The following is a 115,343-nucleotide window of genomic DNA, read 5'->3' as shown; positions in this document are numbered from 1 at the left end:
GCACATCCAACATAGTTTCATTATCTATATGAAGCTCCTCAAATCCATCATCGTTTTCCATGATTTCCTTTAGTGCGGGATTTGGCTGTTGTTCAGGGTATGCTTGTTGATAAAGAGCTTGTGGATTTAGTTTATGATTCGTGCACCACTGGACAAACAGGCGAATCATCAAGTTTTCATCATCTTTATACTTTTGAATAATCTGTTCTTCAATACTTTTAAATTCCATTATGCAAACCTCCTGGGTCGATTGTTTCTTTTAAGTATAAACGATAGCAAGATTTTCTAGTAATGAATAACAACATCACTTATTAAATTACTAAATAGAAAAGCTAGTTAGTGGGTTATTGCACTTATATATCAAATTAATCGGCTATAAAACCGTAAATAGACGAAAAATTTGGGTTTCTTATAAAAATTGCTACAATAGTAGTATGACCGCTAGATAATAATACACAAGAAAGTTCACGGACAGCTTTGATGGAATGGCGGCTACTATAATCAAGGAGGTTTTTGGAATGGCGGAAGATCGCTATCAACGTGGTTTGGAAAAATTAATGGAACTTACGTTATCGGGTGAAGATAACCCAGCAGGTGAGATGGAAATTGGCGAGAGCTTCAAAGATGTAGCACCTGATTTGACTAAGTATGTAGTGGAATTTGCATTTGGTGATATTTATTCGCGGCCTGGATTGGATAATAAACAGAAGGTCCTTACGACAATTACGGCTCTTGTAGCACAAGGCAAACCACAGATTCAGATGCACATCAAAACAGGTCTTGATGTAGGCTTGACACCGGACGAGATTATCGGCTGCATTATGCATCTGATTCCATACACTGGATTCCCGAGCGTGCTAAATGCTTTATCCGTTGCGCAAACAGTATTTGCAGAACGCGGAGTATCGATTACGAAAACAGACGAGAAGTAAGCAAGCTTCTTACGAATAGTACATTTTAAAGTGGTTTCAACCGGTGATGTTCAAAACGGTTGAAACCACTTTTCTACTACTTGAAATATACTGATCGAATAAGGCTGGAACTGCATGCTTAGCAAATAGAGTATATGTAAGTGCTACTCTAACAAACCTGTCTTTCTTTACGTAACTTCACTATAATAAAGTCATGATGATCTATAACGAACAGCAAACTAAATGACGTACAGGTCTAGAGGAGAGATGTTACATGTTATCGAGAGAAGAAAAAGATGCGGTCTACAAAGTGATTTACAATAGAAGAGATGTGCGAAGTTTTTTGCCGACTCCCATTCCTGAGGATAAGCTGCATAACATATTGAAAGCGGCTCATCACGCACCTTCAGTTGGCTTCATGCAACCATGGAATTTCGTCATCGTTTCATCTGATGAAACGAAAGAAAAGTTGGCTTGGGCAGCCGATAAAGAAAGGCGTGCGCTAGCGATTCATTATGAAGACGAGGGAGAAAAAGAGACAAAGTTTCTTGGCTTAAAAATACAAGGATTGAAAGAAGCACCCATCACTATTTGCGTAACATGTGATCCTACGCGTGGCGGTTCACATGTGTTAGGACGTAACTCCATTCCTGAAACGGACATGTTATCGACTGCTTGTGCAATTCAAAATATGTGGCTAGCAGCATGTGCGGAAGGCCTGGCGATGGGATGGGTGAGTTTTTATAAAAAGAATGATGTGCGCGATATTTTGAACATACCCCCCCATGTTGAACCGATTGCTCTTTTATCTATTGGATACACGGAGAATTATCCCACTGCGCCTATATTGGAAACAGCGAATTGGGAGAAACGACGAAGTGTAGAAGATTTAATTTTTACCGATCAGTGGAATAACAAATAACGGTTTACAGAAGCTCTAAGCTCATTAACATTGTATATCATCAGCTGTGAAGTAGCTGATGATATACAATGTTTTTTAGTTTGACATACAAGAGTAGTAATTTCACAAAATGACACACATTACTAGCGGAAGAGAAATAGTGTCTATCTACTTTTGTCTAGGTATAAGGTCATTATTAATTCATTCAGTGTAATAGATCTGAGATAAGTAATTTCATAAAACAACTCTTTTTTGTTATATCCTGTCTACGTTTGTCGTGCTTTATGAATAAATAAAGTAACTCATTTGATATTTATCTCTTCTTTTTACCTTTTGCCTTCTTTGGAAAGTATATGTATAGTATATAATCGTTCATTAGACGAACAAGTAACCTTATTTTGAAAGGAGAAACATGAGAAAAATATCAAATGTCTTTTACATTACGATCGCTTTGATCGTCGTTACGGTTGGGTACGGCGTATTTGCATCGGAAAGCTTCGAAACCATTACAATGAATGCAAAGAATTTTGTCGCATCCTCATTTGGATGGTACTACTTGCTGTTGCTTTCATTACTACTATTATTAAGTATATTCCTCATTTTTAGTCCGTACGGTAAGATTCGACTCGGTAAAGATACCGACCGACCTGAATTTTCTACGGTCACGTGGATTGCTATGCTGTTTTCAGCAGGAATGGGTATCGGATTAGTGTTCTATGGAGCAGCTGAACCTTTGTCACATTTCGTCAATCCTGCTACAGAAGATCCAAACACCGATGAAGCGTTTAAGGAAGGATTACGTGAATCATTCCATCACTGGGGACTCCATGTATGGGCGATGTATGGAATAGTCGCTTTGTCTCTCGCTTATTTTCAGTTCCGTAAAGATGCACCTGGTTTAATTTCAGCAACATTGAAACCGATTTTTGGCAAGAAGATGGATGGTCCGTGGGGAATATTCGTTGATGTTCTTGCAGTCTTTGCTACCGCATTCGGTGTTGCGACAACTCTCGGTTTCGGTGCTGTTCAAATTAACGCAGGGCTGAATTATCTATTTGGGATTGAAATTGGGACGTTCTCTCAGTTTATTATAATCGCTATAGTTACAGTACTGTTCATTATTTCCGCTTCGTCGGGACTTAGTAAAGGGATCAAGTATTTATCCAATACAAACTTGGTACTTGCTGTGTTACTTCTTGCATTCGTCGTTGTTTTGGGACCGACATTGTTAATATTGAATATGTTTACTGAATCACTTGGAGGTTACGTAGGAAATCTGGTTCAAATGAGTCTTCGTACGGCGCCGCTGAATGCAGGTAACCAGCAATGGTTGTTTGACTGGACGATCTTCTACTGGGCTTGGTGGATTTCATGGGCACCGTTCGTCAGTATGTTTATCGCACGTGTCTCAAAGGGCCGTACGATCCGAGAATTCATGGTGGGCGTCCTTCTTGCACCTACATTGCTTTGTGCATTTTGGTTCTCTACGTTCGGTACGACAGCTGTTGATATGCAGCGCAGTGGACTAGCGGATATCGCAAGCTCTTCGTCCGAGCTAGTGGTCTTTGAAATGTTTAACGAAATGCCGTGGTCATTTATTATTTCGATTATAGCCATTCTGTTGATTGCATCATTCTTCGTGACTAGCGCTGATTCAGCGACGTTTGTGCTCGGTATGCAATCGACGTATGGATCGCTAACACCGCCTACTAGTGTGAAAATGATTTGGGGTATTATCCAATCGTCCATTGCATTAATCTTGTTGTCAGTTGGTGGATTGGCTGCCTTACAAAACACGATTATTATTGCCGCCTTACCGTTCTCGTTCGTCATGTTATTGATGGTCATCTCTCTGATGAAAGAGCTACGTAGAGAGAAAAATAAGCGTAGGTAGTATCCTAATTTATTAAATAGTATATGAAGCCGTTGCTGTAGTAAAAGCAGCGGTTTTTAGTTTACCGTACGGTATGAATCGACTACAGTTGATGGATAAAACAATGTCAACTATAAGTAGTTCGATAATAAATATTGAGGGTAGCTCAAAGAAGTGGAATTCATCTGTGCATTTTTTGTATAATGGTAGGACTGGCATCTGTTGAGGGTAAGTATATGTAAAAAACTATTTTTGTACGCAGGTGCAAGTTATGAAGAGAGGATTTGAACGTAACGATGACTACTAATTTTTGGCTTGATCTACCACGGCCATTTTTCATACTAGCACCGATGGAGGATGTTACGGACGTGGTTTTTCGCCACGTAGTAAGCGAAGCTGCACGTCCGGATGTATTCTTTACCGAATTTACCAATACGGAAAGCTTTTGTCATCCAGAGGGAATTTTTAGCGTGCGGGGACGTTTGGCGTTTACAGAAGACGAACAGCCAATCGTCGCTCATATCTGGGGAGATAAGCCTGAACATTTCCGCGAGATGAGTATTGGCATGGCGGAACTTGGTTTTAAAGGCTTGGATATTAATATGGGATGTCCTGTGCCAAACGTTGCAACAAAAGGTAAAGGTAGTGGTTTGATTAATCATCCTGAAACCGCTGCAGCAATTATTCAAGCGGCAAAAGCTGGCGGATTACCTGTCAGTGTCAAGACGCGTCTTGGCTACACAGACATTGAAGAGTGGCGCACATGGCTCAGACATGTACTGGAGCAAGATATCGCGAACTTGTCAATCCATCTCCGTACCCGCAAGGAAATGAGCAATGGTGATGCGCACTGGGAATTGATTCCGGAAATCAAGAAACTTCGTGATGAAATAGCGCCTAATACGTTGTTGACGATCAATGGTGATATTCTCGATCGTCAAATGGGCCTGGAGCTTGTGGAGAAGTATGGTGTGGATGGGGTTATGATTGGACGCGGAATTTTTAATAATCCATTTGCCTTTGAAAAAGAGAAGAAAGAACATGATTATAAAGAGTTGCTAGATCTTTTGCGTCTTCATCTGGATCTTTTCGATAAATATTCGACAGAGCTGGAACCGCGACTATTTAAACCGCTGCGTAGATTCTTTAAGATTTACATTAAAGGGTTCCGTGGAGCAGCTGAACTTCGAAATGAATTGATGAGTACGAATACGACAGACGAAGTACGAGCGTTACTGGATACTGTAGAACTCGATTAATAGATTCTAAAAAAGCCTCCTTGCCATACCAGAAATACTGGTATGAGCAAGGAGTCTTTTTGTGTAATTAATGTAGTGTAGAATTACTATTCTTACTTAAATAAACCAAGCTTTTCAATACGGCGAATCGCTTCTTGCAAGCGTTCTTCACTTTCCAACAACCCGACACGAATATAACCTTCTCCGTGAACACCAAATCCGTTCCCCGGTGATACTGCGACGTCTGCTTTATCCAGTAATAAATCGGCGAAGGATTCGCTTGTAAAGCCTTCTGGGACAGGTAGCCAAGCGAAAAATGAGCCAGTAGGAGCCGTTACGTTCCACCCGATGCGCTCACATTCCGTTAGCAATACTGTCAGGCGTCCTTCATAGAGCGCAACTAATTCTTCAACGCATTGTTGAGGACCTGTCAATGCTTCAATTGCGGCACGTTGAACTGCCGGGAAAATGCTAGTGAATAAGTGGTCTTGCAATACATTTAATGCTTCTATTATTTCAGAGTTACCGACTGCAAAACCTACTCGCCAACCTGCCATATTATACATTTTGGAAAGGGACAGCATTTCAATGCCGACTTCCTTTGCCCCCTCAGTTTGTAAAAAGCTAATCGGTTTTTGGCCTTCAAAACCAATTCCACCATACGCAAAATCTTGTAAGACGGCAATCTGATTTTCTTTGGCAAACGCCACAGTTTTTTCATAAAACTCGGGAGTTGCTGTGACGCCTGTTGGATTACTTGGATAGTTTAAGTACATTAGTTTGGCATCTTTTTTCTGAACATCTGTTAGTTTATCGTAATCAGGAAGAAATTCATTCTCCTTACGTAGTGGCATCGTATCATATCGAATACCCGCTAAGCTCACACCTGATAAGTAGTCTGGATAACCAGGGTCTGGCAGTAATAATAAGTCTCCTTCATTCATAATAGCTAAAGGAAGTTCTACGACACCTATTTTTGTGCCACCGAGTACCGCGACTTCTGTTTCAGGGTCAATCGTGACATCATATTCACGCTGATAGTATTCAGCCACAGCTTGTTTTAAAGCAAGTGTTCCTCTAAATGGAGAGTAGCCGTGTGTCGCTGGATCTTCAACGGCTTCTTGCAATGCTTTAATAATATGGGGAGGTGTTGGCTGATCAGGATTTCCGCGTCCGAGATTAATTACATCTCTGCCTTCACCCATAGCCTTTTCTATTTTATTTAATAATAACGTAAAGAAATGCGGAGGGAGATTTTGTAATCGGTTAGATAAAGCCATAGTCTATTCCTTCTTTCTTTAATAGGGTATTTGCGTTAAGTATACATAGATCATACTAGACTTTTCAATAGAAGGTTGGACATTGTATTCCGGATGATTGCGAAGATTAGGCAAAAGGAAAGTAATGTTGATAGAATGAGTCGGATATTCTACCGACTTGTTGTTATTCGCCTTGACAGTTTTGTAAATTCAGATTAGTATATGTTTTACGCATATAATTTAATAGTAATCTCTTATCAAGAGCGACTGAGGGAAAAGGCCCGATGAAGTCCAGCAACCCCTTGAATGAAACAAGGAAGGTGCCAAATCCTACAGCATGGTTTTCCATCTGAGAGATAAGCTGAGTGTATTTCAGTACTTCTTTCATTTAGAAAAATGAAAGATTTTTTTATTTAGAAAGAAGTTTTAAAAACTTACTATTTATGATGATTATTTACTTGAATGTAGAAAGAAGTGAGAAGATGATCCAAATTCAACATTTGTCTAAAGTCTATCAGACAAAAGAAAAAGTGGTAAAAGGTGTAGATGATGTATCACTAGACATCGAGACTGGAGAAATATTTGGTATTGTCGGTTATTCAGGTGCAGGAAAAAGTTCTCTCATACGCTGTTTGAATTTGTTGGAGACACCAACGAGCGGCACGATCTTAATTGATGATGTAAATTTAACGAAACTATCAGGGGTAAAACTTCGGCAGGCGCGCTTGAAGATCGGAATGATTTTTCAGCACTTTTATTTAATTAGCCAAAAAACGATTTTCGAAAATATCGCATTTGCTTTACAAGCAGCAAAAATGCCGTCAAACAAAATAGAGACACGTGTAATGGAACTTCTTGAAATGGTAGGTCTGTCTGAAAAACGCGATGTATATCCTGCTCAGTTGAGCGGAGGACAGAAGCAACGCGTTGGAATTGCAAGAGCCCTAGCTAATAATCCATCCGTTTTGCTTTGTGATGAAGCAACATCTGCACTGGATCCTAACACGACGATGTCCATTTTACGATTGTTGAAAAAGATCAATAAAGAATTGAATATCACCATTGTGTTAATTACGCATGAGATGAATGTCGTAAAAGAGATTTGTGATCGCATGGCGATTATGCAAGACGGAAAAGTCATTGAAGAAGGACAAGTGTATGACATCTTTTCTAACCCAGTTCAACCTTTGACGAAGGAGTTTATTAGTAGTGTAGTGTCTTATGAAATCCCGGATACCGTCATGTCCACCTTGGCAGGTACACTGGTAAAAATTACTTTTAAAGGTGAAGTAGCCATGGAGGGTGTGATTTCCGATACTATGCAGAAGTATAGAGTGAAAGGAAACTTCCTGCATGGGTCGATTGAATATATTCAAGAACGAGCACTTGGGATTTTCTTAATGGAATTGCAAGGTGAGTGTGACGAAGTAGAGCAGGCGATTGCATACATACTCGAACAAAATGCACAAGTGGAGGTGATCCGACAACATGTTTGATCTATCTCACATTATGGAACTCATGCCGGATATTACAAAAGCATTTGGTGAAACACTTTATATGATCGGCATCTCGCTTACAATTGCACTGATTATTGGATTGCCGCTCGGGGTTCTGTTATTTACAACAGATAAAGGGTTATTTTTAGAGAACCGTGCAATAAATTCAGTAGTTGGTTTTTTCGTTAATATTATTCGATCCATCCCATTCATCATACTACTTGTAGCCCTAATACCTCTGACGAAACTGATTGTTGGAAATACGATTGGACCGGCAGCTGCAAGTGTGTCGCTTTCGGTGGCAGCCATTCCTTTCTTTGCTAGGATTGTTGAAACATCCATGCGTGAAATAGACAAAGGAGTTATAGAGGCTGCAATATCAACGGGTGCGTCGCCGTGGATGATTATTTGGAATGTGTTATTACCAGAATCAAAGTCGAGTATTATCCAAGGACTTACACTGACACTAATTAACTTAGTTGCCTATTCAGCCATGGCTGGCTTTGTTGGCGGAGGCGGGATTGGGGACTTGGCGATTCGTTTCGGCTATTACCGATATGACGACAGTATTATGCTAGTCACCGTTGCGATTTTAATAGTGCTAGTGCAGTTGATTCAATTTGGCGGAGATCGAATTTCAAAAATGATAGATAAAAGATAGTAGGGGAGAGATGGATTATGAAGAAACTGGTACTTACAATCATTCTTACTGCGTTGGTTGCGGCCTTGGCTGCTTGTGGAGGAGAAAAGTCCACTGAAAAATCGGATGATGATAAAAATCTTCATTTTGGTGCAACAGCAGGTCCTTATAGTGACATGCTAAAAAAGGCGATACAACCTGGTCTTGAAGAAAAAGGATATACCGTTAAAATCACGGAGTTCAGTGACTATATTCAGCCAAATATTTCACTGGACAGTGGCGATATAGATGCGAACTTGTTCCAAAACATTACGTACTTAGAAAACTTCGAGAAAGAAAACAATATGGAACTCTCTGAGTTGATTATAGTACCGACAGCGCCATTAGGTATCTATTCAAACAAATATAAGTCTCTTGAGGAAATTGAAGATGGATCAACAATTACTATTCCGAATGATCCCGTGAACGCAGCAAGAACATTATATGTATTGGAAGATGCAGGGTTAGTGAAAATGGATGAAGAAATTGATCAATTGACAGCATCTGAAAAAGATATCACAGAGAACCCGAAAAACTTAGTCATTCAGCCGGTTGAAGCGGGACAATTACCTCGTTCGGTTGAGGGGTCAGATTTAGCTGCAGTACCTGGTAACTTTGCCATTGCAGCAAATATGGATTTGTTAGAAGCACTGGCTTTAGAAGATATGCCCGATCGGTTCCGTAATGTGGTAGCTGTGAAAACAGAAAATGTGGAAAAGCAATTTGCGAAAGATATTATGGAAGTAATAGAATCTGAGCAATTCTTAGAAGTGATTGAATCCGAATTTAAAGGGTTCGGTAAACCAGCATGGATGGAAAAATAATATTTACATGTATAGTAGCAAGGTAAAAATATACCAGACGTGAAGACAATAGAAAGTGTCTTCACGTCTGGTATTTTACTGCACATTTATTCTGTTTCTACCAAGACAATATCATCAATAATAGGCACGTCACGCTTTAACTCGGCAAGCATTTCTTCGTCTACAGAGCCGTCGATTTCACAAATCGTAATGGCCGGACCGTCTATTGCAAACCGTTCATTCGCCATACGCGCGATATTGATTCCTTTTCTTGAGAGAATACTTAAAAGATCGGCAATAACCCCTTTTTGATCGGTGTGGCGAATTAATAGTGCCGGACGTTCGCCTGAGAATTTTAACGGATAATCATCTAGTTCCTGGACTTCGATTTTACCTCCGCCAAGTGAACTGGCGAGGACTTTTATTGTGTTGGTTGGGCCTGTTAACTCGACCAGTACAGTATTAGGATGATAGCTGCCGAGCACACGTTTTGTAAATTCATATTCCAATCCTATATTGTTCGCAAGTTCTTTCGCGTTCGGAATTCTATCATCTGTCGTATTGTACCCCATGACACCAGCCAGAAGCGCCAAGTCGGTACCGTGTCCTTGGTAAGTAGTGGCGAAAGAACCCATTAATGAAAATTTCGCACGAATAGGTCGTTCGTTCAATAGCTGATGTGCAACGTTTCCAATTCGAACAGCTCCAGCAGTGTGTGAGCTTGATGGACCGATCATGACAGGGCCGATAATTTCATAGGCACTTTGGTATTTAGCAGGAGCACCGCTGCTCTTTTCTTTAGTCACTTTTTCTTTCCCGAATACTTGGCTTTTCAGTTTTTGACCTGTAGGCGTACCAGCAAGTCCACCGATTCCAGTTTCTCGCAGTGACTCTGGCATGTTTTGTCCTACTTCGTGCATAACGTGAATCACTTCATCTGGAGGGATAATACTAACAACCCCTGCCAACGCCATATCTGCGGCAGCTTCAGCCGTGATAGCATGCAGTCCATTTCGAATAATACAAGGGATTTCTACTAGCCCCGCGACCGGATCACAAACAAGACCCAAAGAATTTTTCAATGCGATACCTATTGCGTGACCGACTTGGTCAGGCGTGCCACCAGCCAATTCCACTAATGTTCCTGCTGCCATTGCGGTAGCAGAGCCGACTTCAGCTTGGCATCCTCCTGCAGCTCCTGAAATAGATGCGCGATTTGCGATGACTAACCCTAGTGCAGAAGCTGTGAACATAGATAAGACAATTTTTTCGCGTGTATACTTGCCACTATCGAGCGCATGAACGAGAACTGCAGGTAAAATTCCTGCTGATCCTGCAGTAGGTGTTGCGACGATTCGTCCCATATTCGCATTTACTTCTGAGACGGCCAATGCATTCGCAGCGGTATGCAGGGTAGATGGATGAACAAAAGAATTCCCCTTTCCCGCATAATCATATAAGCGCTGTCCGTCACCGCCTGTTAGTCCTGTACGTGACATGACAGATGTAGTCGTTCCTTTACGAACTGCTTCTTCCATCACTGTAAACTGCTCTGACATTTTCTTGATGATAGTTTCTCTCTGCATGCTTTTTTGCTTGATTTCAGATTGAATCATTAACTCGTGAATCGGTGTATGGTCCTGTTTTGCATGCTCGATCAGTTGATTTAAACTCGTGAATGCCATGTGTATTTGCTCCTTAAAGAGAACCATTCCATATGAAAAAACTGGAATCGCTCTCGCTGTATTTGATATAAGTTACCGATCTGTTGAAAGCGCTTACCTTTTATTATTTGTTATTTTACGTGAAATGTCAATTAATCGAAAAGATACTGAAGCATCAAATGGCCCAGTATCTTGTTTATATTTTAATAACTTTAACTATCGGGTAGCAAATAATAATAGAGCAGTTGTAAAGTGTTTTTTGATGAGTCTTCATGTGTACGTTCAAACGCATGGGAAGAGTCAATTCCCAGTCCAATCAATCCGTGAATGATGTCGTGTCCTGCCTTGATAGCTGCAGACGCATCAGAGCCAGATTGTGGATACATATCGATTTGGTACCCAATGTCATTTTTCTTAGCTAGCTCAACTAGATGGTTGCGAAGGCCATAGTGGTATGGTCCATTAAAATCTTTGGCACAAATAGCTACCGTGTATTCATCGGTTGACTGACCATCACCCGTGGCCCTCATATCGACTGCTAAATACTCGACGGTTTCTTCAGTAATAGTTGAGTTCCCACCATACCCGATTTCTTCATTATTCAAAATGAGGAAGTGAATTGTGTAAGGCAATTTGATATTTTCTGTTTGGATCTGTTTAATGAGTTGCAATAGCATCGCCAGAAGCCGTGTGGATCTTACAATATTCGCCTTCAATTGAATTGAAGTGGTAGCCACCGATTAAATCGAGCTTCAGGCGACCGTCGCTTTTCACTTCTTTGCCACCGCACCAAGTGTATTGAGGTGAGCTGTCAACATACGCTGCTCTTTTTCGTTTTCACCCGAAAATGTAGCGATTAATCCACCTTTACGATTGCGTATTGTTTTCACATTATATTCTTGTAACAAGTATTCTACAAACGAAATCACTTGCTTCGTATATCCTGAAGGGCTTGGAATGGATACGAGTTGTTGGATGAGTTCTGTAGTCTCTGTTGTATCTGGTTGATAAGCCATATAAATAATCTCATTTTATTGGACGTTGACTAGTTTAGTTTATCGCGTTAAATGTATAGTTTCAACGATTTACAATGAACTGAATAAGTCTAATTAGATGAACTTATGGTATAATTAATCAATGAAAAACTAAGTAAATTTACAATATGACAGGCAAGGTAGGGGACATTTACATGAATGAAGAAACAAATACAGTACAAGAAATTACACAACTTAGAGAACAAATTATAACGTATGAGAAGATCATAGAGGATTTATCAGCTCCCATTATACCTTCCATTGTACCGGAAACGATTTTAGTTCCGCTAACCGGTGCTCTTTCAGTAGGGCGCTTTATGCATATCCAAAATAAAATTGTAAAAAGAATATCTGCTAATAATATACTGACAGTAGTTTTTGACTTTACCGATATCAGCACCTTGGCAGTAGAGGAAAATATGGGGTACGAGCTACTGAGTGAAAAAATCAATGAATTGGTCAGTGTGTTGCAATTAATGGGTACAGAAACGATTTTTGTAGGATTCTCACCTGAATTTGCTCAAAACTTGATTCTATCCAATGTATCAAGCTTTACTCAAATTCGTGCGTTTACGAATTTCCGTGAAGGTCTTCGCTATTTATTGGATCAAAAGGGAATGGAAATTGTGTATAAAAAATAAATTAATGCCTGTGCAACAGCGGATTTTTAGTCTACTGTTACACAGGCATTAATTTATTATCACTTACTACGTCGAACGATTAATACATCACATGATGCAGTCAAAACGATTGCTTCAGATACAGAACCTAGAAAATAATGCTCTGCATTTTTCAAACCTTGAGCGCCACAGACGATTATGTCGGCTTCTAGTACATGACCAAGTTCTTTGGAAATATTCACTTTAGGATCACCATGTGTGTTTCCACGTGGTCAATTCCTTCTTCTTTGGCAAAGGCTTTATCGCTATTCAGCAACTCCTCTATGTGCTCCTGTTCGCGTTCTAGATAAGATGCGTCATCTTCATCAATTGAAAAGGTATCGATGATGCAAACGCGCATTTTCTTCTAGCTTTATCATCTCTGTTGATTTATACAAAGCCAATTTTGCCTCGCTTGAACCATCTACCGCGACTAGAATATCCATGTATTCATTCATTCGCCAAATCTCCTCAGAAAATCAGGATCAACTTTCTTAAGTCCGATGTCATAACGATAGCATGGCAATAATTTGTTTCTCACTATACCATATTTATACACACAGTCTAATTATTTAAAGGAAATTAGAATGATATATGAAATTCTGCTTTTATGTAATATATTTACTATAGAAGGAATGCAGTAAATCACCTTGTATAATAATTTACAAATGAATATACTAACATGTATTGATCAGAGCGTAGAATCAGTCAGGAGGAACAGAACATGACAAATATAATTAAGAAGTTATCAGCAGAGCAACAAGAAAAAATACTCGAAACACTTCAATCACGTTTTGCTAGTAATATGGATCGTCACATAAATTTGGACTGGTCTTCGTTACATGACAGGCTATTAACAAACGTAGAAAAACTATGGACCCTCCATGAAATGGAAGTTACGGGAGGTGAGCCTGACGTGGTAGACTATGATAAAACAACAGATCAATACATTTTTTTTGATTGTTCAGCAGAGAGTCCTGTGGGCCGCCGAAGTGTTTGCTATGACCGAGAAGCTTTGGAATCAAGAAAGAAGAACAAGCCGGAAAACAACGCGATGGATATGGCGAATGAGATGGGTATTGAATTATTGACAGAAGAACAATATAGATGGCTGCAACAGTTTGGCGAATTTGATAAAAAAACATCGAGCTGGGTGCAGACTCCAGAGGAAATTAGGAAACGTGGTGGCGCTCTTTTTTGCGACCGTCGATATGATCAAGTATTTTTGTATCACAATGGAGCAGAATCGTATTATGCTGCAAGAGGATTTCGGGGGGTACTCCGACTGTGAAATACTAGGATAATATTGTTTGTGTAATTTCTATCACCATTCTATTTTCCTGTACATTCCATCTGTGGTAAGATGAGAGAAAATCGTGGTTTGATATGGGGATATAGTATGGGGTATAGAGGTAGAGTAGTGGCTGTTTGTGTTGTTATACTGTTTAATATCTTGCGTTATGGTTATTATCATATCTATTTGGGTTATCTCTTTGATAGGAGTTTCTTTGTTTTAACAGGGATATTCTTGCTGGTTGCCTGGACAGGTGGAAGACAATACGACGTAGCCAAGTTTTACTCAGAGAAAGATCCGCTAACTAATGCATACAATCGGCGTACAATAGATAAAGTATTTAAGAAACAGATTTACCAATATAGAAGTCGAGGGAAGAAAATGGGCGTAGTCTTGATCGATCTTGATGAATTTAAAGATATAAACGATACATTCGGTCATCAAACAGGAGATGAATTATTACGTTGCGTTGCGGAACTTATTATGAACATCGCAAAAAAAGAGGACTATGTCGTGCGATGGGGTGGCGATGAATTTGTACATGTCATTCTCGATCTCAAAGAGGATACACTTTCAGACTATGTTCGAAATTTAAGAGGCAAATTATGCAATTTAGACATGGAAGTAGTCCAGACCGTCAGTGCTTCAATCGGAATCGCGGTTTATCCAGATGATGGAGAGACTTTTGAGGCGCTTATTCAGAAGGCAGATACATCTATGTATGAGATGAAAAAAGCATAAGAAATCCCCAATCCTTGTTAAATCTGCCAAGCAGACTTAGCGAGGATTTTGGAAACGGACGAATATCCCCATGCACCCGACAAATCTAAACTTGATTGAGTGCCGGGCATGTGTAGGATCAATAGTATTCACGCTGAAACTGCTCATGTTCTCTCTATAGTCGCCGTAATTTCTACACCTGTCAAAGCTTGCGTTGCTAGGCGGTCTGCTTCGCTGTTCTTTTTGCGTGAAATCAGTTCATACCGGGGCTGGAATCCTAAAGACTCCATCTTTTCTTCCACTTTATTCGCCCAGCTGTATAGTTCTTCTTCAATGACTGGCCATTGTTCACTTAAATGATTGATTACGACCCGGGAGTCACCCTTAACTTCAATGGGTAGGTGGTGTGCTCCAAGAGTTTCAAGTTCTTGCAAGCACAGAAGAAGTGCTGCATATTCCGCTTCGTTATTTGAGGATAGGTAAGTAGCCCTAACATTTTTTCGCAGTCTATAGGATTTACCATTTTGGTTATAATAGAGTACGCAACCGAGACCAGCCAACTTGGTGTCCCAGTCAAATCCTCCATCGAAATATACAGTGATATTATGTGGCTCTGTCTCGATTCCTTTCAAATAGCCTCTTAATTCCTTGATAGTCCAGGAACTATCAAACTGATCTGTGAACAATATTTGTTTTGTACGACCCGTTCTCTCTAAATCCTCAGCAATCAACAGCGCTTGTTCTGCAGGTAATTCCTCAGACTTGAAAACGGTTTGTACTCCTTTTTTTGATTTATAGATCCATTCAATTAGTACATTCAAAGTAATCCCTCCCATATTCAGTTTATCCAATAAAACTTTATAGAAACCTGTTATAAGTAAAATATATATACATAAAGGAGATCACGAACATGACCCTATATAGCTGTTCGGAATGTAAGCAAGTATATCCTATTACTGCAACGCGCTGGAAATGTGAATGTGGCGGTCTACTAAATTTATTACAAACAGAATCTAACACCCCATATGATAATTGGACGAGTCAACAATCCATTTGGAGATATGTTTCTTCGATGGCAGGTAAAGAGTATTTAAGTGGTTGGCGTTCTATTACGCTTGGGGAAGGTCAAACACCATTACTAGAATTAAATGAATCGGACCCAAACACTTTGGTCAAGCTAGACTTTATGATGCCTACACTTTCTTTTAAAGATCGAGGTGCAGCGGTACTTGTAACACTGGCAAAACAGTTGGGCGTGAACAAGGTGATTGCAGATAGTAGTGGTAATGCGGGAACAGCTATCGCTGCATACAGTGCCAAAGCAGGAATAGAGTGTGATGTTTATGTAAGTGCGGATACATCACCCAATAAATTGGCGCAAATTAAAGCGCATGGAGCAACTATTAAATCAGTGAAAGGAACAAGGGAAGATGTAGCGACTGCGGCTCAATTTGCAGTGAAAGAAGAGCAAGTGTTTTATGCAAGCCATGTTTACAACCCGTATTTTTACGAAGGTACGAAGACGTATGCTTTTGAAGTTTATGAACAATTAGGCAAAGCACCTAATACAGTGTTAATTCCAGTAGGAAATGGAACCTTGTTATTAGGGGCCTACTATGGGTTTAGAGAGTTACTGGAAGCAAAGAAAATTGAGTATATGCCGAAGATCATCGCTATTCAAGCAGAGAATTGTTCACCGATTGCTAAAGCATTTGAAGGTCAAGATTTCAAAGAAAAGCCGTTCGTGAATGAAGGAACTCTTGCAGAAGGTATTGCCATTGCATCACCAGCCAGATCCAAACAAATCGTAGAAGCTATTAGAGAGACAGAAGGTACGTTCATTACTGTCTCGGAAGATGAAATTTTGGAAGCGCGTGAAATACTTGCCGTAAAAGGTTTCTATGTAGAAATCACTTCGGCTGTTAATTATGCTGGGTACATGAAATATGCGAATTCTAGAGATGAAGTCATCGTGATCCCGCTATGCGGAGCGGGAATCAAGTCTCCAACATGAAAAAACCTGCACGGAGAGCGGTCATGTTTAGTAAACACGATAGTTTTCCGTACAGGAATTATTGAAGTTTACGCGATTTCCGTTTTCCCTTGAATCTCTTCAACATCTGGCTCGCCTAAAACATTTTCTGTTTTTGCAACGACGACCGCACATGCAGCATCACCGGTAATGTTGACGGCTGTACGCACCATATCAAGTAGACGATCTACTCCGAGAACGAGTGCGATTCCTTCAACTGGCAGACCGACTGACGTCAAAACCATAGCTAGCATAATTAGGCCAGCGCCTGGTACAGCAGCCGTTCCAATACTAGCCAGTACTGCAGTTAAAACAACAGTGAGTAACTGTCCAATAGTTAATTCAATACCATAAGCTTGTGCAATGAATATCACAGCTGCCCCTTGCATGATCGCAGTGCCGTCCATATTAATAGTGGCGCCAAGCGATTGAGTGAACGAACTGATAGACTCCGGTACTTTTAACTTCTCCTGTGCCGTTTTCATTGAAATAGGTAGTGTCGCAGCAGGACTGGCCGTACTGAATGCGACTACCTGAGCTGGAAAGAAGTTTTTGAAAAACCAAATGGGACTGCGCTTGCCGATCAATGCGACTGATCCACCATAGACGACAATCGTATGGATTAAAAGGGCTCCCAGAACAACTCCCATATACATACCCATTACCTTAAGTGCGTCCATACCCTGACTTCCTACAGCGGATGCAATCAAACCAAATGCTCCGTATGGCGCGAACTTCATCACAAATGTAATCAGATACATAATGAGTTCATTCGCTTGTTCGAATAACTCTTTCACTCTTTCAACTTTACTACCCATCATTGCCATTCCAAAGCCAACCAATGCTGCAAAGAAGATAATCTGCAGCATATTACCTTCTGCCATCGCACTAATCGGGTTTGTAGGAATAATGCCTAATAGAGTTTCTGCTACTGGTGGAGCTTCTTGTGCTTCATATGTGGCGTTAGCTGTTTCGAAGTTACCTCCTTCACCAGGCTTTAGCAATAGACCGAGAGAAAGTGCGATGACAAGAGCGATGGCTGTTGTAATTAAGAAAAATCCGATCGTCTTCCCACCAATTCTACCTAATTTCTTCGGATCTCCCATTCCAACCGTTCCGAGGACGATTGAGATGAATACCACGGGCACAACTAGCATCTTCATCAGGTTCAAGAAGATGGTACCGAGTGGTTTAAAAAGAAATGCGTCAGCTTGTGTAAAAATACTAGGTGTGAAAATATTCAATACTAAACCGACAACTACCCCTGCAATAAGTGCAATAATAATATTCCTAGCCAACTTCATACAGATCCCTCCTTAACATAATGTATTCAATTATAAACATAAATATGAAAGCGCTTACTTACCATTATTCGATATATTATGCAAAATGTCAACCTGTCTTGTTACCTGCTTAGTAAATTATTAACTAGTTAAAGAGAAAAAAGGTTAAACAAATAGATTAACTGCTTTTAAAATTCAATGTATTGTTTGGTTTTTTTAATATCTCGCTGTACAATTAGTTTATCTATTGATAATTCTTTATATTAAGATAGGAAGTGTTTTAACTGAAGAAAAGAGGGCGTCAAGTAGGAGCAGATGGCGAAAAAAGTCGTAAATTACTTTTAGAAATCTCAGCAATGCAATTCGCTATTCATGGTTTTCATAAAACGAAGATTAGTGAAATCGTGAAAGAAGCAAATGTCACGCAGCCAACGTTCTACTTATATTTTAAAAGCAAAGAAGCTGTATTCCAGGAATTAGTCGATGTATTCAAAGAGAAATTATATCATCATGTAGCACAAAGCAAACTACCGGCAGATGTGGCCGAAGAAGGGTTAATGGAACGAATTGCTTATGGCTTGCGTGCCGTTTTTGAACTCTTCCAACAAAATGAAGAAGTTGCCCGGATTGGTTTCGTCGTTTCGGAAGAAGCAACTACTATTAAAGCGGAAATGACTGCTCAAATAGAAAGTAATCTTACAGAAGAAGCTAGACTTGGATACTTTCATACTAATGTAAATTTCAGTGTGGTCGCTGCTGCCATGGTTGGAGCGATCGAATATCTGGCGATCACTAAACTTTGGACAGGCTCTCATACACCAGATGAGCTGGCTGAAGAGATTACACAATTATTTTTACATGGGTTGAAAATATAAGTATGATATACACAAGCGTAAGCTCACATATAGAGTTTATGCTTTTTACTTATGCAAGCCTTATTAAGATGTATTGTTAGGTATACCATGGATAGTATCTTGGTTTTACACACACTGATATTTGAAATAGTAGAAGTTCAAAAGATGTATAAAAACTGTTTAGTTGGAAGTGACGGGCAATGCTGAAATCAAAACTGCAAAAGAAAATATTGTTAATGGTTACTTCACTTATTTTATTTTTAATGACTCTTATGCTAATCGTTTTTGTCATCACAGACTATTTGAACTTACTTGATCGTAGTCATACAGTAGGCTTACAAACTGCAAAGATGCTTTCTTATATGGACACAGTTAAAGATGGTCTTGAGGAGAAAGGGGATGTGGAAAAGGCCGGCGATTTGGAAGCGGTAATTGAACGTTATTCCAATCAAGTGGATGCTACTTTTATTGTAGTTCAAGACAAAGCGGGGCATATTCTCGCTTCACCGGATGATAGTCAAATAGGCAAAGTGATACCATTTGAAGATGGCTATAAAGCGATTGTGTTTGGAGCGAATTATTCTATGCTGTCTAGCGAAATTATCGGTCCATCAGTCAGCAGTAAAGCACCAATTTATAATGAAGAAGAAAATCAAATTATTGGTGTCGTAACAGTAGGGTATCTAATCTCAGATTTACGGGAAAATGTGCATAATCGTGTAGAAAAACTGATCTATATATCATTGCTGATCCTTGCCCTCGGAATATACATCAGTTTTCGATTGGCGAAATCCATTAGGAAAGATACATTTGGGCTGGAGCCAGAACAAATAGCAAACTTTTATATGGAAAGAAGAGCGATATTGGCATCAATCGATGAAGGAATTATTGCAGTAAATCAATCAGGTAAGATTACACTGATTAATACTGCGGCCCGTTCTATTTTAGGCATTCGTACGAATCGTAAGGGAGATGACATAGAAACAATATTTCCTAACTTGCCTTCTGTCGCAGAATTAAATGGGTCGGTCACTCAATCCTTTGAAATGGTCTATTCTGCAAAGAGACTGGTTGTCAGTGGGATGCCGCTTCAACTAGAAGGAGTACAAAAAGGCGCACTAATTACTTTCCGTGATACGACAGAGATGGTGGAAGTTGTGAACACGCTCTATGAAGTTAGGAAGTATTCGGATGACTTGAGAGCACAGACGCATGAATTTACAAATAAACTCTATTTAATTTCAGGCTTATTGCAACTCGGCAAATATGAGGAAGCAGTTCGTACGATTCAAACCGAAATCAATGTTAGTGATAACACCAATCAATTTATCCTCGAAAACATTAAAGACGCACATGTACAAGCTATTCTGTTTGGAAAATTGGGGAAGGCATCTGAAATGAAAGTCGGATTTGAAATTGATGACAATAGCAGTTTGGGATCGTTACCAAAATGGTTGGGAACGGGTGCATTGACTGTAATTCTAGGGAATTTGATTGATAATGCGCTGGAAGTAACCGCAAACCATTCGGAAGGACATGTTTCATTTTTTGCTTTAGATTTTGGAGAAGATGTTATTTTTGAATTGTCAGATAACGGACATGGTATTCAGACAGACCAAATTGATACGTTATTCCAAAAAGGTTACTCTACAAAATCGAAGACAGGAAGAGGTTTTGGCTTAGCGAATGTTCAGCAAGCTGTACGTTCGCTGGGTGGAACAATTCAAGTGTCCAGTACAGAAGAAGGCACAATCATTTCTGTCTATATTCCAAAACATGCAGAACATGAGGAGCGTGAAGTGAAATGATTCGTGTGGGAATTGTAGAAGATGATTTTCGTATTGCCTCCATACATCAGCAGTTTTTAGAAAGTGTAGATGGCGTGAAAGTAGTCTGGCAAGCGTTACGTGCAAAAGACACATGGGAAATGCTCGAAAAACAGCCGGTGGATTTGCTGTTGGTGGATGTTTACATGCCTGACCAATCAGGTATTGATTTGGTACGGGAGTTGAAAGTAGACTTCCCTTCATTGGATTTCATCATTATTACAGCAGCTACAGATCGTGAATTGGTTGCACAAAGTTTGTCGGCAGGTGCATTTCACTATTTAGTAAAACCTGTAGAATTAACCAAGTTACAAGAAGTCATTGAGCGCTATCAACAGCGACGGTTATTTCTTCAGGAAAGCCTTTACGCAGATCAAGAAGAGATTGATAAACTCTTCGTGCATGCCGCGGCAGTAAAAGAAGATGAAACAAATCTTCCTAAGGGTATTCATCCTTTAACTTTGCAGAAAGTAATAGATATCGTCAATTCTTTGACCGAAGGAACGACAGCAGAAGAAGTAGGTGAAAGACTAGGTGCTTCACGTACGACGGCTCGAAGGTATTTAGAATATCTAATTGCAGAGGGGAAGATGAGGGCAGAGCTCGAATATGGAATTGTCGGCAGGCCAGAACGGAAATACTTTGGATTATAGGTATATAAATTGAGTAATAGAGTATTTACTAAATAAGCACTCTTTAGCATCCTTTCATAGGATGCTTTTCTTGTGAACATAATGAACGAAAAGTTGTTAAAGTCTTTTGAATTGTTAAAATTGTAAACGATTACAATTCAGAATTATTAAAGTACACTACATATAGATGATAAATCAGAAAGAAAAGGGGAGAACAGTATGAAAAAAATAGTAGGCGTAGCAGCACTTTCATTTGCACTTATTCTAGGCGCTTGTTCATCGGATAATGCAGGTGAAAAAGACGATTCAGATTTCCCAAAGAAGAATCTTGAGTTCATTGCACCAGCAACACCAGGAGGCGGTTGGGATGCTACAGCCCGTGCCATACAAAAGATTTTGAAAGAAGAAGATATTGTAGATCAGAGTATGACTGTCATCAACAAACCGGGTGGTAACGGTGAAGTAGGTTGGCAATATCTTTCTAAGAAAGATGCACATACAATGGCGATTGACTCTAGTCTATTGATTACAAATAACTTGCTTGGACAAAGTGATCTCACATATGAGGAGTTCACGCCACTTGCTACATTAACAACAGAGTGGATTTCGGTAGCAGTCAAAAACGGTTCACCTTATGAAACAGCAACGGACTTAATGGAGCAGCTAAAAAAAGATCCTGCTTCCATAAAGATCGGTATTGCGCCTGGCCTTGGAAACAACGATCACTTGTCTTTCGTAAAAGCAGCTAAAACTTTCGGAGTCGATGTTACAAAATTAAACTTCCTCGTATATGAGAGCGGCGGCGACGTTATGACCAGTTTACTTGGCGGTCACGTAGACGTAGCAACGATGGCAGTGTCCGAATCCTCAGAACAGCACCTTGCAGGAAAATTTAAGATTGTTGCAATTTCTGCTGACGAGCGCCTTGAAGAATTGCCTGACGTACCGACATGGAAAGAAGAAGGCGTAGATATGGTCTTTCCTCACTGGCGCGGTATTCTCGGACCACCGGATATGACTGAAGATGAGATCGCATATTGGAATGAAGCGTTCGGGGAAATGGTTGAGACGGACTCTTGGAAAGAATTGCTAGAGAACAATGGTTGGGAAGATTTCTATCAAGACAGTACTGAAACAACTGAGTTCTTGAAAGAGCAAAAAGAAATGTATACAGAACTGATTGACGAGTCTGGTTTACAGAAGTAAGTACACATAAAAAGATTGAGTCCCGCTCAAGCGGGCTCGCTTTTTTAATTTATCAACTAGAAGGAGGAACACTGTATGGTTCGTTACATAACCCCAATACTGGCAACGGTCGTTGGTATCATTATGCTAATCAGTGCAATCAACTTACCTAAATCAAATCTCGGAAACCCGAACGGTCCGATGTATTTCCCGCTTTTAATCGCTAGTATTTTAATTATTTCAGGTATTGTCTATTTCTATCAAGAATTCAAGGCGCGAGGTAATGACTTTGCTGATTTTCGTGCCTTGCGAATCGGCAAGTCACCATTATATTTGCTTGTATCTCTCATTTTGATGCTAATTTATACAGTATTGTTTGAACGGATTGGTTTCTTGTATTCAACTATCCTGTTCCTTGCTGGATTATTGTTCTTATTGAATGGACGCAAGAAGTGGATGTCCAACATTATTATTGCGGTCGTATTTTCGTTTGTAACTTGGTATGCATTTGGAACACTATTGCAGGTTAGTTTACCTTAAAGGAGGAACCGATATGGGAATAGATGTACAAGCCATCTTAGATGGATTTTTGACTACAATTCAACCAATGAATTTATTTTGGATCGCACTCGGCGGGTTCCTCGGAACAGTTGTAGGAATGCTGCCTGGTCTTGGACCTGCAACCGCAATTGCTTTGCTGATTCCAATTACATTTGGAATGGAGCCTACTAGTGCACTGATTTTAATGGCTGCTATTTACTATGGTGCGATGTATGGAGGTTCAAGAAGTTCGATCTTACTGAATACACCGGGTGACGGATCGGCAATTGCTGCTACGTTTGACGGCTATCCGATGGCACAGAAAGGTCAAGCAGGCCAAGCGCTTGCAATATCTGCTATTGCTTCGTTAATCGGTGGATTAATCGCGGTTGTCGGTTTTATTGTACTGGCTAAGCCGCTCGCCAGTTTTGCTTTGCGATTCGGCCCTGCTGAGTACTTCTTATTGATGGTTTTCACACTATCAGCAATTGTTGCATTGGCAAAAGGGCAGATGGTCAAAGGATTCATTTCGATGTGTATTGGATTAATGATCAGTACAGTAGGAATTGATTTGCAGACGGGAGTTTACCGTTTTACAATGGGCAATGTTCATCTGAGTGAAGGCATTGATTTCCTTGTCGTCATTATCGGTATTTATGCGGTAGGGGAAGTATTATACAACTTCTTATCCATCAATAAACCGGTTGGAGAGAAAAAATCTGTCGGCAAAATTTGGATTACAAAAGAACAGTGGAAGCGTTCGAAGTGGCCAATTATTCGTAATGGTCCTATTGGTTTCCTAATCGGTGTACTTCCTGGGGCAGGCGGTGCAATTGCATCGATGCTAAGTTATTCCTTAGAGAAACAAGTTTCTAAGCACCCAGAAGAATTCGGAGAAGGTGCGATTGAAGGATTGGCAGCACCAGAGTCTTCTAACAACGCAGCGGCTGTCGGAGCATTTATTCCGATGCTCGCTATGGGTATTCCAGGATCAGGAACAACTGCCGTGATCCTTGGTGCAATTGTCATGCTCGGTTTAAAGCCTGGCCCACTATTGTTTGAGAATAACCCCGATATGGTATGGACGTTCATCAATAGTATGTTTATCGGTAACTTGTTCCTAGTTATCTTGAATATTGCACTTGTCGGAATCCTTGTAAAGATTTTAGACACACCGCCTCGCGTATTATATCCTGTTATTATGATGCTGGCGTTTATCGGTACCTATACACTTGGATACAGCACAGTAGACTTCTTGATTTTGATCATCTTCGGTTTCGTTGGTCTGTTCATGAAGATGCTGAACTTCCCGGTAGCTCCATTGATTCTGGCAGTAATTGTCGGGTCAGATATGGAACAAAACTTCCGAATGAGTTTGATCTCGTATCCGAACGCTATTGGTATTCTTACGGCATCACCAATTACTATTGCACTTGTTATTATGACAATTGTTTCGCTCGGATTACCTTTCTTGTCTTCTTGGTTAAAGAAGCGTAAAGCGCAAAAAAATAATAGCGAAGCAATGTAAGTGATTGTATGACAGCGATGACAAAACAGAAAAAACTATTATTCTCTTTTAGTGTGTTGCTATATATCATGACGTTGTCTCCTCTAGTGGAGACAACAGAAGTATTACGTGCCATCGCATGCCTCATCATTATCCAAGTTCTTTGGATTGGTGGGGTCTTTCCTTTAGCATTCAGCTCCTTGTTGCTGATGTTATTGCTCTCAGTGCACTTCTTTACGTATGAAGAAACATTGAGTTATTTTGCTTCAGAGATTGTCTGGTTGCTATTTTCGACGTTCATTTTAGCAGGTGCATTCATCGAATCGGGACTCGCTAGCCGTTTGTCATTGAAACTACTTTCCTTATCGAAAGGCTCGAGCCGTTTGCTAGTGTTTTTCTCATTCATCCTAATGTTCATCTTATCTCTATTCATTCCGTCCAATGTAGGAAAAGCGAGTCTAGTATCATCAGTACTAGATAGCATCGTCAAGCATTTACAGACGATGGGTACCGTGGAAAGGTTAGCAAAGTCTTTATTTGTCGGCTTAACGCTCATTGTACCGATATCAGGGGCGATAGTGGCAACGGGTGCTAGCTCGACGCTATATGCTTATGGGTTGCTGGGCGATATGACGGAAGGGCTAGATTACGTGAGCTGGATTTTATATATGGGACCTCCTATCACCGTGTTTTTGTTGTTATTATTTCTGCTCTTTCTTTTAGTATTCCCACCTGAACAGATTGACGGTGCAGAACTTGAAAGAGTAATTGGTGATAAAATACATGCGCTCGGGCATATGTCACGTAACGAATGGAAAGTTCTTGCGGTTCTTGGATTGACCGTAATATTGTGGATGACGGGAAGTCTACATGGCTTTTCGGTCTCGCTAGTTGCACTGTTTGGTGCGACATTGACAATACTTCCGGTTACGGGGATCTGGCAATGGGAGACGGCAAAGAAAAAGATTGGCTGGGATTTATTACTGTTCTTTGCAGCAACGTTGATGTTATCGAGCATGTTGATTAAGACCGGTGCAGTGAAATGGTTTGCTTCCCAGCTGATCAATTTGCTATCGATGGATTCGTATTTCTTGGTGGTTTTATCACTGTTGTTAGTTACGGCTTTACTACGACTGTTTTTTGTCAATGTACTTGGCTTTTTAACAATCATGCTACCTGTAACGTTAGCAATAGGTGAAGCATTCCCCACGCATGACCCACTGTACTTATCAATGGGCGTGTTCTTAATGGGAATCCCAGGCTTTGTTTTGATAACGCAATCACCCATACATTTAATTAGTTATGAATATGGTTATTTCACGAAGCGTGATTTACTGCGATTGGGATCAGGTGCATTTGTCATTTGGCTGCTCGTCGTACTCGCTTCAATTTATGGATATTGGATGGTATTTTATTCTTAAAAGAAAAGGGGAATTACGGATGACTTGGTTAGTTCAAGAACAGAAAACACAGAAAGAACTAGCAGGAGATTTTTCGGCTGCTATTCGTAAAACAGAAATTTTGAAAATCATGGGTGCGCATGATGGGATGGCAGCCTTGACTGCAAAAAAAGTAGGCTTTGAAGCACTGTATTTATCCGGTGCGGCATTTACTGCAAGCCGAGGTTTACCTGATCTTGGGATTTTGCATTCGCAGGAAGTGGCGGAACGTGCGAGAGAATTAGTGCGTGCAACAAATTTACCTATTTTAGTAGATATCGATACTGGGTTCGGCGGTGTGCTGAATGTTGCGCGAACAGCTAAAGAAATGGTCGAAGCAAATGTAGCGGCCGTACAAATTGAGGACCAAGATTTGCCGAAAAAGTGTGGGCATCTAAATGGCAAGAAGTTAATTCCTGCCGATGAGATGGCAGCGAAGATTCGTGCAATCAAAGAAGTAGCTCCTTCATTAGTGGTGGTGGCAAGAACGGATGCACTGTCTGTTGAAGGACTCGATGCAGCTATTGAACGGATGGAGTTATATGTTAAAGCAGGAGCAGATGCGTTATTCCCTGAAGCGTTGACAACAAAAGAAGAATTCGAGAAAGTGGGAGCTGCATTTGATGTGCCGCTGCTGGCTAATATGACAGAGTTTGGACGGACGGAATACTATACAGCGGAAGAATTTCAGAATTTTGGTTTTTCAATGGTTATTTATCCTGTTACTTCTTTACGTGCAGCTGCGAAAGCATTTGAAACAGTATTTCAGGAAATCTTTGATAAAGGGACGCAAGTGGATGTGCTCGATCAAATGCAGACACGTCGTGAATTATACGAAAAGATAGAGTTGGAAAAATATGAGTCATTAGATGGGAAAATCGCCAAAACAATCATTCCTGAGTGAAGGAGGAACTAGCCATGAAACAAAATGCTGTGCCGTGTACAGTCTATCGCGGCGGTACGAGTAGAGGTGTGTTCTTTAAGGAAAGTGATCTACCGAAATCGAAGAGTGCGCAAGAACAAATATTCATGTCTGCAATGGATGCGTATAATCCGTCACAAGTAAACGGTCTTGGGAGCGGTACCTCTCATACGAGCAAAGTAATTGTTATTCATGAAACTGACAGTGAACAAGCGTGTCTTGCGTACACATTCTACCAAGTAGGAATTGGAGAGGCTATTGTAGATTCAGCAGGAACGTGTGGGAATTTAATGGCAGCGGTTGGAGCTTATGCGATAGATGAAGGATTGGCGAAAGTTCCTTCAGCTGACGGAATGTGTGATGTGACCGTGCTGAATCATAATATCAACCGTTTGGTGCGGATTGAAGTTCCAATAGTAGACGGAGCAGCTCAAGTGGATGGAGATTATTTAATGGCCGGAATTGTGCATACGGGTGCAAAAATCAGCGTCTCGATTTTGTCTCCGGGCGGTGGTAAAACTGGCACTACATTTCCTGCTGAAATGCGTTCAGAGTTAGTGGCGGATGAACAAAAATTTTCGGTGACTATTAGTGATATTGTTAATCCGTTTATTTTTGTAAACGCACAAGATTTTGGATTGGATGGTTCAGAGTCGAACGATATACTCAGTCAAAACCAACACTTGCTCACGCAGCTTGAAACATTACGTGTCCAAGGTGCCGTTTCTGCAGGCATGGCTGAAACTATCGAGGCGGCCAAGGAAGTACCTTCGATACCGAAGATCGCACTAGTTGCACCGCCACGCGATTATTTTACTACGTCAGGTGTTGAGGTCAAAGCAGAGGAAATTGACATCATAGCTAGAATGATTTCCATGGGGAAATTTCATCGGACGTTTGCCGGTAGTGGTCTATACAACTTAGCCTCCACATTATTGATAGATGGCACGATTCCGAATGATTGTTACACGTCGAGCGAGCAGAAGCAGCTCCAAAACATACGAATAGGTCATCCCGATGGTATAGCAGAAGTGACTGTCGAATTAACGGAAGATGGCAAAGATGTCGCTGCAGTTGGCTTAGATCGTACAGCCAGAAGAATACTAGAGGGACAATGTTATGTACCAAGTTGGCTGTAATTTTAACTGACTCATATTAGAAGACGAAGGGGGACTACGGTATGAAAAAGCACTGCGAATGGCATCGTGATACACTGCGCGAAGAGTTAACGATTGATGGGCAGCAATACAGCTATGTTTCATTGAAGAAGTTGGAAAGGTTTGGCTTTGATACAATAGATAGCTTGCCTTATACAATTAGGTTGCTACTAGAATCTGCAGTTCGTCATGCTGACGGACTATACATAACAGATGAACATATCGCTGTACTGGCAAATTGGTCAGGTGGGACTGAGGGCCAGGAAGTACCTTTTAAACCAGCACGTATTGTTTTTCAGGATTTCACAGGGATTCCGGCTATTGTGGATCTGGCTTCTATGCGGGATGCGGTAGCAGCACGTGGTGGCAATCCTCTAGTAGTCAATCCTCAAATTCCTGTTGATTTGGTAATCGACCATTCGGTTATTATCGAACACTCAGGTGATCAGGCGGCGTTTGAACAAAATCTGTCCATTGAATATGAACGAAATGCAGAACGATATTCGTTTGTGCGTTGGGCACAGAAAAGCTTTGAAAACTTCCATGTCGTACCGCCGGCAAACGGTATTGTCCATCAGGTGAATTTGGAGTACTTAGCTACAGGTGTTAGAACGGAAACATACAATGATAGAAGTTGGTTGTACCCGGATTCTTTAGTTGGCACGGATTCGCATACACCGATGATTAATGGAGTTGGAATAGTAGGTTGGGGTGTAGGTGGAATCGAAGCGGAGTCTGCCATGCTAGGACAGCCATTATACTTTACAATTCCAGATGTAGTAGGAGTGGAGCTGACGGGTTCATTAGCTGATGGTGTAACGGCGACTGACCTTGCGTTAACGGTTACGAATACCTTAAGAAAAAAAGGGGTCGTTGGGAAGTTTGTGGAGTTTTACGGTGAAGGTCTACGTCAGATACCTGTAACTGATCGTGCAACAATAGCTAATATGGCGCCTGAATATGGCGCTACAATGAGCTTCTTTCCGACTGATGAGCGAACAATGGAATATTTTCATCAAACAGGACGTGAGGATGTTGTTCCTTTAGTGGAAGGATACCTACGTGCTCAAGGCTTATTTATGGATGATGCATCTATAACTCCACGGTTTTCAGAAACAGTGGAGCTAGATTTGGCTACTATCATACCGACGGTCAGTGGACCGAAAAGGCCCCAAGATACAGTGGCACTAATTGATATGAAGCAGTCGTTTGAAACTGTTTTGATGAAATCTGTTACTGACGGTGGATACGGCAAGCAACGTGTGAAAACTGCGAAGGGTATACAGGACGGGTCTATTGTGCTGGCTTCTATTACAAGTTGCACTAATACATCCAATCCATCAGTCATGATGGCAGCAGGCTTATTAGCTGCACGTGCCGTGGAGATGGGCTTACACGTACCTTCGTATGTCAAAACGACATTGACACCTGGCTCTCGAGTCGTCACACGTTATTTAGAGAAGGCAGAATTACTAACATCGCTAGAGCAACTTGGGTTTTACGTAGATGGCTATGGGTGCGCTACATGCTGTGGCAATAGCGGCTCTCTGATGCCAGAAGCGGAAGAAGCTATAGCAGAACATGATTTGGTAGCGGCGTCAATTTTAAGTGGGAACCGGAATTTTGAAGGGCGTGTACATCCACTGATCCGTGCAAACTATTTAGCTTCACCTCCACTAGTTGTTGCCTATGCACTGGCAGGGCGTATCGATATCGACTTTGATAGCGAACCAATCGGCATAGGAACAGAAGGACAACCAGTTTATTTAGCGGACGTATGGCCTTCTACGGAAATAGTGCAAGAAGTGATTGCGGAAACTGTCGACGCTTCACTGTTCCGTGAAGAATACGCAGGTATTTATTCAAATGAAACTTGGGAATCCATACCGGCAACGGAAGGTTTGCTATATAACTGGGATCAAGACTCAACGTATATTCAACGTGCGCCTTATTTTGATAAGGTTCATAACGTATCCATCACAAAAAACACCGAGAAGATGATTCCACTGCTGATGCTGGGTGATTCTATTACAACGGATCACATATCACCGGCAGGGCAAATTCCGATGAATAGTGAGGCGGGAAGATTTTTATCAGAACAGGGAATCAGTCCGCGTTCTTACAATAACTATGGTGCCCGCAGAGGAAATCATCATGTGATGATGCGCGGTACGTTTGCGAATATACGTCTTCGCAACCAACTTATCCCCGGTGTAGAAGGTGGCTATACAATACACAGGGGTACAGGAGAACAAGTTACAGTATTTGAAGCGGCACAGCGATACGAAGAAGAACAGCGTAATTTAATTGTATTGGCAGGGAAAGAGTACGGAACGGGAAGTTCGCGGGACTGGGCGGCAAAGGGTACTTCGCTGCTTGGTGTGAAAGTGGTGCTTGCTGAAAGCTTTGAGCGCATTCACCGTAGTAATCTATCGGGCATGGGAGTGCTGCCTCTTCAATTTGTAGAAGGAGAATCTGTGTCTGTGCTCGGCTTGGATGGAACAGAAACATATACGCTGGATGTGGAAGATCGTGCATTCGTTCCTGGGCAGCGCTGCAAAATGACAGCAGTCCGGCTGAACGGTGAAGCCATTCAATTTACTGTATTACTTAGAATCGATAACATGATGGAAAAAGATGCATATATGCAAGGTGGCTTATTACCTGCAGTAGCTGAAAGCATGATGGATGTATAAAAATTCTGAAACATAGTAATTGATCACGCTACCCATTGAGTAAACAAGCTACTAAAAAGCATTGACACAACTATTTTTATACTATAAAATCAATGTCAACGCTACTTAGATAACGGTTTACTTAAAGGGGATTAGAGAAATGATGGACTCGAGAAATAAATTGAAAATGATGATTGTAACTGCGTTATTTGCAGCCATTATTGGTATTATGGCACAGCTGACAATTCCACTACCACTCGTTCCAATTACAGGACAAACACTTGCAGTCGGTTTAGCAGCGACGATTTTAGGTTCACGTTATGGAACGATCTCTGTACTAGTATATTTAGCGATGGGAGCGGTTGGTATGCCGGTATTCTCAGGCATGTCGTCGGGGTTAGGTGTGATCTTTGGACCTACTGGCGGATTTCTGATTGGCTTTATCCCAACGGCATTCATTACGGGTTATTATATGGAGCGCACAAGTTTCAAACTACCCAATGCGATCATCGCCAATATACTTGGAATGTTCGTTGCGTTAGCGTTTGGTACAGTCTGGCTAAAGTTTATCGCGGAACTTTCATGGACAGCCGCGATCATGGCAGGCTTTGTTCCATTTTTAATTGGTGGCTTCATCAAAGCGTTTCTTGCAGCATGGGCTGGTATTATGGTTCGAGGCAGATTGCTCACTAACCGTTTATTGCTAGCATAATCTAATTTTTGAACCTGAAAAACGTTAATTCATATACTATGAGTTAACGTTTTTTTAGTTGATATATAAGCCCTTTTGTATCTCATATCAAATGCATAAGAAAAGCAGTTGGATTACTGAATATTATAGCGTACTGATATATATACTAACAATAGTAAGTATTCAAGTTAATGAGGGGCTGTTAGTATGAAAAATGCTGTAGCTATCGATGGCTCTGAACATCCTTTTCGTGCAGCGAAATATGCGCTAATACTTTTAGAAAATGCACAAGACGCAGAGCTTGATGTGATTTCCGTAACCGACTATAACAGAGTGGAAGTTGAACAACTCCTGTTACAAAACTTTAACAGTCTATCCTGGTAACAAGATCGAATTGTGAGACCTGTAGTGGAATTGGCGGAAAGAGCCGGAGTCAAAACGACTATCACGCTGTTACGAGGGAATCCGGGTTAAGGAATTATTAATTATTTACATACGGGAAATGTTGCACTATTAGTGCTTGGTAGTGTAATGGAGAAAGCAAATTGTCCAGTAACAATCGTCAAATAAAGAAAGTCGTCATATAGACTTGTATAGTAGACTTTTTGACGACTTTTAATGTAGATAGGAATTTTTGTTTTTTAAGAAGCAGATAGTTGGATTTTTGTTAAGTAATTGGTAGAATGGTTTTGGATTGTTAGAACAGATATTTAGTACTGGACTACATGATCCGTGAAGAGGGAAAAGAACATGAGAATGGATTGTTATGTCGGTGACAGAAGCTGAAAGAAGATCTCAATTGAAAAATTGAAGAAAGTAGTTGTAGGAGGTTTTATCATGAAGATTGCTGTGGCGGTAGATGGCTCAGATAATGCATTGCGGGCAACAGATTATGCGATTATGTTAATGGAACAATTTTCTGAAGCGAAACTAGAATTGATCCATGTCATCGACTTCAATAAAGAAGATGAGCGATTATTAAAACAAAGTCCTAATAGTCTTGATAAGTATCAAAAGAAGAAGTTGCAATCTGCGTTGAAGTTAGTAAAAGATAAGGGAATAGTAGCGGAAGTCACAGTACTTCAAGGAAATCCGCACCAGCAAATCATTAAGCATGTAAACAATAATGAAATTGATCACCTCATCCTTAGTAGTCGAGGCTTGCGATTACTTAAAAATTTAGTAATGGGTAGTGTCAGTCAAAAAGTAATCAAACATGTTAACACCTCTGTCACGATAATTAAATAAATAATATAAAGCAAAACTGCCAAAGCATATCCTACAGATATGCTTTGGCAGTTTTTTTAGAGTCTTTTAGTATCTGCGTATACTGGTTCTGAGCTATGCACTTTCATATCGGTAATTGAAGAATTTCCTTCCCACTTATCTAGTATCACTGCATTGGCTGTATTACCAAATACGTTCAACAATGTGCGGAAGCCATCAGTCAAACGATCAACTCCAGCTACAAGCGCAATACCCGCAAGAGGTAAATTGGCGGCGGCAAGTACGGTAGACATCATAATGATACCTGCCCCTGGAACACCTGCTGTACTAAATGACACGACAAGTGCACTGACAATGATTGCCAGGATTTGTGCGCCACTAAGTTGGATGTTAAATAGCTGAGCAACGAATAATGCATTGAATGTCTGTAAAATACAAGCGCCGTCACGCTTCAAGGCAGTTCCTAAGGGTATTGCAAAGCCTGCAATCTCTTCCCTCATTTTAAATTCTTTTTTGCTGTTTTCAATAGCAACCGGTAATGCTGCATTAGAGCTCGCGGTACCGAATGCGATGCCGAATGTCGGCTGGAAGCTCTTCCAGAAGTGCTTTGGAGAGACGTGTAGGAAGCTTAGAATAATGAAGTAAGCAATTGCCATCAGTGTCAAAGCTAAGATTAGTCCTAAGATATAAACAAATAATTTCTGTACAATATCAAAACCTTGTGTGGCAATGACGGAACTGATTAAGGCGAAAACACCTATTGGCGATAACTTCAGAACAAGCATCGTAATCTTTTCTACGATAGCGTGTACGCTCTCTACGAATAAAAGAAATGGTTTTGCGTGACTGCCAGCCATACGAATTCCGAAGACAACAATAATTGCTGTGAAGATAATCTGTAACAAATTCCCTGTTGCAAATGCTTCGAATGGATTGGTAGGAACTATCGAAATCAACCATTCAAGAATACCTTGTCCTTCCTTTGCCTCTCCGGCTGCCACTTCAACTAAACCATCTACCATGTTCCCCGGTTTCAATACTGAAGCGGTGATGTAGCCAATGACAAGAGCAAGAATGCTTGTGCTGATGTAAAGGAATAATAGCTTTCCTGTTAACCGTCCAACTTTTTCAGAGTTGTCTATACTAGAGAAACCCACAATTAATGATGTGAATACAATGGGTACTACTACGAACTGGATTAAGTTCAGAAAAACTTTACCGATCGGGGAAAGTACGTATTCATTCAATTGTGCTACTGCTTGTGGGAGAAAGATATTTAGAATAATTCCGAAAATAATGCCGGACACGAGACCGACAGTGATTTTTGTTGAAAGTTTCATAGAGAACAACTCCTTTAATTCTTATTGTTATAGTAGGTTTAATATAATGAAATATATATGATTTGTCAATACTAAAAATTCCGACTATTAAAAATGTATACAGTTGCTAAATCTGTTGAGTGTGTCTCTATAAGACGGAATGGGTCTTGTGATTAATCAAAACGATTACCCTAATTTTGGGCAATGACATACGCATCTAGTACTAAATAGAACATGATACCCCTGTAAGTATTAAAGGGGGCAAGATGAAAGAGCAATCTATGAAAGCCATACACGCGTAACACCTTTGCAACACTATATTTGGTTGCCGTTAAGCATTCTATTGCTTTTGACAACAGCGATCTATGGAGCTTATCAATTTGTAAAACACGGTTTTCAATGTAGATTCTATTATTATTCGCTATCATCGTTCTCGCTATTATTCCAGGAATGCTCGTACGTATTTATGCGCTGTCTCTGCAAGATCGATTAATCGTCATGGAAGAGCAGCTTCGTTACTTTATGTTGACCGGTAACCGTTTAGCTACAAGTTTGACGAAGCCACAATTGATTGCATTATGATTTGCTTCAGATGAGGAGTACGTGGAGCTTGCGGATCGGGCAGTGATTGAAGAGCTCTCACCTGATGACATAAAGAAATCCCTAAAATCATGGAGAGCTGATCATTAGCGTGTGTAATGAAAAAAGAGAGCACAGGATCTAAACTAGATCTGTACACTCTTTTAATGTGGTTACATTTTTTATATGTTGGTTATCGAATAACTAAAGATAAACTGATAGTAAAAAGGCTGAACATAAACTACCTATCATGACTAGTAAAAATACCCTATCCATTCCATTATACCGTGTAGGATAATAATATGTCCTCGCAGCACCCATCTGATACTGTTTCGCTTCCATCGCAACTGCAATACGTTGTGCGCGACGTATACTTTGGGCAAATAGAGGGACGGTATAGGATTGCAATCTCTCATACAACCCCTTGATCCCTTTTGAAAACTGGATATTCCGTACTTTCAACGCATTCCTGCGAATTTGCAGTTCTTCAGTGACAGCAGGAATTAAACGAAAAGCCGCAATAAAACTATATGCATATTTGGATGGTAGACGAAACTGCTGCATCATAGCGTAAAAGAATAATACGGGTTGGATCGTTAAGATAAACGTAAAGCCGACGAATCCGAATGAAAGGGACTTACTTCCGAGCAAAAGCGCATGTTGAATGCTCTCTTCGGAAATCTTGAACAGCCCCCATTGCCATAGCACCGCTTCCCCCTTACCGAACAACAACATCGTCAATCCAGTAGACAGGAAAGAAATGACTAACGGAATTGAAAGTATTGAAAGTTTCTTCAATGAATAACCGCTGAATACATAAAACACTATTCCGTATAAAACCGCTTGTGAGATAGCAAAAGGTACACTTTGATTCACAAGCGTAATAATCAAGAACGCAAAAAATACGATAAATTTTAGTGCGGGATTGACTCGGAATAACCAGGTCTCGCGTTTAGGTGTGAACCAATTGAACATTCTTTGCACCTCCTGGTATATTAGCCGTATGCAGTACGCCGTCCACTACAGTCCAAACAGCAGTGGCGAAGCTCTCTACAATTTCCGTATCATGCGTAACCATCAAAATGGTCATGCCTTCAATGCGCAGCTGTTCCAGCTTCTCAAGAATGGCGAATGTGTTTCGTGCGTCCTGTCCAAAAGTAGGTTCATCGAGCAATAAGATATCTGTATCAGGAGTGAGAGCAGTTGCTACACTCAAACGACGCTTTTGACCCGTAGATAGCTGATAAGGATGGCGTGAAACAGAATCAGGTAAGTTAAATAAGCGTATCAATTCCTTCGCATAACAATCTGCATCCGCTTTTGGCATATCGTGCAAAGAGACGGTTAACTCTTCCGTAATCGAATTCGTCACAAATTGTAGTTCGGGATTTTGAAAGACAAGTGAAAGACCTTTCGGCAGTTGGCGCTTCTTCTTTTTCCACACAATGGGTACGCCGTTCACCTTGTAGACACCGTCAGTCCGAAGTAATTGCATGAGTGATAAGAGCAATGTACTTTTACCAGAACCATTTTCTCCAACAATCGTAATCCAATCGCCAGCTTGTGCGGTCGCCTGTTTGGCAGAAATCTTCTCCACTTGACCACGATAGCCGTGAAAGTCCTGAATCTGAATTTTCTCCTCGGATGTAACTGGTTGACGATTGATCATCATTGATTGAAATGCTTCGGATGTTTTATATTCTTTCCATACACCCGGATACCAAATGCCGTAACGTTTCAGTTCCTCCTGATAGTTTGCAAAAATATCTGCTGGTGAACCGTCTGCTATCATAACCCCATGATCATTAAACAGCACTACGCGATCAACCCAGTCCGCAATCAAATCAATTTTATGCTCTACGATGATCACAGTTTTATCAGCGGTTGCTTCTTTAATAGAAGTCCAAATCTGTTGCGTGCCTTCTGGATCCAGTAATGCAGAAGGTTCATCCAAAAATAGCACGTCAGGTTCCAGTAATAATACAGAAGCTAATGCTAACCGCTGCTTCATACCTTGCGACATTTCATTGATGGACGTATGTGGGTCTTTCAAATGCAGGTCTACACGTTTCAATACCTCTTCAATAAGAAGTGCCATTTCTTCACGCGTAACTTGAAGATTCTCCAATACAAAAGCGAGTTCCTCATCGACATATGTCATACAGAACTGTGTATCGGGGTCTTGGAAAACGAATCCCCATGAGTCAGGCAACTGAATGTCTGTTGCTTTCATTGGCAGTTCGATAGAGTTTGGTATAATGCCGCTCAATACTTGGAGTAAAGTAGATTTCCCGCAACCACTAGGACCGAGCATGAGAACTTTTTCACCAGGCTGAACAGAGAAGGAGAGGTCTTTAAAGAGCAAAGCATCTTCTCCTGGAAACTTTAATCGTAAATCGGTAACGCTGATGTTTTTCATAGTTGGATCATTCCTCCGCGTTTACTGATCAAGCAACGTATATTCTTTCTTATCAACAGGTCGAATTAACGATGTTACGCCTGTTGCTTCTAGCGCTCTTACAATAAATACAGCGAAAATACCTGTGAAGATGAATGCGCTGATTGTACGTAATCCGTATTTCACAATGAGTGCCCATGTTTCGAGTGCTGCGTACCCGTAAATTAAATCGAGTCCGAAACTTGCAAGACAGGAAGCGATACCTGCTAACCCGGCGATTAAAATGGAATAGCGTCTATAACGGAATGCAGCGAACAGTAATTCCGCAGCAAGACCCTGTGCAAATCCATACATCAAAACCTCAATACCATGTCCGGCAAACGCAGACAAGGAAGCCCCTGCCAGACTTGCGATGAATGCAGTACCAGGCTTTCGCAATAATAAAAAGGCGAACGGTCCTACCATGAACCACATGCCGTAAAGCAGTTGACGTGCGACAGGCATGATCGGTTTGACGACAGTGTATAAATCATCCCAAAACTTCATCAGTACCCCAAACACCACGCCAATCATGATAGTGACCAACAAATCGGTAAACTTTAACTTCTTCATACTCTTCCACTCCTTGTTATTTTTTTATACAAAAAAGCCGTCTGAAGAGCAGACGGCCGAGGAAGGAAAGAGATTCCTGTATGATTCCATCGATCACGGTCTCTACGCTGGCATTACCCAGATCAGATTAACGGTCAGCAGTGGATTAATCTGCTATCTCAGCCTGTTTCTCTCAAGCACCCGTACGGACAATTATGTAAGTAATTCTAGTATACAGTACGTTGAATTGTCTGGCAACTTAAGAAATTACTACACGTTTCAATGAACTGCTTACAGTTTAAATTGAACAAATACTATTGAAATCCTGATATACTAAAAGGATAGAAATGATCTTAATTGTGTTCTTAATATAATGTAAATAGAGTGTAAAAGGAGTTTTTACATGACGAAACATATAGCATTTATTGACGTGGAAACGACAGGTATGAGTGCCGAGGCGAGTGAAGTGATCGAGTTAGGCGTTATGCTAGGAGAGTATGAGGATAATCGTATTATTCGGGTGGCTGATGAGTATTGCGAGTTTCAAGAACCGTTCTATTCCATCTCTCCGACCATTACGAATCTCACAGGCATTACCGATCAGATGGTAAGAGGGAAGTCATTGGATATGGATAGAATCTTGAAAATACTAGATCAAGCAGACGGTATAGTAGCGCATAACGCATCATTTGATAGGGGATTCGTTAGTCGACTATTGCCTGAAACGCTCGACATGGACTGGTATTGCTCCGTCCGACAAATCAAATGGAAGAATTACGGCTTTGAGAACGGTAAACTGCAACAATTGCTGAGAGCGCACCGAATTCAAGTGCATAATGCCCACAGAGCTCTCGACGACGCAAAAAATCTTGCCATCTTACTGAACTCGTCCAATCCGCATCTGGAAGATGATACGTTTATCTCCTATTTGATGAACAAAGCGCCGATGAAGAAACCAACTAAATCCAGATTTTAATAGTAGTAAAAGATGTCCGGGAAGTACTTTGCCGGGCATCTTTTTTTGGTTGATCAGTTGTGCAATCTTTTAAATTTTTTCGACTTTATATAATTGAAACCACTCGAAACTATCGCATGTGCATAGTTTTTCCATATGTTATTGCTATACTATTCTTGAAATCAATAGAAAATGAAAAAGGGGATAGCTTGATGAGTAAAAAAATTCAACCCATTATACTTCTAACGGGTTTTCTACTGGTCAGTGGTTGTAATAACGATACACAATCGAATGAACCGAACAATCAACACATGATGAATCAACAGAGCAACGAAGGAAATCATCACATGATGGATGACTCTACAATGGAACACGGACATATGAGCCATGACAATGTAGTGAGTTTAAAAGACTCGACAGGTGTAAATGAATTAAATATCCCACCATTGCTAACTAGTGATGCGACAGATAGAACTGAATATACTATTAAAGCGCAAACAGGTAAGGTAGATATACTTGATGGGATGACTACAGAAACCTTGGGATATAACGGTGATCTGTTAGGTCCGGTTCTTCAATTTAAAAAAGGTGAAACCATAAAAATTAACACAATCAATGAATTGGATCAAGAGACAACGTTTCATTGGCATGGTTTAGAAGTGCCTGGTGAAGCAGATGGCGGACCGCATACTACACTTAGTCCTGGTGAAAAAGAACAAATAGAATTTAAAGTGACACAAGAAGCGGCTACGTTATGGTTTCATCCACATCCCGAGGGAAAGACATCTGAACAAGTATACAAAGGACTTGCAGGGCTAATTTATATTGAGGATTCTAATTCAGCGAAATTAGAAATTCCTAAAGAATACGGAAAAAATGATATACCTTTAGTTTTCCAAGATCGAATTTTCGATGAGCAAGGCCAATTGGATTATAAAGCGGTAATGAACGAAGATGGAACGATAGGCGATACGTTATTGGTCAACGGCACAGTAAATCCTGTATTACCAGTAGAGAAAGAACAAGTGCGTCTTCGCTTGCTAAATGGATCAAACGCGAGAAATTTCACATTCAAATTGAATACAGGTGAATCGTTTGTTCAAATTGCGACAGATGGTGGCTTCTTGAATGAACCTGTTACATTGAATGAAGTAACTTTGACACCATCAGAACGAGCGGAAATAATTATTGATTTCTCGCAACTTAATTCTACAAATGATTTGTCTCTAATTAATGAAGATGGATCTATCCTTTTACCGTTTGACGTATCAAATCAAGAAGCGGATAGTTTGAAAACATCCGAGAAGCTAAATGATTTTGCCGTAACGGATGAAGAAGAAAATATGCCGGTTACGAAGAATATAGAGCTTTTTGGTATGATGGAACATGTTGAGATAAATGGAAAGAAATTTGATCCGGAAAGAATAGATTTTACGCAAGAACAAGGCGTGACAGAAGTATGGGAGATCTATAATAAAAAAGATATGATGGGTGGTATGATTCACCCATTCCACATTCACGGAACACAGTTTAAAATAGTTTCACGAGATGGAGTAGAACCTAAAGAGTATGAACAAGGATGGAAGGATACAATTGCTATTCATCCAGGAGAAAAAGTGAAGATTGCCATACAATTTAAGCATAAAGGTGTGTATATGTTTCATTGTCATATTTTAGAGCATGAAGACAACGGGATGATGGGACAAATAGAAGTGAAATAAAAGTGATGCCTAAAGTAGCCAGTGAAATATTTATTTCACTGGCTACTTTACGCTTTTTATGAAATAGGGCAAGTACAAATTGAGTTCGTCAGAAGGGAATTCTAATAAGAAAAACAATAGGAATGAATTGATTATAAAAAACCATTTTAATACTTGATACTTCTGCTATCTGAGCAAGTGACACTGAAACTACAGATAAAGAAAATTAACCAGATGAAAAACTACTGCTTATCATACGATGCTGCTCTCTCATCCAAATAGCGATAGAGTGTTGATTTACTAATACCTGTTTCTTCTTTGATATCGAACAAAGTGAAATTCTTACTATCATACATTTCAAATGCGCGTTGTAAGTTATCATCAGACTTTCGTGGACGTCCAATTGTTTTACCTTGTTGTTTCGCAACTTGTAGTGAAAATGTAGAGGAATGACTGAGAAAAGTGGTTTGCAGCTTTGCGAAAAACTCTACGTTTTGCAGCAATGTGGTAGATTGCATAGTTTGATTCGTTAGCTGTTCGTCCACAAAATTAATTATGAGTTGATCACGTTCTGCCAAACGTAAAATATCCCAAAGTTGCTGAAGCGAGTCAGCTAACACTTCAATGTTTTGTACGTACAATGTGTCTCCACTTTGGACATCCATTAGTAGTCGTTCAAGCTCCACTCTTTGTTTAGCCAGTCCATGTGATTCTACATAAATCGTGTCTATAGTAAGATTTGCTAGTTGTTCAGTAGTTTGCTGATCACCTACAATCGGGCGGATATATCCATACTTCATTTTTTACTCCTTTCATCCCAAAACTGTTCACTTATGGGACTGTAAATGATATGCTATGTACATTCTAACATTGAGTTGATTTTTTCACATCACGAGAGGAGAAAAATATGCAAACTTTACAACAACAATGGTTTGGGAATGTACGTGCGGATATATTGGCAGGTATAGTCGTCGGTCTCGCGCTCATACCGGAAGCATTGGCTTTTGCGTTTATCGTCGGGGTGGATCCACGGGTAGCGCTATATGCATCATTTACTATTGCCGTTATTACTGCATTTGTCGGAGGTAGACCCGGATTGATCTCGGCTGCTACGGGTGCAATGGCACTAGTGCTAGTTAGTTTAATGGCGGATCATGGCCTAGAGTATGTACTGGCAGCGACTATCTTAACGGGTATTATTCAATTAATTTTAGGCTCACTAGGAGTGGCGAATTTAATGCGCTTCATACCGAATTCAGTCATGCTTGGATTCGTCAATGCGTTAGGAATTATGATCTTTATCACACAGCTACCTTACCTTGTAGGTTCAGGTACGATGACGTATGTATTCGCGATCGCTACATTGATTTTGGTATATGCGGTTCCGCGTTTTTTCACAGCGATACCCGCTCCGTTAATTGCGATTGTTGTTATGACCGCAATTGCGCTGTTCAGTGGAGTGAAATTGCAGTCAATTGGTGATTTGGGGACAATGCCGAGTTCATTGCCAACATTCTTCTTCCCTGATATCCCACTGAATTTTGAAACACTGAAAATTATTTTACCGTATTCATTGGCCCTTTCTATTGTAGGGTTACTTGAATCGCTACTGACTTCGCAAGTGCTCGATGATATGACGGACACACCTAGTAATAAAAACCGTGAAGCACGCGGACAAGGTATTGCCAACTTCATCACTGGATTTTTCGGTGGAATGGCGGGGTGTGCGCTGATCGGTCAATCGGTGATCAATATCAAATCAGGTGGTAGAGGTCGGCTATCTACATTGACTGCTGGAGCATTTTTAATGTTTTTGATTATTGTATTAGGGGACTTGGTCATCAAAATCCCAATGCCTGTTCTTGCGGGTGTGATGGTTATGGTGGCGGCTACGACTTTTAACTGGGGATCGTTTAAATTTTTACGTTCCGCCCCCCGATCAGAATCGATTGTTATGCTGATTACTGTAGTAATGATTTTATACACGCATAACTTAGCGATAGGCGTAGTGATCGGAGTTATCCTTAGTGCATTATTCTTCGTTGCGAAGATATCACGTGTCTCGGTAACGAATGAAAAGGGTATCTATAAAATACAAGGTCCATTATTTTTTGCTTCTACGACGAAGTTTATTCAGGCATTTGATAATATAAATGAAAAACAGATTGTCATTGATTTTGAAAACAGTCAGCTGTGGGATGAGTCGGCAGTGGGTGCGATTTTAAAAGTGATAACTAAGCTCGAGAGTAAAGGGATGGCAGTCACGATTCGTGGGCTAAATTCATCAAGTGAACAATTATATGAAAAACTATTGTGAGGGAGTGAACGATATGAAAATTGCTGTAGCGATTGATGGTTCTGAAAATGCGATGCGTGCCGCAAAACATGCGATTATGCTAGCAGAATATTTGCCTAAAGTTACGTTAGAGATTATTTATGTACAAGATCTTAGCAAGGCGAAGGATGAAAGACTGTTATCACAAAGCCCTGAAAGTCTAGCGTTGAAACGCGAACAAAAGATGCATCCGATTTTAGCTATGGCAAAGGAAGCGGCTGTGGATGCGAAAGTAATCATGCTCAAAGGGAATCCTAGCCAGGAAATAATCGACTATGTAAATGAAAAGAAAATCGACAAACTAGTCATCGGTAGCCGTGGTCTAAATTCATTTCAAGAAATGGTTTTAGGTAGCGTCAGCCATAAGGTGATGAAGCATGTAGGGTGTCCTGTGACCATAGTGAAATAAAAAAGGAGGTTGTCACGCTATATCAGCGTAGACAATCTCCTTTTTGCAATGATCAGAGGATACCTACTCGTAAATCACTACCATTCAATCTAGAGCAAGTAAAGACTTTGTGTTCCAATAGTTCATAACTCGATATGTGATTAGCATAAGCAGTAAAATGTTGCCGCTAGACTTTTACAGGATAAAAAAACACGACGAGTAAATTCCCGTCATGTTTTCATGAAAATTAGTTTACGACCTGATCTTCGAGGTTTTTCCACAGATGGTGGGCTTCTCTCGCAATATGTTCTAACAAATCAGGCGGGGCAGTCGTGACCGCGGCACATGCTTTAATCAGTTCACTTAATTCCAACTTAAAAGCTTCCAGTGCTTTTGCCTCTTTTATCACCATTTGATTGAATGTATTCAACACGGGTGAAACTTCATTGCGTGGTCTACGAATAATAGTTTTCAAAGCTTGAGCCTGTAACAGCAGGTTTTCAAACTTCCTTGTCATTGCGCGAACTTGATCATGTAATTCATAGTTAGAAGCATCTACGTAATGACTGATGAATAAGAGGTGGTCGAGCATTTGACGTAGCCAGAAGTTGTTCTCATGCAATGTCGCGTCAGCTGGCGTGATATAAGAATTCGTTTCAATTAATTTAAACACACGCTCTGCTTCTTCCGCTTCACGAATCATGTGATCAAGAAGAGAAGTAGGAGTAGAAATAATTACGTCGCAATGTAATGCCCGATCCATTGTATGCATTAGTAGATCAGCGAACTCTTTTGTAGAGCTCTTGGCCTCATCGATTATTAATCCAATATCGCCAGTTTTGGATTCAGTCTTTTTAAAGATCTTCCCCATTCGGTCGACCATTTGTTGATTAGCGCGTGCTAATTCCAACTCATGGTGACTGATTTCTCGATCGAAAAACTCCCCATGTTCGAAGTTATTGCGCACCCAAAAATCAATAATCCCATACGTATCACGTTCATAATTATCTGTATAACCAGCCATTCATGCATACCCCCTAATTTACCTATCTGATATCTTTACCATCCTATTCATTCCTAGTGTTGTTTATGTATAGGCAGGGTATTGAAGTAGAAAGCCATCTATTTCTTGGGGAAGTGTATATACTGAAGAAAGAGGTGTTGTAAAATGAAAATCGGCATAATCGGAACTGGCAATATTGCGCAGTATCTATTAGAGAGTATCAATAGGAACGGCAAAGTGGAAGCTGAAATTGTCTCGATATTCGGACGTAACCAAGAGGTGGGGTCAAAGCTAGAATCACAGTATAGCGCAAAGTTCTATACAGACTTTAAGGAATTCATTCAATCACCTATGGATGTAGTCGTGGAAGCTGCAACGATTGGAGTTGCAATGGAGCATATGGAAGAAGTGCTGGACAATAAGAAACACCTGATAGTGAGTAGTATAGGGGCATTTAAAGATATTGAGTATTTAAATGAAATGAAAGAAGTAGCGCGGAAGAATCAGCAACATATATATCTACCTTCAGGAGCGATTGGTGGACTGGATCTTCTGCAATCTGCAAATTCTCTTGGTGGATTACAGGAAGTACGCATTACGACTAGGAAGTCCTACCAATCACTGGGACTTGATGTGAAGCATGTAGAAGAATGCATTTTTGATGGTATGGCAATTGATGCCATTGAAAAATTCCCTAAAAACGTCAATGTTGCATTACTACTATCAATTGCAGGATTGGGCGCAGATAAAACGGCAGTACGCGTAATAGCAGATCCGAATATTCAACGAAACACACATACTATTGAAGCAAAAGGTGATTTCGGCAAAATGAATTTACTAATCGAAAATGAGCCAATGCCAAACAACCCTAAAACAAGCTATCTTGCAGCGTTGAGTATAGTATCTACTTTACAAAACAGAGGAAATGCGATTACCGTAGGAAGTTGACTAAAGAGAGGGTGTTTTATATGTTTGGAGATAAAAAGAAGAAACAGAGACCCGATTCTATGTGAAATCAACAGATGACATCCCGTCGCTTGCAAGAATAACGGTTTTAGTTGATTGGAATACGGGCGTAAACTATCTCCACTCGGGGGTTGTTCAGGAACTGGGATTACTGCTTTACTAGATCAGAACGGGGATGTAGTAGTAGACCCGCTATAGTATTAAGTTCCCTACAAAGAAAAGGCTACCCATCATGGGGAGCCTTTTTATTATGACTGTATTTAACTAATCGAGATACCGGAATCATTGCCTTTTTTCCATGATTAGCGGTTGTCTCGAAGTACGTTAGCTGGTATTTAATCTTTGCATAGTATTATGAAAACATATTGATAAAAGTACTAATGAGATGAGTGAATAAGGGGTAAAAGGGGTAAGAGAAGTAAACAGGTTACTGTAAATAATTACTAATAACAGAACTCTAACTATATGTGAAAAGTTAGACAAGAATATAAAATGAATTATTGCATGATCAATGAAAGAATTACGGTGTAGGCGGTTAAAATCCTCATATTACAGTCACACTGTTACATAAAGAGAACAATGATTCGTTATTATGATTTGAGGAGATGTCTATATGGATATGAACATAAAAAAGTTACATGAAATAAAAAAAGCACTAAACGCAAAGTTTTTTGAACGTGAAAACGAAGTAGAGGGAATTTTAGTAGCTCTCCTTTCCAAACAGCATATGTTAATGATCGGGCCAGCAGGGACAGCGAAATCAGCATTATCAGTAGAGTTAGCAAAGATTGTGAATGGAACGTCTTATTTTCAATGGTTACTGACCAGATTTAGTACCCCGGAAGAGGTATTCGGACCGCTGTCGCTAAAAGACTTAGAAGAAGGTGTATATAAGCGCAATACTGCTACTAAAATGCCGGAAGCACATTTGGTGTTTTTGGATGAAATTTTTAAAGCAAACTCTGCAATATTAAACAGTCTGTTGACTTTAATTAACGAAAGACTATTTTATAATGATGGACAACCGATTGAAGCACCATTAATGTCAGTCATTGGCGCTTCCAACGAATATCCAGAGGATGGCGAAGGACTTGAAGCGTTATTTGACCGTTTCCTATTACGTTTCGAAATCAATTTCATTGAAGATGAATCTAATTTTGTATCGATGATGAAAGATGAAGGCGAACATGTCGAAATTCCGACGATGCATTTGGACGACCTAGTGCAACTTCAAAATAGGACTAATGAGGTGCATATTCCAGATGAAGTATATGAGACATTGTCTACGATTCGAAGAGAACTTCAAGACGAAGGAATTCAGCCGTCTGATCGTCGATTCAAACAGTCTTTGAGTATCTTGCAAGCGAGAGCTTTGATCCATCAAAGAGAATCCGTACAGACAGATGATCTGGTGATTCTTGAGAACGCACTCTGGGAGACTTTGGATCAGAAAGAGACTGTTTGCACTATCGTTCGTAGACATTCACAAGATGGATTAGCACAAAGGCTTTCAGCCATTGAAAATGAAGCGAATGAAATCTATGATTCCGCAGTACGTGATCATTCAACTGAAGTGGGTATGGAAGCAATCCAGAAAATTTCTGCTTTATCAACGGAATTAAATGAGTTGAAAGAGCAAAATGCAAGCCGTGCGACTGAAGTTGATCATTTACAAAAACAAATTACTTCCTTAAAAAACGAAGTGGAAAGTAGTCGTATGGATGCTGCTTATTATGGTGAAACGAATGGTAAGAATGATGAAAATGGTGAGCAATATGGAGTCTTCTTTAGAATGTAAAAGGAGTGATATTCTATGAAAAGAAGTAAAATAATTAGAGATTATCGCTCCGTACTGAATACCGATGCATTTGATAAAAGACGTTTTAAAGAACTGTTCGAGATGTCAGATGGTTTGCAAAAGGTCAGGGAAGAAGGACAATTACCTACTACAGAAGCATTGCTTGGTGATGTTTGGGCATCACTGTATAAAATGAAACCACGGATTTTACTAGAGGGAATGGATCCAGCACTGAAACCGAACAAGACCATTATAGAAAAGCTAATGAAAGATGAACGTTTTGAAGAATATAGAAACTTTACTCGATTGGACGATCTGGCCGCGACTGTCTGTACCGTGAAATTGGTTGAGATGATTAATCTATGGCTAGCGGAATCAAAAGCTATGGATGAAGACTTACTGAAGAAAATGGAAGCTGTAGAAGCGCTACAAGATGACGTGCCGATTGACTATGTGGATGAACAACAGAACGAAATAGAAGATGGACCTATCCAAGAATTAGCTGATGCTACGGATAAGTTAAATGATCGACTCGAATTCACACTTGAAACGAATGGCGAACGATTTTTGCAAGCGATCGATGAAGCGGTAGAAGAGTCGATCAAAGTAAAAGACAGCCTGATTTCGCTGATGGGTGGGAGCAGTGCAGGTAAAGGAGATGCAGAGTTAAAGAAAGTGCCGTTGCGTGAACAACTTGCAGTGGCGGATCAAGTAGCGATGGATCCTAAAATGCAAGAAATTGCAGAGTGGGCAGGTCGTTTTCAAGAAGTAGCACGTGAAAAACAGAAGACGAACTATGTGGAGGCGATCGAGAGGCGTGGCGTAACTGTTGGGAATGAAATGGAACGTCTCTTGCCGATGGAATTAGGACTCTATGCAAATGACTCGACGAAAAAAGATTTCTTGCGCCGCTTTGCGGAAGGAAACACGATGCAGTTTGAACAGAAGAAGCGAGAGAATCTTGGCAAAGGTCCAATTATTTTTTGTCTTGACCAATCGGGAAGTATGAAATTGCTTGATAATCAGTCAAAAGGATTCATCCTGGCGCTTCTATCAATCGCCAAGAAACAACGCCGCGATCTATGCGTGATATTATTTTCCACGACCATTCAAAAAGAGGTATTTCTTAAAGGCAAGATCACTTCAAATGAACTTGCACGACTTGCTAGAACATACTTGGGTGGGGGAACAGACTTTACACTGTCACTGCAAGGAGCCCTTGAAGTAATAGAAGACAGTACTTTCAAACATGCAGATGTCATTTTTGTTAGTGATGGAGAAGATGAAATGAGCGAAAGTTTCCTAACAGAATTCAATGAGAAGAAAAAACAAAAAGAGTTTAATGTACTCACCCTAGCAATAGGGAAAGATACGGCCGTCGCAGAATCATTTTCAGACCGAGTACTTCATGTAACCAATTTTGATGACGAAGGAAGCTTTATCGCTTTTGAGATTTAATAGATGCAAGTCCTAAAACCCTTCAGTATGCGAAGGGTCTTTTTTGTTTATCATAATATGATGTTTTCTGGGTATTCTAATCAAAACATACAAGCTAGTTGAGGTGATTGGAATGCTAATTGAAAGATCGTCTTCTTGGAAAGAAGGGTTTATTCAACGACTTGAAAACCATGAACCATGGAATAATTCGGTGCTGTATAACTTGAGCTATACCATAGCAGAAAATAATTTAATAACGAATTTCACTGGATTGCAGTCACTTGCTTACTTACCAAACATAAAACCGTTACCCCATCAGATAGAAGCGGCTGAACGAGTGATTGAACAGATGAATGGTAAAGCGATTTTAGCGGATGAAGTAGGGCTCGGTAAGACCATTGAAGCAGGTCTGATCATTAAAGAATACTTGCTGCGAGGGCTTGTAAAAAAAGTGCTAATTTTAGTACCAGCTTCTCTCGTTAATCAATGGGTGGAAGAGTTGTATACAAAATTCCATATCCCTGCGCTGCTGTACAAAAAGAATTATGAGCTTGACTATGTCGATGTAGTAGTCATGAGTATGGACACAGCCAAACGCAGTCCGCATAAAGAGAAAATCTATGCGCAAGACTATGATTTGATTATTGTAGATGAAGCGCATAAGTTGAAAAATCATCAGACAATTAGTTATGAATTTGTACAAAGTTTGAAGAAGAAATTCTGTTTATTACTTACAGCCACGCCGATTCAAAATGATACGTTTGAATTGTTTTATCTGGTGACTTTACTTAAACAAGGTCATTTAGGAAACTATGATGAGTTTTCTTCCGTGTTCTCTGCAAAAAATCGTGATGAAGAACGAGATAGTTATTTAAAAGAACTAGTCAGCCAAGTTATGGTACGAAACAGGCGACAGGACACGGGTGTGGAATGGTCCACAAGGAAAGTTCATACAATTCCTATCACATTCACGGACCATGAAAGACAAGTATACACAGCTATATCCAATCTGAAACATATATCTTCGGTATTTTCGGGTGCATTTTCCACGATGACTTTACAAAGGGAAATGTGTAGCAGCCCCGAGGCGACAATCGGTACATTGAGGAATTTATTGCCGGAATGTAAGCAAGTTGAAGAAATTACACATGTGGAAGAAGTCATTGGACAATTGGAGAAATTATCAATTCATTCAAAAGCAAAAAAGGCCACGGAACTGATCATACAAGCGAATGAAAAAGTAATTATTTTTACTGAGTATCGGATGACACAGTTGTATTTAAGTGATTATCTGTATGCAAATGGCATATCGAATGTCATTTTCAATGGAAAGCTAAGCAAAAGTAGCCGTGAATGGATTAAGCATTTATTCAAGCAACAAGCACAAGTGCTGATCGCAACAGAATCTGGAGCAGAGGGAATTAACTTGCAATTTTGCCATCACGTCATCAATTACGACCTCCCTTGGAATCCTATGAAATTGGAACAACGAATTGGACGTGTTCATCGGTTGGGACAAGAACATGACGTACAGATTTATAATCTTGCTGTGAAAGAAACGATTGATGATCATGTGATGAAAGTGCTGCAAGGAAAGATTGAGACATTTGAACAAGTAGTAGGCGAACTAGATGATATTTTGGAAATGAAAGAACGGTCTGTGTGAAGGAGGAGAATTTATGCATTCGACAGAGATCCATACGTACCTTCACAGATTCTTCAAAGAGAATGACTGTGAAATACTTCATGGGAATGAACATTATCTAACCGTGCAACTAACAATTGATATGGATAAAAGAATCATGAACCGCCCTTTTTATTGGAGGTATATAGAAAGCGTTAATGAGACACCGAATCCGGCACAGCTAACGCTAATTACAGATATGCAACAGTTGCATAATGGGATGAAAGGGGAAATAATCCACCTTGGGTCACCGCGACTGCATCAATTATTTCAAGTAACGAAAGAAATGGGACAGTTTGTGAAAATGTATGAGCATATAGAGGATACGAGCGAGCAGCTGATCTTGACTCCTTGGGTCGGTGTTAATTACAAAGTGTCATTTACCAGTCATCAAACAAAAGAGATGTTGTATTCAGTAGGTATCAATTTGATGACGGGGGCTGTTGTAAAAGAGTTCCAGGAAACTATTAGTATGCTGGATTTATCCGACCAATCGTCTGAACAGGTATTTCATTTACCTTATATCATCACACCTGTCCGTGCGCTTGATCGATTAGATGCTGTGATCACACAAGTAATTGAAGGTGAAGATCTAACGTGGGTGGAGGAAGCAGAAAAGAGATGGAGGAAAGACCAGGCGGTACTAGATTATTTCTATGAAGGACAAGAACCTAAACCTGAGTGTTATGAGATGGAGAAGCAGGCAATGGAAGAACGTTTTAAGCCACGGATTTCAGTGGATGTTGTAAATGGTGGCTTATTTTATTTGAAATAGAAATCAAAATAGCGCGCAAGTGAATCTGCTTTCACTTGCGCGCTGTTTTGATTCTGACTGTTTATAGGATAAACTAATAGCAACGAAGAAAAGTGTGGTGAGTTCATTGTTTACAATTATGCTAATCGAAGATGATCAAACATTATTTGAGGAAATAAAAGAACGGTTAACGCAATGGTCTTACTTAGTGGCGGGGATCGGAGATTTTGGAAATGTACTGCAAGAATTCACGGAAATCAAACCAGATCTTGTAATCATCGATATTCAATTACCAAAGTTCGATGGATTTCATTGGTGTCGGATGATTCGAACACATTCGAATGTCCCAATTATTTTTCTGTCTTCACGGGATCATCCGACTGACATGGTGATGTCGATGCAACTCGGAGCCGATGATTTCGTTCAAAAGCCGTTTCACTTTGACGTATTGATCGCAAAGATTCAAGCGGTTTTACGCCGTGTGTATAACTATAGTATCGATCAGACTTTGGAAATGAAAACGTGGTGTGATGCCGCTGTAGATTTTGTCAAAGGTACGCTCACCAATGAGAACGGGACTATTGAGTTGACGAAAAACGAAATTTTCATCTTAAAAGTATTAATAGAGAGAAAGAATGAAATTGTATCAAGAGAAGAAATCATCACAAGCCTTTGGGATGATGAACGATTTGTCAGCGATAATACGCTGACGGTCAATGTCAACCGTTTACGTAAACGGATCGCAGAGATCGGTTTGGTAGATGTGATCGAAACAAAAGTGGGGCAAGGGTATATGGCGAAGGAAAAGCAATTATGATCCGAATATTTTTAAAAGAACGTGTGAGTTGGATACTGTTTTTCATCTTCTTGCAACTGCTCGTTCTAGCGATGGGTTACTTGGACACGAGTATTCCATTTTTGTCTACTGTCTATATAACATTCATATCTTGTTTGTCTTTTGTTATATTTATAGTCATGCGTTATGGAATAGAAACGAGATTTTATAAAAGCTTAGAAAAGTTAGAACCGTCGTTCGATCTTACTGCAATACCTGAAGCTACCAGTCCTTTCGAAGCCATTTCTTCCGAAAGAATTTCCGGACAAATTCAAGTGTTTAAAAAACAGTTGGATGAATTGCAAATCAGTTTAGAGCAAGAGAAAGATGACATGTTGAATTGGATACATGAAGTGAAAACACCACTGACAACGCTGCAATTAATGATCGAACGAACAGAAGATCCTGTGCTTCGATCACAGTTGATGTACGAGTGGCTTCGCATCCATTTGTTACTCGACCAGCAACTACATCAAAAGCGTATCCCATTTATCCAGAATGATTTATATATTGAAAAGGTCGATGTACAAAAGTTGTTATTTCAGGAGATAAAATCGTTAAAGCAATGGTGTATGCAAAAGCGGATTGGTTTTAATGTATCATTGGAAGCAGAAAAAGTATTGACCGATGCAAAATGGCTTGGCTTCATTCTAAGGCAATTGCTATCGAATGCGGTGAAATACAGTGAGGATTCGGACATACGTATCCGGTGTACTAGCAAGGGTGGGATCACCACGTTATCGATCGAAGACTTTGGGCAGGGTATCGCGCCAAGAGACTTGTCTCGTATATTCGATAAGGGTTTCACTGGAACAGCAAACCATCAAAATCATGCGGCTACAGGAATGGGGCTGTATTTAGCAAAACAAGTAGCAGAATCCCTCCTAATTACGATGGAAGTAGAGTCAGCAGTAGGGGAAGGTACGCGGTTGTCGTTGATTTTTGCAAAAGAAAACGAAATGGTTCGTATAGCGCGTATGTAAAAGCATGTGACAGTATCGTCACATGCTTTTTCTAATTGTCATATCAAAGACAGGAGAAAAATTTGTACATTGATTAAGATAGAATACACAAGGAGTGATGGATATGGTAATTTTACAAGCAACGAAAATCTATAAAACATATGGCAATAAATTCAATAAACAGGAAGTGTTACGCGCGTTGGACCTTGAAGTACAAAAAGGTGAATTCGTCAGCATCATGGGGGCATCGGGATCGGGGAAAACTACTCTACTGAACGTTCTTTCATCCATTGATCGGGTTAGCCAGGGAACGATCAGCATAGAAGGGCAGAACCTCAACGATATGAAAGAAAAGCAAATGGCGGAATTCCGAAAACGTCATTTAGGCTTCATCTTTCAGGACTATAACCTACTCGATACGTTAACAGTAAAAGAAAACATACTACTTCCACTATCGGTGCAGAAAGTATCAAGAAAACTAGCCAATGAAAAATTCCTTGCAGTGGCGGATGAATTGGGTATTACCGAAATTGCTACTAAATATCCAAATGAAATTTCAGGTGGTCAAAAGCAAAGAACGTCCGCGGCACGAGCATTTATCCATGATCCAAGCATCATTTTTGCGGATGAACCAACAGGCGCTCTTGACTCAAAAGCAGCATCCGATTTGTTGAACAAACTAAGTGATCTCAATATGAAGAGAAATGCCTCTATCGTCATGGTTACTCATGATCCTCTCGCCGCAAGTTTTAGTGAACGTGTAGTGTTCATCAAAGATGGACAAATCTACACGCAACTGAATAAAGGAGACCAAACGCGTAACAAATTTTTTAATGACATCATCAAAACGCAAGGTGTGTTGGGTGGTGTGCAACATGACGCTTAATCAACTGATTTTCCGCAATATCAAGAAAAATATCAAGCATTATTATGTGTATATCTTTGCTTTAGTTTTTAGCGTAGGCTTGTACTTTTCATTTGTAACGCTGCAATTTGATCCAGCATTGGACGATGCAACAGGAGGAGTGAAAGGTGCTGCAGCTATTAAAACAGGTTCAGTATTTCTAATTGTTATCGTGTCTGTATTCTTGCTATATGCTAACAATCTATTTATTAAGCGACGCAGTAAGGAGATTGGATTATTCCAATTGATCGGGATGACGAAAGGAACCGTTTTCCGTATTTTAAGTGTAGAGAATTTCGTGTTATATATCGGCTCTCTCGTTATAGGGATACTCTTAGGGTTTTCGATGTCACGATTACTCATGCTCATTCTATTTAAGGTCACTGGTGTAACGGATGTTGCAACTTTACGTTTCTCTTCCGCGGCATTACTTCAAACGCTGATCGTATTTGCGGTAATCTTTATATTTATTTTGATCATGAATGCGCTATTCATTAAACGACAAAGTATATTATCTTTGTTCCGTGTAACAACCGTGACGCAACAGCGGGTCAAAAAGATGACAGTATTCCAGGCGGTTGTCGGTGTGTCCGGTATTCTACTCATTGTATTCGGCTATTATTTATCATCCCGATTATTTAGTAGTGTGTTCCTAGGCGATCAGCTATTTCTGGTGATGATCATCATACTAGCTTCTGTTGTCATGGGAACGTATTTGTTCTATAAAGGCTCCGTTAGCTTTATCTTTAACCTGATTCGTAAACGTAAAGGAGGATATCTGAACGTTAACGACGTGCTGTCTCTCTCTTCAATTATGTTTCGAATGAAATCGAATTCTTTTCTATTAATGATTATTACATCGGTATCTGCGCTATCTATCGCGTTACTTTCGTTAAGTTATATTTCGTATTACTCAGTAGAGAAGTCAGTAGAGCGAACTATTCCGGCCGACTTTACTATTCCTGATACTACGCGTGCAACGGAATTTACACAGGCGCTTGAAAGTAAAGGCATCGCCTATACAGAGACAGCTATCGATCTATTGAATACACCTGTTGATTTATCGAGAGTACTATCTATTGCCGGTGGGGATAGTCAAGATATAAGTTATACCGATACAGAAATGATCGTTATTAGTGATAAAGGATTACCGGAGATAGACGTAGCAGAAAAGGAAGTGCTCTTTGTTAACTTCGATAGCTTGACGGAAAACTTCATGAAATTTCAAGCGGATCAGCAAATTGTATTTCGAGGCAAAGAGCATATGTATGATCTAACACTGAAAGGAATAGAAAAAACAGCTATCCTCCCAACGCGTGTGACCTATGCTTTCGTTGTCGCGGTAGTGGATGATCAAGTATTTAGGAAAATGAATGAAGATAAAGATCCTTCCATAACATCGGAATTCACTAAGTATCATGGAGTGGATATCGAGAATGAGAATGATCTAGAAAAAGCGAATGAACTATTTAATGTGTTGGGAGTAAACGACTGGGCAGGGCATGAATCGAAATTTGAGGAAAGAACGAAACAAATGCAAGGTGCAGGCATGATCATGTTCATCGTGGGATTCCTCGGCCTCGCTTTCCTTGTCACTTCTGGCTGCATCTTATACTTTAAACAAATGGACGAAAGTGAAGATGAAAAATCGAACTACACTATTCTTCGTAAACTCGGCTATACACAAACTGATTTGCTAAAAGGGGTTCAACGAAAGCAGTTATTTAATTTCGGTATTCCGTTAGTCGTTGGTCTCTTCCACAGCTATTTCGCGGTGAAATCCGGCTGGTTCTTATTCGGTACTGAAATGCTGGCGCCCACGATTATTGTGATGTTCATATACACAGCGCTTTATTCTATATTTGGCTTGCTTTCCGTATTGAATTATAAGCGTGTGATTAAAGATTCTTTATAACGCAGTAACACCCCTGACACTGCAAGGTCAGGGGTGTTTTATTGCGAATTAGTTACTACCTACTAATTCAGCAACTACGATTTGATATGCTTTATCTAAATTAGCTAGTTGTTTACTTTTTTCTGCAGAGTCATTTGAAGTGTCTTCAGCAATTTGTTTCTTTACATTTTCCACTAGTATAGGAAGGGGAGTAGAGTGAGTGCTCACTCGATCCGACATCAATGTGTCCTTTAATAAGTTTGTAAAATCATCAATTGTTTGATTGTGCATAATTCATTCTCCTCATCGTGTTTGTATGGATTCGTTGACATAAAAAACATCCTTCCGGTAAATACCTGGAAGGATGTTAAGTGGGAAGCCGTGACGAATTAAACGGTTCGGCAGGAAATACACATATGCTGGATCGATAGAAACTATATCGAAGCCACCTAATGAATGTCCTGATTCCGTTTTTTCGTACGTCGGCTTGTGTATGATTTTTCATAAGCCGCACTTGACACCTCCTATCCGCGTAGGGTATTGGTGTGTACTGATCTAGGCAGGTCTCCTGGCTCGTCTTCAACGTATAATTCACCTTCCCATTTCCCTTACGGTGAAACAGTGGTAACGAATTATACTCCAACTCACAGTTGCGGGACAGCATCGGTTTTTCACCAATTTCCCTTTTAAGCGTTTAAGAAAAATAAACGCACCTATCTCTAACACGATATTCAGTTGCTCTTTCAGTATAGCACTCTTATTGATGAAAGGAACAAAAATAGTGCAACATTCTCTACTACAACACGTACTCACACTAATTCTATGGAACGCGCTGCTTAGAACAATGATTTATGTTTCCGTACCGTTCTATAGACCAGTGCCTAGCCGATTAACGAATGTCGAGTAGCGTTCCTTTGGTATAAATACACGCCAATAAATACGACAAGCTCAGAAGCGGGAATGGATAACCAAATACCATTCAATCCGAAGATGCGTGGCAAGATCATCAAGAAAATCAACATGACAATGATTTCGCGTGAAGCGGTGATCCAAGTGGCCATCCGTACATTGCCGACAGATTGATAATAAGTCATCATGACAAAGTTCGTACCTGTGAACAAATAGGCAAAGAAGAATAGATTAATTCCAGTAGTAGCTAAATCTCTGACAGCTTGCGGGAAGTCTCCGAAAATAGACACGATAGGGCCTGCTGCAAACTGTCCGACAAGGAAGAACACAGCACCCGCGATGACGACTGTGAGAGTGGCCTTTTTAATGGTTTCCTTCATCCTTATCCGGTTACCAGAGCCTTGATAATAACTGATCAGCGGCTGAATCGCACCACCCATCCCGAGGAATAGCATAAGCATGACACTGTGCACATAGTTCAAAATAGAGAATGCCGCAACACCTTCTGTACCGGCCATCCGTTCGAACGCAATATTATGTGTAATGGTAAAGAAGGAAATTCCCAACTCGGAAAGGAAGCTCGGGAATCCGATGAAAAGAATGGCTAGGAACAGCTTTTTATTGAACTTTAAGCGAATCAATTTTAAGTTATTATTCTTCTTAAAGAAGTGGGCGAGCAGTACTAACATGCCCATAAAGGAAGCGATAATTGTAGCGGTTGCAGCACCGGCAACACCGTAATCCAAAATGAATAAGAACACATAATTCAAGATGATGTTGACGACCGACGTCACAATTAACCCAGCCATCGAAAGGTTCGGTGCTCCATCGTTACGCACGAAAATACTAAATGTATTTTCTATAGTAAAGATAAAGCCAAACAGTAAAATCACAAATAAATATTGCGATACATAAGGAAATGTAGTGGTATTCGCTCCAAGTGCGTATGCTAGCGAATCTCTAAAAATAAAGGCGGTTAAGCCTAATATAATGGTGAATAAGAAAATGGAAATGATTGCATGCGTGAAAATCGAACGAGCTTTAAGCACATCTTTAGCACCCATTGCCATCGAGTATTTTGTGGCGGCACCTATACCAATCCATAAAGAAATAGCAAAAAAGATGGTATAAACGGGAGCCGAAATTCCGACTCCCGCCAATGCTTCTGCACCCAATCGATTACCGACCATGATACCATCCGCCACAATATTGATTGCCATCAGCAACATACCGACAGTTGACGGTATTAAATAACGTAAAAAGATACGTCCTACTGGCTCAGTATCCAATTTATTGAACTTGGGTGAAGAAGAACTCATTGCACAGGGCTCCTTTGAAGATCAAGTTCCATGATGAGACAAGGGAATTCACCTACATCATCAATTTTACCATTTAACTTAAAACCGAATTTTTCATATAAATGCTGTGCGGCTTTATTACTTGGATAAATACTTAAATATATCTTGTTGCATTGATACTTTTCTTCCATTCTCGTAAGTAGAAGTTTAAGAAATCTGCTAGCATAACCTTTGCCTTGGTGATGCTGATCTATCATAAAGCGATCAAGCCATACGTCTCCATCTGCTTCACGTCCATGCATAGCATAGCCGACTAATTCCTCTCCATCATATAATCCAATGGACTTCCATTCTGGTTCGAATTGAGATTGTGCTAGTGAAAATGAATTGCTTTCAATAAAGTTCTTTTGGTTTTCGTGTACGGATAAATAGGCAACATCCTGCCAATTTTCATTCGTTACCTCACATGCGTGGAGGCTCATAATTCCATCTCGCTTTCATTTTTTTGTAAAACAGTAAAACTTCTTTTGTTTTATTAGTTTATTTAGTCATCACTTTTCTTAATAAATCCGAACAACAGGATATCAACAATGGAATCCAATGCTTCGGTTACCGTCATACGATTTTCGTAGAAAAACTTTCGATCAAGTGTAGAGTTGGTCGCATCTATAATCAACTTCATAAGTAACTCTACGTTTTGATCTGCAATGATCCCTTCATGAATTCCTTGTTCAATTAATTCACGAAGTTCATCCCATTCATGAAGTGCAGCGTGTACTCGCTCCCATTGTTGGGGATGTGTTTTTCTCATTTGATCAAGTATTTGCCAGTTATAAAAGTCATTGTATTTCGGTATGACCGTAATGACTTTCTTAATCTTATCGACAAGATGTAGTTCATCGTCTTTCATAATGATATCGGTTTTTTCGTCGAACTCCTGTAATGTCGAGTCGATCATCGCATCTAAAATTTCCGTTTTCGAAGAAAAGTGTTCGTATAATGTCCGTTTGCTGATACCTAGTCTTTTGGCTAGATCATCCATCGTAAACTTCATACTTTTTTCATGAACTTCTTCGAGGAAAGCTTTCATAATACGTGCTTTCATTTATCGTACCCCTATCCGTATATACCGAATGAAAACTAAAAAAACATATACAGTTTTCATCGTTCTTATCTAGTATAAGTACTTTTAATATAAAAAGCAAAGACCGCTACTTAAAAACAATATTATTTAATTATATAGGCTTATAAACTCCTTATACAGGGTAGTTTTACTGTACACGTACGAGAGAGGGTGGGAGTTGTATGGGAGAAGGGAAATTGGTTGTAGCCGTTGCGGGTGCTAGTGGATATATAAGCAATAATTTATTGAAAAAGCTAAAAGGAAAAGCAAAAGTTATTGGTCTGTCACGAAATGGAGATCGGCGGGAGAATACGAAAGACGTTGAGTGGCGGTCTTGTGATCTGTTTTCTATGAAAGATGCTGAGAAGAGCTTGGCTGGTGCGGACATTGCGGTATATCTCGTACATTCTATGCTAAAATCAGCGAAATTATCTCAAGGTACTTTTGAAGATATGGATGTTATTTTAGCGGATAACTTTGCGCAGGCAGCTAAAAAACAAGGAATTAAACAAATTGTTTATTTGGGCGGAATTAGCCCCGATGAAGATGAAAAAGATTTATCACGCCATTTGAAAAGCCGTTTAGAAGTAGAACGGATTTTACGCTCATATAACGTTCCTGTTACCGCATTACGTGCAGGGCTAATTGTCGGTCCAAAAGGTTCTTCTTTCCCGATTTTATCAAAGCTAGTTAGAAGGCTTCCAGTAATGATTTTACCTAAGTGGACACGCTCTAATACACAGCCTGTAGCACTGGATGATGTGATAAAATCATTAAGCTCATTAATATTGGACTTTGAACCCGCGCAACGATCTATGGATATAGGCGGCCCCGAAGTCATGACGTATAAGTCGATGATGGTGAAGACTGCTGAAGTAGCGGGAACGCGATCAAAAATGTTAGATGTGCCATTCTTCTCCTTAAGTCTGTCGAGGCTCTGGTTACGTTTAGTTACACAAACACCAAAAGAGATTGTGTATCCGTTAGTGGAGAGTTTGAAACATCCAATGGTCGTCCATTCCGAGCGTTACATGGAAGGGATTAGTGATGGAGAAATCCCGTTCATTCAAGCTGCAAGAGAAGCACTGGAGGCGGAATTGAAAGAAAAAGAAGTGTCAAAGAAGAAGCCAACAATGGGGCCGCTTAAGCAAGATGTTCGTTCAGTGCAAAGAATTGAATTACCTTATAACTGGACTGCGGATGAAACTGCACGTTATTACGTAAAATGGCTTTCTACGCTCTTGAATCCTTGGGTGAAAACCGACGTAGACGACCAGTTAAATTGCCGAATCGGTTTCCTCGGTAATCGGACATTGCTCGAGTTAAGTTATTCTGCAGATCGTAGTACAAAAGATCGCTCACTTTACTATATAACGGGCGGCCTATTAATGGATCCTGATTCCAATGAACGCGGCAGAATGGAGTTCCGAAAGATTCCAGGATCGAATGAAGTAATCATTGCGATTCATGACTATTTACCATCTATACCATGGTTTGTCTATTACGTCACACAAGCCAATATGCACACGTTTGTCATGTCTTGTTTCCGCCAGCATATGTATAAGTTGAGTGCTATTGAACGTGGTCGATTAGGCATTGTTGTTTCTAATGTGCGATAAAGAAAAGCTCGGATTGGCGGTATTACACTGCCGATCCGAGCTTTTCTTTAGCGTCTGGGATGGATGAGCCTTGCTATATACTTCAGATGGTTATTACGTAAGTCTTCGACGGTAAGAGGTTTATGCAACAACCCCGTTAATTTATGAAATGTACTAATTTTTACATACTACGTAAACTATGGAAAGCGTAGAACAAAAGCAACGGCATCTTTCGGACTGCCTGGCTCATTATGCGTTTAATGTTTCTTGCTTGGCTTCTGCAAGCTGGCCGCCTTCTTTTAAATACTTCTCTACGCCTTCAGCAGCACGATATGCCAACGCGCCGATTGTTGAAGTGGGGTGATGTCCTCCGAATTGAGGGAATGCTGAACCGCCCACTACGAATAGGTTATCCATTTCCCACATTTGAAGGTAGTTATTCACTGCGGATGTTTCAGGGTCGGCCCCCATAATAATTCCGCCCGCATAGTGACCACCCGAATATATATGATCGAACTCTTCAGGCACTTCATCTTCATCGACGATATCAGCGCCCATTTCTTTCATGATTTCACTACACTTTTCAATTCCGAATTTGGCCATGTTCCGATCATGATCTGTGTAACGATTTGTAATACGTAATAGGGGATCTCCGTATTCATCTTTGTATGTTGGATCTAGATCCACGTAATTATGCCACCATGACATAACAGCTGGAGTATACCATGCTACTAGCGAGCGATTCGCATAATGGATCGATTTTTTCTTGAACTCAGGTCCCCATTTCGGCGTGCCACTTGGGACGTGGTTTGATGCAATAGCCCCATCGCCATATTGACGTAATTCGATACCGCCACCATTGATGAAATCTACATTAGAGTGGTCAAAGTTATCACCGGCAAAGTCACTCAAAGTACCACCAAGCGCACCTGCACCCATGTAGAGGTTGAACTTCTTCTTTTCAAAGAATCCTCTTGCCCCAAGGAATGTGATATTGAATTGCCCATTAAAGTTACGTCCAATGGTTCCTTTGCGTGTTGTTGGATCATATGGTGTCCCAATTTTTGACAGCATCAACAAGCGATTGTTGGTGAATGAAAATGCCCCTAATACAACAACGTCTGCTGGTTGTTCATATTCAATACCTGTCCGTGTATCAGTAAACATTACACCGGTTGCTTTACCGTCTTTATGCAGTACACGACGCACTAAAGAATTGGTACGAATTTCGCAGTTTCCAGATTTGCGCGCAGTCGGAATAACTGTAGCCAATGGATCCGATTTAGCCGTGAAATCACAGCCATACATCGTACAATAAGAGCAGAACATACAAGCATTTAATTTTTCACCGTCCGGATTGGTGTAGGCTTGTGATAAGTTACCGGAAGCGACTTGGAATGGATGATAACCCATTCTCTCCGTTGTTTCTTTAAACAGTTTCACGGCAGGTGATGCTAGCATAGGAGGGTTAGGGTAATCATTTGAACGCTTGTCGCCAAGCGGATCAGGCTCACCTGAAATTCCGGCAGTTTTCTCCCATTTATCGTAATAAGGCTCCATCTCATCATACGTAATACCCCAGTCTTGGATCGTCATGCCCTCAGGAATTTTTTCCTTGCCATACCGTTCAATGGTCTTGGAACGTAATTCAAAGTCGATAGCTCTCCAGCGATATGTAGCACCTGCCCAGTGCACACTACCCCCACCTAAATCAGTCCCAGCCATCATTTCTGCTCTTGTGCGGACGGGAAGAGCGGTGTCTTCCAGTTTCACCCGTGATGTAATCGTTTCAGGTGATAGATTTTGCATCATCTCGTAACGATCTGTATAACGTAATTCATCTTTAACACCTATATAATCTTGTCGGTCCTGCTTTTTACCCCGTTCCAGCGTTACTACCTGATAGCCAGCTTTCGCTAGCTCGGCAGAAACTACACCACCTGCCCAACCACTTCCTACTACGACTACATCTACTTTTTTTAGTTTTTTCGCCATATGAGTTCCTCCTGTTATCAGTGTCCTTGGTAATTCCGTAAGCTTTCAGGCTTCATTACGATGAAGTCCTCTTTTTCGATATCTGCTGTATAGCTCATACGTGGACCAGGGAACTCCTTCATCCTCCAGCCTTCCATATTGCGGTTCCCACCATAGACCGGATCAGCATACGCACCTTCAATAGTTGTTTGTAATAGCAGATTAAAGAACGTTGTCGAAGCGACACCGTTCATCTTCGCTTTTCCATCGTCGAACATCTGCAAAATTTCATCTTGTTGCTCCGGCTCTAGCTTAGGGAAATTTGTTTCGAATTTCTCTTGTGCCGTTTTTTCTAATGCATGTACACCTTCTAGGAAGATATCTCCTCTTGTCATAGGAGTTTGATATCTGACGGCTGGTGTAGGTACTTGCGTATCGGCGTTTGGACCTGTGTCTTGGTTCGTGTCTGCTTGGCTTTCATATGCATCTACGGTACCTGTCTGTAAAAACGGCCCTTTCATATATTCTTTTCCGTTCATACCCCATTCGCCGGCAAGTTGTCGATCGATAAAGTAAGGTACACCAAGTTCGATAGCACCGGGGCCTAAATCATCTTTCGGAAATATCCTTTCAGTAGCAGCGGATAGGATAAGAAAGTCCTCGCCATTACTGAAAAAAGTCCGAGCTTCGAGTAAATGGCCGACTTCTTTCCCTGAGTCTGTAGGTTCGCCTGGTTTTTGGAGCTGATTAGTCAATAAGCCACCGAATAATGATCCGCCAACTAAACCTCCAGCCAATAAGCCGGTATTCTTCATGAAATTTCTACGACTGATCCCTTTTTGTGTATCCTCAGGTTGTCTAGGTTCTGTCACTTTGTTCTCCTCCTTGTACATACGACTTTCAAATTTTACCAATGCACTACTACGTATCATATTGTGTTGAATGTGTAGAGTTTATACATAATAAAGAGTTTTTGTAGATTGAAATAATGTAGTTCATTAAATAATTGAATATTCCGAATAAATATTGTGGAATAAAAAGCCCCTGAAATTACTTAAGCGATTTCAGGGGCTTCACGTTTTTACTATTGATTTATTTTAATTAGTTTTTCTCTTCAGCATCTTGTTCCATATCTACTTCTGGCTCATCTACATCTACGTCGTCGTTTGTAGTATCATCTGCTGGCTCATCCACATCTACGTCGTCGTTAGTAGTATCATCTGCTGGTTCATTCACATCTACATCTTCATTTGGAGTAACATCTGCTGGTTGATCTACTTCAACATCGTCATTCTCATCGATAACTGGATCATCGTCTCCACAAGCGCTAAGGACACCAACAGAAAGAATTGCAGCTGCTCCCACTTTTAATAAATTATTTTTCTTTAGCTTATTTAAATCCATTATAAATATCCTCCTCTAGATGTTTGATAATCGTTCATATACTAATAATATCCCTATTTATATTTTGTAAACATATAAAACTAGAAGTGATTCTTTAGTACTGATAACAAAATTAGCGAGAGAGATAGCAAACAGTTGTAAAGGTACATAAACTATAAGAAAACTATATAACAAGAGGAGAAAACTGAAGAATGGTGTTGAAAGTGCTATGATGGATATAGACATGCCTAACTCACATAGTGATGGACTAGATCTGTTACTCAAATGGGCTTATTTATAAAGGAGAGAATATTTCATGAAAAAAGAAGAACAACAAAATTTGTTCAAAGAAATTATGGGGAATTATCCAACTGGTGTAACAGTCGTTACTGCAGTAACTGAAGATGGCACACCAGTTGGACTGACAGTAAACTCGTTCGCCTCTGTATCCTTGGATCCAATGCTTCTTTTATGGTCTATTGATCATAGAGTTTCTTCTATTAAAGCATTCACGGAAGGCGGTAAATTTGCTGTACACGTACTTGCAGGAGATCAAAAAGAGCTTTGTAATACATTCGCGAGCCGTGTAGAAGATCGTTTCTCTACATGTGAATGGGAAATGTCGGATAATGGCGTACCAATTATTGAAGATGCATTTGGTGTGTTTGAGTGTAAGACGTTCCAAACGATTGAAGCAGGAGATCACACGATCATTATTGGTGAAGTAGTAGATCTGCAAGTGGAGAAAAATAAAGACCCTATGTTGTATCACCGTAGAGTGTTTGGGTCTGTGCCACCTGTTTTCTACCAACAAGATGACAAAGCGTAAATTTGAAGCATATAGGCCTATATATAAAGCCGTCTCCTTAACGAGACGGCTTTTCTTTATGTCACCTTTAGAAAAATTACTAGTTTCTATAGCTACACGCTCTTGCTTACCAGCAGCGCTAGCATAGTCCATTTCTCTTTGCGTATAACTGTTATGTTGTTTTATTAACCTGAAATAAAAACAGGACTTCTGTTCAGAAGTCCTGTTTTTAAGAGTAACTCATTATTACCCTAATTTATCATCCGCTGTAATATCATTTGGTTCGCGTACTAAGTAATATTTACCTTTAGTATATATAGCGATTACTACTGTCAATATCGCGGCTAGTATGGAAGCGACAAATGCGGCTGTGGATTGTAGGAATACGCCCAGATAACCAGATGCCGCGATGGCACCAAATGCACTGGCTATCAGTAATGAAGCGACACCGACAGGATTCCATTTATACAAATATTCTTGTCTTGAAACGTAATAAGTTGGCCCTATCTTCAGCCACTTTTTGACAACCAATGCATCCGTCACAAGAATGGCAGCCCACGAAAATAGAAACACACCTTGGAATGTCATGACAGTATCTAGATGATCCACAATTCCACCGAGCATCAGTAAGATCGCACTTGTAGCTGAGATTACTACCCAGAACCTGCGGCCAGGCGTGAATCGGAACACATTCTCAAAGAAATTCGAAAGCGATAGGGAACTACTGTAAATATTGGTTACGTTAATTCGTAACTGCGTCAGCATTGTAAACAATGCGCCACCGATTCCCAGCAATAGGACGATGTATACGCCTGGATCTTTTTCCAAGAATCGAACACCGAACCAAATACCAAGTCCGCCCATTACTCCATAACAGAAAATCTGCGGAATGAAACCGATTGCAATTGAACCGAACTTTCGATCAGATGGTTTTAGGAAACGAGCATAGTCTGAAGCGAGTAGAGCGGTCAGTCCCATAATTCCATTATGCATCCCGATACAGAACAATAATGCCGTTCCTCCAAACTGAACACCTTCGGGCATATAAGAGAAGACAGATCCTGTATAAACAGCCGGTTTAATGAACGATACGACAATGGCTGCAACTAGGAATATCATAAATACTGGCATGGACCATTTTTGAAGTTTGTCCAGCTGCTCGATTCCGAACCAGTTCAGTGGAATAACAAGAGTCCCGAAAATAACAATCAAAATCCACTTAGGAAAGTCAGGCGTAAAATAATGAACTGCAGATACGAGAATTAACCCTTCAAACGCGCAATACATAATGAAGTTTGAGGCGTATATCAATGAAGTTAGCGATGAGCCAATATAGCCAAATCCGCCACTCCGTGATAAAAGGTTAACGTTCATGCCTGATTTTGCGGATAAGTACGCAATTACGGTACCAAGCAAACCAGCTACTATGATGGCGTAAATAGCCGATACGATAGCGTTTGGTGCACCGAATTGCAAAGCCATGACGCTACCCATTTGGAAATAAAAGATGGCAGTTGCGATTCCGAATGTGATATTCGTAATGCTCAGCCAACTTTTATTACGGTCTTCTAAAGGTACACGATCTAAGGAGTAATCCTTTTCTATTTCATCATCTTCCATAGTACTCAGTACTTTTTCTTCTTCCGTTGTCATACACATCAGCTCCTTGTAGTAAGTAGTCAACCCCTTCTGCCAGCTTAGCTAGCACGTTCTTAATAATATAGGATGGTGAAATTGGCTCGTCCTTTGAATTGACACCTTATCAGTTTAACAAAAACATAATGAAAAAATCAAGTTTATGATGACTTGGTGATAGTAACAGAGTAAGTGCTTGATTTTCTAAATAATTATAGTCTTTCTAGGAAAAAAACAAAAACAAGTCCCCCTTAATAATGTAATTTATTTAGTGAAAATAGTAATAATAAGACTATATTGTTGTTGTTCGTATGATGTTAATCTGGTAATTTATTACTAAGCTTTAATAACACCGCGTCGCTTGGCGGATTCATTGTACGCGGCCGAACGAAAGTGTAATACGGGGTCGTCACTGCATTCTATACCTTTTATAGTAACTGTTGGATCAAACACAATGGACTCTGCGTTATCTGTACGAAGTGAGTGCAATGTAAGGATTCCTGCTTCAATTAACTTTCGATCATCAGGCCAGGCGATGGTAGGATCAGCGGTTGCATCCCCTCGTTCAGCTAATTGCATAAGTAAGCGAAAACGTACAGGAGGTCCTTGTTGGACTTTATGAATGAGTTCGTTTTCCATAGAATTGCTAGTAGCATCATCATTTTGTGTAAGAGGTTGCCATTCAAATCGAACAGCTTGCCTCTCTAGATCAGCGTTCTTCAAAAAATAAGCATGGATAGAATAGTAATGAAGGGACTCAAAATTACGAAACGGTTTCAGTTCTTTCAAAATGGTACCAAATGTTTTGTACTCTGTATTATGCATAAGTGCATCTATTCGTTGTGACCACGTACTGTTTGAATCGAATGCCTGTATCAGACGAATAAAGGCTTCTGGAGTTTTACTGATGAATATCGGTACATTGACCATTGTCAAATTTGTGTATGTATTATTAGGTAATTGAAAGCGCACGGCCATACCTTTAACTGGGCTCAACCGTTCATTTGGATTTGGGTTTGTAGAACTGTGAGAAAACCGTACAACAGCAGGAACTTCCGTTTTCTGTAGATGAGCGGCAGTTGTCCATGGAACAGCCGCCCCGGATGGTTGGAAAATTGCATCAAATGCGACTCCGGTCGAATGCGCACGTCGTAAATTGTTTTCTGTATGGAACGTTGATTCAATTGAATCAATTGCTTCGATAGCCGTTATTGGATTCTGATTGTTCATTTGATTTCACTCCTTTACTTACCAACATACCCTTCATTAAATGAAATTAACCGTTTAGAAAGTAGCAAAACAGGGAACCATTAAAAGTAATAACGTCTATTGGGAGGAATGTTTTTATGAAACGTTTAGTAATAACAGGAGCATCAGTCATAGCGCTAGCATTGGCCGGATGTGGAACGAATGCGACAGATGATAAAACAAAAGAAAATTCTAATGCAGTTAATCCACCGGCGGAGCAACCGCTAGAGCCGGCTACTGATGGTACGAATCAAAATACTGATGAAGCTGTACCGGATACTACTACAGATTCCTCGACTGACTCTACGACAGGAGATATGCAAGCTGAAATGGATAAGCTTTCATTTAAAGAAATCGAATTAGATGTTTCATACGGGAAAGACAAAGAGTATGAAGCGGAAATTGAACAAGATCAAAATGAACCAATTAAAGCCAAAGTAGAAGATGAACTAAATGAAATCTATTTGAAAGGTCAGGAAGCATTTGATGATGTCTATTCAAAAGTGGAAAATCTAGATGTGACAAAAGACAGTTCACAACAAGAAGCAATTGATCGCATACTAAAAGCTTTTAATCTTCAAGCGGATTATGAAAAATTCGAAGTGGAAATCAAATTCAATGACGGTAGTAAGCTTGAGGTAGAAGATCGTAAATAATTACGACATATCAAAGATGGAAGATGGAAAGACTCAGTATCCTTGGAATAAACTATATCAGTAAACTAAAAATCTCGGCATTTCCTTTAAAGGAAGTGCCGAGATTTTTTACAGATAGTATAAAACAAGCGCCACCAACATTAAAATGAAGGTTGGCATCCCTGCAAGAAACACCCAAGCGGGGCTCGCCGACAGTACTTCGGATGGTGCACGCATTGATTCGATTGCCTCTCTTTGACCTTTTCTAGCAAATACTTTGCGCGAACTCTTCATAAAAAAGTCAAAAAAGCCAGTTCGGACTACAAACACAACCCCACCAATAAATAGCAGGAACCCACTAACGAAAAAGGAAGCATTAATATAGCCGAGTAGTGAGATTTTACCGTATACTGAATAGACAGAAATAACAATTATCAATTGAGATATGAGAAATACAATAATATTACGTTTCATAGAAATCCTTCTTTTCATATATAAAGTTTGGAACTACTGTCTATCATACAATATACGAGTCAGAATGTGTAGAATCTTCTATAATAGTTTAAAATTAAGATAATAATATTGTTAGCGTTTACATTTATAAGTTTTTCTTGTATAATTAAAAAGCTAGTACTTCAAAAACACCAAAGGGGAGGTCAACAATTTGAAGAACAATAAGTGGCTTTTATTGATGGCACTAACATTAGTGCTAAGTATGTTCTTAGCTGCATGTGGCGGTTCGAAAGACGAAGAAAAGCCAGCAGACGGGGACGACAAGGACAAGGATGCGGCAACTGAAGAACCAGAAGAAAAACAGCATGCCAAAGACGAAGAAGGGGAGCCAGATGCTGAGCAAGTACTATACTTAGCTGAATCTGCAGCTATTCCATCTGTTGACTCATCAATCGTAGAAGATCAGGTAGGCTTCAACGTATTAAACAACATCAACGAAGGTTTATATCGTTTAAACCAAGAAAATATTGCAGAACCTGCAATGGCTGCTGAAGAAGCAGAAGTTAGTGAAGATGGATTGACTTATACATTCAAACTTCGCGACGCTATGTGGGCTGATGAAACACCTGTAACAGCAGATGATTTCGTATATGCATGGCAGCGTGCAATTGACCCAGCGACGGGTTCACCTTACGGACCATTCATGATGTCTGGTGTAGTGAAAAACGCGACAGCAATCTCTGAAGAAAAAATGAAAGTTTCTGAGCTTGGCGTTAAAGCTGTAGATGAAAAGACATTTGAAGTAACACTTGAACGTCCAGTACCTTATTTCTTGTCACTTATGTCATTCGGAACATTCTATCCGCTTAAAGAAGAGTTCGTAACTTCTAAGGCAGATGCATACGCTACAAACTCTGATAGCCTTCTTTCAAATGGACCATTCGTTTTAACTAATTGGGATGGAACGAGCGATAGCTGGACTTATGTTAAGAATGAACATTACTGGGATGCAGAAAACGTAAAACTTAATGAAATTCATGTAAACGTTGTTAAAGATTCTGCGACTGCTGTAAAGCTATATCAAGATGGCAAGTTAGATCGCGCAGGAGTTTCTGGCGACTTAGCTATGCAATATCGTGATGATGAAGAAGCTGTTATTCAGCCAGAAACATCAGTTTTCTACTTTAAGTTTAACCAAGAGCGTGATGGAAAAGAAACGCCACTTGCGAACGAGAACATCCGTAAAGCTATCGCTAAATCATTTGAGAAGGAAGATATGGCTGATGTAGTATTAGCTAACGGTTCATTACCTGCAAACTTCCTAGTACCTACAAACTTTACATTTGATGAAAACGAAAAAGATTTCCGTGAGTTGAGCGGTGACCACTTGGAGTACAACGTGGAAGAAGCACAAGATCACTGGAAAAAAGGTCTTGAAGAACTAGGTGTTGAATCTCTTGATCTTGAAATTCTTGGTGGAGACACTGAGCTTTCTAAGAAAATGGACGAGTACTTTAAGTCCCAATTAGAAGGTAACCTAGAGGGACTTACAATTTCATTAAAAGAAGTACCATTCTCTGTACGTTTGGATTTAGATAGAAACCAGGATTATGATATTCAAGTTTCAGGTTGGGGACCAGACTTCCAAGATCCGATTTCATTCTTGGACCTATTCGTAACAGATGGTACGAACAACTTAATGTCTTACTCTAACCCTGAGTACGATAAATTGATTGAAGATTCAAAAGGAGAATTAGCTCTTAAACCTAAAGAGCGTTATGAAGCATTTGCAAAAGCTGAAAAAATTCTACTTGATGAGGATGCTGCAATTGCACCAATTTATCAGCGTGGTTTGATCTTTTTACACAAGCCTCACTTTAAAGGCTTAGTAGATCATCCGTTTGGCGCAGACTATAGCTACAAGTGGGCATATATCTCAGGTAAATAATCGCAATGTTGTAAGGATTCAAGTTTCATAGGGGAGAGTATATGGGATCACTATCCATATACTCTCTTTTTAGTAACAGTGAATAGTTAGAATATTTAATTTCTTGTTGAAAAATGTCACGTGGTTACTTGCATAGCAAGTAAGAAACTTTTTTGGAGGTGTAACGTACCGTGGTTAAGTATATTGGAAAACGCATAGTATATATGTTCATAACGCTGTTTTTAATTGCAACGGCCTCTTTTTTCCTCATGCAAACTTTGCCAGGTTCACCGATCGCTTCTTACAACAAATTGAATGATACACAGAAAGCGATTGTTGAAAAGAAGTATGGAATCGATAAGCCTAAGCCTGTGCAATATGCAATCTATATGAAAAACCTGGCAAAAGGTGATTTGGGAACATCTTTCGTATTTAAAGGCAAAAGTGTCAACGATTTATTGGCTACGAGATTAAAACCTTCTTTAATCTTGGGAGCGCAAGCGATGGTCTTCGGGACTATTGTCGGAATCCTACTAGGTATGCTTGCCGCTTTAAAGCATAATACATTTTGGGATTACGGAAGCACCTTTTTAGCGATACTCGGTATTTCCATTCCATCCTTTGTATTTGCATCATTGCTACAGTATTGGATCGCTTCAGAATGGCATCTATTACCAGTCGGTTTATGGAATGATGGTTGGAAATCTAGTGTCCTGCCATCGCTTGCACTCGCTATGGGGCCGCTTGCGCTATCCGCGCGCTTCATACGGACTGAGATGATAGAAGTATTGAATTCAGATTACATTATTTTGGCTAAAGCAAAAGGTGCCAATGGTTTTGAAATTGCTTTCAAACACGCTTTCCGAAATGCATTAATACCTTTGATCACAGTTCTCGGACCACTCGCAGCTGGTTTGGTAACAGGTTCACTCGTTGTAGAACAAATTTTTGCTATTCCAGGAATAGGTGAGCAATTCGTTTCGTCGATCATGACGAATGACCATGCCACAATCATGGGTACGACATTATTGTTCTCTGCTTTCCTCATTTTGGTTATTTTTATAGTGGATATTTTATACGGAGTTATCGATCCGCGTATCCGTGTGTCTGGAGGTAAAGGATAATGCGCAATGAAATCGAACAAGAAAAATTAACCCCACAAGATTTTGAACGGATTACTATCGACGCGGATCAGGCAGAACGAATAGAGAAGCCAAGTTTAAGTTTCTGGCAAGATGCATGGTTAGGTCTACGTAAAAATAAAGCGGCTATTGTCAGTATGGTCATACTTTTATTAGTTATACTCATGGCACTCATCGGTCCACTTTTAAATGGACATGCGGGTGACGCGCAAAACTTACGCCATGCAAACTTACCGCCGAAAATTCCTGGCATTGAAGCTACAGGGCTTTTTGATGGAGATGGTAAGCTGGCAGGGAAGACAGTCAATTTATATGAAATGAAAAAAGTGGATGAATATTATTGGTTCGGTACGGATGGACTGGGTCGAGACTTGTTTACAAGACTTTGGGAAGGAACTCGTGTATCGCTATTCATTGCATTCGTAGCTGCAGCCATTGATATGGTTATAGGTGTTGCATACGGAGGGATTTCCGGATACTTTGGTGGACGGACAGATGACATCATGCAACGGGTTGTTGAGATTTTAATCGGTATTCCTACGCTAATTGTCGTTATTTTGATGATTATGATTATGGACCCCGGGATAGCCGCTATCATTGTCGCGATCATCATAACTGGTTGGATCGGGATGTCGCGTATTGTACGTGCACAGACATTGAAATATAAATCACAGGAATTCGTATTGGCTTCACGTACTTTAGGCGCCAAGGATGGAAAAATCATTACGAAACACTTATTGCCGAACATGCTGGGGATTATCATCATCAATACGATGTTCACCATTCCAAATGCTATTTTCTTTGAAGCGTTCTTAAGCTTTATCGGAATCGGACTCCAGCCACCAGCTGCTTCATTAGGTACATTGATCAATGACGGATACAAAGTGATGGAGAATCAACCATACGTTCTATTGTTCCCAGCCATTGTCATCAGTGTTCTTATGATTGCATTTAACTTAATAGGTGACGGACTACGCGATGCATTAGATCCTAAAATGAAAGATTAAGAGGAGGAGAGCAAGTTGACAAAAGTATTAGAAGTAAAAGACCTCGAGCTTTCCTTCCACACATTTGCAGGTGAAGTGAAAGCGATTCGTGGCGTAAACTTTGATTTGCATAAAGGAGAGACGCTCGCTGTTGTAGGTGAGTCAGGATCGGGTAAATCTGTAACGACGAAATCAATCATGCGACTCCTGCCTAAATCAAGTGCTGAATATAAGAATGGTCAAATTCTATTTGAAGGAAAAGATCTAACGAAAATTCCTGAAAAAGATATGCAAAAGATTCGTGGGAAAGATATTTCGATGATCTTCCAGGATCCGATGACTTCGTTAAATCCAACTATGACAATTGGAAGACAAATCATGGAGCCAATCTTAAAACACCAAAAGCTGAATAAATCACAAGCGCGTAAGCAGACGATTGAACTATTGAATTTGGTCGGTATACCGAATGCCGAAAATCGTTACAAGATGTACCCTCACCAATTTTCTGGTGGACAGCGTCAGCGAATCGTTATTGCGATTGCGCTTGCATGTAATCCGAAAGTATTGATTGCGGATGAGCCGACCACAGCACTGGATGTCACGATACAAGCGCAGATTCTCGAACTGATGAAAGACATCCAGAAGAAGACTGATACGTCTATCATATTTATCACGCATGACCTCGGTGTAGTAGCAAACGTCGCCGACCGAGTGGCGGTTATGTATGGTGGCCGAATCGTTGAAATCGGTACAGTAGATGAAATCTTCTATAATCCACAGCATCCATATACATGGGGCTTACTAAGCTCCATGCCATCTATGGATTTAGAAGATCAAAAGCTATATGCGATTCCAGGTACACCGCCTGATTTATTAAATCCACCAAAAGGGGATGCGTTCGCTTTGCGTAGTGAATATGCAATGAAGATCGATATGGAGCGTCAGCCTCCTTTCTTCAAAGTGAGCGATACACATTACGCAGCGACATGGTTATTGCACCCGCAAGCACCACAGGTTGAACCGCCTGCCCTTATTATTGAACGTATGAAAACATTTAAAGGTAGCCGGTACTATGTTGATCAGACGGGAGGTACTGTGTGATGTCAGACAATTTAATTGAAGTGCGTAACCTTAAACAATATTTTAATGCAGGGAAATCTACTGAGGTTCGTGCGATTGATGATATTAGCTTCACTATTAAGCGCGGAGAAACATTCGGTTTAGTAGGCGAGTCAGGTTGTGGTAAATCCACAACAGGTCGTACAATAATCCGATTATATGATGCGACAGCAGGTCAAGTTCTCTACAATGGGGTCGATGTACACGCGCCAAAAAGTAAAAAGGAAAATCATGAATTGAATAGAAAGATGCAAATGATCTTCCAAGATCCTTATGCTTCTTTGAATCCACGTATGAAAGTTTTGGATATTATTGCAGAAGGATTAGATATACATGGTTTAGTAAAAGGTAAAACGGAGCGTAAACAAAGAGTAATTGACTTGCTTGAGACTGTTGGTTTGAACCGTGAGCATGCTGAGCGTTACCCGCATGAGTTCTCAGGCGGTCAGCGTCAGCGTATCGGAATTGCACGTGCATTAGCTGTAGATCCCGAATTCATCATTGCGGATGAGCCGATCTCAGCGCTGGATGTTTCCATTCAAGCGCAAGTCGTCAACTTGTTGAAAGAACTGCAGGAAGAAAAAGGGCTGACGTATTTATTCATCGCTCATGATCTATCGATGGTAAAATACATTTCCGATCGTATTGGCGTAATGTATTTCGGTAAACTGGTGGAGATGGCTCCAGCGGATGAGTTATATCGAAACCCCATGCACGCTTATACAAAATCTTTGCTGTCAGCAATTCCTTTACCCGATCCTATTTATGAACGTTCCCGTGTGCGCCATCCGTATAATCCGAAGGACCATCAATATGGTCCTGACGAAAAAGTGGAATTTCATGAAATTGCTCCTGAACACTTTGTATTATGTTCAGAGAAAGAACTCGCCGAGATGCAAGCTACACGTGTATAAGATAAGATCCTTCTGACTCTATGGTTGTCAGGGGGATTTTCTTTTTAACTAATTCAATCCAACAGTTTACCTGATAATTTGTACGTTTCCTCGAACATTGTGCTAGTATGGAAATAATAAATACCATTTGAATCGATAGGGTGTGTTTGAAATAAAGAAATTGACGGAGACTGTTCAAAGACAATTGATGGAAGCAGTCATTAATGGTAGTAGAGTTGGAGCACTAATAACAGATGCTTCGCAAGAGGATAATCCGATAATTTTTGCTAACAAAACATTCGAAACGATGACGGGGTATACTCAAGAAGAAACACTTGGGCGTAATTGTAGGTTTCTTCAAGGCAAAGATACAGATCCAACTGCAGTATCGAAGATCAGAAAAGCTGTTTCTGAAAGAGTGCCTATCACAGTCGTTTTGAAAAACTATAAAAAAGACGGAACATTATTTTGGAATCGACTTAGTATCCGTCCAATTATAATTGACGGAGTACCCTATTATATTAGTACGCAAACTGATGTTTCAGTACAATACAGACAAATAGAAGAGCTACATACAAAAGACCATGAAATAGAACAGCTAATGTTACCTATTATGAGAATTTATGATGATTTGGCGGCCGTGTCATTAATTGGTCAAATGACGGAAGAACGTTTTAATCTATTAATTACAAAATTGAGTGACTATGTTCACTCGAATGAAGTAGATCATGTAATGATTGATATAACAGGTTTATACTGGCAACAAGGGACTTCAATTGATCGGTTGTTGGAAATACAGCAAGTACTGACGCTTATAGGGTGTCAACTTTATATTACAGGCATCTCGCCAGAACTTGCACATAAATTAGCAGCAGCTAAAGATCCTCAACAAAAATTAAAAACTTTTTCAAGTATACAGCAAGCAATTCACTATATTCAGCGATAGAGAAAAGACCTCTACCCTAACGAAAAGTTAGAGTAGAGGTCTTTATCAGATACCGAGTTGTTCTTTTACATCTTTAATTTGTTCAATATGGCGGAGTTCGTGGTAGCCGACGAATGGAATCCACTGCGTAAGGCTCATTTCGCCAAAAACAGGGTGTGGATAAGACTTTACTGCTAGTTGATCTTCCGACGTGTTTTCGGCTACACCGTGTAAAGTCGAATGAGTAGCTTTGAGCTTACATTTCAAGTCGTGGAGAGTAGAAAATTCTGTAGTTGGTATCACAAAATCGGGTGCATCTACTTTTCTAGAACGATCAACAGTTAATTGAATCGGCTTATCTGTAGTAATGTTTTGGTCTTCGTCAGAAAGCTTAGTTTGAATAGTTTTAGCGACGCTACCTTCCATTAAATACAGATGTTCTAAGATTTGTTTAATGGACCATCTATCTTCAGATGGTTTCTGATTAATCACTTCATCCGATAGGTGTTCTACTTGTGCTAAAAGCTCTTTGCGTGCTTGATCATTAATTTCCATAGTCGTCACCCCTTTTTATAATAGTATCATTGACTAGACAATAAATCTTTTATAAAAGCTTGAAGAAAAGGAGTGCGAAGCGTGAAAATACATCAACCTAAAATACCCGATCGTTTAACGCCGGTGCAGTTACAAGACTTACTTCACGAGGAGGATTCATCTCTACAAAATGCAAGTATTATCGATTCACGAATAGATGGGCAAACAATAGAACATGCACAATTAACAAGCATGCTCATTAAGAATTCTAGTTTTCAAGGTGCTTTTCTACCAGAGCTATTTGCTACAGATGTTCGATTTGAAAATTGCGATTTTTCCAATGCAGACTTGACGGGTATAAGTATACATCGAGTGAGTTTTCATAATTGTAAAATGCTTGGTGTCAATTTCACGAATGCCAGATTTACGGATGTGTTATTTGAGGAGTGTATTTGCAGTCTCTCTGCATTTGTCCATGCAAGATGGGAAAGAGTGTGTTTCGAGAACTGCCAAGTGAGAGATGCAGATTTCTTCGATTGTAAACTGAAACATACGTATTTCATAAACTGTAATTTGGATTCTGCAAGTTTTGACGAGACACCTCTAAAAGGCGTGGAAATCAACACTTCAGAATTTAAGAGCATAACAGTATCTATGAAGGAATTGGATGGTTGTATCGTATCTTCTTTACAAGCAATTCAATTTGCTTCCATGTTGGGATTAGATATTCGTGATGAATAAAGCGAATGGACTAGGTACTAAAATAACTTCAATTAAAGGAGCTATGCTATGTTTGAGCATCAAGTAACAGAGGATATTTCATTAAGATTAGTGGGACAGAAAGACGCAGAAGAATTATTCGCTGTTGTGGATGGATCAAGGGAACACTTACGCGAGTGGTTACCGTGGGTGGATTCTATGACGGAAGTGGATCAGTATGGTCCAATCATTCATGCGTGGTTACAACAATTCGCTGATGAGGATGGTTTCCAGGCAGGTATTATGTACAAGGGACATCTGGCAGGTTTTGCAGGATTCCATACAGTAAACTATACAAATAGACAAACGAGTATTGGTTATTGGCTGGCGCATGAATATCAGGGAAAAGGCATTATGACTTCAGTAGTGTCTTCCCTAGTAGACTATGCATTTGAAGAATATGATCTACATCGCGTAGAAATCCGATGTGCCATGGGGAATACAAAAAGTCAGGCAGTTCCTGAGCGATTAGGATTTAAGAGAGAGGGAGTTATTCGCGACGGAGAGTTTTTATATGATCATTATCATGATTTAATCGTATATGGAATGTTAGAAGATGAGTGGAAGAAGTGTAAAAAATCGTGAAACGTTTCGTGCAGAGTCCTTTTTAAAATGGACTCTGTTTTTTATCATTATATTTTGGTTATAGTACAATTAACATAAAGGGGTGAATCGTTCTGCTAACTACTACTGAAATTGATAAAGAGCTAACGAAGAACAGGAGGTTGGAAATCGCAACATTTGGAATGGGATGTTTTTGGGGTCCTGAAGCACGCTTTGGTAGCTTGCAAGGCGTCATAAGAACACGAGTAGGTTACACAGGTGGGACTACAGTGGCGCCAACCTATAAGACGATAGAAGATCATACTGAAACGGTGGAAATCGATTATGATCCTACAAGTATTTCTTATGAAGAAATACTTCTTCATTTTTGGCGTAATCACTATCCGAATCGTGATCAATACAAAGGGCAACAGTATGTCTCATCATTGCGCTTTCATAACCAACAACAAAAACTGATAATCGATTTAGTAAAAAGTGAAATGGAGAAAGAGCTTGGTGAACCAATTGAAACGGAAATTACCCCTGTAGGTCATTTTACTTTAGCTGAAGACCGCCATCAGAAATATTATTTGAAGCGTTATCCGAATGTCTTGGATAAGTTATATTGGCTATATCCTTCTGAGGAGTCGCTTATCAATTCGACATTTGCGGCAAGATTGAATGGATTTGTCAAAGGTTTTGGCACGCGTGATCAAATTGTGACTGAAATTGAAAGTTGGCCATTACCTGAAAATGCACGTCAGCAACTCATTCGGCAGTTCATGATATTAAAGTGGTGAAATCAGTGAAATACTGGAAGTTTTCTTCTTGTAACTTCAATCGGTGGTTGCTATGATATTCCAATATCAACTTAGAATGAGCGTAGGAGAGAGTACATGAAAAAAGAATCCATCACGTTAGGTCTGCTACTAACCAATTTACTGATCGCATTTTTAGGAATCGGATTAGTCATACCTGTCATGCCAAGATTAATGAATGAATTACATATATCGGGTACGGTGGTTGGTTATATGGTCGCGACTTTTGCGATGGCCCAACTGCTTATTTCACCACTATCAGGAAGATGGGTAGATACCTTTGGTCGAAAAAAGATGATTGTCGTAGGTTTGATCATTTTTAGTTCTTCTGAATTCTTGTTTGGGATTGGACAGACATTGCCCGTACTATTTGCATCCCGGATTTTAGGTGGGATTAGTGCGGCTTTCATTATGCCGGCTGTTACTGCCTTTATTGCAGATATCACCACGATGGAAACTCGTTCTAAGGCATTAGGTTTTATGTCTGCTGCCATATCTACCGGATTTATATTAGGTCCAGGGGTTGGCGGATTTTTAGCGACACATGGTACTCGGGTTCCTTTCTTCTTTGCTGGAGGATTGGCTTTGTTTGCGGCGATCTTTTCCTTTATTGCATTACGTGAACCAGAACGTTATCAAGAAGCGGTAGCGGAGGATGTAACTAAACCTGGGTTGAAGCGGATTTTTGCACGTCATTATTTTATCGTCTTTATTATTATATTGATTTTATCTTTTGGCCTCGCTTCATTTGAATCGATTTTCAGCTTATTCGTTGATCATAAGTTTGGATTCACGCCGAAAGACATTGCAATCATCATTACAGGAGGCGGTCTGGTCGGAGCAGTCGCGCAAGTAGTGTTATTCGACAAGCTTGCGAGAACGATAGGAGAGAAACGTCTGATCTTTTTTTGTTTAATCTTTTCATCCATTTTAGTTTTTCTGACAACGTTCGTGCAAAGTTACTTTTCCGTACTGGCTGTTACAATGATTATTTTTGTAGGGTTTGACTTGATACGACCGGCAGCGACTTCTTATTTGTCGAAAATTGCGGGAAATGAACAAGGATTTGTTGGTGGCATGAACTCGATGTTCACGAGTATCGGAAATGTCTTCGGTCCAATCATCGGTGGAGCGTTATTTGATGTAGATGTCGATTATCCGTTTTATTTCGGAGCATTTGTATTATTACTTGGCGCAGTATTGAATTATCTATGGATTAAACGAACGCCATCTTTCAGGCCTAATATCTAGGGGGAATTGAATTGACGATTATTGGTTTTGTCCGGCATGGTGTGACTGCATGGAATAAAGAAGGACGTGCACAAGGGAGTTCGAATATTCCGTTGGACGAAGAAGGTATAGAGACTGTAAAGAAGCTGGCATTGCGCTTGGCGGATGAGAATTGGGACCTCATATTTACTAGCCCTATGACACGTGCTAGACAGACCGCAGATTTAATTGCCGCTCAATCGGGGATTGAAGTTGTGGAAGACGATCGACTGCGCGAGCGAAGTGGCGGTTTGATCGAAGGAACGACGGAGCAAGAACGACAGCAGAAGTGGGGGCCTCAGTGGAGAGAACTAGATTTGCAGTTCGAGACGGGAGAAAATGTTGTGGCCCGAGGTCTTGAATTTGTGAATGAACAGGTCCAGGAGAATCCTAATCAACGTCTACTCGTCGTAAGTCATGGTAGTTTTATAAAACGGGTGATTGTGGCTTTGATGGAAGATGAAAAATATACAGTCAAGATCGATAACGCTTCATTGACTATAATCAATATAGAAAAGAAAAGTTGCTTGCTGTTAAATGACACACTACACGTAACGGGAGGACTAAATGGAAATCCACTATGAATTAACGGAACAAGATGTGATAGCGTTTAATTTATATCATGTGAAGAATTCTAAAGTCGGTAAAAATTCATTGCAATGGCAGCGGTATATATCGCCGCTAATATTTTTACTGTTTGCATATTTTTTAACTGTTTTTACGGATATGGCGAAAGGTCCGTTATTTGTTACGTTTGGGCTAACTGCGATATTATGGGTAATTTTTTATCCTAAATATTTTTACTTTCATATTACACGACAAGTGAGCAAGATGCTTAAAGGCGGTAAGAATGAAGGGCTTGTTGGAGAACATTTTATGAAGCTGAATAAGACAGGCATAGCAGATCAGACAGCAGTTGGTGAAACAAAGGTACAATGGGCTGGTGTGAAGCAGCTAATAGAAGACCCGGATTATTTCTATATATATACGAGTACGGTGAGTGCATACATTATTCCGAAGCGAGGTGTATACTCCGTTGATGGGCTAAAGACTTACGTTCAACAGCGGATTAAAGCGTAAATAAAAATCAGAGGCTACCGAGCCTCTGATTTTTTATTTTCCTAACCGACGATATCTCCAAAATGAAATTAGCAGTATAATACCTGACCCAATTGCCAGTTCGGTATAGGAATCTATCAAGCTATAGGCTAGTGTTGAGAAAGATCCAACCGCGATAATTCCAGCGAATAGACGGTTTTGCATCTTCACTTGAAATGTACGTTGATCTATATCTCGTTGTTTGAGATACGTATGGATCAATACAGGTTGCTCCAAAAACGAAGAGATTTTTGGACCGAAACTGCGAATCTGTCCCAGGCCAGCTAATACTGTGCGTTGGTACTCTTTTCTATTCGTGAAAGGGTTCTTCTCTTTACTTTTTTTCTTGGCCCATTCAACTAAACGGGGGCGTGTAATAGCGAGCAGATCTATTTCGGGATCTAGTATATATAGCACACCGACAAAAACAGAGACTGCACGACCTAAAAATGCAAATTCAGCAGGCATTTGCACAGGTTGTGTTCGGACAATGACTTGCAGATCTTGTAGAAGATTTTCTACAACCATACTATTCACGTCATATAAGTCATTCGTTTCATATGCTTTAACAACTTTCTCAATTGCTTTTGCCAACACTTTACGGTTTGCATGAGGGAGTAAAAAGTTCAAAGTTTCGAGACCGTCAATCACACGATCGTATTGTTTTAAAATTACACCTTCTGTAACGACAAACATCGCATCCGCATCTTCTTTTGTAATATTTACTACCATACCGAAATCAATCAATACGAGCGTACCGTCTGAACGTATGAGAATATTACCGCCATGGGGATCAGCGTGGAACTGACCTCCTTCAAGGATTTGTTCTAAAAATAAACGGAAGAGCCGATTAGATAAATCTTTGCGATCGATATGATGCTTTTCAAGAAACGCAAGATCGGTTATTTTAGCACCTTCAATCCATTCCATTACAAGCACTTTTCGAGTCGTATACTCATCATAGTAGACGGGGAATTTTACTCCTGTCATATTCGGGAAGCGTTCGGCAAAACCTCGTCCGTTTCTCATCTCTTCGACAAAATTCAATTCTGCCCCGATAACGTCTGCCATTTCTTGATAAAGTACATTCAAATCGATTTGTTTACTCAATGAAGACCACTTTTTCGCAAGCCAAATCACAATTCGTACCGCTTTAAAATCCGCGCGCAAAATCCGTTCAATGTCAGGGCGTTGGATTTTAATAGCAACTTCTGATCCATTATGTAGTACTGCCTTGTATACTTCGCCGATAGACGCGGATGCGACAGGCTTTGACGAGATATCTCGTAAGTACTCGCTATGCGGTTTATCCCATTCATCATCTAGTAATTGTAATGCCATTTCTGAAGGGACCGGTGTTACTTGATCAGTCAGACCCTCTAACTCCTCAATGAATGATGCGGGCATGATATCTGCACGTGTAGAAAGGAACTGCCCTAGTTTGACGAGTAATCCACCTAACTCAAGAGCTGTCTTTTTATAGATTTTTGCTTGATTGGTAACAAGCGTGTTCCATTTTTCGGCGACAGCAGGTGTGAAATTACCTCGATGACGTTTCTGGAATAATAGTACTTGAATAAAAAACACGACCGCCATCCAGACGATACGTATAATACGATAGCCAGTAGAACGCTTCATAGGCAGTCCTTCTTTCTGCAACATACATAATTATTTTTTACTAGGTTTCATCTCATTTAAGCCAATTCTCATCGCAGCTATCGCACATGTAACATTTAATATGATTGCGATCGCTAAAAATAACCACTTCAATTTTTCAGGTAAATCGAGAAAAATCGCTAAAAATAAAAATGTAAAGCCGATTACAAGCATGGACAGATACATAGCCAATTTCTTCGACACAAGTAGTCCACCTTTCTTAAGTTTTACCCTCATTGTATCATGAAAAAACGAGGAATTTAAAATGCGTGTTTTTATTTCGCAGTTCTTGGGAATAATAAAGTTATATAAATTAGACGGGAGTGTGGAAAATGACAAAGAGTTATGCAGATACACCTAATGATGATCATGATAAGAGTTCAGCAAAAGTAGCTAATGATGCAGCAAAAAAAGCAGAAGAACAGGTAGAAGAAATAAAGAAAGATGCAAGGGAACAAGTGAAAAAGGAAAATAAATAAAGTTAAAAAGCGATTATTTCCGCGGAAATAATCGCTTTTTCATCCTATTCATTTATTTTAGCAAATAATGTAACATACGGTCCTTATCATCAAAAAACTGCTTCATAATTTGGTAATGACTTGTTTCTTCTAGTGTCGTTTCTTGCGCACCTTCATCAGTAAATTCGATGATTTTTGCACCTGGATAAGATAGTAGAAGTGGGGAGTGCGTTGCAATCATGAACTGTGAGCCTTCACCAACTAAATCGTGGATCCTGCTTAACATGGATAGTTGACGCATTGGTGATAAAGCTGCTTCTGGCTCATCCAGTAAATAAATGCCATTCCCTCTAAAGCGATGAATGAATGTTGCCCAAAATGATTCGCCATGGGACTGTTCATGCAATGAAGTCCCCCCAAAGCCATCTATAATCCTAGGGCTAGGACCAGGTGCACGATCTAGCTCTTCAATTGTCGTTGCTAAATTGTAGAAAGTTTCAGCACGCAAAAAGAATCCATCGGTCGGTCGTATGACGCCTTTGATGAGCGTAATATATTCATCCAATACGGAATGGGAATTATAAGTAGAAAAGTTGAAGTTTAGTGAACCACCTTCAGGATTGAAACCAAAGGCAACGGCAATAGCCTCAAGTAATGTCGACTTCCCCATACCATTCTCTCCGACAAAAAATGTCACGTTCGGATGCAAAACTAGCTCAGTTAGCGTGTTGATACTTGGCAAATGAAAAGGATACTCTTCAAATGAAGGAACTTGATCACGCTTTAAACGCATTCCACGAATGAATGTGTCTGAGTACATACGATTCTCCTCTCTCTATGGTATACAATGATTGTTAACGTACGGAAATCAATTCAAAAGGTCGGGCTCTTCGCGTATGATTTTTTCCCATAGTGGGTTGAAATTTTGCTAACCGTCAATATCCCTACCTACTTGTTTTGGAGTGCTTTCGGCATGCTCTGGAGGAATAGGACTTACAATGCCGGCGGCTTAAGTGAACCTGGCATGAACGTTCGAGCCTACTAAACCAAAGTGCAATAGCATCAACCGTTAAGGGGACATGGTTTTTCATGAAGACCGCTTTATCATCCGCTAATGTATTTGCGACTTTTACTCCTTCATCCTCTTCATACACAACACCTGCAAACTCTTCCAATACAGAGTGATTAGCGTAAAATGCACAAGCATCTTGTGTTAAAGGATTGATCAATCTACCTGTCGATGCCCATCTTCAAAGATATTTATTAAATACCCTCCGCCTATTTTTAATAAAAAATGCGTTCTACAAAAAGAATAACGTGCCATCACGAAAATATCAAATACAGTTTGTTGTTTTTAGTGATCGCATATTGAATTTTCAAGCAACTTCACAGCATATGTGATGGGTTGTTGATAGAATACATGGTAGACAACGAGTAATGAAAGGGGTATGTAAAATGAATCAAGATCAAAAGATCGTGTTCTTTGATTTAGATGGAACATTAATGAATCATGACAAAACAATTTTAGACTCGACGAAACAATCACTCGCGGCATTGCGGGAAAAAGGCATATACACTGTTATTTGTACTGGTAGGGCACCACTTATGTTCAAATGGTTACTAGAAGAACTATCGTTTGATTCCTATATTTCCATGAATGGACAGCATGTGGTATTGGATGGAGAGATAATCTACTCGAATCCTATGAAGCCTGAGGTTATACAACAACTTACCGATTATGCACATAAACAAGGGCATGGATTGACATACTCCACGTTTGAGTCATTCGTAACGAACGTAAAAGAACATCCACTTGTTCAAGAGGGAACAGCACGTTTAAAAATACCTTATCCCCCTGTAGATTCTGAAGTATATTCTCACTCTGACGTGAATCAAGTACAAATTTACTCCACTCCTAAGGAAACGGAAAAGTACATGGAGTTATTCAAGGATTATTCCTTTATAAGATGGGATGAAAACTCGGTGGATATGTTGCCAGAAGGGGCTTCCAAGGCGATTGGTATTCAAAAAATGCTAGAACACATGAATATACCTATTGAAAACAGCTATGCATTTGGAGATGGTGCGAATGACATGCAAATGATCGAGACAGTAGGTATCGGGGTAGCTATGGAGAATGCCATACCGGAATTAAAAGAGGTAGCAGATTTCATCACTGCATCTTGTTCAGATGATGGTATTATGAAAGGCTTAATCAAGGTAGGTTTACTAAAGGAAAAAGATATTCCATTACTGCATGATAGTATTAAGCAGTGAGTCAAAAGGCATGAATTAGATTTCATTGTTGACAGTTATGTGAACGAAGAGTATATTTAGATGATATACAAAAAGGGAATATTTTAATTTTTCAAATTACTCATAGAGTAATTTGGTTCACATCTTGGAGGAGGCCATATTTACAATGAAACTAGAAAAGCAGTGTCGGGAATCAAGGGTCGTACGAACGAGCAGGGTATTTCCAAATGATGTCAACAACCATAATACATTGTTTGGCGGACGTTTAATGAGCGATATTGATCAAATTGCATCGATTTCAGCAGCTCGGCACAGCAGAGCAGATTGTGTTACGGCATCTATGGATTCCGTTGACTTTCTGTATCCAATCCGTCCTTCCGATTCAGTCTGCTTTGAGTCATATGTGACATGGACTGGAAAATCTTCCATGGAAATATTTGTGAAAGTTATTGCGGAGGATTTGGCAACTGGTAGTTGTAAAATTGCGGCCACCTCATTGTTAACATTTGTTGCATTGGATGAAAATAAAAAGCCACTAACGGTTCCACGTGTTATTCCTGAAACAGAAGAAGAAATATATTTACATGAAACTGCACCACAGCGAGCGGAAATTCGTATCATGCGTAAACAGCAAAGTAAAGATTTGGCCTCAGTATTAACGAATAACTATCCATGGCATGATCCGGCACAAGTCAATGCATAAAATACTCAGTCAACTACGTTTGACTGAGTATTTTTATAAAAGATGTATAAAACTCAATACTTTGTTACATACTACGAATAGATAGGACGTTCTCTAATTAATTTTCTTGGAGGATACCTATCTTTTTATTGTTATAAAATATAATTAACTACATAAATAGCTTCACGTATCAAAATATAGTTAGTTACAGCTATAATGAGAGGTATTATAGTAGAAGCAAGGAGATGATTCGTTTATGGTTAAAACGATTACTGCAGAGGAATTGTTCAGGAAAATAAAAGCCGAGGAAGCACTTGTACTTGTAGATGTACGTGCTGAGGACAAATATAACCATTTTCATATCGAAGCTAACACGGTAGAAGATATAAACATGCCGAAAACGGAAATCTTTGCGTTAGAAGACGAAGTAGAGAAAGTGAATCCACAGTTAACGAAAGATAGAGAAATGATTATTACATGTACAACAGGAAATTCTGCAACTAAATGTGCAAATATCCTTTCTAGTAGAGATTACGATGTTACGGTATTGGAAGGCGGAATAACCGCATGGAAAGAATATATTAGTAACGAGTCAATTCAACGGATGTGGGAAGAATTTAAGAATGTTCATCCCGATGCACCTGAACATTACGAAGCATGGTCTTTCGGAAATTCGAAACAAATGGCGGATGAACTTGCAGAATTAGTAGTGAAGGGAACTAAAACAGCGACTTCATCTAACTATAGACTCTATGAATTAGAAGGTGAACCATTACCGATGGTAGGTCTTCATAATATCATTCTTGACGGCAAGGGAATGGCAGTCGCAGTCGTGGAGACTGTTTCAGTAAAAGTAGTGCCTTTTGATAAAGTGACAGAAGAGCATGCGTATTTGGAAGGTGAAGGTGATCGTTCATTGCGTTATTGGCAAGAAGTTCACGAAGAGTTTTTCATAAAAGAATTAAAGGAAGTTCATCAAGATTTTCATCATGAAATGCCGGTAGTTTGTGAGACGTTTAAATTGGTGTTTAAGAACTAAATTAGTTATGAGGGATTATTGGGCTAACAGTAAATAGTGAAAACAGCATTCATTTCAAAGCTAAGCTACTGATGTTGAAATGAATAGGAGATGCCGAAGCCGTTTTGTTACGACTTTCAGCATCTCCTTTTGTTTATATAAAATTATTGCTGAATAGGGTCAACTACCTCTTTTTCTTTGACCGTTACAACATCTTTACCTTTGTATACCCAACTCTGTAGTAGTGGCTGAAAACGCGGCATGATCTTGCCAAGAATTTTCCCAATAAAATATGCGGCGAGTATAGTTCCTATACCGATGGCCCCAAGTGATTGAATAAACACTAAACAGACGATACCCGCAAGTGAGACGTTTACCAAATCACTAGTGATTTTCGCTTTGCCGAATTTCATCTTAAATTGGTCGCTTACAACATACGTCAGTGCATCGTAAGGCATTAAGGGCAATTCCGCTGAAAAATAGGCTAACAATCCAGCTGATATAATATAAAAACTTATCAATAAAAATAAATACTTACCTACTAGTGTTTCAGGAGCAGGAAGTAATTGTACGATGGCCAATGTCAAATCCATAAAAACACCAAATAGGAATACGATAACTAACTGAACAACGAATTCACGTAATCCAACACGTTTTTTATTCAAAAGAATCTGTGCGAAAACAAATAAAATATTTGCAAGTATTGTCGTTATCCCTATCGTTAATCCGGATGTGAGGGAGATAGCGTAAGCTAATGATGAAACAGGAGAAACTCCAAGGTTAGCCTGTATAGAGAAGCTAACGCCTAGTGATAATAAAAATAACCCTATTACATACAGGGTAAGTCGTTTGGAAATAGTATTCATATGGAAGAAGGACCTCTGCTTTCGTTATCTAACACAATTAATTTTATCATGTAAAGTGAGATATAAATAATATATAATAGTGAAAGACGACATATGAAATAGTGTATAACGGAGTGAGAACCATGGAGATTAAACAGCTTCATTATTTCAAGGAAATTGTAGATCAAGAAAGTATTTCGAAAGCTGCACTTATTCTGCACATAGCTCAGCCACCACTTAGTCAACAATTGAAGAGGCTTGAGATGGAACTTGGTACAACGTTGATTCATCGCTATCGAAAAAAATGGGAGCTGACAGAAACAGGTCATATCCTGTATCGATATGCAAAAAAATCACTACTTAGCATGGAGGACGTTAAGAGACAAATCGAGGAAATTGAAAAAGGTAGTGCAGGAACATTACGTATTGGTGTTTCGTCTGCCTGCTTGAATCTGCTCGTTGACTACGTCAGCATATATCGTAAACTGTTTCCGAATGTCAAAATCAGCATTGAAAAAGGGAATTCCGAAGAATTGCTGAGGAAGCTGGATCATAAAGAAATTGAGGTCGCTTTGTTATTGCGACTGGAACATAGTGCACACTGTGATGTATTGGCGTTAAAACAACAGGAATATGTGGTAGTGTGTCCGCGGAGCTGGGGAGATGTTTTTTCATCCGAGCTTGTTACATTTCAAGATCTTGCCGAGCATCCTTTTATTATGCTTGCTGCAATGGAAGGCCATTCGTATTATGAAAACATCCTAAAAGCTTTTCAAGAAGCACATACTATTCCAGACATTGTAATGGAGAGCAAAGATCTGACCACCGTAATTGCAATGGTTAGTAAAGGTTTAGGCTTTTCTATTATTCCACGAGTAGCTTATGCGGTACCAATGGAACAATTAAAAATCTATGAATTAAAGCAATTTGATTTCCGTGTTGAGCCAGTCATGATTAAGACGAAGGGTGAACGAGTTTCTAAAGCGACGTCTCATTTTTGGGAGTTAGTAGATTCTATACGTACCGACATTACCCATGACTGGCAGTAATCCATATGGTGCGATTGTGACTGTAGGTAAAGACCATAATACGTAAAAATCCAATCACATACGTGATTGGATTTTTTGTATAGATTTTTATTTCACTTGTTCTTTCGTTTCTACTTTTTGCACTTCTATTTTCTTGGGCTCATCATCATCATCCATAATGTCTTTTGCCGATTTCTTGAATTCAGACAACGTTTTTCCTACTGCCGAACCAATTTCGGGTAATTTACGGGGTCCGAACAAAATTAAAATAATCACTAAAATAATAATTAAGCCAGGTACTCCAATTGCGGCTAAGTTCATAGCGATTCCTCCTCTCGTAGCTTTAAAAAATGTAGTCCTCTTTACATCATAACCTATATTTGATCTCATAAAACACTATTTAAGGATTTAAATGAAGAAGAGTATTTCTACACTCTTATGATTAAATTTCCAAGGATTGGACAAACTAACAAATAACTTGTTTGATCAGAAAGTAGTGATGAGTATGGATGAAGCAACATGTCATATAGAGCCACCTGCATACTTTACACGTTTGGCTACACGACTGGAACCAACCGCGGATATAGTGAAAAAAACCTTGAAAAGTAGAGATCGAGTAGTGCACCTTTTGTATTTGAAAAGTGTAGTGGATATGATGCAACTACAAGAAATTGTGGTGAAACCTTTCTATGAGATGTCAGCCGAACAGAATTTTGCAGAGTATATTCAGTCATTACCTTATGAAACCAAGATGCCAACTGGGGATGAAGAGGTTCTTATAGAAATAACGAAGGGTAATGTATTTGTCATGATCGACAAGCAAATAACGTTACTTGAGTTAAAGATAGTAGCAGCCAATGCGGTGCAAGAAGCCATTATGGAACCTACCATTCATGGTCCCCAACTTGGACTGAGTGAGAGTATTGAGACGAATATTAACGTAATTCGGCAACGTTATCATAAGCCGTCCTTAATTATTGAACCAATGCAATTGGAAGATGCTTCGAATCGTGATATTGCGTTAATTTATGATGAAGAAAGAGTAAAACCCCAACTATTGAAGATAATCAGAAAACGTATTCTCACCTTAGAGGTAGAACTAGTTCAGGGAAGTTCAGACTTACAGTATTACATGAATAATAAAAAATACAGCTTGTTTCCAACCAGTCTTCTGACTGAGCGACCGGATCGTATACTTCATAATATGGCGGTTGGAAAAGTTATTATTTTAGTAGATGGAAGCCCTCATGCAATTATTGCACCTACAACGTTTTTTGATTTTATGCTTTCGATGGAAGATGCGTATTACTCCTTTTGGGTAGTATCGTTAATCCGGTTTCTTCGATATGCAGGATTGTTTACATGTATTATGCTGCCATCTATATATGTTGGGGTTACTTCCTATACACCGGAAGTCCTCAGGACAGAGCTTGCCTTGACGGTGGCTGCGAGCAGGATTGGCGTTCCGTATCCCTCATTTATTGAAGTGTTTTTCATGTTGATCTTTATTGAACTGCTGACGGAAGCTAGTATGCGGTTGCCAAATAGTATCAGCGCTACGGCTACAACAGTTGGGGGACTTATACTTGGAACTGCAGCAGTAGAGGCTGCATTGACATCAAACATCATGGTCATCGTCGTCTCCCTTGTAGCGATCTCCACCTTTGTTATCCCGATAAGTGAAATGAATTATGCTGTCCGGGTCTGCCGTTTTTTACTATTGTTATATACGACGGCATTTGGTCTAGCAGGTATGGTACTCGGAATGCTGGGTTTGTTGTTGTATTTGGTGAACAAAGACAGTTTCAGTGAGCCGTATTTACGGATGTTTTGGAAAAATAGACAAGAAGAATTGAAGGCGGATGATTCATGAGCCGCTTTGTTTATTTTTTACTCATATCCAATATGATTGCTAACCTCATTGCTGCTAGCCCAAGAATCTTTTTCGCTAAAAGTGAAGAAGGGGCAATTATCACGATGATCATTGCGTTATTTTTTGGCGTATTTATGAACTGGGCATTGATCACTTCTTTTAAAGCGTTTCCAGGGAAGAGCTTACCGCAAATTTTATCTTTATATCTATCGAAATGGATTACTATCCCAGTATTAATCATCTTAGGAGTAATTTGGTATGTATCAGGCCTTCAGACGCTGATTACTTATATAGATATTCTATTGCGATTTTTAACGCCAGAGATGTCTGTTTATTTAGTCATTGCGATGTTCATTCCGGTGATCACTTTTGGAATAATTATGCAGAGTCGAAATATATTATTTACACTTGAATTGGTGTTTGTTTTGGCGGTTCCTGCTGCAGCATATTACGTAGTAAAACTCTATTTTGCTGAACAGGTCAGCTGGGATCATGTGGCAATTGCGATGACTTTTATCGATAATCCGCCAGACTATACAGTGTTTTCTACTACGACTTATTTATTCGCAGGAACTTTTGATATCATTATTTTCAATTCGCTCCTTAAGAAAAAAATGACTTTCGGTATTAAACAAGCTTTAATTGTGTTCATACTGGGCGCTTTTGCACTTTTCACTACCTATTTTATTCCAATTGGAGTATTAGGATTTGATCAAGTAGAAAGTACCCTGTACCCATGGATTCTGACCAGTGATTCTATTCGAATGAAGTTCGGGGTAATTGAGCGTGTAATATTTATCTTTTTGCTACTATTCTTGGCAATTGCCTTTTTAAATATTACAATTCATTGGCATGTTGCTTGTAAATTATTTCAAAGTGCATTTGATATAGAACAATTGAAAATAAAATGGCGTGAAAAAATTAGTCTTGTAATAATGGTTGTAGTATTTTGGTCCATAGCGATCTATACAACATTAAAAGTGACCGAGTACGATCTGTTTCTTTTTAGTAGGTATTACTTTAACTTTATTCCAATTGTGATGACTGCTCTGATAAGTCTAATGCTTGTAGTAAATAGGAGGGCGAAGTCTTGAAATTCCTCTCAATGAGTAAGTGGTTTATGGTGGTTTTATGCATGAGTGGTGTTTTGCTTCAATATGGCTGTGCGTTCAAAGATATTGATAAACGCCTTTTTGTGTCTGCGATTGGGATTGATCCTGCCGAAAATGTAGAGAACGGATACAAAGTAACATTAAAAGTTGCTTTACCGTTTGGGGCGATTAAGGATTCTGAGAGGCCGAGTTTTGCTTATCTTTCACGCGAAGGACAATCAATAGGCGAAGCGATTCGCATGCTGGAAACACATGTAGACAAAGTATTGGAACTAGGTCACATGAAAACAATTATTGTTCATGAAAAACTTCTTAGGGATGATATGCAATCATTCATGGATTATTTTATTCGACGCGGTGATATTCAATTAATCGCGTATGTTGCAGGGGCCAGGCCTTCTGCCGAAACGATTTTAAAAGTAGAGCCAAATACTGAAGCGCCGGCATCAGTTGCTTTAATCAACTTTTTTGGAGCAACGGCGAATGATAGCCCATATGTTGTGACGACTTATCTGTTTCAATTGCGTAGAGACATCCTTGCAGATGGTATTAATCCTGTTCTGCCATTGATTGAGACAAATGCAGGAGGCGATGAACTAATAGTAAATAATTCCGTAGTAGTTGACGGTAGAGAGGATCCGGCTGTTCTATCTACTATTGAAACGAAGTATTTTAATTCTTTATTGAAAGATTCAACTGGATTTACCTATCTAGTCAAAGAAGGAAGCCTTAAATTATTATTGAACTTTAGCCAAAGTAAAATGACGTATCAATTTGTACCGAGTAAAGGAAGTGGAGCGCCACGTGCGATAGATATGCACATTGTGATGAAAGGAACGATAGGTGAAGCCAATAAAGATTTATCTATTGCTAAATTGGATGACTATAATAGCTTGGCCTCAAAAGATGTGAAACAAAGGGTCATGCACTTTCTAACTAAAATGCAAGAGGAAAATCTGGATCCTTTTGGTTTTGGCTTACGTTACCGAGCTACCCGATTGCATACAGAAGATATATTTACTACGTGGCAAAAAGCATACCCTGATATAGAGTTTAAAGTTACTGTAGACGTCAAACTACAGGGAACAGGATCGATAGAATAATTACTAGAAAAACGTCATCCATCACAGTATCGGATGACGTTTTTCTACTAATTTTTATGAAAGTTCTTTTTACTTTCTATGATTGCGTCGCTCTTGATGGTCTAAGTTAGCTGGTTGCTGGCGTTTCTGATCGAAGGTAAACTCCTCACCGAACTCCATACTATCCAGCCGCTGGGGTTGTTCTAGCTGTACAGGTCTATCTTGTTGTTTTCTTTCAGGCTTTCGTTTCTTCATGAGAATCCGCATCCTTCCTACCTTTTAGATGAATTTCTTTGGCCAAGTTAGGATGAGCACAACTACAGATTCTATTCATGATAAGAAAAAACTTCACCAGCGATATACGCTTGGCGAAGTTTTGTGGTGATTATTGCAAATGCAATGGTGGTGGGAAAATCCAACCTTTTGATTTATTTAAGCTCAGTAATTTGGCACCGAATGCTACTTTCTCCATATGACACTTTGCAAACATTGCTGCCACGTCTTCACGTAGACATTGTCCCATTGCCATACTACATGAAACGAGTCCTTGTCCAACATTAATGGATATAGCTCCACTAATTTCGGGGTCCATAAAGCGTGCGCCCGCAGGAATGTCCTCAGCATTTGCTTTTGGTCTTTCAGGAAGTGCAGGTGGCGGTGTGATGCCATTTGCTTTCAGCACTTTGCCGAAATCTTTGTTCTCCGCTTTCATAGTTTTAATTGCATCTTCAAGCAGACTAATGAGATCCGTATCTTCCGCGTGGTTAACGAATGCTTCATATCCGCTGATTAGACCGTTATTTGCACCCATGAAAGCCCATATAGCTGTGATTTCTCCGTAATGCATAGGCTGATCTTTTGGATTGCCATCTAAAATACCCATAAAAACACACTCCTCATCATTGTTTTCACTTCAAGAGTAGTCTTTACAGATATCGTTTATTTATACTTATTTTTTATATGTTGTGACAAAAGAAGGTCCTGAAAAAATATTAGGTCGCTGATCGACGCCATCTTGAGTACCGCGTTTCGCATGCGCTTTTCCGTAAGCCTGTGACTCTTGCCAGTTTTTGAAGGATTCTTCGTCTTCCCACATTGTCAAAATCACATATGTACCAGAGTGTACTGGTCGCAAGACGCGAATCGCCACGAATCCTGGTTCTGCTTCTATTAGACGTGCACGGTTATTAAAGCGCTGTTCAAAAGTTTCTCTTCCTTCTTCAGTTACAGGAATATTGTTTAATACAGCAAAACGACCAGATGGTAAATCTCCGCTTTGATCCAAAATATCGTATTCGACGGCGTTGTTGAGAGTTGTCGTTTTGGCCTCTTGTAGCACAAGCACTTCTTCATCATTATTCATTAATGACGCACGCGCTTCTTCTGGTAAGTTACCTGCATCTTCTAGTGGGCCTGTCCATTTAAATAGTTTCATTTCAAACACCTCATCTTTTCTATTTTGTTGATTACAACACAGTATAACGGAGAAATGAAAATGCTTTCAATGAATAAGCAAACAGTTCTATTGGTTTAAGTTCAGAAATAGCAGGGAAGAGTAAGGGAAATACTTTTGGAGGCGATCATATGAATCAAAAATATGCAGATGTACTAGCGGTATTAGAGGATTGTATAAAGGCGTGTAACCATTGTTTTGACGCGTGTCTAAAAGAAGAAGATGTGCGTATGATGTCGGACTGTATTCGACTCGATCGAGAGTGTGCAGACATTTGTTCATATGCAATCCAGTCGATTACTCGACAAAGTCCATTTACCGATAAAATCTTGCAACTTTGTGCGGAAATTTGTGAGCAGTGTGCAGAAGAATGTGGCAAACACGATCATGATCACTGTAAGCAGTGCGCTGAAGCATGCCGCAAATGTGCAGAAGCTTGTCGCAATGTAGCTTAATTTCGTATATACAGTTAAAACACCTTCCGCTATTATGAGGGTGTTTTTGTTTGCAATGAGTTGGCTTCTCCTTGTTTAATCATTTTACATACAAAACAAAAACCTTCCATACAAGTATGGAAGGTTTTTTCTCTGTTTATGTAAGCCGTGTTTGCCGTACTTAGTCATAGAAAGTTTTAAACCACCACTCCTCAAAGTGGGTGTTTGCGGAAAACGTTCCTGTATGTCTGGATTGCTATAAGGAATCCAGCATGCCATTTCCGTTTCGTAATAAACTCCCTTTTACAGCTTAAAGGTTAAAACTTAATGTCATACGAACAATACAGCTTGTAGATTTATATTACACCTGTAAAAGCTAAAATGCAATGGAAAGTTCTTCTATTTATTGAAACTAAAACGTATGTTAGAACGTATAGAAATGAAAAGACAGGAGTGATCATGTATGGAACAGCATGAAAACAACTCGGAAAAACAACAATTGGTTACAAAACAGACACGGGAAATCAGTACGCTGAATCAGGAAGTGGATGAACTTCGTAAAGAAGTAAAACAGCTTCGTGAAGATATTGAGCTAATTGATATATTTCAAAAGAAACCCATCGTTTCATCTGCAGTCATCGGACAAATTGGTGGAATTATTATTGCTATACTAGTTATAGTCGGAATATTCTTTTAGTTAAAAACTCTGCATGATGCTATAAAAATGGTGGACTTATAGTTTTTGCTGGTTAAGTTAAAAAGCTAGTGATTTTGACACATATTACGCCTGTTTCAATTACGCTCGTACAGAGTTTATTGGGATGTTCGATTCCCGAGAGAACCCTGTACGCGATATTGAATTGCGCAACAAGCGAGGGCAAGCTAGAGCCACAATTAACGTATTCGCAGTTTTGATTAAAAGCATCATAGAAGTGTCATTCAAATTAAAATGGCAGAAAATCAGAATTTCATTATTCGCTTGTCAATGTCTATTAATTTCCCCGTTCTTCGATGATACGTACAGTAATGCCAGTTAATTCATCATGCTCAGTGAATCGTTCACTGAGCATATCTGTAAGTATATGTTTTAGAAAGTATTCTACACAGTTCATATCTTGATAAATTAGTATGGTTCTTAATGCTTCTTCATAGATTTCTATAAACAATGGCTCTGGGTTATCCTTTTGGATCTCGCCAAATGATTCATAAAGCAAATCAACTTTATCAGCAACGGATAAAATGCGCCCCTCCAATGTTTCATCCTTTCCTTCTTTTAACCGCTCCAAATATATAGCTTGAAACTCAGTAGGAAATTCTTTTTCTATAAAACTTCTTGTCATTTCTTCTTCTACTTCACCGAATAGTTTTTTCAATTCTTTCGAAGCGTATTTTACAGGTGTCTTAATATCCCCTGTAAATAGTTCTGCGTAATCATGGTTCAAAGCCTTTTCATATAGGCTTTTCCAATTCACATTCTGTCCAGATTCCTCTTCAACTGTCCCGAGGAACTGAGCAATTTTTGTTACTTTAAATGAATGGCTAGCGACAGAATGCTCCTGAAATTTGAACTTTCCAGGACAACGAATAATTAGTTCTAAATCAGATAAGCTTTTAAAGTATTGGTGTACTCCCACAGCATTCATCACCTTTATTTAGTATTTACGGCTTAAAAACATTCCTATTCATGTTTTTAAGAGGGGCTTGTCTACATGCAGCACTATTATATAGTAACCCTAATGCAGACAGAATTATACGGATAGGGAGGAATTCCATTTAGCAACAAATATATCCAATAACTAATTATAGAATAACTAGATCACAGGTGATGATGTTTAGACTCTTTATAATGTGGAATAGTATTTACAGAACATCACATAAGGAGTGGTAAGCATTATGGCTAAAATTGCAACAGTACTTGGTGATATGTTTGAGGACTCAGAATATATGAAACCGGCTGCCGCGTATAAGGAAGCTGGACACGAAGTAGAAGTGATTGGTGCGGAAGCAGGAACAGAAGTAACGGGTATGAAAGAAAATACAAAAGTGGGAATTGATAAAGCAATTGCTGACGCTAAATCGTCAGATTATGACGCGTTATTTATTCCAGGCGGATTTTCACCGGACATTTTACGTGCAGATGATCGTTTTGTGAAATTTGTCAAAGAATTTATGGATGCAAAAAAACCTGTATTCGCAATTTGTCATGGTCCACAATTGCTCATTACAGCGAAAGAGCTTGAAGGGCGAGATGCAACAGGATATACGTCCATTCGTGTAGATATGGAATATGCAGGTGCAAAATACGCAGACAAAGAAGTAGTAGTCTGTCAGAACCAACTTGTAACAAGCCGTACACCTGACGATATTCCAGCTTTTAATCGCGAATCACTAAAAATTTTAGAAAAATAATAAATACTTCGATCGTCAAGGTGTAAAAGCCTTGACGTTTTTTTGTGTCTTCTGCACATTAAACCGCTGCTTACAACATACGATAATCATACATTTTAACACCCGTTGAAAAAGATTCTCAATTGTACTTGAAAAAGGTTCTCAATGAGAGTATGCTAAAAGCAACGAATAAATCGGAAAGACGATCGCGTCTTACAAATGAAAGGTCGGGGATCTAACATGTATAAGATTGTTGCGTTGGCGGTATTAGCAGGGATTGCATTAGGTGCAGCAGCTGGATTTTCCTTTGGAAGTAAAGAACTGACAGGTATGTTCGCCGGAATGGCGGCACTTGCGTTTATCGCAGCACCGGCAGCGGTCGTCTATGCAAGTGAAAAGAAAAAATGGCATCAAGCTCACTAATACAAAAAAGCATCCAAAATTTTGGATGCTTTTTTGTATGGATGTAATCAAATATTTCCAAGTCTTATTTCTACGAGAGATTAAATCTCAATATGCAGACCATCCATTGTCAGCTTCCATGATGACACCGTTAACATAAGAGGATTCATCTGATGCAAGGAATAGCGCAATGTTTGCGATTTCTTCCTTTGTTCCAGGACGGCTCATCATGTTTACGCCTCTTAGTGCTTGCTTCATGCCGAATGCATCTGGTTGAGTCAAGCTGTTTGTAATATTAGTTGGGATTTGTGCTGGGGCAATTGCGTTACAGCGGATGTTTAACGGACCGTATTGAGAAGCAACGCTTTTTGTCATCCCTGCAACGGCGTGTTTTGATGCAGTGTAGGCCAGTCCGCCCCGACCACCTGTTACCGCTGAAATAGAAGCCATGTTGACAATAACACCTGCTTTTTTCTCTTCGAAGATAGCTAATGCTTTACGAGTTGCACGCATCACACCTGTTGTGTTGATTGCTAATACTTTATCCCATACTTCATCCGGCACTGTAGCCGCAGAGTACATATTGTCCATAATACCGGCATTGTTCACTAGAATATCAAGTGTACCGAATTGCTCGACTGCTGTATCAATCATTTTTTGTATGTCTTCCTCAACTGTTACGTTGGTTTTAACTGCTAGCGCTTCACCGCCAGCATTTTTGATTGTCTGGACAGTTTCTTCTGCACCTTCCATATTCATATCTGCGATGATGAGTTTTGCACCTTCACGCGCATATAGTTCGGCAATTTCTCGGCCAATTCCAGACCCTGCGCCAGTTACTACTGCTACTTTGTTTTCTAATCGTTTCAACAAAATCGCCTCCAATTTATTCTTGCGTTCTTATATCATTATATACTTTAACGTCTAACTATTGAAGGGAATAGCTTTTGTTTTGATTGTAAAAAAACTCGAACTGTCAGGGTTGTACTGACGGTTCGAGTTGTGCTGTTTCATATTATTGAACTTTTACGCCTTCTACTACTTCCTTTGCAGCATAAAGCGCTTGTTTCACATCAGCAATTAAATCTTCTACATCTTCTACGCCGACCGAGAAACGTAGCAGACGATCATCCACCCCACGGCGATTACGTTCTTCTAATGGGATATCCATATGCGTCTGTGTAGTCGGATACGTGATGAAGCTTTCCACACCGCCCAAACTCTCGGCGAATGAAATGAGGTTCATGTTTTCAAGGAATGGTCCTACCCATTCACTATTCTGTACTCGGAATGACAACATACCACCGATTCCAGCGTAGAGCACGTCGACAATGAGAGGTTCTTGTTCTAAATAAGATACCATCGCTTTTGCATTTGCGTCATGCTGTTTCATGCGTAAATGTAATGTTTTCAGACCACGTACGACAAGCCATGAATCAAGAGGGGACAATGTAGCGCCAATCGCATTATGGTTAGTAAATAGACGTTCGCATAATTCCTCACCCTTTGCGACGACTAAACCTGCTAGTACGTCATTATGTCCACCGATATATTTCGTTGCGCTATGAATGACGATATCTGCGCCTTCTTCAATAGGTCGCTGGAAATAGGGTGTTAGGAATGTATTATCGACAATTAGCAATAAGCCATGCTTTTTCGCCAATTCAGCATACGTCCTAATTGCTATATTTTGCATTAATGGATTTGTTGGCGTTTCTAAGAAGATTGCTTTTGTGCGATCAGTAATCGCTTGCTCGACTTCTGAAACATCATCGAACGATAAGTATCGCGTCTTAACATTGTACGTCTCTTCATATTGATTAAATAAACGATAGGTGCCGCCATATAAGTCTTCAGGTGCCAGTAGTTCTGAACCTGTCTTAAATAAGGATAAAATCAGTTGAATGGCTGCCATTCCGGAACTGCACGCAAATCCTTGATCACCGGATTCCAAGTTTGCGATACCATCCTCTAAGATAGAACGCGTAGGATTTTTTGTTCGTGTGTAATCATATCCCGTCGATTTCCCTAGACCTTCATGGTGGTACGCTGTAGACAAGTAAATAGGCGTATTGACTGCTCCGGTTTTCTCATCACTGTGGTTCCCGAGTTGTACTAATCTGGTTTCTAATCCATTGTTTGTCATGATTATCCATCCCCCCCAGCAAAATAAAAAAGAACCTCTTCTTTTCGAATAGGCCCTCGAACATACAAGTGTATACAGTATTCTCATCTTCAAGGTGGTGTCACCCTTGGAATTAGCACCGTGCCTGAGGCTGGTTGCTGAGACATCGCTGGGCCTATCCCTCCGTCTCTCTCGATAAGAATATTCACAATATAGGAAAAACTGTTGACGGATTTATTCTATCATGCGGATATACTAGAAGCAAGCTTCCTTTTATCGTCATCGGCTGATTTTTTGTTATAGCAAAAGATTTGCTATACTTATAGAGCTATTCATGACAGAAAGGAGATATTTATTTTGGCTTGGAGTTATGTCGCCCTAGCGGCTGTTATAGAGATTTTCTGGGTAGTCGGTCTACGTTACTCTGTAACGGCAATTCAATGGACTGGAACAGGTGTGGCCATTGTATTAAGCTTTTATTTCATTATCAAGGCATGCGAAAAATTACCTTCAGGCACGGTGTATGCAGTCTTTACCGGGTCGGGAGCCGCGGCAATCCTTTTGGTGGATATATTCGTCTTTCAAGCAGGTTTCACATGGGTTACGCTGACCTTTATCGGATTAATTGTCATCGGGGTAGTTGGCATCAAGTTGACTACAGATGAACAAGTAGATACTGAAGGAGGTGGCTGACGATGGCTTGGGTGTACTTGGCTATTGCCAGTCTCGGCGAGATTTTTGGTGTGGTAAGCATCAATTACTATTTACAAAAACGTTCTATTAAAAGATTGTTACTCATTGTCGGGATATTTGGTTTCGGCTTTGTTTTCCTGTCTCTTGCTATGCGTGAAATTCAGATGAGTACAGCCTACGCAGTATGGACCGGTTTAGGAGCAGCTGGAGCTGTATTGATGGGGATATTAATATTCAAAGAATCTGCTAGCGTCAAACGCCTTTTCTTTTTATCGCTCATTATTCTCGGTGCTGTTGGCTTAAAATTATTCGGATAAAGGGAGTGGACACACTGGTTTATTGGACACGATTTAATTTCGACGGGTGGTCAGTAATACTAGCTGCTACAGAAAAGGGACTTTGCTACGTGGGGCTAGCCGAAAATAGTTTAGAACAACTGAAGGATTGGGCTAAGCGATTTGATAATGAAGGAGTAAAGGAAGACGAAGCAAAGCTTGAAGTCTATAGCAATCAGCTCAAAGGGTATTTTTCGGGGAGGACTAACGATCTTTTAGCGCTGTCTCTTGATTTAAAGGGGACACCATTTCAACTGCAAGTATGGGAAATGCTACACAGAATACCCTATGGTGAAGTCGTAACCTATTCAGAAATTGCAGAACAAATAGGGAAAGCATCAGCTGTTCGCGCTGTAGCATCTGCAATAGGCAAGAATCCTGTATTGATCGTGGTGCCTTGTCACCGTGTGATTGCAAAAAGTGGAGGATTGTCAGGCTATCGAGATGGGAAAGAGCATAAAAGGAACCTGCTACAACTGGAGAAATCGCGCTTGATAAGTGATAGGACGGAGTGAGCAACATGAAATATAAGCAAATTAAACCGAAGAAAATATATGAAGAAGTGGCGGATAGTTTATTGGATTCCATTCAGTCCGGAGAGTTAAAGCCAGGTGATAAATTGGATTCTGTGCAGCAGCTGGCTGAAAACTTTACTGTTGGCAGATCAACAATTCGCGAGGCCTTATCAACATTACGTGCTAGAGGGCTTATTGAAATGCGACAGGGAGAGGGGACTTATGTCAAGGAATTCTCACCCGTCGATATGATCTTCCCGTTACAGAGTGCCATGCTCATGAATCAACAGGATATTCAATATTTATTAGCTGTGAGGAAAATAGTTGAGACCGGAGCCGCTGCGAATGCAGCAGAATCCCGTACACTATACGATTTGGAAAAGATGAAAACAGCACTCAATGAAATGAAAAAGCATGCCGGGGATATTTTGCTAGGTGAAAAAGCGGATTTGGACTTTCATTTTGCAATCGCAGAAGCAACAAAAAATCCGTTGTTGGTAAACTTGTTGAGCCAAGTTGCGGGACTGATGAGTGAATCGATGAGAGAGACGCGTCGTATTTGCCTATATTCGGAGACTGCGACAGTAGAGCGTTTGCATGATGAGCATGAGGCCATATTTTTAGCGATTAAATCACAGCAACCAGAAATTGCATCAAGTACTATGCAAGCCCATCTTCTGAATGTGGAGTCTGTTCTAATAAATCATTGGAAGTCAGTAAAAGAATAATATTATTCACTCATTTTATTTTGAGTGAATTTTTTTATAGCCAAATATATGAATGCTCTGTCAATTGACAGAGCATTGTAGTATGCTATGTAAAATGTTAGTCATCTGATGACCTGTCGATTGCGCGGGGGGTCCTAGTGAAGGAGTGAAGTGAGATGAAAGTAAGCTTATTTATAACGTGTCTTGTTGACATGTTCTATGCAGAAGCCGGTAAAGACATGGTTGAAGTATTAGAGAGACAAGGCTGTGAATTATCGTTTCCAAAAGGACAAGTATGCTGTGGACAGCCTGCTTATAACAGCGGTTACGTAGAAAATTCAAAATCAGCAATGAAGAATATGATTAAGACATTTGAAAATGCGGAGTATGTTGTCACACCTTCAGGATCTTGTGCGACCATGTTTAAATTGTATCCTGATGTATTCAAAGATGATCACAATTGGTTACAAAGAGCACAGGAGCTGGCAGATAAAACGTATGAGTTCACTCAGTTCCTTGTGAATGTATTGCAAGTGGAAAACGTAGGAGCAAAATTGAAAGGAAAAGCGACGTATCATCCGTCTTGCCATATGACGAGATTACTAGGCGCTAGTGCAGAACCGAGAAAGCTTTTGAATCAAGTGGAAGGACTGGAAATGATCCCTTTACCCAATGCGCATAATTGCTGCGGATTTGGCGGAACATTCTCCGTTAAGATGGGAGATATCTCTGAACAGATGGTAGATGAGAAGGTCGATAGTGCCATGGCGACAGAGGCAGATTATTTAATTGGGGCGGACTGTGGTTGCCTCATGAATATTGGAGGGCGTGCAGAGCGTATGGGCAAGCCGATCAGGGTTATGCATATCGCACAAGTATTGAATAATCACGAGTAAATTAAAAAAAGTGAGGTGATAGCAATGGCGATGAAGTTCAGCAAGAAAAACTTTACAGATCGAACAAAGGATAATATTTCAGATGATTTCATGAGACAGGCAGTGGCGAGTGCACAAGAACGTTTGCATGGCAGAAGACTAGACGCTGCAGAAGAGTTAGGTAGTTGGGAAGAATGGCGTTCACACGGAGAAGAAATTCGTCAGCATGTTCTTGAAAACTTGGATTACTATTTATATCAGCTAAGTGAAAATGTTGCACAACGTGGTGGTCATGTGTTTTTTGCGAAGACAGCTGAAGAAGCGAGTGATTATGTTCGGGATGTCATCAAGAAAAAAGATGGCAAAAAAGTAGTGAAGTCGAAATCCATGGTAACAGAAGAAATCAATCTAAATGCCGTTCTAGAAGAAGCTGGATGCGAAGTCATAGAGACAGACTTAGGCGAGTATATCCTTCAAGTAGATGATCATGATCCACCCTCACATATTGTAGCACCAGCACTTCATAAAAACAGAGAACAAATTCGTGAAGTTTTTGAGCAGAAGTTAGATTATCAAAATACTTCTAAACCTGAAGAATTAGCTTTGCATGCACGTGAAAAACTGCGTCAAGAATTCTTGGATGCAGACATAGGTGTTACTGGCTGCAATTTTGCGATAGCTGAAACGGGCTCAATTAGCCTCGTGACGAATGAAGGGAATGCACGACTAGTCTCTGCGTTGCCTAAAACACAAATTACGGTAATGGGGATGGAGCGGGTAGTACCTTCCTTTGAAGAATTCGAAGTACTGGTCAGCTTATTGACACGAAGTGCAGTAGGTCAAAAATTGACGAGTTATGTCACGGCGTTAACAGGTCCTAGAGATGAAGGGGACGTAGATGGTCCTGAAGAATTTCATTTAGTTATCGTCGACAATGGTCGTTCTGAAATTTTAGGGACAGAATTTCAGTCGGTGTTGCAATGTATCCGATGTGCTGCGTGTGTCAACGTGTGTCCTGTTTATCGTCATATTGGCGGACACTCATACGGCTCCATTTATTCAGGCCCGATCGGTGCTGTGCTATCGCCATTGCTTGGAGGTTACGACGATTTCAAGGAGTTGCCTTTTGCTTCCACGCTTTGCGGAGCGTGCACGGATGCTTGTCCGGTGAAAATCCCTCTTCACGAACTACTTCATACACATCGACGCATTATTGTGGAAGAAGAAGGTCGATCACCTATTTCCGAAAGACTGGCAATGAAAGCATTTGGGATCGGTGCTTCTTCCAATCCGTTGTACTCTATGGGATCAAAGGTAGCATCTACTGCGATGAAACCATTGACGAAAAATGACCGAATTTCAAAAGGTCCGGGACCACTGAAAGACTGGACAGATTTACGGGAGTTCCCGGCTGTCGGAAATACGCGTTTCCGTGACTGGTTCTATGATCAGGAAGGGGGCAAATAAGCATGGTAGGATCAATTCAAAACCGCGCCACATTTCTACAAACCATCGCGACACAACTAGGTCGAGAACCCAAAGAGAAAGTAGAAAAACCGATCTGGAAACATCAGCCTCAACGCACAGTGTTAGCGGATGCTTCAATAGATGAATTACTCGAAGTATTACGTGTACAATGCGAGCGAATTCATACAGATATCGTGGAAACGACAAAAGAATCGTTGTCGGTTGTGCTGGATGAAGTCGTAAAAGCTTACGGTGGCGGACCGCTATCTCTATGGAGAGACGAACGTTTTGAGGAATATGAATTATCGGACCTACTAGAGACAAAGTGGCCGTTAGAACAGATTGAAGTCAATAGCTGGGATCCTTCAATTGGAGTGAAGAATATCGAATTGGCTGAACAAGCGAATATCGGTATCACATTCAGCGACATGACCCTCGCAGAGTCCGGCACGGTCGTACTCTTCAGTAGTGCAGACAAAGGTCGTTCCGTCAGCTTGCTCCCAACGCATTATATTGCGTTAATTCCTAAAAGCACGCTAGTCCCAAGAATTACCCAAGCGTCAGATATGATTCGAGATAAATTAAACAATGGCCAGCAAGTCCCGTCCTGCATCAACTTCATCACAGGTCCAAGTAACTCCGCCGACATCGAAATGAACCTCGTCATTGGTGTGCATGGCCCGGTCAAAGCGACGTATATTGTTATAGAAGATTGTTAAAAATGAAGTGACGACTCTTTTCGTTTAGAAAGTGGGTAGCTAAACCAGAACCAAGTTTCACAGAGAATAATTATATGTGACAGAAAACAAATTCCGAAATTAATCGGAATCTGTCTTCTGTCTTTCTTTTGATGCAGTAGAAAGATCAAAGCATTGGGAGAATATAGTTCAATGTCACTATATTTGGTGAGCTACGCTCTAAGGAAAAGGTCCGCTTAGAACGTCCATCCACGTTTCCTCCGTGTTCATATTTCTTTCATGAACTTTTCTTTGCTAACCTTGAAAAGTTATATTTCTGAAATCGATTCACCAGTTAATGATTACTTTGCTGAGAAATAGGGGAAATAGTGTATAATGACAATATTATTGCAGCGGAAGAAGGAGACGACTATGACTTCATCATACAAAGACGACAGCTTAGCGTTACACACAGACCTATATCAAATCAATATGGCCGAATCGTATTGGGCGGACGGCATTCATGAACGGAAAGCCGTATTTGAAGTGTATTTCAGAAAAATTCCATTCGGTAACGGTTATGCGATATTTGCTGGCCTTGAACATGTACTGAAGTATCTTGAGGAGTTTTCATTCACAGAAAGCGATCTAGATTATTTACGAGAAGAGCTTGGGTTTGCGAATGACTTCCTCGATTATTTGAAAGGCGTCCGTTTCACTGGAGACGTTTACTCCATGAAAGAAGGAGAACTCGTTTTCGCGAATGAACCGATCATTCGTATTGAAGCGAACCTGATTGAAGCGCAGTTGATCGAAACAGCATTGCTAAATATTGTTAACTACCAGACATTGATCAGCACAAAAGCTAGCCGTATCAAGCAAGTAGTAAAAGATGACATTGTGATGGAATTCGGGAGCCGACGCGCGCACGAAATGGATGCCGCAGTTTGGGGCGCGCGTGCAGCGGTCATTGGTGGCGTGGAGTCCACGAGTAACGTACGTGCAGGAAAACGTTTCGGACTAACTGTTTCTGGAACGCATGCACATTCGTTTGTTCAAGCCTATAAAGATGAGTACACAGCATTCAAAGTTTACGCACAACGTCACAAAGACTGCGTCTTCTTAGTGGATACGTATAATACATTAAAGATTGGCGTTCCGACAGCTATCAAAGTAGCAAAAGAGCTTGGAGACAGCATTAATTTCATCGGTGTACGCTTGGACAGTGGAGATATTGCGTTCTTGTCAAAAGAAACTCGCCGAATGCTAGACGAAGCAGGTTTCCCGGATGCGAAAATCGTTGTATCCAATGATTTGGATGAGTACACGATTTTGAACTTGAAAGCTCAAGGAGCTCAAGTCGACATTTGGGGTATTGGAACAAAGCTGATTACGGCATATGATCAACCGGCGCTTGGAGCTGTCTATAAAATTGTCTCCATTGAAAGCGATGATGGGGAAATGCAAGATACGATTAAAATTTCAGCTAACGTAGAGAAAGTAACGACACCTGGCCGTAAAAAGCTCTATCGAATTATTGACCTCGAAAATGGTAAAGCGGAAGGCGATTATATTACGATGCATGATGAGGATCCGACAAAGGAAGAACGCCTCAAAATGTTCCACCCTGTGCATACATTTATCTCAAAGTTTGTGACGAATTTTGAAGCAGTAAACTTGCACGAGCATGTGATTCAGAATGGAACCGTTATTTATAAAAATCCTCCAGTGTATGAAATCCGTGAATTTGCACAACGAAATCTTTCTCTACTATGGGAGGAATATCAGCGTTCGTTAAATCCTGAAGAATATCCTGTTGATCTTAGTCAGAAGTGTTGGGACAATAAGAGACGTAATATAGAAGAAGTGCATGAAATGGTCGAGAACTATACCAAACATTGAAAAGGAAGTGGGAGCGTTGACATTGCAGCAAGAAATTATCCAAGCATTATGTACGAAGCCGGAAATCGACCCGCAGCAAGAGATCCGGACTTCCATTGACTTTATGAAAGCATATTTGAAAAAAAATACCTTTTTACAAGGGTTCACATTAGGTATTTCCGGTGGTCAAGACTCTACATTAGTCGGCAAGTTGGCGCAGATGGCGATTGACGAGCTGAATGAAGAAGAAGGGAAAGAAAAGTACCGCTTCTATGCTCTTCGTTTACCATACGGTGTGCAGTTTGACGAAGACGATTGCCAAGATGCATTGCGTTTTATTAAGCCGTCAATCGTTTATTCAGTCGATATTAAAGAAGCGGTGGATGCCAGTGAGCGAGCTATGAACAAAGCGGGTCTCCACATTTCTGATTTTGATAAAGGAAATGAAAAAGCGCGCGAACGTATGAAAGCACAATATTCCGTAGCAGCCATCCATCACTCTGTCGTTCTAGGTTCAGATCACGCAGCTGAAGCAATTACTGGATTTTATACAAAGTTTGGTGATGGCGCAGCGGATCTTATGCCGATCTACCGATTGAATAAACGCCAAGGAAAACAACTATTAGAAGCGCTAGATTGCCCACCACATTTATACAATAAAATCCCTACGGCTGATTTGGAAGACAATAAACCTGCCATTCCGGATGAGGTAGCATTAGGTGTGACGTATGATGAAATTGATGACTATCTGGAAGGAAAAGAAGTATCGGATGAGGCGCGAAAGCAAATAGAAGGGCATTATTTGAAATCAGCGCATAAACGCCATTTGCCTATCACGGTATTTGATGAATTTTGGAAATGAAATCTGCCGACCTTTTGTGCGTCAAAGGGTCGGCAGTTTTTTTCTGTTTGTCGAGGTTATGCGTTTCAGGTATGATAGTTTCATATAATAAGACGGATTCAGTTCGTGACGGGAGAGAATAACTATGCATTCAGAATGGATCGAACGAGTATTGGACAATATTGAAAAAGTTATTGTTGGAAAACGGGATATAGCGGAGTTAAGTATGACGGCATTATTAGCTGGCGGTCACGTATTACTGGAAGACGTACCAGGTGTTGGAAAGACGATGCTAGTGAGAGCGTTGGCGACATCAATTGGTGCGAAGTTTAAGCGGATCCAATTCACACCTGACCTATTACCTTCTGATGTTTCAGGCGTGTCCATCTATAATCCACAGACAATGCAATTTGAATTTCGTCCGGGACCTTTGATTGGTAATATCGTATTGGCTGATGAAATCAACCGAACATCACCCAAAACACAGGCTGCATTATTGGAAGGTATGGAAGAGGCATCGATTACAGTAGATGGAACGACTATTCAATTGCCGGAACCATTTTTCGTGATGGCGACACAAAACCCTGTGGAATATGAAGGGACCTACCCTCTACCGGAAGCACAGCTTGATCGTTTTATTTTCAAGTTGAAAATGGGGTATCCGACAAAGCAGCAAGAGATGGAGTTATTGAAAAGAGCGGAACGGCAAACACCGATTGAGAAAATCGATGCCATTCTGACAGTGGATGAATTATTGGAGTTACAGCGTAATGTGCGAGAAGTGACAGTAGACGATACGATTGTTTCTTATATTGTGGATTGTGCGGATGCAACCCGCCATCATGAGTCTGTTTCTTTAGGCGTAAGTCCACGAGGTTCAATGGCATTAATGAAAGCTTGCCAAGCTTACGCGTTCATAAAAGGGCGCACGTTTGTCTTGCCGGATGATGTACAATATTTGGCGTCGTTTGCATTTTCGCATCGGATGATTTTGCGTCCTGAAGCGAAATACGAAGGAATTGATGCGGAGGAAATTGTTAGTCGGATCCTCGAGCGTCAGCCGGTTCCGGTAATGCGCAGGTCTACTACTCTATGAAGGCATTGCAATCATTTGGGCGATTCGCGAGTGTCGTAGCCATTGGTACAGTTGCTTACGTCTTCGCAAAATTTCAAGGGGGCTTCGTTAGCTGGTTCATTTTCTATATGTTGATTCCATTTGTGACATACTCCGTGCTTCTCTACTTGTATCCGTTACGAGATCTAACCGTTGCACGATATATTGAAGATCGACATGTATCTAGGAGTGGACAGGTCTCCATTCGGGTGGTTTTAAAAAGGAACTTCCCTTTCCCTCTACTATATGTAATTCTAATGGATAGACGAGTTCACGCTAAGCGCGAAAAGATTGAACGGAAAATTATGCTCTTAGGATTTCGGAGAACATATGAGCACACCTATTTGCTAAAGGATGTTCAGCGTGGCGAATACACATTGCCGACAGTAGAAGTGCAAATAGTGGATTTTTTTAATTGGATTCGTAAAAGAAAAGTATTTGTTATACAAAATCATTTTTTAGTCTATCCGAGCGTAACCGATTTAGTGTATGAATCAGCATCTAATGGGACGAGCGAAGGGCAGCAACTCTCAGCTTTCATGCTAGCGAAGGATGCAACTACCCCATCTAGCATCAGGGAATATGCGCCAGGGGACCGGATGTCTTGGATTCATTGGAAATCATTTGCACGTACTTCGAAATTAATGACAAAAGAATTTGATGAACAGCGTTCGGAGCAACATACGTTGTTGCTGGATTGCGGAATATCGGAAACATTTGAAGATGCAGTGGAGTTTGCTGCATCGATTGTTGTATCCGCCAGAGAGAATCATGCCAAGTTGACCCTGATCACAGCGAGTGACCAGCCGAAAGTGTTTCCATCGATACAATCCGCAGGTCAGACGAGACAAGCATTAGTACATCTTGCGAAAATCCAACCTGAAGACACACAAAAGGTAAGATTGCCGATAGAGAAAGAAATATCTGGAGATGCGTTATTGCTTATTACAGGAAATCTTCGCATGGAGTTTGTCCGTAGCGTGTTGACATGTACTCATGATGCATCCACAATAGTTTGTTTTGTGCTCATAACAGATGAAACGAACAAAAAATCTCTAGAAGCTAATGTTAATCAAGTGAAATCGCTTGGTATTACGGTGAAAATGATTTATCCGTCTGATCGTTTATCAATGTCGAGAAAGACGGTGAATTTATGAAGAGATCAAAGTTGGATTGGAAAGTGCTGTTGTTTTTATATGCGCTCAGTTCCGTTTTGCTGTGGGAGTGGTTTATCCCGATTGTGGATTTGACGGATTTTGGACATCCATCTCTATTCATCATCTATCTAGTACTCTTTTTTGCATTGACTTTACTGCAACTGCCATGGTGGATCAGTGGAACGGTCCAGATTCTATATGTAGTATGGGCTATTCATTATATGTATTTTAATAAACTATGGATCTCTATAGCTGTGACAGGCTATATTTTGCAAGATGTCCAACAGAATGTCCTGTTGCTATTCCAAGGTAATCTCGGGGAATTATCGAATTTATTCCGTACGTTATTGTTGTTTGTGCTAGTTTGGATGATCGCTTATTTACTTCGTCACTGGATTGAAGTGCGACGTAGTATGATGATGTTCTTTGGTTTTACAATAATATTTGTAGCACTTTTGGATACGTTCACTCCATATGACGCTACTTCGTCTATAGTGAGAATTATGATAGTAGGCTTAGTAATTGTAGGTTGCCTTACAATAATTAAATTATCGGGTGATGAAGGATTGTCACTTCGTCCTAAGAGATTGCTTTTGCTTTCATTGCCAGTGGTACTGATTGTTGTATCTATCGGATTGCTATCAAGAAATGCACCGGTATATCCTCCTGCATGGCCAGATCCTGTACCGTTCTTACTATCGTTGAGTGGAGCGGAGGATAACGTATCTGACAACGGACAAGCCAGAGCGGGTTATGACCCCGATGATACGCAACTGGGTGGAGCTTTCGTCCAAAACAATCAATTGGTGTTTGAAGCATCCGTGGACGAACGGCAATATTGGCGTATTGAAACGAAAGATACATATACTTCAAAGGGCTGGATACAGGATAAAGAGTCAGATAAGGAGCTGCTGGATACAGGCGAAGATCTATGGAATAATCCCGCAGAAGGGGAAGTCTTGCATGCTACACTGGATTTCGCTGAACCACTTCCATTTCTTGCTACTCCTTATGGCACGACGAAGATTTCCTCGCCTGAAGGTTTGAATCTTATGCATGAGATGACGACGAACCGACTATATTTGTTGATGGGTCTACAAGAGAAAATTGAACAGTATGAAATGGAGTTTGTTGAACCTACATACATCCTGTCAGATTTGCAGAAAACAGAGATGGTGAACTATGAGACGGTTCCGGAGGATTTGAATAGCTATGTCCAACTACCGGAAGAATTACCGGAACGCGTGAAGGAACTGGCTTTATCGATTACAGAAAACGAAACGGCCGTCTATGACAAAGTGAAAGCCATAGAGCAATACTTCAAAAAGAACGGTTTTGTTTATGAAACGCAAAATGTTCCGGTGCCTGATGAAGAACAGGATTATGTAGATCAGTTTCTATTCGACACGAAAAAGGGCTATTGTGATAACTTCTCCACCTCCATGGCGGTCATGCTCAGGTCCGTAGATATACCAACGCGCTGGGTGAAAGGATTTGCGCCAGGAGAAATGGCATATAAAGCATCTGGGAAAAGTGTCTATCGCGTGACGAATGATGAGGCTCATTCGTGGGTAGAAGTATACATTCCCGAAATTGGATGGATGCCGTTTGAGCCGACACTAGGTTTTACACATCCAACAGAGATCGAATTCGATATTCCGAATGAAAGTTCTGAAGAAGAGGAAATTAAAAAAACTGTGAAACCGGAAGTGGAAAAAGAGAAAGAACTTCCTAAGAAAACAAAAGGTTCGCCTGCCTTCGACGCATTCAAACAAAAATATGTATGGTTGTTCAGTCAATGGTGGATTTATGTATCATTGTTTGTGTTAATTGTAGGAGCAAGTTTAATTGTCTATAGTAAAAGAAGCAATTGGCTACCGAAATGGCGTATAAAACAACTCAGGAAACTGCCAAACGGTCGCGCGAAATTTGAACAGCAATTCACACAGTTATTACAACAATTAGCTCGGACCGGACTGCCAAAAGATACCGCGATGACGCTTTCCAACTATGCGAAACTCGTAGACGAGCGGTACGGCGGAGATCGTATGGCCGTCTTAACCAATGCGTATGAAACAGGAATATACGGGAATGACTGGGAGACGCAAGAATGGGATAAGTTGAATAAAGTGTGGGAAGATTTAATTATTAGTACAACATGTTGATTTTTTAGCGAAATATGCGTAAAATATAGAGTGGATGATGCTTGAAATGTCCTCGACATATCTTGCACTAACGAACGTCAGCTATCATTGAATAGCAGTACCTGGATTCTTTGATGGAAAAGACGCGTGGAAAGTTGACTTTCTAACGCGTCTTTTGTAGTTGAGGCGTGAAATGGTATTAAAAAATTGGAAGAGGTGGATTAGTTGTCAAATGCTCCTGTGTTAGCCGGACAAGAAAAAGTTGTAGTTCTCGATTACGGCAGTAAGTATAATCAGCTCTTCACGCGTACAATCCGCGAATTTGGTGTGTATAGTGAGTTACACGCACATACAACGACAATTGAGGAAATTAAAAAAATGAATCCAGTCGGTATTGTACTTTCCGGCGGTGCAGCATCTGTTGGAGACGCGAAAGCGCATGATATCAATCCAGCAATATTTGAATTAGGTATTCCTGTATTGGGCATCAGTTACGGAGCTCAAGTAATCGTTGATCATTTAGGCGGTAAGGTAGAAAAGAATGCAGGCGGTGAAAGCAAAGAAGAAACGTTGACAGTGGATACGACGTCTACATTATTTGCTGGTCAGACTGACAATCAAAACGTCTGGGTTAGTCACAGCGCTGACATTGTCGAATTACCTGAAGGGTTTACTGCATCTGCAAAAGATTCTGCTGGTAATATTGCAGCTATTTCAAACGATGAACAACAAATCTATGCGATTCAATTCCATCCAGAAGATTATCGTTCGGAAAACGGGAAAGACTTCTTGCGTAACTTTGTTTTTGAAATCTGTAAAGCTTCAGGCGATTGGACAATGGATCGTTTCATTGAGATAGAAGTAGAGAAGATCCGCTCAACGGTTGGCGATCGTAAAGTACTTTGCGCGCTAAGTGGCGGGGTTGACTCATCAGTCGTAGCTGCTTTGATTGACCGTGCAATAGGAGATCAGTTGACATGTATTTTTGTTGACCACGGATTGCTTCGTAAAGGCGAAGTTGAAAGTGTAGTTAAGACTTTCAGTGAACAGTTCAGTATGCACTTCATTAAAGTAGATGCACGCGAACGCTTCTTAAATAAGCTCGAAGGTGTTACAGATCCTGAACAAAAACGTAAGATTATCGGCAATGAATTTATTTACGTATTTGATGAAGAATCTGCTAAACTAGACGGCATCAAATATTTAGCACAAGGTACGATTTATGCAGATATCATTGAAAGTGGAACAGCAACTTCTGCAACTATTAAATCTCACCATAATGTGGGCGGTTTGCCTGAAGATATGGACTTCGAGTTAATCGAACCATTACGTGCATTATTTAAAGATGAAGTACGTGCGGTAGGTGCGGAACTTGGATTGCCTGAAGAAATTGTTAACCGTCAACCATTCCCAGGTCCGGGACTTGGAGTTCGTGTGCTTGGGGAAATTACGGAAGATAAGCTTGAAATCGTTCGCGATGCAGACTTTATTTTACGTGATGAAATCGCAAAAGCTGGACTCGATCGTTCAATCTGGCAATATTTCGCAGTATTACCGAATATCCGTAGTGTAGGTGTTCGTAACGAACAACGTTCTTACGACTATGCGATAGGTATAAGAGCGGTTCATTCAGTAGATGGTATGACGGCAGACTGGGCTCGTATACCTTTCGATGTACTAGAAAAAATTAGTACTCGAATTACAACTGAAGTGGATCAAGTCAATCGTGTTGTATATGATATTACAGCGAAACCACCAGGCACTATTGAATGGGAATAAGTTAAACAACAGAATATGATCGTATAACGCTGGGAATAAGGCCTGGAAGTCTCTACCGAAACACCGTAAATGTTTCGACTACGATTCAAAATAGAAATGTATTTTCTATTGGATTAAAGAAGAGGCATGCGAATTTATTTCGCGTGCCTCTTTTTACATAATGAGAGTAAGGAAGGTCACAATGAAAAAATACTTTGAGTTTGATAAGCTTGGCACCAATTATCGTCGCGAAATCATCGGTGGAATTACTACGTTTTTAGCCATGGCCTATATTTTAGCGGTAAATCCAATCATGTTATCTTTGGACGTTGTACCTGACCTGCCTGATTCCATGCGTATGGATAAAGGTGCTGTATTTGTTGCCACTGCACTCGCAGCTGCTGTTGGAACACTCTTTATGGGTTTAATAGCCAGATATCCGATTGGCTTAGCGCCAGGCATGGGATTAAACGCATTCTTCGCTTTCACCGTAGTGCTTACGTATGGTATACCATGGCAAACAGGTTTGACTGGAGTGTTATTCTCAGGATTAATCTTTATTGTTCTTTCATTAACTGGGTTACGTGAAATGATCATCAATGCAATACCGGCACAACTGAAGTTTGCGGTAGGTGCAGGTATAGGTTTGTTCATTACATTCCTAGGTCTGCAAAATGCCAAGATTATTGTGGCGGATGAAAATACGTTAGTAGGTCTAGGTGATTTAACGGCTGGTCCTACATTGCTTACGATCTTTGGATTAGTCATCACGATTATTATGATGGTAAGGAAGATCAAAGGTGCTATTTTCTACGGAATGATTATGACCACGGCTTTAGGTATGGCGGTCAGTTTAATAGACGTGCCGCACAAGGTGGTAGATAAAATTCCGTCAGTCGCTCCCACGTTTGGTGCAGCTTTTGATGCGATCCTTAACGACCCAGGGTCATTGATGACAACACAATTTCTCGTGATCGTCATCACATTCCTATTCGTAGACTTCTTCGATACAGCTGGAACACTAGTTGCAGTAGCTACACAAGCAGGTCTAATGAAGGAAGACCGTCTGCCGCGTGCTGGCAAAGCATTACTTGCGGATTCCTTGGCAACCGTAACAGGAGCAGTAATGGGGACATCCACTACCACTTCTTATATTGAATCCACTGCAGGTGTTGCGGCGGGTGCCAAAACAGGCTTTGCTTCTATTGTAACCGCCTTGCTGTTTTTACTAGCAATGTTCTTCTCTCCTTTACTACTAGTCATTACACCAGCAGTTACGGCTCCTGCTTTGATTATCGTAGGGGTATTAATGGTGTCGACATTAGGAAACATAGAGTGGACTCGTTTCGAGATCGCAGTTCCAGCATTCTTTACGATTATCGCCATGCCGTTGACGTACAGTATCGCAACAGGTATCGCAATCGGTTTCGTTTTCTATCCTATTACGATGCTAGTAAGCGGTAGAAGAAAAGAAATTCATCCAATTATGTACGGGCTCTTTGTAATCTTCATTTTGTATTTCATCTATATCAAATAACACCAGACCGCTTCCTGAGCCAATAGGGAAGCGGTTTTACTATTATTTAAGCATCCCTTTAAAAGCGTTAATAGTATCGAATCTAAAAGAAAGGAAGAAGAAATTGAAAAAAGTTGTCTAAAGTTGTTGACAGTTTAAAATGCGTCTGATATAGTAATAGAACAGTCAAGAAAGCGACTGCGACATGAACCTTGAAAACTGAACAGCAAAACGTTAACGGAATACAGTTTGTGCATCTAACGATGACACAAACAAAAATGAGTATCTTAATTGATGCCAGCAAATGAAACTCGAGCTAATCGATTTTTCATGTAACTGGTTGACGAGATGTTGTGGAGTGTTAGGAAGTGATCGAGCGAAAGAGGGAGCGTACTCAGGTACGTGACCGATTGAGCGAGTGAAACTGACGACGCAATCCGCGGCATATCGTCTACCAGTATTATGGAGAGTTTGATCCTGGCTCAGGACGAACGCTGGCGGCATGCCTAATACATGCAAGTCGAGCGAACTGTTGGAAGCTTGCTTCCTTCAGTTAGCGGCGGACGGGTGAGTAACACGTGGGCAACCTGCCCTTCAGATGGGGATAACTCCGGGAAACCGGGGCTAATACCGAATAATCCATTCTCTCGCATGAGGGAATGTTGAAAGACGGCATCTCGCTGTCACTGAAGGATGGGCCCGCGGCGCATTAGCTAGTTGGTGGGGTAATGGCTCACCAAGGCGACGATGCGTAGCCGACCTGAGAGGGTG

Annotated in this window: 113 protein-coding genes, 1 rRNA gene, 1 other RNA gene, 2 pseudogenes and 5 riboswitches (1 of these 122 running past the window's edge); of the genes and pseudogenes, 80 read left to right on the top strand and 37 right to left on the bottom strand. The window is 40.2% G+C overall.

The annotated features are described in order from the left end of the window. Positions 1-229, bottom strand: partial view of a hypothetical protein gene (locus H605_RS0111080; RefSeq protein ID WP_029054271.1) — the 5' portion only. It extends 68 nt beyond the left edge of the window; only the first 229 of its 297 coding nucleotides appear in the window; its start codon is at positions 227-229; its stop codon lies off the left edge, out of view. Between the two features lie 289 nt (positions 230-518). Between H605_RS0111080 and H605_RS0111075 the strand changes: the two genes are divergently transcribed. The 4 genes from H605_RS0111075 (at position 519) to H605_RS0111060 (ending at position 4,944) form a co-directional block, all read left to right on the top strand. Continuing rightward, complete coding sequence (locus H605_RS0111075; RefSeq protein ID WP_029054270.1) at positions 519-932, top strand: carboxymuconolactone decarboxylase family protein; 414 nt, start codon at positions 519-521, stop codon at positions 930-932. A 253-nt stretch (positions 933-1,185) separates the two neighbouring features. Continuing rightward, complete coding sequence (gene bluB, locus H605_RS0111070; protein ID WP_029054269.1) at positions 1,186-1,833, top strand: 5,6-dimethylbenzimidazole synthase; 648 nt, start codon at positions 1,186-1,188, stop codon at positions 1,831-1,833. A 391-nt stretch (positions 1,834-2,224) separates the two neighbouring features. Then, complete coding sequence (locus H605_RS0111065; RefSeq protein WP_029054268.1) at positions 2,225-3,706, top strand: glycine betaine uptake BCCT transporter; 1,482 nt, start codon at positions 2,225-2,227, stop codon at positions 3,704-3,706. Between the two features lie 275 nt (positions 3,707-3,981). After that, positions 3,982-4,944: a tRNA dihydrouridine synthase gene (locus H605_RS0111060; RefSeq protein ID WP_029054267.1), complete on the top strand. Its 963-nt coding sequence runs from the start codon at positions 3,982-3,984 to the stop codon at positions 4,942-4,944. A 92-nt stretch (positions 4,945-5,036) separates the two neighbouring features. Here the strand turns inward: H605_RS0111060 and H605_RS0111055 are convergent, their stop codons facing one another. Then, positions 5,037-6,203, bottom strand: a complete 1,167-nt coding sequence (locus tag H605_RS0111055) for a pyridoxal phosphate-dependent aminotransferase (protein ID WP_029054266.1) — start codon at positions 6,201-6,203, stop codon at positions 5,037-5,039. A gap of 230 nt (positions 6,204-6,433) precedes the next feature. After that, a riboswitch (SAM riboswitch) is annotated at positions 6,434-6,545 on the top strand. Positions 6,546-6,664: 119 nt separating this feature from the next. Between H605_RS0111055 and H605_RS0111050 the strand changes: the two genes are divergently transcribed. The 3 genes from H605_RS0111050 to H605_RS0111040 are packed head-to-tail and all read left to right on the top strand — an operon-like array spanning position 6,665 to position 9,181. Further along, complete coding sequence (locus tag H605_RS0111050) at positions 6,665-7,678, top strand: methionine ABC transporter ATP-binding protein (RefSeq protein WP_029054265.1); 1,014 nt, start codon at positions 6,665-6,667, stop codon at positions 7,676-7,678. Further along, positions 7,671-8,339 (top strand): methionine ABC transporter permease, encoded by a 669-nt coding sequence (locus H605_RS0111045; RefSeq protein WP_037561938.1) that lies wholly within the window; start codon positions 7,671-7,673, stop codon positions 8,337-8,339. The genes H605_RS0111050 and H605_RS0111045 overlap by 8 nt, the downstream gene beginning before the upstream one ends. A gap of 17 nt (positions 8,340-8,356) precedes the next feature. Beyond that, the gene (locus H605_RS0111040) at positions 8,357-9,181 is read left to right on the top strand and encodes a MetQ/NlpA family ABC transporter substrate-binding protein (protein WP_029054263.1); all 825 of its coding nucleotides are present in this window, start codon (positions 8,357-8,359) and stop codon (positions 9,179-9,181) included. Between the two features lie 86 nt (positions 9,182-9,267). Here the strand turns inward: H605_RS0111040 and sdaAA are convergent, their stop codons facing one another. Together sdaAA and H605_RS17785 are read right to left on the bottom strand one after the other, a co-directional pair. Then, positions 9,268-10,845: an L-serine ammonia-lyase, iron-sulfur-dependent, subunit alpha gene (gene sdaAA / locus H605_RS19675; protein ID WP_029054262.1), complete on the bottom strand. Its 1,578-nt coding sequence runs from the start codon at positions 10,843-10,845 to the stop codon at positions 9,268-9,270. A 191-nt stretch (positions 10,846-11,036) separates the two neighbouring features. After that, a pseudogene (locus H605_RS17785) lies at positions 11,037-11,840 on the bottom strand (M20/M25/M40 family metallo-hydrolase). A gap of 173 nt (positions 11,841-12,013) precedes the next feature. Between H605_RS17785 and H605_RS0111025 the strand changes: the two are divergent. After that, a complete protein-coding gene (locus H605_RS0111025; protein WP_037561935.1) occupies positions 12,014-12,499 on the top strand; it encodes an STAS domain-containing protein in 486 nt (161 codons plus the stop codon). Between the two features lie 59 nt (positions 12,500-12,558). Here H605_RS0111025 and H605_RS19460 read toward each other — a convergent pair whose 3' ends face one another. Together H605_RS19460 and H605_RS19570 are read right to left on the bottom strand one after the other, a co-directional pair. Further along, entirely contained in the window at positions 12,559-12,720 is a 162-nt protein-coding gene (locus tag H605_RS19460) for a universal stress protein (protein WP_232321266.1), read from the bottom strand. Between the two features lie 123 nt (positions 12,721-12,843). After that, a complete protein-coding gene (locus H605_RS19570) occupies positions 12,844-12,975 on the bottom strand; it encodes a hypothetical protein (RefSeq protein ID WP_257788263.1) in 132 nt (43 codons plus the stop codon). A 266-nt stretch (positions 12,976-13,241) separates the two neighbouring features. Here H605_RS19570 and H605_RS0111010 point away from each other — a divergent pair, with 266 nt between their 5' ends. Together H605_RS0111010 and H605_RS0111005 are read left to right on the top strand one after the other, a co-directional pair. Then, entirely contained in the window at positions 13,242-13,808 is a 567-nt protein-coding gene (locus tag H605_RS0111010) for a DUF4256 domain-containing protein (RefSeq protein ID WP_029054260.1), read from the top strand. Between the two features lie 237 nt (positions 13,809-14,045). Beyond that, the gene (locus tag H605_RS0111005; RefSeq protein WP_162141899.1) at positions 14,046-14,552 is read left to right on the top strand and encodes a GGDEF domain-containing protein; all 507 of its coding nucleotides are present in this window, start codon (positions 14,046-14,048) and stop codon (positions 14,550-14,552) included. A 143-nt stretch (positions 14,553-14,695) separates the two neighbouring features. Here the strand turns inward: H605_RS0111005 and H605_RS0111000 are convergent, their stop codons facing one another. Further along, positions 14,696-15,352, bottom strand: a complete 657-nt coding sequence (locus tag H605_RS0111000) for a reverse transcriptase-like protein (RefSeq protein WP_029054258.1) — start codon at positions 15,350-15,352, stop codon at positions 14,696-14,698. Between the two features lie 89 nt (positions 15,353-15,441). Here H605_RS0111000 and H605_RS0110995 point away from each other — a divergent pair, with 89 nt between their 5' ends. Further along, the gene (locus H605_RS0110995; RefSeq protein WP_029054257.1) at positions 15,442-16,545 is read left to right on the top strand and encodes a threonine synthase; all 1,104 of its coding nucleotides are present in this window, start codon (positions 15,442-15,444) and stop codon (positions 16,543-16,545) included. Between the two features lie 68 nt (positions 16,546-16,613). Here the strand turns inward: H605_RS0110995 and H605_RS0110990 are convergent, their stop codons facing one another. Beyond that, a complete protein-coding gene (locus H605_RS0110990; RefSeq protein WP_029054256.1) occupies positions 16,614-17,867 on the bottom strand; it encodes a dicarboxylate/amino acid:cation symporter in 1,254 nt (417 codons plus the stop codon). Positions 17,868-18,130: 263 nt separating this feature from the next. Between H605_RS0110990 and H605_RS0110985 the strand changes: the two genes are divergently transcribed. From H605_RS0110985 to H605_RS0110925, 13 genes are all read left to right on the top strand, one after another. Beyond that, a complete protein-coding gene (locus H605_RS0110985; protein ID WP_029054255.1) occupies positions 18,131-18,721 on the top strand; it encodes a TetR/AcrR family transcriptional regulator in 591 nt (196 codons plus the stop codon). 179 nt (positions 18,722-18,900) lie between these two features. Beyond that, positions 18,901-20,508, top strand: a complete 1,608-nt coding sequence (locus H605_RS0110980; protein WP_029054254.1) for an ATP-binding protein — start codon at positions 18,901-18,903, stop codon at positions 20,506-20,508. Continuing rightward, on the top strand, positions 20,505-21,179 hold the full coding sequence (locus H605_RS0110975; protein ID WP_029054253.1) for a response regulator: 675 nt from the start codon (positions 20,505-20,507) through the stop codon (positions 21,177-21,179). The genes H605_RS0110980 and H605_RS0110975 overlap by 4 nt, the downstream gene beginning before the upstream one ends. A 198-nt stretch (positions 21,180-21,377) precedes the next feature. Further along, a complete protein-coding gene (locus H605_RS0110970) occupies positions 21,378-22,364 on the top strand; it encodes a tripartite tricarboxylate transporter substrate binding protein (RefSeq protein WP_029054252.1) in 987 nt (328 codons plus the stop codon). Between the two features lie 75 nt (positions 22,365-22,439). Further along, on the top strand, positions 22,440-22,883 hold the full coding sequence (locus tag H605_RS0110965; RefSeq protein ID WP_029054251.1) for a tripartite tricarboxylate transporter TctB family protein: 444 nt from the start codon (positions 22,440-22,442) through the stop codon (positions 22,881-22,883). 13 nt (positions 22,884-22,896) lie between these two features. Next, positions 22,897-24,411 carry a tripartite tricarboxylate transporter permease gene (locus H605_RS0110960; RefSeq protein WP_029054250.1) on the top strand — a complete coding sequence of 505 codons (1,515 nt, stop codon included), beginning with the start codon at positions 22,897-22,899 and terminating at the stop codon, positions 24,409-24,411. A 17-nt stretch (positions 24,412-24,428) separates the two neighbouring features. After that, entirely contained in the window at positions 24,429-25,811 is a 1,383-nt protein-coding gene (locus H605_RS0110955) for an SLC13 family permease (protein WP_029054249.1), read from the top strand. A gap of 19 nt (positions 25,812-25,830) precedes the next feature. Beyond that, positions 25,831-26,733, top strand: a complete 903-nt coding sequence (prpB, locus tag H605_RS0110950) for a methylisocitrate lyase (RefSeq protein ID WP_029054248.1) — start codon at positions 25,831-25,833, stop codon at positions 26,731-26,733. A 14-nt stretch (positions 26,734-26,747) separates the two neighbouring features. Continuing rightward, a complete protein-coding gene (locus H605_RS0110945) occupies positions 26,748-27,890 on the top strand; it encodes a PrpF domain-containing protein (RefSeq protein ID WP_029054247.1) in 1,143 nt (380 codons plus the stop codon). Between the two features lie 41 nt (positions 27,891-27,931). Beyond that, complete coding sequence (gene acnA / locus H605_RS0110940) at positions 27,932-30,604, top strand: aconitate hydratase AcnA (protein ID WP_029054246.1); 2,673 nt, start codon at positions 27,932-27,934, stop codon at positions 30,602-30,604. A gap of 139 nt (positions 30,605-30,743) precedes the next feature. Continuing rightward, positions 30,744-31,295: a biotin transporter BioY gene (locus H605_RS0110935; protein WP_029054245.1), complete on the top strand. Its 552-nt coding sequence runs from the start codon at positions 30,744-30,746 to the stop codon at positions 31,293-31,295. A 186-nt stretch (positions 31,296-31,481) separates the two neighbouring features. Continuing rightward, positions 31,482-31,658 (top strand): adenine nucleotide alpha hydrolase family protein, encoded by a 177-nt coding sequence (locus tag H605_RS18965; protein ID WP_155979521.1) that lies wholly within the window; start codon positions 31,482-31,484, stop codon positions 31,656-31,658. A gap of 453 nt (positions 31,659-32,111) precedes the next feature. Beyond that, positions 32,112-32,522 (top strand): universal stress protein, encoded by a 411-nt coding sequence (locus H605_RS0110925; protein WP_029054244.1) that lies wholly within the window; start codon positions 32,112-32,114, stop codon positions 32,520-32,522. 56 nt (positions 32,523-32,578) lie between these two features. Here H605_RS0110925 and H605_RS17775 read toward each other — a convergent pair whose 3' ends face one another. Further along, the gene (locus H605_RS17775; RefSeq protein ID WP_051210559.1) at positions 32,579-33,841 is read right to left on the bottom strand and encodes a dicarboxylate/amino acid:cation symporter; all 1,263 of its coding nucleotides are present in this window, start codon (positions 33,839-33,841) and stop codon (positions 32,579-32,581) included. A gap of 429 nt (positions 33,842-34,270) precedes the next feature. Here H605_RS17775 and H605_RS19455 point away from each other — a divergent pair. Next, a pseudogene (locus H605_RS19455) lies at positions 34,271-34,510 on the top strand (DUF6526 family protein). A gap of 93 nt (positions 34,511-34,603) precedes the next feature. On the opposite strand, the gene H605_RS0110915 reads toward H605_RS19455, so the two are convergent. From H605_RS0110915 to H605_RS0110905, 3 genes are read right to left on the bottom strand one after another with little or no spacing between them, the layout of a single operon-like run. Next, a complete protein-coding gene (locus H605_RS0110915; protein ID WP_037561932.1) occupies positions 34,604-35,374 on the bottom strand; it encodes an energy-coupling factor transporter transmembrane component T family protein in 771 nt (256 codons plus the stop codon). Next, the gene (locus H605_RS17770; RefSeq protein WP_051210558.1) at positions 35,352-36,818 is read right to left on the bottom strand and encodes an ABC transporter ATP-binding protein; all 1,467 of its coding nucleotides are present in this window, start codon (positions 36,816-36,818) and stop codon (positions 35,352-35,354) included. Before H605_RS17770 ends, H605_RS0110915 begins: the two co-directional genes overlap by 23 nt. Before the next feature lie 21 nt (positions 36,819-36,839). Next, positions 36,840-37,409, bottom strand: coding sequence for an ECF transporter S component (locus H605_RS0110905; RefSeq protein ID WP_029054242.1), 570 nt, complete (start codon positions 37,407-37,409; stop codon positions 36,840-36,842). Positions 37,410-37,491: 82 nt separating this feature from the next. After that, a riboswitch (TPP riboswitch) is annotated at positions 37,492-37,603 on the bottom strand. Positions 37,604-37,791: 188 nt separating this feature from the next. Here H605_RS0110905 and H605_RS0110900 point away from each other — a divergent pair. Further along, positions 37,792-38,364, top strand: coding sequence for an exonuclease domain-containing protein (locus H605_RS0110900; RefSeq protein WP_029054241.1), 573 nt, complete (start codon positions 37,792-37,794; stop codon positions 38,362-38,364). Between the two features lie 191 nt (positions 38,365-38,555). Then, positions 38,556-40,064, top strand: a complete 1,509-nt coding sequence (locus tag H605_RS0110895; RefSeq protein WP_029054240.1) for a multicopper oxidase family protein — start codon at positions 38,556-38,558, stop codon at positions 40,062-40,064. A gap of 221 nt (positions 40,065-40,285) precedes the next feature. Here H605_RS0110895 and H605_RS0110890 read toward each other — a convergent pair whose 3' ends face one another. After that, complete coding sequence (locus H605_RS0110890) at positions 40,286-40,843, bottom strand: recombinase family protein (RefSeq protein ID WP_029054239.1); 558 nt, start codon at positions 40,841-40,843, stop codon at positions 40,286-40,288. A gap of 107 nt (positions 40,844-40,950) precedes the next feature. Between H605_RS0110890 and H605_RS0110885 the strand changes: the two genes are divergently transcribed. After that, complete coding sequence (locus H605_RS0110885; RefSeq protein ID WP_029054238.1) at positions 40,951-42,360, top strand: SulP family inorganic anion transporter; 1,410 nt, start codon at positions 40,951-40,953, stop codon at positions 42,358-42,360. Between the two features lie 13 nt (positions 42,361-42,373). Further along, positions 42,374-42,787, top strand: coding sequence for a universal stress protein (locus tag H605_RS0110880; RefSeq protein WP_029054237.1), 414 nt, complete (start codon positions 42,374-42,376; stop codon positions 42,785-42,787). A 226-nt stretch (positions 42,788-43,013) separates the two neighbouring features. On the opposite strand, the gene H605_RS0110875 is transcribed toward H605_RS0110880, so the two are convergent. Then, a complete protein-coding gene (locus tag H605_RS0110875) occupies positions 43,014-43,790 on the bottom strand; it encodes a DUF2935 domain-containing protein (protein ID WP_029054236.1) in 777 nt (258 codons plus the stop codon). 144 nt (positions 43,791-43,934) lie between these two features. Between H605_RS0110875 and nadX the strand changes: the two genes are divergently transcribed. The 9 genes from nadX to H605_RS0110830 all read left to right on the top strand — a co-directional run bounded on the left by nadX (position 43,935) and on the right by H605_RS0110830 (position 55,024). Continuing rightward, complete coding sequence (gene nadX / locus H605_RS0110870) at positions 43,935-44,717, top strand: aspartate dehydrogenase (protein ID WP_029054235.1); 783 nt, start codon at positions 43,935-43,937, stop codon at positions 44,715-44,717. Between the two features lie 631 nt (positions 44,718-45,348). Next, positions 45,349-46,533, top strand: coding sequence for an AAA family ATPase (locus H605_RS0110865; RefSeq protein ID WP_029054234.1), 1,185 nt, complete (start codon positions 45,349-45,351; stop codon positions 46,531-46,533). A gap of 15 nt (positions 46,534-46,548) precedes the next feature. Continuing rightward, the gene (locus tag H605_RS0110860) at positions 46,549-47,991 is read left to right on the top strand and encodes a vWA domain-containing protein (protein ID WP_029054233.1); all 1,443 of its coding nucleotides are present in this window, start codon (positions 46,549-46,551) and stop codon (positions 47,989-47,991) included. Positions 47,992-48,103: 112 nt separating this feature from the next. Next, positions 48,104-49,636, top strand: a complete 1,533-nt coding sequence (locus tag H605_RS0110855) for a DEAD/DEAH box helicase (protein WP_029054232.1) — start codon at positions 48,104-48,106, stop codon at positions 49,634-49,636. A gap of 13 nt (positions 49,637-49,649) precedes the next feature. Further along, positions 49,650-50,429 carry a YqhG family protein gene (locus H605_RS0110850; RefSeq protein ID WP_029054231.1) on the top strand — a complete coding sequence of 260 codons (780 nt, stop codon included), beginning with the start codon at positions 49,650-49,652 and terminating at the stop codon, positions 50,427-50,429. Positions 50,430-50,535: 106 nt separating this feature from the next. Continuing rightward, on the top strand, positions 50,536-51,225 hold the full coding sequence (locus H605_RS0110845) for a response regulator transcription factor (RefSeq protein ID WP_029054230.1): 690 nt from the start codon (positions 50,536-50,538) through the stop codon (positions 51,223-51,225). Further along, positions 51,222-52,226, top strand: a complete 1,005-nt coding sequence (locus H605_RS0110840) for a sensor histidine kinase (protein ID WP_029054229.1) — start codon at positions 51,222-51,224, stop codon at positions 52,224-52,226. Before H605_RS0110845 ends, H605_RS0110840 begins: the two co-directional genes overlap by 4 nt. A 103-nt stretch (positions 52,227-52,329) precedes the next feature. Then, the gene (locus H605_RS0110835) at positions 52,330-53,091 is read left to right on the top strand and encodes an ABC transporter ATP-binding protein (RefSeq protein WP_029054228.1); all 762 of its coding nucleotides are present in this window, start codon (positions 52,330-52,332) and stop codon (positions 53,089-53,091) included. Further along, on the top strand, positions 53,081-55,024 hold the full coding sequence (locus H605_RS0110830) for an FtsX-like permease family protein (protein WP_029054227.1): 1,944 nt from the start codon (positions 53,081-53,083) through the stop codon (positions 55,022-55,024). Before H605_RS0110835 ends, H605_RS0110830 begins: the two co-directional genes overlap by 11 nt. Positions 55,025-55,072: 48 nt before the next feature. On the opposite strand, the gene H605_RS0110825 is transcribed toward H605_RS0110830, so the two are convergent. The 4 genes from H605_RS0110825 to H605_RS0110810 form a co-directional block, all read right to left on the bottom strand. Next, the gene (locus tag H605_RS0110825) at positions 55,073-55,294 is read right to left on the bottom strand and encodes a hypothetical protein (RefSeq protein ID WP_029054226.1); all 222 of its coding nucleotides are present in this window, start codon (positions 55,292-55,294) and stop codon (positions 55,073-55,075) included. A gap of 250 nt (positions 55,295-55,544) precedes the next feature. Continuing rightward, positions 55,545-55,735: riboswitch (cobalamin riboswitch) on the bottom strand. 149 nt (positions 55,736-55,884) lie between these two features. Beyond that, complete coding sequence (locus tag H605_RS0110820; protein ID WP_029054225.1) at positions 55,885-57,231, bottom strand: MATE family efflux transporter; 1,347 nt, start codon at positions 57,229-57,231, stop codon at positions 55,885-55,887. Continuing rightward, positions 57,228-57,692, bottom strand: a complete 465-nt coding sequence (locus H605_RS0110815; protein WP_029054224.1) for a GNAT family N-acetyltransferase — start codon at positions 57,690-57,692, stop codon at positions 57,228-57,230. Before H605_RS0110815 ends, H605_RS0110820 begins: the two co-directional genes overlap by 4 nt. A 62-nt stretch (positions 57,693-57,754) precedes the next feature. Continuing rightward, positions 57,755-58,315: a TetR/AcrR family transcriptional regulator gene (locus H605_RS0110810; RefSeq protein WP_029054223.1), complete on the bottom strand. Its 561-nt coding sequence runs from the start codon at positions 58,313-58,315 to the stop codon at positions 57,755-57,757. Between the two features lie 200 nt (positions 58,316-58,515). On the opposite strand from H605_RS0110810, the gene H605_RS0110805 reads away from it, so the two are divergent. Then, positions 58,516-59,952, top strand: coding sequence for an NAD(P)H-binding protein (locus H605_RS0110805; protein ID WP_029054222.1), 1,437 nt, complete (start codon positions 58,516-58,518; stop codon positions 59,950-59,952). A 228-nt stretch (positions 59,953-60,180) separates the two neighbouring features. Here H605_RS0110805 and H605_RS0110800 read toward each other — a convergent pair whose 3' ends face one another. From H605_RS0110800 to H605_RS0110790, 3 genes are all read right to left on the bottom strand, one after another. After that, positions 60,181-61,926, bottom strand: coding sequence for a GMC family oxidoreductase (locus H605_RS0110800; RefSeq protein ID WP_029054221.1), 1,746 nt, complete (start codon positions 61,924-61,926; stop codon positions 60,181-60,183). Positions 61,927-61,943: 17 nt separating this feature from the next. Continuing rightward, complete coding sequence (locus tag H605_RS0110795) at positions 61,944-62,777, bottom strand: gluconate 2-dehydrogenase subunit 3 family protein (protein ID WP_037561929.1); 834 nt, start codon at positions 62,775-62,777, stop codon at positions 61,944-61,946. 229 nt (positions 62,778-63,006) lie between these two features. Next, on the bottom strand, positions 63,007-63,309 hold the full coding sequence (locus H605_RS0110790; protein WP_029054219.1) for a hypothetical protein: 303 nt from the start codon (positions 63,307-63,309) through the stop codon (positions 63,007-63,009). Between the two features lie 295 nt (positions 63,310-63,604). On the opposite strand from H605_RS0110790, the gene H605_RS0110785 reads away from it, so the two are divergent. Further along, complete coding sequence (locus H605_RS0110785; protein WP_029054218.1) at positions 63,605-64,117, top strand: flavin reductase family protein; 513 nt, start codon at positions 63,605-63,607, stop codon at positions 64,115-64,117. A 225-nt stretch (positions 64,118-64,342) separates the two neighbouring features. Here H605_RS0110785 and H605_RS0110780 read toward each other — a convergent pair whose 3' ends face one another. Both H605_RS0110780 and H605_RS0110775 read right to left on the bottom strand, forming a co-directional pair. Next, entirely contained in the window at positions 64,343-65,749 is a 1,407-nt protein-coding gene (locus H605_RS0110780; RefSeq protein ID WP_029054217.1) for a purine-cytosine permease family protein, read from the bottom strand. A 318-nt stretch (positions 65,750-66,067) separates the two neighbouring features. Next, entirely contained in the window at positions 66,068-66,961 is an 894-nt protein-coding gene (locus H605_RS0110775; RefSeq protein WP_029054216.1) for a catalase, read from the bottom strand. A 116-nt stretch (positions 66,962-67,077) separates the two neighbouring features. On the opposite strand from H605_RS0110775, the gene H605_RS0110770 reads away from it, so the two are divergent. Then, complete coding sequence (locus tag H605_RS0110770) at positions 67,078-67,635, top strand: YusW family protein (RefSeq protein ID WP_029054215.1); 558 nt, start codon at positions 67,078-67,080, stop codon at positions 67,633-67,635. Between the two features lie 108 nt (positions 67,636-67,743). Here H605_RS0110770 and H605_RS0110765 read toward each other — a convergent pair whose 3' ends face one another. Continuing rightward, the gene (locus H605_RS0110765; protein WP_029054214.1) at positions 67,744-68,088 is read right to left on the bottom strand and encodes a DUF3899 domain-containing protein; all 345 of its coding nucleotides are present in this window, start codon (positions 68,086-68,088) and stop codon (positions 67,744-67,746) included. Between the two features lie 190 nt (positions 68,089-68,278). On the opposite strand from H605_RS0110765, the gene H605_RS0110760 reads away from it, so the two are divergent. From H605_RS0110760 to ytvA, 6 genes are all read left to right on the top strand, one after another. Further along, on the top strand, positions 68,279-70,015 hold the full coding sequence (locus tag H605_RS0110760) for a peptide ABC transporter substrate-binding protein (RefSeq protein ID WP_029054213.1): 1,737 nt from the start codon (positions 68,279-68,281) through the stop codon (positions 70,013-70,015). A 170-nt stretch (positions 70,016-70,185) separates the two neighbouring features. After that, positions 70,186-71,118, top strand: a complete 933-nt coding sequence (gene opp3b / locus H605_RS0110755; protein ID WP_029054212.1) for an oligopeptide ABC transporter permease — start codon at positions 70,186-70,188, stop codon at positions 71,116-71,118. After that, positions 71,118-72,143, top strand: a complete 1,026-nt coding sequence (gene opp3C / locus H605_RS0110750; protein ID WP_029054211.1) for an oligopeptide ABC transporter permease — start codon at positions 71,118-71,120, stop codon at positions 72,141-72,143. The genes opp3b and opp3C overlap by 1 nt, the downstream gene beginning before the upstream one ends. A gap of 15 nt (positions 72,144-72,158) precedes the next feature. Beyond that, the gene (locus H605_RS0110745) at positions 72,159-73,223 is read left to right on the top strand and encodes an ABC transporter ATP-binding protein (RefSeq protein WP_029054210.1); all 1,065 of its coding nucleotides are present in this window, start codon (positions 72,159-72,161) and stop codon (positions 73,221-73,223) included. Further along, positions 73,223-74,155: an ABC transporter ATP-binding protein gene (locus H605_RS0110740; protein WP_029054209.1), complete on the top strand. Its 933-nt coding sequence runs from the start codon at positions 73,223-73,225 to the stop codon at positions 74,153-74,155. Before H605_RS0110745 ends, H605_RS0110740 begins: the two co-directional genes overlap by 1 nt. A gap of 187 nt (positions 74,156-74,342) precedes the next feature. Then, positions 74,343-75,080, top strand: a complete 738-nt coding sequence (gene ytvA / locus H605_RS0110735; protein ID WP_051210557.1) for a YtvA family blue-light photoreceptor — start codon at positions 74,343-74,345, stop codon at positions 75,078-75,080. A 45-nt stretch (positions 75,081-75,125) separates the two neighbouring features. On the opposite strand, the gene H605_RS0110730 is transcribed toward ytvA, so the two are convergent. Further along, positions 75,126-75,614 carry a DinB family protein gene (locus H605_RS0110730; RefSeq protein WP_029054207.1) on the bottom strand — a complete coding sequence of 163 codons (489 nt, stop codon included), beginning with the start codon at positions 75,612-75,614 and terminating at the stop codon, positions 75,126-75,128. Positions 75,615-75,695: 81 nt separating this feature from the next. On the opposite strand from H605_RS0110730, the gene H605_RS0110725 reads away from it, so the two are divergent. The 6 genes from H605_RS0110725 to H605_RS0110700 all read left to right on the top strand — a co-directional run bounded on the left by H605_RS0110725 (position 75,696) and on the right by H605_RS0110700 (position 80,062). After that, complete coding sequence (locus tag H605_RS0110725; RefSeq protein ID WP_029054206.1) at positions 75,696-76,334, top strand: pentapeptide repeat-containing protein; 639 nt, start codon at positions 75,696-75,698, stop codon at positions 76,332-76,334. 48 nt (positions 76,335-76,382) lie between these two features. Next, positions 76,383-76,937 carry a GNAT family N-acetyltransferase gene (locus tag H605_RS0110720; RefSeq protein ID WP_029054205.1) on the top strand — a complete coding sequence of 185 codons (555 nt, stop codon included), beginning with the start codon at positions 76,383-76,385 and terminating at the stop codon, positions 76,935-76,937. Positions 76,938-77,077: 140 nt separating this feature from the next. After that, positions 77,078-77,695: a peptide-methionine (S)-S-oxide reductase MsrA gene (gene msrA / locus H605_RS0110715; RefSeq protein WP_232321264.1), complete on the top strand. Its 618-nt coding sequence runs from the start codon at positions 77,078-77,080 to the stop codon at positions 77,693-77,695. A gap of 96 nt (positions 77,696-77,791) precedes the next feature. Further along, positions 77,792-78,964 (top strand): MFS transporter, encoded by a 1,173-nt coding sequence (locus H605_RS0110710; protein WP_029054203.1) that lies wholly within the window; start codon positions 77,792-77,794, stop codon positions 78,962-78,964. Between the two features lie 11 nt (positions 78,965-78,975). After that, positions 78,976-79,566 (top strand): histidine phosphatase family protein, encoded by a 591-nt coding sequence (locus H605_RS0110705; protein WP_029054202.1) that lies wholly within the window; start codon positions 78,976-78,978, stop codon positions 79,564-79,566. Further along, on the top strand, positions 79,550-80,062 hold the full coding sequence (locus tag H605_RS0110700) for a YcxB family protein (RefSeq protein WP_029054201.1): 513 nt from the start codon (positions 79,550-79,552) through the stop codon (positions 80,060-80,062). Before H605_RS0110705 ends, H605_RS0110700 begins: the two co-directional genes overlap by 17 nt. Before the next feature lie 33 nt (positions 80,063-80,095). Here H605_RS0110700 and H605_RS17765 read toward each other — a convergent pair whose 3' ends face one another. Beyond that, the gene (locus H605_RS17765) at positions 80,096-81,718 is read right to left on the bottom strand and encodes an ABC1 kinase family protein (RefSeq protein WP_037561924.1); all 1,623 of its coding nucleotides are present in this window, start codon (positions 81,716-81,718) and stop codon (positions 80,096-80,098) included. A 30-nt stretch (positions 81,719-81,748) separates the two neighbouring features. Further along, complete coding sequence (locus tag H605_RS0110690) at positions 81,749-81,940, bottom strand: hypothetical protein (RefSeq protein WP_029054200.1); 192 nt, start codon at positions 81,938-81,940, stop codon at positions 81,749-81,751. A gap of 128 nt (positions 81,941-82,068) precedes the next feature. Between H605_RS0110690 and H605_RS18960 the strand changes: the two genes are divergently transcribed. Next, positions 82,069-82,215: a hypothetical protein gene (locus tag H605_RS18960; RefSeq protein ID WP_155979518.1), complete on the top strand. Its 147-nt coding sequence runs from the start codon at positions 82,069-82,071 to the stop codon at positions 82,213-82,215. Between the two features lie 52 nt (positions 82,216-82,267). Here H605_RS18960 and H605_RS0110680 read toward each other — a convergent pair whose 3' ends face one another. Continuing rightward, the gene (locus tag H605_RS0110680) at positions 82,268-83,014 is read right to left on the bottom strand and encodes an AAA family ATPase (RefSeq protein ID WP_029054199.1); all 747 of its coding nucleotides are present in this window, start codon (positions 83,012-83,014) and stop codon (positions 82,268-82,270) included. A gap of 635 nt (positions 83,015-83,649) precedes the next feature. Here H605_RS0110680 and H605_RS0110675 point away from each other — a divergent pair. The 3 genes from H605_RS0110675 (at position 83,650) to H605_RS19670 (ending at position 86,171) form a co-directional block, all read left to right on the top strand. Beyond that, positions 83,650-84,471 carry a Cof-type HAD-IIB family hydrolase gene (locus H605_RS0110675; RefSeq protein WP_037561921.1) on the top strand — a complete coding sequence of 274 codons (822 nt, stop codon included), beginning with the start codon at positions 83,650-83,652 and terminating at the stop codon, positions 84,469-84,471. 145 nt (positions 84,472-84,616) lie between these two features. After that, a complete protein-coding gene (locus H605_RS0110670; protein WP_029054197.1) occupies positions 84,617-85,153 on the top strand; it encodes an acyl-CoA thioesterase in 537 nt (178 codons plus the stop codon). Between the two features lie 235 nt (positions 85,154-85,388). Next, positions 85,389-86,171 (top strand): ASCH domain-containing protein, encoded by a 783-nt coding sequence (locus H605_RS19670; RefSeq protein ID WP_081657916.1) that lies wholly within the window; start codon positions 85,389-85,391, stop codon positions 86,169-86,171. Positions 86,172-86,314: 143 nt separating this feature from the next. Here H605_RS19670 and H605_RS0110660 read toward each other — a convergent pair whose 3' ends face one another. Beyond that, positions 86,315-87,016, bottom strand: a complete 702-nt coding sequence (locus tag H605_RS0110660; protein WP_029054195.1) for a YczE/YyaS/YitT family protein — start codon at positions 87,014-87,016, stop codon at positions 86,315-86,317. Between the two features lie 122 nt (positions 87,017-87,138). Between H605_RS0110660 and H605_RS17760 the strand changes: the two genes are divergently transcribed. Next, entirely contained in the window at positions 87,139-88,044 is a 906-nt protein-coding gene (locus H605_RS17760; protein ID WP_051210555.1) for a LysR family transcriptional regulator, read from the top strand. Positions 88,045-88,131: 87 nt separating this feature from the next. On the opposite strand, the gene tatA is transcribed toward H605_RS17760, so the two are convergent. Further along, positions 88,132-88,344, bottom strand: a complete 213-nt coding sequence (tatA, locus tag H605_RS0110650; RefSeq protein WP_029054194.1) for a twin-arginine translocase TatA/TatE family subunit — start codon at positions 88,342-88,344, stop codon at positions 88,132-88,134. Positions 88,345-88,480: 136 nt separating this feature from the next. On the opposite strand from tatA, the gene H605_RS0110645 reads away from it, so the two are divergent. The 3 genes from H605_RS0110645 to H605_RS0110635 are packed head-to-tail and all read left to right on the top strand — an operon-like array spanning position 88,481 to position 92,111. Further along, positions 88,481-89,896 (top strand): spore germination protein, encoded by a 1,416-nt coding sequence (locus tag H605_RS0110645; RefSeq protein WP_232321262.1) that lies wholly within the window; start codon positions 88,481-88,483, stop codon positions 89,894-89,896. Continuing rightward, positions 89,893-90,990: a GerAB/ArcD/ProY family transporter gene (locus H605_RS0110640; RefSeq protein WP_029054192.1), complete on the top strand. Its 1,098-nt coding sequence runs from the start codon at positions 89,893-89,895 to the stop codon at positions 90,988-90,990. Before H605_RS0110645 ends, H605_RS0110640 begins: the two co-directional genes overlap by 4 nt. Before the next feature lie 11 nt (positions 90,991-91,001). After that, positions 91,002-92,111: a Ger(x)C family spore germination protein gene (locus H605_RS0110635; RefSeq protein ID WP_155979517.1), complete on the top strand. Its 1,110-nt coding sequence runs from the start codon at positions 91,002-91,004 to the stop codon at positions 92,109-92,111. Between the two features lie 69 nt (positions 92,112-92,180). Here the strand turns inward: H605_RS0110635 and H605_RS18955 are convergent, their stop codons facing one another. From H605_RS18955 to H605_RS0110620, 3 genes are all read right to left on the bottom strand, one after another. Then, complete coding sequence (locus H605_RS18955) at positions 92,181-92,345, bottom strand: hypothetical protein (RefSeq protein ID WP_155979516.1); 165 nt, start codon at positions 92,343-92,345, stop codon at positions 92,181-92,183. Positions 92,346-92,475: 130 nt separating this feature from the next. Then, the gene (locus H605_RS0110625) at positions 92,476-92,973 is read right to left on the bottom strand and encodes a DUF3231 family protein (protein ID WP_029054190.1); all 498 of its coding nucleotides are present in this window, start codon (positions 92,971-92,973) and stop codon (positions 92,476-92,478) included. A 66-nt stretch (positions 92,974-93,039) separates the two neighbouring features. Next, entirely contained in the window at positions 93,040-93,525 is a 486-nt protein-coding gene (locus H605_RS0110620; protein WP_029054189.1) for an antibiotic biosynthesis monooxygenase family protein, read from the bottom strand. A gap of 149 nt (positions 93,526-93,674) precedes the next feature. Here H605_RS0110620 and H605_RS0110615 point away from each other — a divergent pair, with 149 nt between their 5' ends. Beyond that, positions 93,675-93,998, top strand: a complete 324-nt coding sequence (locus tag H605_RS0110615) for a four-helix bundle copper-binding protein (protein ID WP_029054188.1) — start codon at positions 93,675-93,677, stop codon at positions 93,996-93,998. A 138-nt stretch (positions 93,999-94,136) separates the two neighbouring features. On the opposite strand, the gene ssrS is transcribed toward H605_RS0110615, so the two are convergent. Further along, positions 94,137-94,330: non-coding RNA, 6S RNA (ssrS, locus tag H605_RS18665), on the bottom strand. Between the two features lie 110 nt (positions 94,331-94,440). Here ssrS and H605_RS0110610 point away from each other — a divergent pair. After that, positions 94,441-94,674 (top strand): hypothetical protein, encoded by a 234-nt coding sequence (locus tag H605_RS0110610; protein WP_029054187.1) that lies wholly within the window; start codon positions 94,441-94,443, stop codon positions 94,672-94,674. Positions 94,675-94,969: 295 nt separating this feature from the next. On the opposite strand, the gene H605_RS0110605 is transcribed toward H605_RS0110610, so the two are convergent. Beyond that, a complete protein-coding gene (locus H605_RS0110605) occupies positions 94,970-95,611 on the bottom strand; it encodes an HD domain-containing protein (protein WP_029054186.1) in 642 nt (213 codons plus the stop codon). A gap of 259 nt (positions 95,612-95,870) precedes the next feature. Here H605_RS0110605 and H605_RS0110600 point away from each other — a divergent pair, with 259 nt between their 5' ends. Together H605_RS0110600 and H605_RS0110595 are read left to right on the top strand one after the other, a co-directional pair. Beyond that, positions 95,871-96,386 carry a type 1 glutamine amidotransferase domain-containing protein gene (locus tag H605_RS0110600; RefSeq protein ID WP_029054185.1) on the top strand — a complete coding sequence of 172 codons (516 nt, stop codon included), beginning with the start codon at positions 95,871-95,873 and terminating at the stop codon, positions 96,384-96,386. 219 nt (positions 96,387-96,605) lie between these two features. Beyond that, positions 96,606-96,788, top strand: coding sequence for a hypothetical protein (locus tag H605_RS0110595; RefSeq protein WP_029054184.1), 183 nt, complete (start codon positions 96,606-96,608; stop codon positions 96,786-96,788). Positions 96,789-96,875: 87 nt separating this feature from the next. Here H605_RS0110595 and H605_RS0110590 read toward each other — a convergent pair whose 3' ends face one another. Next, positions 96,876-97,637 carry a glucose 1-dehydrogenase gene (locus tag H605_RS0110590; RefSeq protein WP_029054183.1) on the bottom strand — a complete coding sequence of 254 codons (762 nt, stop codon included), beginning with the start codon at positions 97,635-97,637 and terminating at the stop codon, positions 96,876-96,878. A gap of 145 nt (positions 97,638-97,782) precedes the next feature. Continuing rightward, the gene (locus H605_RS0110585; protein ID WP_029054182.1) at positions 97,783-98,913 is read right to left on the bottom strand and encodes a methionine biosynthesis PLP-dependent protein; all 1,131 of its coding nucleotides are present in this window, start codon (positions 98,911-98,913) and stop codon (positions 97,783-97,785) included. An 80-nt stretch (positions 98,914-98,993) separates the two neighbouring features. Then, positions 98,994-99,094: riboswitch (SAM riboswitch) on the bottom strand. A 155-nt stretch (positions 99,095-99,249) separates the two neighbouring features. Between H605_RS0110585 and H605_RS0110580 the strand changes: the two genes are divergently transcribed. The 15 genes from H605_RS0110580 to H605_RS0110510 form a co-directional block, all read left to right on the top strand. Next, positions 99,250-99,585: a DMT family transporter gene (locus H605_RS0110580; protein WP_029054181.1), complete on the top strand. Its 336-nt coding sequence runs from the start codon at positions 99,250-99,252 to the stop codon at positions 99,583-99,585. 2 nt (positions 99,586-99,587) lie between these two features. Then, positions 99,588-99,902, top strand: a complete 315-nt coding sequence (locus H605_RS0110575) for a DMT family transporter (protein WP_029054180.1) — start codon at positions 99,588-99,590, stop codon at positions 99,900-99,902. 5 nt (positions 99,903-99,907) lie between these two features. Further along, complete coding sequence (locus H605_RS0110570) at positions 99,908-100,435, top strand: methylated-DNA--[protein]-cysteine S-methyltransferase (RefSeq protein ID WP_335695480.1); 528 nt, start codon at positions 99,908-99,910, stop codon at positions 100,433-100,435. A gap of 5 nt (positions 100,436-100,440) precedes the next feature. After that, positions 100,441-101,163: a FadR/GntR family transcriptional regulator gene (locus tag H605_RS0110565; RefSeq protein ID WP_029054178.1), complete on the top strand. Its 723-nt coding sequence runs from the start codon at positions 100,441-100,443 to the stop codon at positions 101,161-101,163. 155 nt (positions 101,164-101,318) lie between these two features. After that, on the top strand, positions 101,319-102,038 hold the full coding sequence (locus H605_RS0110560) for a (Fe-S)-binding protein (protein WP_029054177.1): 720 nt from the start codon (positions 101,319-101,321) through the stop codon (positions 102,036-102,038). Positions 102,039-102,062: 24 nt separating this feature from the next. Continuing rightward, a complete protein-coding gene (locus H605_RS0110555; protein WP_029054176.1) occupies positions 102,063-103,484 on the top strand; it encodes a LutB/LldF family L-lactate oxidation iron-sulfur protein in 1,422 nt (473 codons plus the stop codon). 2 nt (positions 103,485-103,486) lie between these two features. Continuing rightward, positions 103,487-104,203: a LutC/YkgG family protein gene (locus tag H605_RS0110550; protein ID WP_029054175.1), complete on the top strand. Its 717-nt coding sequence runs from the start codon at positions 103,487-103,489 to the stop codon at positions 104,201-104,203. Between the two features lie 390 nt (positions 104,204-104,593). Next, positions 104,594-106,063, top strand: a complete 1,470-nt coding sequence (locus H605_RS0110545) for a nicotinate phosphoribosyltransferase (RefSeq protein WP_029054174.1) — start codon at positions 104,594-104,596, stop codon at positions 106,061-106,063. Between the two features lie 16 nt (positions 106,064-106,079). Next, complete coding sequence (gene nadE / locus H605_RS0110540; protein WP_029054173.1) at positions 106,080-106,904, top strand: ammonia-dependent NAD(+) synthetase; 825 nt, start codon at positions 106,080-106,082, stop codon at positions 106,902-106,904. Between the two features lie 124 nt (positions 106,905-107,028). Further along, complete coding sequence (locus H605_RS0110535) at positions 107,029-107,979, top strand: AAA family ATPase (protein ID WP_029054172.1); 951 nt, start codon at positions 107,029-107,031, stop codon at positions 107,977-107,979. A gap of 275 nt (positions 107,980-108,254) precedes the next feature. Then, the gene (locus H605_RS0110530; protein ID WP_211225431.1) at positions 108,255-109,154 is read left to right on the top strand and encodes a DUF58 domain-containing protein; all 900 of its coding nucleotides are present in this window, start codon (positions 108,255-108,257) and stop codon (positions 109,152-109,154) included. Then, positions 109,151-111,319, top strand: a complete 2,169-nt coding sequence (locus tag H605_RS0110525) for a transglutaminase TgpA family protein (protein WP_037561918.1) — start codon at positions 109,151-109,153, stop codon at positions 111,317-111,319. The genes H605_RS0110530 and H605_RS0110525 overlap by 4 nt, the downstream gene beginning before the upstream one ends. 204 nt (positions 111,320-111,523) lie before the next feature. Continuing rightward, positions 111,524-113,077: a glutamine-hydrolyzing GMP synthase gene (gene guaA, locus H605_RS0110520; protein ID WP_029054169.1), complete on the top strand. Its 1,554-nt coding sequence runs from the start codon at positions 111,524-111,526 to the stop codon at positions 113,075-113,077. Further along, a riboswitch (purine riboswitch) is annotated at positions 113,077-113,178 on the top strand. Its footprint overlaps the gene before it by 1 nt. 80 nt (positions 113,179-113,258) lie before the next feature. Beyond that, the gene (locus tag H605_RS0110515) at positions 113,259-114,593 is read left to right on the top strand and encodes an NCS2 family permease (protein WP_029054168.1); all 1,335 of its coding nucleotides are present in this window, start codon (positions 113,259-113,261) and stop codon (positions 114,591-114,593) included. A 438-nt stretch (positions 114,594-115,031) separates the two neighbouring features. Beyond that, a 16S ribosomal RNA gene (locus tag H605_RS0110510) occupies positions 115,032-115,343 on the top strand; the annotation flags it as partial.

Source organism: Sporosarcina ureae DSM 2281, from assembly GCF_000425545.1.
GTDB classification, from domain to species: domain Bacteria; phylum Bacillota; class Bacilli; order Bacillales_A; family Planococcaceae; genus Sporosarcina; species Sporosarcina ureae.
Note: the sequence above shows the minus strand (reverse complement) of the source record. Positions and strands in the feature narration are given on the sequence as shown.

Bases quoted from the DNA above. Each gene is read 5' to 3' on its own strand.
- H605_RS0111075 (WP_029054270.1), top strand. From the start codon at position 519: ATGGCGGAAGATCGCTATCAACGTGGTTTGGAAAAATTAATGGAACTT.
- bluB (WP_029054269.1), top strand. From the start codon at position 1,186: ATGTTATCGAGAGAAGAAAAAGATGCGGTCTACAAAGTGATTTACAAT.
- H605_RS0111065 (WP_029054268.1), top strand. From the start codon at position 2,225: ATGAGAAAAATATCAAATGTCTTTTACATTACGATCGCTTTGATCGTC.
- H605_RS0111060 (WP_029054267.1), top strand. From the start codon at position 3,982: ATGACTACTAATTTTTGGCTTGATCTACCACGGCCATTTTTCATACTA.
- H605_RS0111055 (WP_029054266.1), bottom strand. From the start codon at position 6,203: ATGGCTTTATCTAACCGATTACAAAATCTCCCTCCGCATTTCTTTACG.
- H605_RS0111050 (WP_029054265.1), top strand. From the start codon at position 6,665: ATGATCCAAATTCAACATTTGTCTAAAGTCTATCAGACAAAAGAAAAA.
- H605_RS0111045 (WP_037561938.1), top strand. From the start codon at position 7,671: ATGTTTGATCTATCTCACATTATGGAACTCATGCCGGATATTACAAAA.
- H605_RS0111040 (WP_029054263.1), top strand. From the start codon at position 8,357: ATGAAGAAACTGGTACTTACAATCATTCTTACTGCGTTGGTTGCGGCC.
- sdaAA (WP_029054262.1), bottom strand. From the start codon at position 10,845: ATGGCATTCACGAGTTTAAATCAACTGATCGAGCATGCAAAACAGGAC.
- H605_RS0111025 (WP_037561935.1), top strand. From the start codon at position 12,014: ATGAATGAAGAAACAAATACAGTACAAGAAATTACACAACTTAGAGAA.
- H605_RS19570 (WP_257788263.1), bottom strand. From the start codon at position 12,975: ATGAATGAATACATGGATATTCTAGTCGCGGTAGATGGTTCAAGCGAG.
- H605_RS0111010 (WP_029054260.1), top strand. From the start codon at position 13,242: ATGACAAATATAATTAAGAAGTTATCAGCAGAGCAACAAGAAAAAATA.
- H605_RS0110995 (WP_029054257.1), top strand. From the start codon at position 15,442: ATGACCCTATATAGCTGTTCGGAATGTAAGCAAGTATATCCTATTACT.
- H605_RS0110990 (WP_029054256.1), bottom strand. From the start codon at position 17,867: ATGAAGTTGGCTAGGAATATTATTATTGCACTTATTGCAGGGGTAGTT.
- H605_RS0110980 (WP_029054254.1), top strand. From the start codon at position 18,901: ATGCTGAAATCAAAACTGCAAAAGAAAATATTGTTAATGGTTACTTCA.
- H605_RS0110975 (WP_029054253.1), top strand. From the start codon at position 20,505: ATGATTCGTGTGGGAATTGTAGAAGATGATTTTCGTATTGCCTCCATA.
- H605_RS0110970 (WP_029054252.1), top strand. From the start codon at position 21,378: ATGAAAAAAATAGTAGGCGTAGCAGCACTTTCATTTGCACTTATTCTA.
- H605_RS0110965 (WP_029054251.1), top strand. From the start codon at position 22,440: ATGGTTCGTTACATAACCCCAATACTGGCAACGGTCGTTGGTATCATT.
- H605_RS0110960 (WP_029054250.1), top strand. From the start codon at position 22,897: ATGGGAATAGATGTACAAGCCATCTTAGATGGATTTTTGACTACAATT.
- H605_RS0110955 (WP_029054249.1), top strand. From the start codon at position 24,429: ATGACAAAACAGAAAAAACTATTATTCTCTTTTAGTGTGTTGCTATAT.
- prpB (WP_029054248.1), top strand. From the start codon at position 25,831: ATGACTTGGTTAGTTCAAGAACAGAAAACACAGAAAGAACTAGCAGGA.
- H605_RS0110945 (WP_029054247.1), top strand. From the start codon at position 26,748: ATGAAACAAAATGCTGTGCCGTGTACAGTCTATCGCGGCGGTACGAGT.
- acnA (WP_029054246.1), top strand. From the start codon at position 27,932: ATGAAAAAGCACTGCGAATGGCATCGTGATACACTGCGCGAAGAGTTA.
- H605_RS0110935 (WP_029054245.1), top strand. From the start codon at position 30,744: ATGATGGACTCGAGAAATAAATTGAAAATGATGATTGTAACTGCGTTA.
- H605_RS18965 (WP_155979521.1), top strand. From the start codon at position 31,482: ATGAAAAATGCTGTAGCTATCGATGGCTCTGAACATCCTTTTCGTGCA.
- H605_RS0110925 (WP_029054244.1), top strand. From the start codon at position 32,112: ATGAAGATTGCTGTGGCGGTAGATGGCTCAGATAATGCATTGCGGGCA.
- H605_RS17775 (WP_051210559.1), bottom strand. From the start codon at position 33,841: ATGAAACTTTCAACAAAAATCACTGTCGGTCTCGTGTCCGGCATTATT.
- H605_RS0110915 (WP_037561932.1), bottom strand. From the start codon at position 35,374: ATGTTCAATTGGTTCACACCTAAACGCGAGACCTGGTTATTCCGAGTC.
- H605_RS17770 (WP_051210558.1), bottom strand. From the start codon at position 36,818: ATGAAAAACATCAGCGTTACCGATTTACGATTAAAGTTTCCAGGAGAA.
- H605_RS0110905 (WP_029054242.1), bottom strand. From the start codon at position 37,409: ATGAAGAAGTTAAAGTTTACCGATTTGTTGGTCACTATCATGATTGGC.
- H605_RS0110900 (WP_029054241.1), top strand. From the start codon at position 37,792: ATGACGAAACATATAGCATTTATTGACGTGGAAACGACAGGTATGAGT.
- H605_RS0110895 (WP_029054240.1), top strand. From the start codon at position 38,556: ATGAGTAAAAAAATTCAACCCATTATACTTCTAACGGGTTTTCTACTG.
- H605_RS0110890 (WP_029054239.1), bottom strand. From the start codon at position 40,843: ATGAAGTATGGATATATCCGCCCGATTGTAGGTGATCAGCAAACTACT.
- H605_RS0110885 (WP_029054238.1), top strand. From the start codon at position 40,951: ATGCAAACTTTACAACAACAATGGTTTGGGAATGTACGTGCGGATATA.
- H605_RS0110880 (WP_029054237.1), top strand. From the start codon at position 42,374: ATGAAAATTGCTGTAGCGATTGATGGTTCTGAAAATGCGATGCGTGCC.
- H605_RS0110875 (WP_029054236.1), bottom strand. From the start codon at position 43,790: ATGGCTGGTTATACAGATAATTATGAACGTGATACGTATGGGATTATT.
- nadX (WP_029054235.1), top strand. From the start codon at position 43,935: ATGAAAATCGGCATAATCGGAACTGGCAATATTGCGCAGTATCTATTA.
- H605_RS0110865 (WP_029054234.1), top strand. From the start codon at position 45,349: ATGGATATGAACATAAAAAAGTTACATGAAATAAAAAAAGCACTAAAC.
- H605_RS0110860 (WP_029054233.1), top strand. From the start codon at position 46,549: ATGAAAAGAAGTAAAATAATTAGAGATTATCGCTCCGTACTGAATACC.
- H605_RS0110855 (WP_029054232.1), top strand. From the start codon at position 48,104: ATGCTAATTGAAAGATCGTCTTCTTGGAAAGAAGGGTTTATTCAACGA.
- H605_RS0110850 (WP_029054231.1), top strand. From the start codon at position 49,650: ATGCATTCGACAGAGATCCATACGTACCTTCACAGATTCTTCAAAGAG.
- H605_RS0110840 (WP_029054229.1), top strand. From the start codon at position 51,222: ATGATCCGAATATTTTTAAAAGAACGTGTGAGTTGGATACTGTTTTTC.
- H605_RS0110835 (WP_029054228.1), top strand. From the start codon at position 52,330: ATGGTAATTTTACAAGCAACGAAAATCTATAAAACATATGGCAATAAA.
- H605_RS0110830 (WP_029054227.1), top strand. From the start codon at position 53,081: ATGACGCTTAATCAACTGATTTTCCGCAATATCAAGAAAAATATCAAG.
- H605_RS0110825 (WP_029054226.1), bottom strand. From the start codon at position 55,294: ATGCACAATCAAACAATTGATGATTTTACAAACTTATTAAAGGACACA.
- H605_RS0110820 (WP_029054225.1), bottom strand. From the start codon at position 57,231: ATGAGTTCTTCTTCACCCAAGTTCAATAAATTGGATACTGAGCCAGTA.
- H605_RS0110815 (WP_029054224.1), bottom strand. From the start codon at position 57,692: ATGAGCCTCCACGCATGTGAGGTAACGAATGAAAATTGGCAGGATGTT.
- H605_RS0110810 (WP_029054223.1), bottom strand. From the start codon at position 58,315: ATGAAAGCACGTATTATGAAAGCTTTCCTCGAAGAAGTTCATGAAAAA.
- H605_RS0110805 (WP_029054222.1), top strand. From the start codon at position 58,516: ATGGGAGAAGGGAAATTGGTTGTAGCCGTTGCGGGTGCTAGTGGATAT.
- H605_RS0110800 (WP_029054221.1), bottom strand. From the start codon at position 61,926: ATGGCGAAAAAACTAAAAAAAGTAGATGTAGTCGTAGTAGGAAGTGGT.
- H605_RS0110790 (WP_029054219.1), bottom strand. From the start codon at position 63,309: ATGGATTTAAATAAGCTAAAGAAAAATAATTTATTAAAAGTGGGAGCA.
- H605_RS0110785 (WP_029054218.1), top strand. From the start codon at position 63,605: ATGAAAAAAGAAGAACAACAAAATTTGTTCAAAGAAATTATGGGGAAT.
- H605_RS0110780 (WP_029054217.1), bottom strand. From the start codon at position 65,749: ATGACAACGGAAGAAGAAAAAGTACTGAGTACTATGGAAGATGATGAA.
- H605_RS0110775 (WP_029054216.1), bottom strand. From the start codon at position 66,961: ATGAACAATCAGAATCCAATAACGGCTATCGAAGCAATTGATTCAATT.
- H605_RS0110770 (WP_029054215.1), top strand. From the start codon at position 67,078: ATGAAACGTTTAGTAATAACAGGAGCATCAGTCATAGCGCTAGCATTG.
- H605_RS0110765 (WP_029054214.1), bottom strand. From the start codon at position 68,088: ATGAAACGTAATATTATTGTATTTCTCATATCTCAATTGATAATTGTT.
- opp3C (WP_029054211.1), top strand. From the start codon at position 71,118: ATGCGCAATGAAATCGAACAAGAAAAATTAACCCCACAAGATTTTGAA.
- H605_RS0110740 (WP_029054209.1), top strand. From the start codon at position 73,223: ATGTCAGACAATTTAATTGAAGTGCGTAACCTTAAACAATATTTTAAT.
- ytvA (WP_051210557.1), top strand. From the start codon at position 74,343: ATGGAAGCAGTCATTAATGGTAGTAGAGTTGGAGCACTAATAACAGAT.
- H605_RS0110730 (WP_029054207.1), bottom strand. From the start codon at position 75,614: ATGGAAATTAATGATCAAGCACGCAAAGAGCTTTTAGCACAAGTAGAA.
- H605_RS0110720 (WP_029054205.1), top strand. From the start codon at position 76,383: ATGTTTGAGCATCAAGTAACAGAGGATATTTCATTAAGATTAGTGGGA.
- H605_RS0110710 (WP_029054203.1), top strand. From the start codon at position 77,792: ATGAAAAAAGAATCCATCACGTTAGGTCTGCTACTAACCAATTTACTG.
- H605_RS0110700 (WP_029054201.1), top strand. From the start codon at position 79,550: ATGGAAATCCACTATGAATTAACGGAACAAGATGTGATAGCGTTTAAT.
- H605_RS17765 (WP_037561924.1), bottom strand. From the start codon at position 81,718: ATGAAGCGTTCTACTGGCTATCGTATTATACGTATCGTCTGGATGGCG.
- H605_RS18960 (WP_155979518.1), top strand. From the start codon at position 82,069: ATGACAAAGAGTTATGCAGATACACCTAATGATGATCATGATAAGAGT.
- H605_RS0110680 (WP_029054199.1), bottom strand. From the start codon at position 83,014: ATGTACTCAGACACATTCATTCGTGGAATGCGTTTAAAGCGTGATCAA.
- H605_RS0110675 (WP_037561921.1), top strand. From the start codon at position 83,650: ATGAATCAAGATCAAAAGATCGTGTTCTTTGATTTAGATGGAACATTA.
- H605_RS0110670 (WP_029054197.1), top strand. From the start codon at position 84,617: ATGAAACTAGAAAAGCAGTGTCGGGAATCAAGGGTCGTACGAACGAGC.
- H605_RS19670 (WP_081657916.1), top strand. From the start codon at position 85,389: ATGGTTAAAACGATTACTGCAGAGGAATTGTTCAGGAAAATAAAAGCC.
- H605_RS0110660 (WP_029054195.1), bottom strand. From the start codon at position 87,016: ATGAATACTATTTCCAAACGACTTACCCTGTATGTAATAGGGTTATTT.
- H605_RS17760 (WP_051210555.1), top strand. From the start codon at position 87,139: ATGGAGATTAAACAGCTTCATTATTTCAAGGAAATTGTAGATCAAGAA.
- tatA (WP_029054194.1), bottom strand. From the start codon at position 88,344: ATGAACTTAGCCGCAATTGGAGTACCTGGCTTAATTATTATTTTAGTG.
- H605_RS0110640 (WP_029054192.1), top strand. From the start codon at position 89,893: ATGAGCCGCTTTGTTTATTTTTTACTCATATCCAATATGATTGCTAAC.
- H605_RS0110635 (WP_155979517.1), top strand. From the start codon at position 91,002: ATGAGTAAGTGGTTTATGGTGGTTTTATGCATGAGTGGTGTTTTGCTT.
- H605_RS18955 (WP_155979516.1), bottom strand. From the start codon at position 92,345: ATGAAGAAACGAAAGCCTGAAAGAAAACAACAAGATAGACCTGTACAG.
- H605_RS0110625 (WP_029054190.1), bottom strand. From the start codon at position 92,973: ATGGGTATTTTAGATGGCAATCCAAAAGATCAGCCTATGCATTACGGA.
- H605_RS0110620 (WP_029054189.1), bottom strand. From the start codon at position 93,525: ATGAAACTATTTAAATGGACAGGCCCACTAGAAGATGCAGGTAACTTA.
- H605_RS0110615 (WP_029054188.1), top strand. From the start codon at position 93,675: ATGAATCAAAAATATGCAGATGTACTAGCGGTATTAGAGGATTGTATA.
- H605_RS0110610 (WP_029054187.1), top strand. From the start codon at position 94,441: ATGGAACAGCATGAAAACAACTCGGAAAAACAACAATTGGTTACAAAA.
- H605_RS0110600 (WP_029054185.1), top strand. From the start codon at position 95,871: ATGGCTAAAATTGCAACAGTACTTGGTGATATGTTTGAGGACTCAGAA.
- H605_RS0110595 (WP_029054184.1), top strand. From the start codon at position 96,606: ATGTATAAGATTGTTGCGTTGGCGGTATTAGCAGGGATTGCATTAGGT.
- H605_RS0110585 (WP_029054182.1), bottom strand. From the start codon at position 98,913: ATGACAAACAATGGATTAGAAACCAGATTAGTACAACTCGGGAACCAC.
- H605_RS0110575 (WP_029054180.1), top strand. From the start codon at position 99,588: ATGGCTTGGGTGTACTTGGCTATTGCCAGTCTCGGCGAGATTTTTGGT.
- H605_RS0110565 (WP_029054178.1), top strand. From the start codon at position 100,441: ATGAAATATAAGCAAATTAAACCGAAGAAAATATATGAAGAAGTGGCG.
- H605_RS0110560 (WP_029054177.1), top strand. From the start codon at position 101,319: ATGAAAGTAAGCTTATTTATAACGTGTCTTGTTGACATGTTCTATGCA.
- H605_RS0110555 (WP_029054176.1), top strand. From the start codon at position 102,063: ATGGCGATGAAGTTCAGCAAGAAAAACTTTACAGATCGAACAAAGGAT.
- H605_RS0110550 (WP_029054175.1), top strand. From the start codon at position 103,487: ATGGTAGGATCAATTCAAAACCGCGCCACATTTCTACAAACCATCGCG.
- H605_RS0110545 (WP_029054174.1), top strand. From the start codon at position 104,594: ATGACTTCATCATACAAAGACGACAGCTTAGCGTTACACACAGACCTA.
- H605_RS0110535 (WP_029054172.1), top strand. From the start codon at position 107,029: ATGCATTCAGAATGGATCGAACGAGTATTGGACAATATTGAAAAAGTT.
- H605_RS0110530 (WP_211225431.1), top strand. From the start codon at position 108,255: ATGGATAGACGAGTTCACGCTAAGCGCGAAAAGATTGAACGGAAAATT.
- H605_RS0110525 (WP_037561918.1), top strand. From the start codon at position 109,151: ATGAAGAGATCAAAGTTGGATTGGAAAGTGCTGTTGTTTTTATATGCG.
- H605_RS0110515 (WP_029054168.1), top strand. From the start codon at position 113,259: ATGAAAAAATACTTTGAGTTTGATAAGCTTGGCACCAATTATCGTCGC.